The following is a 115,343-nucleotide window of genomic DNA, read 5'->3' on the forward strand; positions in this document are numbered from 1 at the left end:
CAATCAAAAATTCTAACGCCGTTATCGAGTGTTTTAACCCGCTAGGGTGAACAGTTATTTACTACGATTGGTATTATTCTATGATTTTTATCATACGGTGAATGTAAGAGAGGGAAAATGGTTAAATGGCAAGGAGTGCTTCTTGGGCTGTCACTGGCCACACTGACATGTTTCGCTAATGCTATCGAGGCAACCGAAGCGACCGAAGTAACCCCATGGGAATCAAAGCGTTCACCATCCTCCCATCCAACGGAATCCATAGGGAGTTACTCTAATGGTTGTCTAGCAGGGGCTAAAGCACTTCCTCTCGAAGGGACCGGTTATCAGGTTTTACGTCGTGACCGAGGTCGTTATTACGGACACCCGAATACCATTCATTTTGCTCAAACTCTCGCTGCTCAGTCAAAGCGAAATCTCAATAGTGGTATTTTAATTGGCGACATATCCTTACCACAAGGCGGTCGTTTTTCGAGTGGACATTCTAGCCATCAAACGGGTTTGGATATCGATATATGGCTGCGCTTTGCCGATGCTCCTTTGTCAGCATCGCAGTTAGCCAAACCTACACCGTTAAGTGTGGTGGATATCAAACATTACCAGTTGACTCAATCGCATTGGGATCCTCGTCATTTTGAGCTGATAAAAATGGCAGCCAGTGATGATCAGGTAGCGCGAATCTTTGTACACCCTGTGATTAAACAGACCTTGTGTGACAGCGAGCAGAGCATCGAACGTGCTTGGCTGCGGAAAGTTCGCCCTTGGTGGGGCCATCACTACCATATGCATGTTCGCTTGAAATGCCCGAAAGGGAATCCCTCTTGCCTACCTCAAAAAGAACCGCCAAAAGGCGATGGTTGCGGTGCGGAACTGGCGAGTTGGAAGCCGAAACCGCAAGCTTCACAGCCCAAGGTTTCCATGAACAAACCGAAAGAAAAGGCGAAATCGAATAAAAAACGCCTTAAACCGATGCCGGAACAATGCTTAACCCTTCTAAAAAACCAGTGACTTTCTGTTTTTAAATAGGTAAAAATGTTAATTTTGTGTAACTTAATTTCATTTTTGCCGATACTTCTCTAAGGTTAAACCGAATTGGTATTTAACCTACCATTTTTATTACAAAATACAGTAACTTATTAAATTTTAGATACATATCGTTGTATTTTGATACGATTATCTTAGTCCTTTTCTCTTCTAAAGTTGATATAAATCAATTTTACAGTGTGCTTGATTGATCTAATTCGCTCCTTTGAACGTAATTAAATTACATCATCAACGCGCTCATCCGAGCGAAAAGAATGTTTGAGGACAAAAGATGTTAGATACCCTCATGTTGTCGCGGATCCAATTCGCAACCAATATTAGCTTCCATATACTCTTTCCAACCATCACCATTGCATTAGCATGGATGCTGGTTTTCTTTAAGTGGCGATATAATCGCAGCCAGGCGCCAGTTTGGCTTGATGTGTATTACTTCTGGGTCAAGATTTTTGCGCTGACTTTCGCGCTTGGTGTGGTTTCAGGCATTACCATGAGCTTCCAGTTTGGCACCAATTGGCCAGGATTTATGGAGCGCGTCGGCAATGTTGCGGGTCCTCTGCTTGGCTATGAAGTGATGACCGCCTTTTTTATGGAAGCGACCTTTCTTGGGGTGATGCTGTTTGGTCGCGGTCGAGTGCCGGATTGGTTTCACACCTTAGCGACCGTTTTGGTTGCTATCGGGACCAGTATGTCGGCTTTTTGGATATTGGTGCTCAACAGCTGGATGCACACACCGAGTGGTTATGAAGTGATCGATGGTATCGTTCATGTCACGAGCTGGAAAGAAGTGATTCTAAACCCATCCTTGCCTTATCGATTGGCGCATACCTTATTGGCATCGGCACTCACAGCGAGCTTTTTGATCGCGGGGATCTCGGCTTACCAAGCGATCAAACAACCGGGTCATCGGGCTGCGAAGTTGGGCTTAAAGGTCGCGCTATTTTCGGCTGCGGGGTTTATTCCACTGCAAATTTTCGTTGGTGATCTGCATGGCTTAAACACATTAGAGCATCAACCGGCTAAAATTGCGGCGATGGAAGGTGTTTGGGAAACCGAGCAAGGTGCACCACTTCTGTTGTTCGCATGGCCAAATGAAGAGACTCGCAGCAATGACTTTGAGGTTGGTATCCCTAATCTCGCCAGTCTCATTCTAACCCACGATATGAATGGTGAAATTGTCGGGCTTAACCAGTTTGCTCCTGACCACCCACCGGTCAAACCACTTTTCTTTGGTTTTCGAGTCATGGTCGGAATGGGAGTATTGATGTTACTGGTGAGTTGGTATGGTGCGCTGCGCCTTACTCGCGGTAAAACATTACCCAAGCCTTATTTGTATACCATGGTGGCAATGACATTCTCTGGGTGGGTGGCGACATTAGCAGGCTGGTACGTTACCGAAATAGGCCGACAACCATGGTTAGTGAGTGGCGTGTTGCGGACATCAGAGGCGGTGACCACAGTACCAAGCAGTAGTGTCATGATCTCGCTGTTTATGTACTTAACGATCTATGCGGTCTTGCTAGTGGCGTACATTCACACGTTATTCTATTTAGCGCGTAAAGACATCGCCGCACACGAGGCGCCATCAAAAGAGCAAGAGGTCGTATCATGATCAACCATTTACCAGAAATTTACTTACTGTTGCTCGGTTTTTCAGTGTTTATGTACGCAGTGCTGGATGGCTATGATTTGGGTGTCGGTATTCTGTTGCCAAGTAATAACGAACAACAGCGAGACCGAATGATCGCATCCATTGGTCCCTTTTGGGATGCGAATGAAACCTGGCTAGTTTTGGCCGTTGGGATTCTGCTAATTGCTTTTCCTAGTGCTCATAGCTTGATATTGACTGAGCTTTACCTTCCAACCGCGGTCATGCTTATCGCATTGATCATGCGTGGTGTTGCGTTCGATTTTCGAGCCAAAGCCCTTTCGGATCACAAAGAGCGATGGGACTGGTGTTTTAGGATCGGTTCATTGGTTGCGTCTCTGACACAGGGTTATATGGTTGGTCGTTACATTATGGGATTTGAAGACTCGTCCGAAGCGATAGGCTTTGCGCTATTGAGTAGCTTATGTGTGACAGCGGCTTATGTATATATTGGTGGGGCATGGCTGGTACTGAAAACCGAAGGTAAGTTGCAAATACGAGCGGCACACTGGTCGAGACGGGCTGGTTGGGTAGCCGCGTTGGGTATTTTGGTGGTCAGTGTGGTGAACCCTATCGTTAACGAACAAGTAGCGCTGCGTTGGTTTAGTTTCCCTGAAATGCTGTTGTTGGCACCGATTCCCATGATCGTTTTAGCGACTATATTCTTAGTCGATCGCTATCTTCGTCAGGTACCGATGGCCGATGATATCGGTGTCCGCTGGCCATTTTTTGGCGTGACGGTGATTTTTGCATTAAGCTTTTTGGGGCTCGCGTATAGCTTCTTTCCGGAAGTGGTACCGGGTCTGATGACGGCGCAGGAATCCGCTTCTTCCCCTGCGACGCTGCTGATTGTTGGTTATGGCGCCATGTTCGTGATGCCGATGATTTTGCTCTATACCTTTGCGGTTTATCGCATTTTTAAAGGCAAAGCGACCGAACTGAGTTATAAATAGCGGTAACAATAACTAGGCGTCATACTTCTCACCGCGCCTAAAACGATTTTATCTCGAACAAAATTTAACCGAGAAAGATCAACACGCCCTAGCATTAAAAATGAATGGTGTCAGTCATCAATCACGCCAAAAGTGATGAGTAAAGAAACAAAAACGCCGCTTCAATTAAGCGGCGTTTTTTTAGGCTAGACCTTGAATGGTGACGAATTTTTCTAGGAGCTCATCGTCAGTTTCAATGTGGTTTGGGTCAGTGATAATGCACTTGGTAATAGGACAAACCGACTGGCAGGTTGGTTTGTCATAATGCCCTTTACATTCGGTACATAGATCAGGGTCAATCTCAAAGATCGACTCGCCCATATAAATAGCACCATTAGGGCATTCTGGGTCACACATGTCGCAGTTAATGCATTTATCAGTGATCAATAAAGCCATGGTTATTTTCCAGTTGGGTTACGGGTATCCTGACCTGAGTTTAAATTACGCATCAACAGTCCGAAAGATAAATCCAACTCTTCAGGAACTGGAATGAAGACGAAGTGACCGTTACCTTTCGCATCATCAACTGCTTGTGACTTACGGTTTTCCATCGTTTCAAGGGTGAAAACAACGTTACCATTTGGTGTCATAAGCTCCAGGCTGTCGCCCACTAGGAATTTGTTTTTCACTTCCACTTCCGCTAAATCGCCACGACGTTGACCGGTGAATTCGCCAACAAACTGCTGTGCATCAGAAACCGAGTAACCGTAGTCATAATTCTGGTAAGTATCGTGCGTATGACGACGCAGGAAGCCTTCGGTATAGCCACGGTGCGCTAGGCTTTCTAGTGTGCCCATTAGGCTTTCATCGAAAGGTTTGCCTGCAACAGCATCGTCAATCGCTTTACGATAAACCTGGGCAGTACGAGCACAGTAGTAGAACGATTTAGTACGACCTTCAATCTTCAATGAGTGTACGCCCATTTTAGTGAGGCGTTCTACGTGTTGAATCGCACGAAGATCTTTCGAGTTCATGATGTACGTACCATGCTCATCTTCGTATGCGGCCATTTTCTCTTCAGGGCGGTGCGCTTCTGAAAGCAGAACAACGTCATCAGTTGGTTTACCAAGACCAAGGGTATTATCTGGGCGTTCGTCTTGAACTTCGATTGCTTGACCTTCTTTACCTTGAGAGTCCGTCGCTGGATCGAACTTTTCAACAATATCGCCTGTATCGTTCTCTTTGCCTTCTTCGACTTTGTATTCCCAACGGCAAGCGTTAGTGCAAGTTCCTTGGTTTGGATCGCGCTTGTTGATGTAGCCAGAAAGCAAACAACGACCGGAATACGCCATGCAAAGTGCGCCATGAACGAAAATTTCGAGTTCCGTTTCTGGGCAGTGCTCTCGAATTTCTTCAATTTCCTCTAGAGAAAGTTCACGAGAAAGAATCACACGCTCAACACCTTGAGTTGACCAAAACTTAACGGTTGCCCAGTTCACTGCGTTTGCTTGAACTGAAAGGTGAATCGCCATGTCAGGAAACGCTTCACGAACCATCATGATAAGACCAGGGTCAGACATGATTAACGCGTCAGGGCCCATTTCAACCACAGGTTTCAGGTCGCGAATAAAGGTTTTTAGCTTTGAATTATGCGGTTGGATATTACATACCACATAGAGCTTTTTACCTTGAGCATGCGCTTCATCGATGCCAATTTTCAGGTTTTCATGGTTGAATTCGTTGTTACGGACACGAAGGCTATAGCGAGGTTGGCCCGCGTAAACTGCATCGGCGCCATAAGCAAAGGCATAACGCATGTTTTTAAGGCTACCAGCAGGTGATAGTAGCTCGGGTACAAAAGGAGTATTGGTTGTCATTGCGTCTTTCTCTAGTCTGATCTCAAGTCAGGTTACTGCCACCAAGTGGAAGTAAAGGGGCGCGAATTTTACGCTAAAATGAGCTAAATGACTAGAAAAAACCCTTCACAAGGAAGGGCTATTAGGGTTTAGTTTCAGTATGAACTTACGCTTCTGCGTGAGGCAATCCACCTAAAGATTCATATAAATTAGGTAAGAAAGCACTCAATTCACCACACATCAGTGAGAAATCAGCATCGAAACGAGCCGCTTGATCTTCGCGAGGAATGTCTTCGTTTTGATCTTTTAAGTCATCTGAGAATTTCAGGCGTTTGATACTGCCGTCTTCTGCCAACAAAAATTCAATACGTTCTTGCCAATCAAGTGCCAGTTTTGTCACGACTTTATCAGCTTCGATATGATGTTGAATCTCGTCTGCACTGAGCTCTTGTTTCTTACAGCGAATGATTCCGCCGTCTTCTAATACCGATTTAAGCTCCGCTTCATCTAATAAAGTGATGCCTTGCGGGGTATTCCCCGTTTTTACCCATTCCGTTAACGTTGTTTCAACGGCTTGTTCTGGAATAGCAGGAATGACAGGTAAACTGCCCATGGTTTTACGCAGCAGCGCTAAGACATCTTCGGCTTTTTTGTAGCTGCTCGCATCCACCAGGATAAACCCTTCTTTTGGTAGAATAAGTACGAACGTGTGGTTGCTGCGGCTAAATGCTCTCGGAAGAAGATCAATGATGATGTCTTCTTTAAGGTTGTCTTTTTCTGATTTTTTAAGAGGGCGACCTTCAGCGGTTTCCATTGTTTCTATTTTTGTATTCAGTGACTCTTTGATCACCGAAGCAGGAAGCATTTTTTCTTCTCTTTTCGCACAGATCAGAATGCGGTTTTCAGACACATGGGTCATCATATCGCCGTGTCTCCCCATTGCCGTCACCCAGCCAAATTTTTGCTTATCCTGACTGCCGCACGGCGTAAAACGGAATTCTTCAAGTTGCTTCTCTAGCTGGTCAGCATTGAATTCAATATCGCGATTGAAGCGATAAACCAGACAGTTTTTAAACCACATATTTTTTCTCTAGGCAGGAATTGAGTCGGTCATAATAGGCAATTTTTTATAAGTTGTCTTAGTCTGTGTGCAAAAAACTTTACCTAACAGGGACTAATTTTTTCTTAGCCGGCATCAATCTTCCCTTAAGAGACAGCGAGAGAATGATTACGTGTAAATGGAAGCCCAATGTTTGAATGCGCTCTACATATATGAACATCGGGCGAAAGTTATATGAAAATTTGTTTTCAAAGGTCACAAAAGTGTCATAATTACTGGTAATAATGCCTACAGTTGCAAAGGGATAGACCCTCGCGTTAATTTCATACACAAGGTTATTTAATTATGTCTAGAAGGATTCTAGTTGTTGAAGATGAAGCACCGATTCGTGAAATGCTGTGCTTTGTTCTTGAGCAGAAAGGTTACCAAGCGGTAGAAGCGGAAGATTATGATACTGCTGTGGTGAAGCTGGCAGAACCCTTTCCCGATCTTGTTCTTTTAGATTGGATGCTGCCTGGTGGTAGCGGTATCAATTTTATTAAACATATGAAGCGCGAAGAACTGACTCGTAATATTCCTGTTGTGATGCTCACGGCTCGTGGTGAGGAAGAAGACAAAGTTCGCGGCCTTGAAGTCGGAGCTGATGATTACATTACTAAACCGTTTTCACCAAAAGAGTTGGTCGCGAGACTCAAGGCTGTGATCCGTCGTGTTACTCCCACGGCACTTGAAGACGTTATCGATGTTCAAGGGTTGCGACTTGACCCGGTTTCCCACCGCGTAATGGCTGGTGATTCGCCGCTGGATATGGGGCCTACCGAATTTAAGATGTTGCATTTCTTTATGACTCATCAAGAGCGCGTTTATAGCCGAGAACAGCTGCTTAATAACGTTTGGGGCACCAATGTTTACGTTGAAGACCGTACGGTGGACGTTCATATTCGTCGACTGCGAAAAGCATTAGAGAATGCTGGACATGATAAATTAATTCAAACGGTTCGAGGAGCAGGCTACCGCTTCTCAACCAAAGCTTAGTATGTATAAGCTTAGTATTTAAATGATTAAGGCTTTAGGCCAATGATGAGCTTGGAGCCAAAGGACGGTTGTCCGAGGATATAAATGGTTGAAAAATTAACCTGGAAAAGGCTAGCTTGGGAGCTGGCTTTTTTTTACACCCCGTGGGTTTTGGTCGGGTGGATATTTGGATATATGCCGTGGTTGCTATTAGCTGCTACGGTTTTGCAGCTTTTGTGGCACCTTCATAATCAAATGAGGCTGTCTGCATGGTTGTGGGATGAAAAACGACTGACGCCACCGTCTGGCAGTGGTAACTGGGAATCGCTGTTTAATGGCATTTATCGCTTGCAACAGCGTCAACGAAAAAAACGCAAAGAACTGACGAATTTGATTCGACGTTTCCGTAATGGTGCTGAGTCACTGCCCGATGCGGTTGTAGTCTTTCGTGGTGAAGGTAATATCGTTTGGTGTAATAAACTCGCTCAACATTTGTTAGGCTTCAAGTGGCCCGATGATTCAGGGCAACCCATCTCTAATCTTATTCGTACTCCAGACTTTATTAAATATCTGAACAAACAAGACTTTTCTGAACCATTGGAGATGTGCTCGCCATTAAATGTTGAGCGCATGCTTGAGCTTCGTATCGTGCCTTATACAGAAGGTGAGCATTTGATGGTGGTACGTGATGTCACTCAGCTGAAACAGCTTGAAGGAATGCGCCGCAACTTCTTTGCTAATGTCTCCCATGAATTACGTACACCTATGACGGTGCTGCGTGGCTACCTCGAAATGACTGAAGACCCAGATATGCTGGTGGGACCAATGTGGGGCAAGGCGCACGGTGTAATGACCGAGCAGCTTAATCGTATGAACAGTCTCGTCAGCCAACTACTGACATTATCGAAGATAGAAGCTGCGCCGATGGATGATTTCGAAGAGGTCGTAGATGTTCCTGCGATGCTTGAAGTGCTCGAAAAAGAAGCCGCCAGTTTAAGTGGCGACGACGCTCATCAACTCGATTTTAAAGTGGATACTGAACTGCGAATCTATGCTGATGAAGACCAAATTCGAAGTGCTATTTCTAATCTTGTTTACAACGCGGTGAAATACACAGAGCCTGGTGCTCTGATTAAAGTACGTTGGTTTAAAACCGCTCAAGGGGCTTGCCTTGAAGTTGAAGACAGTGGTGATGGCATCGAACCTCAACATCTTCATCGTTTAACCGAGCGTTTTTATCGAGTCGATAAAGCCCGTTCGAGAGATACGGGAGGCAGTGGTTTAGGGCTTGCTATCGTGAAGCATGCACTCACTCACCATGATGCGCATTTAGAAATTCAAAGCGCCGTTGGTGTAGGCAGTAAGTTCTCGTTCACGTTGCCAAGTCGCTTGATAAAAGTCGATTGATTGATATTGGTAGTGAGAAGTTAGCAGGAAAGTAAAAAGTTGATGGAGTAATAATGAAGCACCTAGCGTCTATCATTCTGATATTGAGCTTGTTTGGTGTCGCTGTAAAAGCGCAGGCAATAGAGTCTACACCTCTTGAGTTAAAGCCTTATCATAAAGTCCCCAGTATCTCTGGCACCATCTTTTCAGTGGGTTCGGATACTTTGGCTGGAATGACGACGTTATGGGTGGAAGAGTTCGAACAGCATTATCCCAGCATTAACGCGCAAGTTCAGGCTTCAGGATCATCAACAGCGCCTCCTGCACTAACAGAAGGCACGGCGCAGTTTGGTCCAATGAGTCGCCCTATGCGGAATCGTGAAATAGACGCTTTTGAGCGTGAGCACGGGTACAAGCCTACGGAGTTAAGAGTAGCCATCGATGCGATCGGTGTTTTTGTTCATCAAGATAACCCGATTACGGGGCTTAATTTTTCTCAGTTAGACAGTATTTTCTCGATCACTCAGCGCTGCGGAGGAAATGAGCCTATCTCGAATTGGGCGCAATTGGGCATTGATTCTGATTGGGGGCAACGCCGAATGCAGTTGTTTGGACGAAACTCGGTATCAGGTACGTATGGTTATTTCAAACAAAACGCATTATGTGGCGGGGACTTTAAAAATAACGTCAACGAACAGCCTGGTTCCGCTTCGGTGGTGCAATCGGTCGCTTCCTCGATCAATACGATAGGGTATTCTGGCGTCGGATACCAAATGTCAGGTGTTAAGCTGATTCCAATTTCGGAAGTAGGCCAAGATTATATTTTTCCAAGCCATGATAATATTCTATCAGGTAAGTACCCACTATCACGCTACTTGTATGTATACATAAATAAGCATCCGAAACACCCTTTGACACCCATCGAGCGAGAATTCATCCGTTTTGTTTTTTCAGCCCAAGGACAAGACCTGGTAAGAAAGGATGGCTATATTCCCATAGGTACTGATATTGCCAAGCAAGAGTTACAAAAAGTTGGAATAGAGTACTAGAATGGGGTACGAAAATTTGCCTTTGGCGGTTTAATTATATTTAACGCCTTATAATGCTTGTTTTTTTTATTCAGCTGTTGTGTTTTCAGCGGCTTATGGGTTTCTGTAATATAATTGTCATTAAAATGAAATATTATAAGAACGTTTAATTTAGATTGAGAATCCAATGCCTAGTGCCGACTTTTCCTTAAAAGAACCAGACCGAAAACGATTTATCAAAGATCGTATTTTCCGTTTGTTGGTTTCTTTTGGTGGTGTTGGCGTGCTAATGGCACTGGTACTGATATTTGTCTATCTTGCGTTAGTGGTATTGCCCCTTTTCTCTGATGCAAATATTGAAACTGGCTACGCTTCTAATCGCATCACCACCGCTTCTCCGATTTCAATTGGCGTTGATGAGTATGGTGAGCATGCATTTGTTCTTTCTCAATCGGGGCAATTGGACTTTTGGTCATTAGACGATTCTCCATCCGCTCATTCTTCTTTTTCTATTTCTGACGATATTGTGTTGACGGCATCGGATCGAAAACCAAGCGGCTGGCAAGCTGTGATGGATAAGGCTGATCAGCTCGTTATCTTCAAGCCTAGGTTTTCCAATAATCAAAGTAGAAAGGGGAGGGCTTTTATACCTAACCTAGAATTCTTTGAAAACAGAGCAAACTTAAATCTTCATCGTTCTTCACTGCAATTGACTCAGTTTGATTTTTCACTGGTTGGAAACCAACTGACACTCGTCGGCCTTTATGACGATGATCGCGTCATGGTTCGCTGGAATGATGACAACGGACCCCAAGAGTATATCTTTAATCAACCTCTCCCTAATCTTGACCAACTCATTGTAACGCCTAACGGCAATATGCTTTACATGCGTACGGGCTCGGAGCTCATTGTTGCATTAAAGCGGGAGAATGATTTTGTTGTACGTGAGGTGGTTGATTTAAGTTTGGGGAATCAAAAACACGCGGTCTCCGATGTGAATTTGCTGTCTGGTGCGTATTCATTGTTGGTGACTCACCAAGATGGCCTTGTGTCCCAATGGTTTGATGTATTAACAGACAAAGAACGAAAACTCACACATATCCGCGAATTCGAGTTAGCCTCAGAACTCGAAATATTGTTGCCTGATTCGTATCGAAAAGGGTTTTACAGCTTTTACACCAATGGCACTTTGCAAAGTCACCATACGACCAGTGAAAAGCTGGTGATGTTTACGCGCGCTTTTAGCAAAGCGCCATCGTTGGTTGCCATGTCGAACAATGAAAAGTATCTGTTAACGCTCAGTGATGATCGCTTAGATGTGGCTCTGGTGAACAACGAGCATCCTGAAATTTCTTTTTCATCATTGTGGAAAAAAGTCTGGTACGAAAGTTACCCCGAGCCTGAATTTACTTGGCAAACGACCTCAGCCAATGATGATTTTGAAGCAAAATTCAGCTTAGTTCCTATTGCTTTTGGTACCCTTAAAGCAGCGGCTTTTGCTATGCTTTTTGCTGTTCCGATCGCGGTGTTAGGGGCTATTTATACGGCGTACTTTATGTCTGAGAGTATGCGCCGTGTGGTTAAACCCTCGATAGAGTTAATGGAGGCCTTCCCGACGGTGATCATAGGTTTCTTGGCTGGGCTTTGGTTTGCTCCCATTGTTGAAAGTTACCTATCGGCCGTGGTTGCTTTGTTGATCTTACTTCCGTTTTCTACGCTAGTGGTGGGTGTGGTGTGGCATGTATTACCTAGTCGATTTGTTTCGCTATTTCCTAATGGTTGGCATAGTTTGATTTTAATGCCTGTTTTGGTGTGCCTTGTGGTGGTGATTATGTCCCAAAGTGCCGCATTAGAATTGTGGCTGTTTAATGGTGATGTACGCATATATTTGGCTAATCATGGGATAGGGTTTGATCAACGTAATGCATTAGTGGTTGGTTTTGCGATGGGTTTTGCCGTTATTCCAACCATATTTACGATTGCTGAAGATGCGGTTTTCTCAGTACCTAAACATCTTTCTGATGGTTCTTTAGCGCTGGGAGCTACCCCATGGCAAACCTTACTTTATGTCGTATTGTTAACCGCGAGTCCCGGTATTTTTTCTGCCATTATGATGGGTTTAGGTCGAGCGGTTGGCGAAACGATGATCGTATTAATGGCCACGGGTAATACGCCTATATTAGATTGGAATATTTTAGAGGGAATGCGAACATTGTCGGCCACCATCGCGGTTGAAATGCCAGAATCTGAAGTCGCCAGTACTCATTATCGCTTGCTCTTTCTTGCAGCACTGCTGCTGCTTATTTTTACTTTTGCTGTTAACTCTATTGCAGAATGGGTGAGACAACGGCTAAGAGAGCGTTACCGTGCTCTTTAACCAACGAATAGGCCCCTTTATTTGCCTTAATCCAAGTCATTTATGTAAAAGAAGCCATCAAAGTAACCAAAGCAATAAAGGTAAGACAACCGTCAATACTCGAGGGCAGAGTTCATGTTGAAATGGATAAAGTCCGGAGCGCCTTGGGTTTGGTTAACAGGAGGGGCGGTCAGCATAAGCTTACTGTCGGTGATGGGGTTGATGCTGCTTATCGGTTGGAAAGGTCTGTCTTATTTCTGGCCCGCACCACTTTATCAGTGGGAAACTCAAAATGGAGAGACGTTAGTCGGCCAACTGTACGCTCAAGAGTTTATTCCAATCACGCGTTTGCAAGGTATGAACTTACCTGAGGATGCGATGACAAACGGTGACGAACTGATTGGCCGGTACAGCATTAAAGTGGCCAATCGGGATCTCTATCCGGCGGACTTTGTTTCCATACTCGATATTAATATTGAGAAGCGATCACTCCCTAGTGGCTGGGCGGTGATTGAGCGAACACGTAACGGGAATTTTTTTGGGTTACCTGTTGGGTATCAAAATGAGTTTGGTGTGGTTTCTAGCGAAGTGTCAGAGTCATTTACGCTCGGCTTTTCTGAGGTAGAGCTGTTAAGAAAACAAATTGCCGCCTTGATAGAAAATGAGTTTAAGGTCACAAGCCGAACTTTAGAGCAGCTTAGGCTAAATAAACGCAAGCGAGAGCTTAATAACACCCTTGATGACGCGTTTCTCATTGAATATCGAGCTCAAAAACAGCTTTTGGATAAAAAGTTAGAGAGAGCCGATCTGAATTTATCCAAGCTTCGCGCCCAACTAAACCAAGACCGCTTAATTGTCGAGGATATGACGGGGCAACAGACTGCCATTCCTTTAAGTGAGATTTTGGATGTATGGTACCCCAACGAAATGAGCAGCGTTGACAAAACGGTACAGTGGTTCAAACAAGTTTGGAAGTTCTTATCGCAAAGTCCGAGAGAATCAAACTCTGAAGGCGGTGTTTTCCCTGCGATATTTGGTACAGTGTTGTTGGTGATCATCATGTCCATCGTGGTGATGCCGCTAGGGGTGATAGCTGCTGTGTATCTGCATGAATACGCGGCGAATAATGCACTCACGCGTATTATTAGAGTGGCGGTTATTAACCTCGCTGGGGTCCCTTCGATCGTTTATGGAGTGTTCGGCTTGGGCTTTTTTGTCTATACGTTAGGTGGCTCTATTGACTCTTTATTGTATGCTGAACGCTTACCTGCCCCCACCTTTGGCACACCTGGATTGTTATGGTCAGCTTTGACATTGTCGGTGTTGACGTTGCCGGTAGTGATTGTCTCAACGGAAGAGGGGCTAACCCGAATACCCAGCTCAGTCAGACACGGTTCCTTAGCGCTTGGTGCGACACAATTTGAAACCTTATGGCGAATCGTATTGCCTATGGCGAGCCCAGCCATTATTACTGGATTGATATTGGCGGTTGCTAGAGCGGCAGGAGAAGTGGCCCCTTTGATGCTAGTGGGAGTGGTGAAGATCGCCTCAAGTTTGCCCGTTGATGGTGAATTTCCTTTTTTGCATTTAGAGAAAAAATTCATGCACTTAGGATTTCATATTTACGATGTGGGTTTTCAGACATCCAATATTGAAGCGGCTCGCCCATTGGTTTACGCGACCTCGTTTTTATTGGTGACGGTTATTATTAGTTTGAATTTAACCGCGATCAGTATCCGTAACAATTTGCGCGAAAAATATCGTAATTTAGGACAAGATTAATCATGTTTTCAGTTAATCAAGCATTGGGATACCAAGCCCCGTTAGATGTATATAATCTGACCGAAGATCAAACCGCCATTACGATTGAAGGGCTGAACCTTTTTTATAAAGAGACCCAAGCGCTTAATGATATCTCAATGAAGATCCCGAAAGGACAAGTGACCGCGTTCATTGGTCCATCGGGCTGTGGGAAATCAACCTTACTTCGTTGTATTAATCGAATGAACGATTTGGTTGAAGGGTGCCGCGTTCAAGGAAAGGTAAAGCTGCACAATAAGAATGTCTACCATCCTAATGTCGATGTTGCCACATTACGTCGTCGAGTTGGCATGGTATTCCAGAGACCGAATCCATTTCCGAAATCGATCTATGAAAATGTCGTTTATGGCTTGCGTCTTCAAGGTATCAGTAACAGCCGTTCGTTGGATGATGCCGTTGAACATGCATTGCGATCGGCCGCATTGTGGGACGAAGTGAAGCATCGTTTGCATGAGAATGCGTTTGGTCTTTCAGGAGGTCAGCAGCAGCGCCTCGTCATTGCCAGAGCAATAGCGATTGAACCTGAAGTCCTTTTGTTGGATGAACCAACGTCGGCTCTCGATCCTATTTCTACGTTAACCATTGAAGAGTTAATCAATGAACTCAAGGATAAGTACACCGTCGTCATTGTGACGCATAATATGCAGCAAGCTGCTCGTGTTAGTGATCACACCGCCTTTATTCATATGGGGAAACTGATAGAGTATTCCGATACCGATTCGATTTTTACCTCACCGACGAAAACTCAGACAGAAGATTACATAACGGGTCGATACGGATAAAAATACCGCACTGTTAATATCGGTAATGAATACAAGTAATAAGCGCAGGCAATACACAAGGAGCAGTTAGAAAGAATGAACTTTGGTCGTCATATTTCAGGTCAGTTTAATGTTGAATTAGAATCAATTCGTACTCATGTCTTAACGATGGGGGGCTTGGTTGAGCAGCAACTTGCGTTTGCTATGCAAGCTTTGCATAAAGATGATATTGAACTCGCCAAGAAAGTGGTAAAAGACGATCACAAAGTGAATTCCATGGAAGTGTCTATTGATGAAGCGTGTACTCGAATTATTGCCAAGAGGCAGCCTACAGCAAAAGATTTGCGCTTAATCATGGCGATCATTAAGACTATTACTGACTTGGAGCGTATTGGTGATGTCGCGACAAGCATCGCTAAGGTGGCCATTGAAAGTCCATCGTCAAAACAGCAGCCTTTTCATGTGTCCCTCGAGCCTTTAAGCCGCCAAGCGATAGCAATGCTTCATCAGGTGCTCGACGCGTTTGCTCGTATGGACGTCGACTCAGCTGCCGATGTGTACAAATTAGACGATAAGATTGATGCTGAATATAAAGCGGTGATTCATCAGTTAGTGACTTATATGATGGAGGATCCCAAGAATATTCCGAGCATTTTACAAGTCATGTGGTCAGCGCGCGCCATTGAGCGAGTAGGCGATCGCTGCCAAAATATTTGCGAATACATCATTTATTTCGTCAAAGGAAAAGATGTTCGCCACCTGGGCGAACAAAGTATTGATGATGCGTTGAAGTAATACGCCTTGCGCGCTAGGAGTTAGGAGCTAGGAGTATCTAGACGTCAATTTCTCTACCACTTGTGAGATCGCTTGAGCATCCGTGATCGGAATAAGACGATCATCTTGAGCACCCATCTTAACGTGTTCTGCGGTACAGGTCATTTTGCTTTCGCGGCTGGATTTTCCAGATAAATGCACTTCAGTGACTTGGGATGTATTGATAATGTCTAGAACATTAGTAGTGTTCAATCCGGCTCCGGCCATAATACTCACTCGACCATCCGCTAATCTCACCATTTCAGCAAGCGTCTTTGATCCCAAAGCCGCAGTTTGAGCCAGTCCAGAGGTGAGAATGCGTTCACAGCCAAGTTCCACGATGTCTTCGATCGCTTGGTGATAATCTCTGCATTGATCGATGGCTCTATGAAAGGTGACACCAAGATCATACTGGTTGGCTTTGTTCATTAACTGAGTAGCCGTTGGCATATCGATCTCGCCGTTCTCATTCAAAACACCAAACACCACACCCTGTAAGCCTGCTAAACCCACCGCTTCTATATCAATCAACATCGATTCAACATCATCACTGTCGTAGAGAAAGTCGCCTTGTCGTGGGCGAATCATGGCATAGACTGGTATTGTTGAGATGAGTGCGGCTTTTTTCATGAAGCCAAAGCTTGGGGTTAATCCGCCTAGTGCGAGAGAAGAACACAATTCAATGCGAGTTGCTCCGCCTGCAATGGCGTTATGAAGAGATTCAATGTTATCAATACAAACTTCAACGTGGTAGGTCATAGTGGTGCTCGTAACTTAGAGGGACATCGGTATTTTAACGGGAATAAAACAGAACTATCAGGGAAAACTTTACCCGCTTGAAATTCCGCTTTGCGCTCTATTGACGCTATAAAAGATATTCAAGCGATAAAAGAAAAACCCAGAGACAATGCTCTGGGTTTTCGATATTCATAAGAAAAGGCTAAGCCGCGTCTTCTTCTTTTGGCGCGTCAATTACTGCTTCAATCTTTTTTGTTTTTTTAGGCGCGGGTTTGCGTTTAGCGCCAAGAGCATAAAGCACTTCTTCTTTGTTCTTTGCAAGGTACATAGCAAGCTCTTCTTGCTTGCCTTCATCTTCTATCACATCACTCTTGCTGAGTAGTTCAAACAGCTCATCTGCCATATCCAGCATTTTATCATAAGCGTCAGCTTCGGCTTTAGAGGTAAAAGTCATTTTCTCTTCTCCGTTGCGTTCCACCACGTACTTAACGATTACAGCCATGGTCAATCCTCGATTCAAATAAATACATCACTGTCTTTTTATACAGCTTGCGTTCGTTTAAGTCTAGTGAGATGGGTATTTCTGGGAGCTATGTGGTGACTCTTTATTCACTTGATGACAAAAGTCAATAAATCGCTTGAGAAGTGGACTTTGGTATTTCTCTTTATGCACAAGTAGCCAAAACTGCCGTGTCATGTCGAGAGGAACCTTGAGCATTTTGACTCTTCCATCGTTCAGTGCGGCTTCTGCGGCCAATCGTGATAAGCAAGCGAGACCTAATCCAGCTGAAACGCTGTTAATTAATGCCTCAGTGGTGTTCAGTTCAAATGCTTCTTGCCAGTGTTCAATGCGTGGAGCAATCGCCTGTAAGAAAAACTCTCGGGATCCAGAGCCAGCTTCTCGTAGCAGCCATTGACTGTTCTCTAAAGCACTCACCGGGACTGACGCATCATCTGCATTTGGAAAATCGCAAGGGCAAATAATGCACATCTCATCTTGACTGAATTGACTGGAAATAAGTTCTGGATGCTGGGTCTTCCCTTCTATGAGGGCGAGATCTAGCTCGTAGTCGACCAACTTTTGGCAAATTAGGCTGGAATTAGAGATAAATAAGCTTTGCGCTAGGTGGTTTGTTTCAAGGCGAAAACGGCTAAGAAGTTGTGGTGCGACATGGTTGCCAATGGTATCGCTCGCACCTATACGCAACTGCCCTGTTAGAATTTGTCCGTGATTAAATAGTTCATCGATATCACTGACTCGATGCAAGAGTTCGTCGGCAAGCGGAAGAAGTTTTATCCCTTCTTGATTGATAATTAGGCGGTTATTGACTCTATCAAACAGAGCGTGACCGATCTGTTTTTCCAATTCAGACAGCGCCATACTGACAGCGGCTTTAGACAGATAAAGAGCTTCTGAAGCAGAGGTGAGTGTTTTGTGCTGAGTTACGGTAGTAAATACTTTCAGCTGTTTCAGTGAAATATTGGAAGCCATACGCCTATATGTTTAACTGTTCTGAACGATAGTCAAAGATAGTTAGGTATAACAGAACACATTGCAAGTGAAATGGTACAAGTGACCTAATACAAGTGACCTAATACAAGTGACATAGTGAGCTGAATATCTCCAACCATGAGCGAACTTACCTCAGCCCTTGTTCTCTTAAGCGCTTATAGAGTGTGTTGCGGCTGATGTTCAGTTGCTTTGCCGTTGCTGACACATTGCGGCCATGTTGTTCGTAAACATTTAGCCATTGCGCGTTGTCAATCATCGTCGAAGCGCCTGTTACTAACTCATTTCTTTTTCCTAGTGCATCTATTCCTAATGCATCGGTTACTACAGCGTCTGTGACTGAATTTTTAGTGATTGAAGTGTTAGCCTCCGCTGGGCGGGTGTTTGATGATCGAATACACTGATAAGTTTCATTTGAATCGACCGCGAGTATTGAAGGGGGCGTTGACTGATATTCGGCATCCAAAAGAAAATCGTCAGGTAGGTGGTCGGCCGTTACGGTTTCAGTGCCAGCCATCGCGAGTGCTATTTGGATGACGCTGACCATTTGACGAATGTTTCCAGGCCACGGGTGAGAAGTAAACATCTCCAGAACTTCTCGATTCAGTTTAGGCTGTTGATCGTCGAGAGAGAACGTGCTCAAGAGGTGCTCGATAAGCACCACTTTATCTGTCCGTTCACGTAGGGGAGGAAGGGTAATATTCAATCCCGTCACTCGATAGTACAAATCTTGGCGGAAAGTCCCTTGTTCTACATTGTTTTTCAAATGACAGTGCGTGGCGGAGACCAACTTGAAATTGACAGGGTAAGAGGTGGTTGAACCGAGTGGCGTCACTTGTCTTTCTTGTAAAACTCGCAAGAGTCGAGCTTGTACATTCATTGGCATATCACCGATTTCATCTAAAAACAAAGTGCCTTTATCTGCCTTTCTAATCAATCCAATGTAGCCTTTTTGATTGGCGCCAGTGAATGCCCCTTTTTCATAACCAAACAACTCAGACTCAACCAAATCAGCTGGAATCGCAGCGCAGTTAACCGCGATCATTGGGGCGTGTTTACGATCGCTTGCGAGGTGCAATGCATTCACGAACACTTCTTTACCCACACCGGTTTCACCATGAATCAGAATCGGGATATCCGTATTTAAAAGCCGACTTGCTTGGGAGATCGCCTTGGCAAGTCGAGGATCACCCATGTTGAGTTTGTCCAGTTCGATAGGGACTTTAGGTAGTGTATTCGATGGCTTTTTTGTCGGGATTCGGTAATCAATCTTACGACCTACGGGCATTTTAGGTGGCGTCACAATCGCAAAGAAATTGTGTTTTGAGTGGCTGACTAACGACATTGGATTGTAATGGGGATGAGAGAGTACTTGCGTCAATTTAACATCAAAGAGTTGATCAAGGCGTTGCAGTGCTAACCCTTGGCCCAACGTGATTTCTGCTCGGCGATTGGCGGAAATAATGACGCCATCTTCATTAAATACAAGTAACGATGACCACTGACTGTCTATATTTTCTGGAGAGGTATTGAACCAGAGGAGGTACTGATCATCTTGAAACTGAGAAGCGATAAGTTGATTCTCGATAGCTTGAGACATCAACTTGACCATGCCAAGTGTATGAGAGGTGGGCATGTAAGCGTCGCTTGATATGGATAAGACGCCGGCCATTTTTCTCTCTGAATCAAATAATGGGGCAGCGGATCCCATCATGAAGCGGTTCGACGTTAAAAAGTGTTCATCACGAAAGACTTGAACAATTGACCCTGTTTCTAGAGCCGTTCCAATGGCGTTAGTTCCGATCAAACTCTCGCGCCAATGTGCGCCATTTTGAAACACATCAGGTTGATGCTTCGAGAAAAACCGTTGCTCTCCCCAATTTTTTAAAACCAATCCGTTAGTGTCCGTTAAGGTAATCAAGCAATTACTGTTAGCCAGCAAACTGTCATAGAAAGGCAGAACTTTATGATGTGTGGTTTTTATGAGCCCTGAATGTTCATCTAACGCTTGGTTGAACAGATAGCCGGTTTCTAACTCAACGGTGGGGTTGCTGCTGTGTGATAGCCCGGATTGACGGCAGCGCTGCCAAGATTGTTCAATGATTGATTGATGTTTATCGTCCATCTTAAAATTAACTCAGTTCGGATTCTACGTTTTAAAAAATTAAGTATTTATTCTAATTGTTCGTATTGGAACACAAACGTTCACAAAGTGTTCAGTCAACATATCACCAATCATTTCCACTTGAACACATTTTGTTAACAAATGTTACTTGGATCTCACCTGATGAATTGTAATTAAAGCGCCTTTTTATCAATTATCTTTAATGATTTCTATATAAATAAAGGGCTGCGAGCTTGGTGTGTGAATGAATTGTTAATGAAATGATGTTTTGGCATGACTTTGGCAATATCGAACAATATCGAAAGTGATTTTGTTCAGAGCTCAAGGAGTGTTAAGTGTCATTAAGATTGGATAAAGTGAACAAACTGGTGGATGGAGAGGCGCACATTTCAGATGTGAGCCTGACCTTCGAACCGGGCTCATTTAATGTATTGCTCGGGCGAACACTGGCAGGGAAGACCTCATTGATGAGGCTCATCGCAGGGTTGGATCGCCCAACATCAGGGAGTATTTGGGTAAACGGTGTTGATGTCACTGGCGTGTCTGTCCGTGAAAGAAACATCTCAATGGTGTACCAGCAATTCATTAATTATCCCAACTTGACTGTGTTTGAAAATGTCGCGTCCCCGTTACGTCTGGCCAAAATGGCCGAAAGTGACATCAAAGAACGCGTTCATGCCACCGCAGCCATGCTACAAATCACAGAGCATCTCCATAAGCATCCTTTAGAGTTATCAGGCGGGCAGCAACAACGTACGGCCATGGCGAGAGCCTTGGTGAAAGACGCTGAAATCATTTTGTTTGATGAGCCATTGGTTAACCTTGACTACAAATTGAGGGAAGAGCTTCGACAAGAAATGCGCGAGCTATTTCAAGCGAGACACACCATTGCCATTTACGCGACGACGGAACCCAATGAGGCGCTAGCACTCGGAGGAACGACCACAATATTGCACGAAGGGCGAGTGATTCAATCGGGTTTAACGCCTTCGGTGTATCACAAGCCAGACAACGTAGACTCGGCCATTTTGTTCAGTGAGCCACCGATCAATCTGATCAATGGTGAGATCACCGACAACGAAGTGACCTTTGATAAAACCTCACACTTTCCACTTAACCAGTCCTTGAGCAAGTTAGATAAAGGCGAGCACCTTTTTGGGATTCGTCCTAGCCATCTCAGTTTACTGCCAAAGAACGATGATGATGTTGAGCTCACGGTTCAAGTGGAAGTGGCGGAGATCAGCGGCTCAGAAACCTTTTTGCATGTTCGAAACGATCTTCTTGATTTGGTTCTGCACTTACCGGGTGTTCACAGTTATGACGTCGATGAAAGCATCAAAATCTATATACCCATCCATAAATTCTATGTGTTCGGGATGGATGAGCAGCTCATCCATTCCCCAACTCATGATGTAAGAGGATAATCGAGATGGTTCAAATCACACTCAATTCATTGGCTCATACCTACGATAAAAAACCGACAGATTCCTCTATTTATGCCATTAAAGAAATGAATCATGTCTGGAAACAAGGTGGCGCATACGCTCTGCTTGGCCCGTCTGGTTGCGGAAAATCAACACTGTTAAACATCATTTCGGGGCTCATGAGTCCGTCACAAGGCGAAGTCCTGTTTGATGAGTTGAAAGTGAATGATCTGCGCCCACAGGATCGTAATATCGCTCAGGTTTTCCAGTTCCCAGTTATCTACGACACCATGACGGTGTATGACAATTTGGCCTTTCCACTTCGTAATATGAAAATTCATAAGACCAAAGTGCACTCAAAGGTGACTGAGATAGCGGAGATTTTGGAGCTCACCAATGTGCTCTCGAAAAAAGCGCAACACCTCACCGCCGATGAAAAACAAAAAGTCTCTATGGGGCGTGGACTAGTGCGAGATGATGTATCGGCGATACTGTTTGATGAGCCGTTAACGGTGATCGATCCACAACTGAAATGGAAACTGCGTAGAAAGCTTAAGCAGATACATCAACAGTTTAATATCACCATGATTTATGTCACCCACGATCAGCTTGAAGCATCTACCTTCGCGGATGAAATTGCGGTGATGTACAACGGTCAAATTGTTCAGTTTGGTACTCCAAGAGAGCTGTTTGAACGGCCGAATCATACTTTCGTTGGCTACTTTATTGGCAGCCCCGGCATGAACCTAATGGAGGTCACTCCAACAGAAACGGGCGTTCGTTTTGACGATGTCGACATCCCATTATCTGAGGCCTACCGACACGCGATTGCTCAAACGAGCAGTAGCAACATCAAGATAGGCATTCGCCCGGAATTTGTTCACATATGGGAAAAAGCCAACGACACGGCACTGCGGTGCAAAGTACTGCATGTGGAAGATTTGGGCACCTACAAGATTGTTACGCTGAAATTAGGGCTGCATGAAATTAAAGCGCGCCTACAAGAAGATCAGGTTGTTCCTAAAGACGAGGCTTTTATTAGCATTCCAGAGCAATGGACGATGCTGTATGTCGATGAGTTTCTGGTCAATGTGGGGGATGTGGCATGAACAAAGTCACTAATAACAAAGCGTGGTTTTTAGTTTTACCGGTTTTTGCTCTGGTGGCATTCAGTGCCATTGTGCCGTTGATGACGGTAGTGAATTACTCTCTACAAGATATTTTTGATGCTAATTCGGCCTACTTTGTTGGCACCGAGTGGTATCGAGATACGCTCAACGATGAGCGTTTGCACAGTGCGCTTTTGCGACAGTTTGGGTTCACTTTTACCATATTAATGATTGAGGTTCCCCTTGGCATTATCGTCGCCCTGACTATGCCAACAAAAGGAAGATGGTCGGTGTTCTGCTTGATTATTCTGGCGGTTCCTTTACTGATTCCTCTTAATGTGGTCGGGACTATTTGGCAGATTTTTGGTCGCGAAGATATTGGACTATTTGGTTGGGCACTCAACAGCATAGGGATCGACTATAACTACGCAGGCGATCCGTTGGATGCATGGCTCACTGTGATTCTCATGGATGTGTGGCATTGGACGTCGCTCATTGCGCTGTTGTCTTACTCTGGTCTTCGCGCTATCCCTGATGCGTATTACCAAGCAGCGAATATCGACCGCGCTTCAACCTGGTCCATTATCCGTTACATCCAGTTGCCAAAGCTGAAAAGCGTCCTGCTGATAGGCGTGCTGATTCGCTTTATGGACAGCTTCATGATCTATACCGAACCGTTTGTATTAACGGGTGGTGGGCCGGGTAACTCAACCACATTTTTAAGCCAAACCCTAACTCAGATGGCGATCGGTCAGTTTGATATTGGCCCTGCCGCTGCATTCTCGATCATCTACTTCCTCATTATTTTGTTGGTGAGCTGGGTGTTCTATACCGCAATGACACACGGCGAGAATAAATAAGGAAATTATCATGTCGATGACGAAATCTAAATACACCCGTTACACACAAATAGTCGGTTTGGCGTTCTATATCATTTGCCTGATGTTGCCTATCTACTGGCTATTGAACATGTCGTTTAAAGAGAACCAAGAGATTCTCGGTGGGCTGAGTTTCTTCCCTGAAAATTGGACGTTCCAGAACTACGCCACCATTTTTTCAGATTCCAGTTGGTATATGGGCTATGTCAATTCCATTACCTACGTGGTCATGAACATGGTGATTACGCTAACGGTTTCATTGCCTGCTGCGTATGCGTTTTCTCGCTATAAGTTTGTGGGTGATAAGCACTTGTTCTTTTGGTTATTGACCAATCGAATGGCGCCGCCTGCCGTGTTTTTGCTGCCTTTCTTTCAACTCTACTCTTCGGTTGGTCTGTTTGATACCCACATTGCCGTTGCCCTTGCGCACTGTCTTTTCAACGTGCCGCTTGCGGTTTGGATTTTGGAGGGCTTTATGTCGGGGGTGCCTCGTGAAATCGACGAGACCGCGTACATAGATGGCTACAGCTTCCCTAAGTTCTTCTTGAAGATCTTCTTACCAATGATCCGCTCTGGTATTGGCGTATCGGCCTTCTTCTGTTTCATGTTCAGTTGGGTCGAACTGTTGCTTGCTCGGACGTTAACTTCTGTGGATGCAAAACCGATATCCGCGGTGATGACCCGAACTGTCAGTGCGTCGGGGATTGATTGGGGCGTATTGGCAGCAGCAGGCGTATTAACGATTCTACCGGGCATATTGGTGGTTTGGTTTGTTAGAAATCATGTCGCGAAAGGTTTCGCATTGGGTCGAGTATAAGGAGTAAGCAAAATGGCTTGGATGGCGTGGACCACACCTTCAGCACTGTTCTTTCTTGGGATTGGTTTGATTTTATTAACGATGACGATTTATGAAATCACAACACCTTGCATAGAACGAAAAGGATTTTTACCGATTACGACCACTCGTGGCGATCGATTATTTATTGGGTTACTGAGCTCTGCATTTGTCCATCTTGGATTTATTGGACTCTCGGAACTCTCTATCTGGGTGCCTTTTACTCTTAGCGTAATTTGGCTTGGTACCGTTTTGAAATGGGGATAAATACAACGAACTGAGGGTGCGTTTTTGCCGGTACTTTTTCACGAAGACCAAACAGTCATTCGATGTGAAAAAGACCGTCAGTGATGTAACAGCGCAACAAATAACGTGAAACACGAATACTCATAATTGGAGTTATATAATAATGAAAATGGATATCAAAAAGTCTTATCTCTCTCGCTGCATGGCGCTTTCTATCGCTTTTGCTGCGCTTGTTCCAAATGCTTACGCTGATATGGCGGCAGCCAGTAAGTGGTTGAACGAAGAGTTTACCCCTTCAACGATGACCACCAGTGAACAAGAGAAAGAGATGCAGTGGTTCATTGATGCAGCGAAACCGTTTAAAGGCATGGAAATTAACGTGGCGTCTGAGACCCTCACGACCCACGAATATGAAGCCAAAGTGCTCGCGAAGGCTTTCTATGAAATTACTGGGATCAAAGTCAATCATGACTTGATTCAAGAAGGGGATGTGGTCGAAAAACTGCAAACGCAAATGCAGACTGGACGTAATATCTATGATGGTTATGTTAACGATTCCGACCTGATTGGTACGCATGTCCGTTACGGAAAAGTTGTGCCTATTTCAGACTTTATCGCCGGTGAAGGAAAAAGCGTCACCAACCCGTACTTAGATTTACCCGATTTCATTGGGTTAGACTTTACGACCGGCCCAGACGGTAAGATTTACCAGCTTCCAGATCAACAGTTTGCCAACTTATACTGGTTCCGTGCGGATTGGTTTGAGCGTGATGATCTCAAGGCACAATTTAAAGAAATGTACGGCTATGAGTTGGGTGTGCCACTAAACTGGTCTGCTTATGAAGACATTGCTGAGTTCTTTACTGACAAAGTGAAAATGATCGATGGTGAGCGCATCTATGGTCACATGGATTACGGTAAGAAAGATCCATCACTGGGCTGGCGCTTTACCGATTCATGGTTCTCAATGGCTGGCGCGGGCGATAAAGGCATTCCAAACGGGCTTCCTGTTGACGAATGGGGCATTCGTATTGAAGGGTGTAGCCCAGTCGGTTCCGATGTGGCTCGTGGCGGCGCGACCAATGGCCCAGCTGCGGTTTACGCAACAACCAAGTACGTGGATTGGCTAAAAAAATACGCGCCACCTGAAGCACAAGGTATGACGTTTGGTGAAGCAGGGCCAGTACCTGCACAAGGTTCTATTGCGCAGCAAATCTTTTGGTATACCGCCTTTACTGCTGATATGACCAAACCTGGTTTGCCCGTTGTGAATGAAGACGGTTCGCCAAAATGGCGCATGGCACCTTCTCCACGCGGACCTTACTGGGAAGAGGGCATGAAACTCGGCTACCAAGATGCGGGTGCATGGACATTCCTAAACAGTACGCCTTTGGATAGACGCCAAGCGGCGTGGTTATACGCACAATTTGTGGTCTCAAAATCCGTCAGTCTTAAGAAAACACTGGTTGGTCTAACGCCGATTCGTGAGTCGGATATCAACTCTCAAGCCATGACCGATGCCGCGCCTCAACTGGGTGGTTTGGTTGAATTCTACCGCAGTGATGCACGTAAGCAGTGGACACCAACAGGCACGAACGTCCCTGATTATCCGAAGCTTGCTCAGCTGTGGTGGCAACACGTTTCTGAAGCGGCGAGTGGCGAAAAAACACCACAAGAGGCATTGGATGGATTAGCACAAGCGCAGGACAAAGTGATGCAGCGTCTTGAGCGCAGTGGTGTTCAAGGTGAATGTGGGCCGAAACTGAATCCGAAGAAAGATCCTGATTACTGGTTGTCTCAACCGGGTTCTCCGAAAATGAAGCTGAAAAATGAGAAACCGCAAGGCAAAACGATTGCTTATAAAGATCTGATTGCTAAAAGCTAACAGCTAGTGAGCATTTGCTATGATTTCTAGGTCTAGCGGATTAGGTGCAGTCTTTGTAGGGAGTTGCAACCGACCGTGAGATCGAAAAATTTCTTCATTAAAATCGACACCCACCTTGCTATGTCAGTCAGTACGGTGGGTGTTTTTTATTCCTTTTGTCCATTTTTGAGATGTCTTGTGAACAGTTTGAACACCTCGTCATGTTTATTGTAATCATGTGCTTATAACACTCTCGAATTATGTGTCCCTATGCTAATCTCATTCTATCTGCGGCAAGAATAGTATGAGCGTATTTTGTTTACCGTCTATCACTCCAATCAAATCGATATTCTCAAGTCTCTTTTAGTCGAGCTTGTTCGTCAAAACCCATTAGAAAACCCGTTTGAAAAAGAACAGATTCTGGTTCAAAGCCCCGGCATGTCTCAATGGTTGAAAATGGAGCTGGCGAACGAGTTTGGCATTGCTGCAAACCTCGAATTTCCATTACCTGCGACTTTTATCTGGGAATTGTTCACGCAGATTTTGCCCGATGTTCCCAAACGCAGTGCTTTCAATAAAGAGGGGATGACGTGGAAATTAATGCACTTGCTTCCTTCGATGTTAGAGCATGAGCATTTTGAACCCCTTGCTCGCTATCTTAACGATGATGAAGACAATTCAAAGCTCTATCAATTGGTGGAGAAAATCGCCGATATTTTTGATGGTTACCTTGTCTATCGGCCTGAGTGGATAGCCGCTTGGGAAGCCGGGCAAACGGTCGCTGAACTGGAAGGGGATCACCCTTGGCAGCCAATCTTATGGCAAGCACTTTATGACTATACGATCGAACTTGAACAGTCGCCGTATCATCGAGCCAATCTTTACGCGGAATTTATTGAAACTTTAGCGCACTACCAAGGTTCATTAAGTCACCTACCTAAACGCCTGTTTGTTTTTGGTATTTCCTCGTTGCCTCCACGTTATATGGATGCATTAAAAGCGATTGGTGAGCATATTGATGTCCACCTCATGTTTACCAACCCTTGTCGGTACTATTGGGGAGATGTGCGAGACAAAAAATATCTGTCGAAATTGGCCGCAAAGCATCGCCAACATCTCGAGTGGCAAAATGATCACTCCGAGATTGGTGGGCAAACGGAACAGTTAAAAGGGTCACTTGCAGATAACGTTGTCGATGAACTCCATACCGATGTTGCTGGTAATAATTTGTTGGCTTCTTTGGGTAAGCTAGGGCGAGACAATCTGTTTTTGCTCTCTCAGCTAGAGTCACATGAAATCGAAGCGTTTGTTGATATCCCTAGAGATTCGTTGCTTCATCAGCTTCAGGCCGATATTTTAAACCTTGAAGAGCATCAAAACGATGAACGCCTCGATTCCAGTACCCATAAACAAGTCGTCACGTTGGATGATGGCTCCGTGTCTTTGCATGCTTGTCACAGCGCTATGCGTGAAGTTGAAGTCTTGCATGATCAATTGCTTGGTATGTTTGACCACCATTCTGGTTTAAAGCCGCGCGATATCATTGTTATGGTGCCTGATATCAACGCCTATAGCCCTGCTATTCAAGCTGTGTTCGGTAACGCGCCCGGAGAACGCTACATTCCTTTTTCTATTTCTGACCGAACGGCTACCCAGGAAAGCCCCATTTTAGCGGCTTTTATGCAGCTGGTGGATTTACCGAATACACGATGCTTGGCGTCTGAACTTCTTGAGTTACTTGAAACCCCAGCCATGATGGCTAAGTTTGGCTTAAGTGATGAAGAGTTCACACAGGCAAAACGCTGGATTGAAGAGTCGGGCATCCGCTGGGGGCTTGATGCATTCACAGCAAAAGAGTTTGAATTGCCTGAGGCGACTCAAAATACTTGGCAGTTTGGCATTCAAAGGATGATGCTTGGCTACGCCATGACGGAGGATTCAGGGCTGTTCCAAATGGGTGACAACCAAAACGGTGAGTTACTGGCTCCTTATAATGAAGTGCAAGGCATACAGGCTGAATTAGCAGGAAAACTGGCACACTTCATTGAGCTGATTGGCGATTACCGTAAGAGGCTAGCGCAGACTCAATCCGTTGAACGTTGGCGAGAAACACTCAACCAGTTATTGGATGATTTCTTTACGGTTGAATTAGAAGGTGAAGTGGCTCTGGTTGCCATTCGAGATACGCTCTCTACGTTAAAAGAGCAGTTGTTCGACGCGGGGTATCATCAAGAGTTAGCCCCGAGTGTCGTTAGCTTATATCTGAACAATAAGCTCTCAGGTACTCGAATCAGTCAGCGTTTCTTAGCAGGGCAAGTCAACTTTTGTACCCTCATGCCTATGCGTTCAATACCGTTTAATGTGGTGTGTTTACTGGGTATGAATGATGGTGTTTACCCACCGAATGATATTACTGAAGGTTTTGACTATTTACAGCGGAGTTTCAGAGCCGGTGATCGTTCAAGACGAGAAGACAGCCGCTACATGTTTTTAGAAGCGATCTTGTCGGCCACTCAAAAACTGTACATCAGTTATGTTGGCCGCTCGATTCAAGACAATACCGAGAAAGTCCCTTCTGTGTTGGTGTCGGAGCTGTTGGAGTATTGTCACCAAAATTACTGTCTTTCGGATGATCAGGATCTTCCTTGTGATGCGTCGGGTGATCGCTTGGTCGCATCACTCATTACTCAACATGCGATGGTGCCATTTAGCCCAAATGAGTTCTCTAGTTTGTCTGGCAGCTACGCTAAAGAGTGGATGCCTGCTGTGAATCGACAAGGCCAAAAGAGCGGTGAGTTTGAGCGTCAGTTGAGTGATTTTTTACTTGGAGCGACATTTCCGATTGAACTCGATTTAGTGGAGCTGCAACGTTTTTGGCGCTTACCCGTTCAGTACTTCTTTAACCGCCGCTTAAAAGTGTCTTTTGAACCTCCGTTACCCATTATGGAAAACGAAGAACCCTTTGTGCTGAATGGGCTGGAAAGTTATCAGCTACGGGATCAATTGCTTGATAGCTTGTTGGACGATCGCCTAAAAGGTAACCCTAACAGCCAAAGTATTGTTGAGAGATTTGTTTGTGAACAGAGAGCGCAAGGTAAATTGCCCGTTGGCGCTTTTGGTGATATAGAGTTTGAAACTAATCGAGCACAAGCCGAAGAACTGTTGGAAACACTGTCATTTCTATGTGGTCAGAGACAAGACGATGTAGATGTAAGCCTGATGATCGATGTGCTAGGGGAGGAAAAAAACGTCCAGTTACATGGATGGTTGACCCATCATTATCAATCCGGCCTTGTGCGTTACCGCAGTGGTAAAATTCGCTCTCAAGACTATTTGTCTGCTTGGATTGACCACCTCTTGCTTTCCATTTCTGGCATCTCGAAACCGACTCACATTATTGGTTACGATCGAAAAGAAGGCGTTGTGCACGAACTGTATCCCGCCATCGATGATGCCAAGTACGCACAAGATTTACTCAATGAATTTGTTCGTCTCTATTATCAGGGAATGACGAAACCTCTGTGCTACTTCCCTAAAACGGCACTGGCTAACGTCGATGCGGGCTTTAGTCGAGGTAAGTGGGTGGATGATGAAGATAAGTCGTTCAAAAAAATGTCCGCGACATTCAATGATGGTTTTCAAATAGCAGGGGAAGGTGCGAATACGTATATTTCCCGAATTTGGCCCGAATGGAACGATGAACTCGCTGCACAAGTTAGAGTGTTGTCGTCGCTGATCATTCAAGCGCCACGATTAGCTCTAGTCAATGCGGCCGATGCGTAATGAGTGGATACTAAGAGCTTATTTGAGTGTCGATCCCGTGGTAATGAAAAGTGATCAGTAAAAGGGAATAAAGTGGCCGCCAGTCAATCATTATAGTGTAGGGCGTTTTCTGTACGGCCACAGGTCAGAGGGACCATTATTAGGTTGGTATTAGGGTCGGTATCTTTGAATGATATCGCAGGTTAATGTATTGATTTGACCTGCAGGTGAACCAATGAGCGGCATACTATCGGCTCCTAAGGGCCTATGCCGTGAGTAAGATCGCACTCCCTTAGAATGAATACCGACTCAGGACGGATTTGTCATATTTTTCATAACTGGATCACGTTATTTCGCAACAGGCCTAGTTTCAAAATAGATGTAGTGTCGAAATAGAGTAAGCATTTGATTGTAGATTAGTGACCGCCTAACTCTAGGTCATTAAGATGCAATAGGTAATAAAAGGTTTGAGTACAATGACACCTAAAATTGTGGCAACAACACTAAATACAATGACTTTTCCTCTGCATGGTGCACGACTCATTGAAGCCTCGGCAGGGACAGGAAAAACCTTTACGATTGCCGGTTTGTATCTTCGCTTGCTGCTCGGGCATGGTGACGGAGAGACACGCCATTCGACACCGCTGACCGTTGATCAAATCTTGGTGGTGACGTTCACCGAAGCGGCAACGGCTGAATTGAGGGATCGTATTCGGGCAAGAATCCATGATGCTCGCATTGCTTTTTCCCGAAGCCAGAGTGATGATCCGGTGATTGCACCGCTACTTGCAGCGGTAAGCAATCATAAAGAAGCCGCAAAAATACTGTTGCAGGCTGAGCGTCAAATGGATGAAGCGGCGGTGTACACCATTCATGGTTTTTGTCAGCGCATGCTTACTCAAAATGCTTTTGAATCAGGCAGCCGTTTTGATAACGAATTTGTCACCGATGAAAGCCACCTTAAAGCGCAAGTGATTGCCGATTATTGGCGTCGAAACTTTTACCCTTTGCCTATCAACTTAGCGGGCGAAGTGAGACGTATCTGGGGATCGCCAGCATCACTCTTATCTGATATTGGTCGGTATTTAAGTGGATCGCCGCTGACATTATCAGTCGACGCTATGAGTGGAGACCTTTCTACATTACATCAGGACAATCTCGCCCAAATTGATGTCCTAAAGCGTCATTGGATGGATCATCAAGTTGACTTTCTGGCTCTCATATCTGGCTCAGATATTAACAAACGCAGTTACACCAAAAAATCATTACCGCAATGGCTAGAGAGCATCACCGCATGGGCTTCACAGCCAACGGATAACTATGATTTCCCCGATAAGTTGGAACGATTCTCCCAAGATGTACTGCGAGAGAAAACCCCAAAAGGCGAAGCCCCCCAGCACGAAGTGTTTGAAGCGATTCAAGCTTTTCTATCGGCCCCTGTAAATCTTAAAGCGCCGCTGATGGCCCATGCGATTAAAGAGTGTCGTGAGAAGCTGGCGAGCGCGAAAAAGCATAAACAGTGGCTCTCTTTTGATGATCTTCTTACTCAACTTTCTGCTGCGATAGACTTGGATGAAGCGGGTCAGTTAACCGAGAGAATTCGCACTTTATATCCGGTCGCGATGATCGATGAATTCCAAGACACGGATCCACTTCAGTACAATATTTTCAGCCGTATCTATCTCGATCACCCGCAATGCGGTCTGTTTATGATTGGCGATCCTAAACAGGCGATTTACGGTTTCCGTGGGGCGGATATTTTCACGTACATCAAAGCAAGAAATCAGGTCAGTGCCCATTACACATTGGGAACGAACTGGCGCTCCAGTGCCAACATGGTGTTGGCGGTGAATCAGCTGTTTCAATCGTCCAGTAGCCCATTTATTTATGACGAAGACATCCCCTTCTTGCCGGTGAACTATAGCCCTGTGGCTGAGCAGAAACATTGGTACTTAAAGGGTGAAGAACAGCCAGCGATGACCTATTGGCTGCAAGACGCGGAAGATAAACCGCGCTCGAAAGGGGAATACCTTGATGAAATGGCGCTGGCGACGGCGAGTCAGATCCAAACGATATTAACCGCAGCTCAAAGTGATAATGCCTACTTTTCAAGTGGATCTGAAAGTGGCTCGAAAAGAACAACCGTTGAAGCGGGAGATATGGCTGTTCTGGTGAGAACGGGTAATGAAGGGCGAATGATCAAACAGGCTTTGGCCGATAAAGGGATTGCCAGTGTTTACCTTTCTAACCGAGATAGCGTGTTCACAAGTGGAGTTGCTCAAGATCTACAAAGGCTATTGCAAGCCACGCTTACCCCCGACAATGATCGAGCACTGCGTTCGTGCCTTGGCTCTGAATTGTTTGCCTTGAACGCAAGCCAGCTTGATGCGTTAAATAACGATGAAATCATCTGGGATAACGCGGTTAACGAATTCAAAGAGTATCGAAAACTCTGGTTACAACGAGGAGTGCTTCCGATGCTTCGTTCCGTAATCAGTAAGCGTCATATCGCTGAACGGTTGCTGGAAGAAGATAATGGCGAACGTACGCTCACTGATTTGATGCATATTGGAGAACTGTTGCAACAAGCGAGGCAAGAGTTAGATAGTGACCATGGGTTGTTGCGCTGGCTTGCCGAAACCATCAGCCAAGCCGAACAAGGGCTAGGTGGCAGTGATGATCAAATTCAACGGTTAGAGTCTGAGCGAAACTTGGTTCAAATAATCACCATTCATAAATCGAAAGGTCTGGAATATGATTTGGTGTTTCTCCCATTTCTAGTCAGTTATCGTGAAGCAAGTGAAGGAAAGTATTATGACGAATCCACTGATCAGACAATACTCGATATTACCAACAGTGGTGCCGCATTAGAGCAGGCCGATAAAGAGCGTTTAGCCGAAGATTTAAGACTCGCTTACGTCGCACTCACTCGAGCAGTGTATGGCTGTTTCATTGGGGTGTCACCGATAAGACGAGGACGCTCAACCAAAGAACCGACCGGAGTTGATAAAAGTGCACTGGGTTACTTATTGCAAAATGCACAACAAGGTGGTATTTCCGATCTCAACAATGCGTTAACTGTTCAGGCTAACGCATTGAGCGCCATTGTGGTGACGGATCCCCCGTTGCCTCACGATGATTCTTACTCTATTTTGCAAGAACATGCTGTCGATCTTCGTGCTCATGTACTCCAGAGAGAGATTGACCGATCTTGGCGTGTTACCAGCTATTCAGGTCTGGTTAAGCAAGGCAGTCATCAGTCTCATTATGATGCCAGTGTTGAGCTTCAGGGGTTTGATATTGATTCTGTTGAAGAGCAAGATGAGACGGAACTCATTGAGCCAGAGCGGTCCATCTTCACCTTCCCACGGGGCGCTCGCCCGGGTACGTTTTTGCACACGCTATTTGAAGAGGTGGAATTTACCCTTCCTGCTGGTGAAGAAAGCAACCTAGACATTATTCGCCATCTAATGGAAAAAGAGCAGCTAGATGAACATTGGCTACCCATTTTACAAACGTTGGTGGACAGGGTGTTAAGCACCCCTCTTGATGGGCGAGATCTCTTGCTGAATAAAAAGTCCGCAGAGCAAAGGTTGGTCGAGATGGAGTTTTTATTGCCCATTGAAGTGCTCACGGCCAATGGGCTAAATCAGACCATCTGTCAACATGATCAATTATCAGCCAAAGCCGGTTCTCTCGGTTTTCAAACAGTGAAAGGCATGCTGAAAGGGTTTATTGATTTAGTTTTTGAACATCAAGGTAAATACTACATTTTGGATTGGAAATCGAATCACCTTGGTGATGACGTTTCGTGTTATCACGGCGAAGCTTTACGTGCGGCGATGGTGGATCATCGCTATGATTTGCAGTACCAAATTTATGCGTTAGCGCTGCATCGTTTCTTGCGCAGCCGATTAGCAAACTACGATTATGATGCTCATTTCGGTGGGGTATATTATCTTTTTCTTCGTGGTATGGATGGGCAATCGGACCATGGTATTTTTTCCGCTAAGCCAAGTTTGGACCTTCTCAATGATATGGATAACCTCATAGCTGGCGGTATTCCTAATGGCCTTCGTACTGCTGATCAAATGGAGCTGGATTTTTAATGACAATGTCTCTTCTTAGTAATTTAAACACATTGGCGAAGAAAGGCGTCATTAGGCAGCTTGATTATCAATTTGCTCGATTCATTGCATCCCAAGAACAGAATGCTCCAGAACATATCGGCTTTCTTGCGGGGTTAATCAGCCATGAGTTGAGTAAGGGAAACATTTGTTTGATGCTGCCAACACCTTCGATGGTGGGCGAGACTGCAAATAATTCGGCGAATTCTGATGAGCATGCTCATCATCCATGGGCGTTAAAACTCGGACTGTATGGTGATTCCGCCACGGCGCTAAGCTTGCAATTACAAAGCATTGATTGGGCATCGCTGATTCAACAGTCGACTTTGATTGGTGAAAATAGTGAGGCCGTGCCGATGATGTTTGATGGCGAACGCTTGTATCTGCATCGCTACTGGCAGTACGAAATCGGCTTAGCGGAATGTTTAACTCGCTTTGGGTCACCGATGATCTTAAAGCCTACTGAGGTACAAAACCTCTCTGCGTTACTTGATCGTCTCTTTCAGCGAAGTTATCACTACCTATTTAATGGGCTGAAAAGTCTTTCGCCATCAAAAAATACTCAAGTGGTCCGTCAACAACTGGTTTGCGATCATCTTGATATCGTCGATAACACATCGCTGGATTGGATGGCGATTGATAACTTATTACTGGCGGCTAATAAAAGTGAAGATTTACAAACGCTGGACCAATGGGTGCCGTTATCTGTTTGTGTGAATTGGCAAAAAGTCGCAGCCTCCATTGCATTAACTCGTCGCTTTGCGGTCATTTCTGGAGGGCCAGGCACGGGTAAAACCACCACGGTCACTAAGCTGCTTGCTGCATTGATTACACAAGCAGAGCAAACAGGAAAAGAGCCCACTATTCGCCTGGTAGCACCAACTGGGAAAGCGGCCGCAAGATTAACCGAATCGATTGGTCAGGCGATCACCGAGCTTGCTGTGTCACCGCAACTCAAAGAGAAAATTCCTACCCAAGCGAGTACGATTCACCGTTTACTTGGGGCATTGCCCAATAGTGCAGAGTTCAGACACAACCGAGCAAACCCGCTGCATTTGGATATTCTTGTGATTGATGAAGCGTCGATGGTTGATCTGCCTATGATGTATAAAGTGGTGGAGGCGCTGCCAGACCATGCTCGCTTGATACTGCTCGGAGACAAAGATCAGTTAGCGTCTGTGGAAGCGGGATCTGTGCTTGGTGATATCTGCTCGTTCCAGAAATTAGGCTACAGCAGCGCCCAGGAAAAAGTGCTCAAAGAACTGACGCAGTATCAGCACATCAATGTTAATGATGGCTCAGTTAACCCAGACGACACCATCAAACAGGATGGCAACGTCATCAGTGATAGCTTGTGTATGCTGCAAAAGAGCTTTCGATTTGACGCACGATCTGGCATTGGTCAGCTAGCCAAGGCTATAAACTCAGGTCAACCCAAACGTGTAGAGCAGGTCTTTGAGCAAGGATTTGGAGACATTGAATCTCACACGTTAAGTGGTGAAAGCTACAATCACATGCTGCAAACATTGGTACAGGAATATGCGCAGTATTTAAAGCAAATACAGCCGAAAGACACGAGTACCATTGAGCTTGTTGAAGATCAATTGCAACGAGCGAAAATGGCCTTGAAGCAGTTTGCCCAATGTCGATTATTGTGTGCAATACGCGAAGGGGATTTTGGTGTATCTGGATTGAATCTACGCATTGAAAAAGCGTTGTCTCGTCAGCGTCTCATTAATCCACAGGATGAACTTTGGTATCACGGCCGCCCTGTCATGGTGACGCAAAATGATCACGGATTAGGGTTGTATAATGGTGATATTGGCATCTGCATGATTGATTTTTCTGATGACAATAAACGCCTCAAGGTCTTTTTTGAACTACCCGATGGCAGTGTGAAATCCGTATTACCAAGCCGAGTTCCAAGCCATGAAACCGCGTTTGCCATGACGGTTCATAAATCTCAAGGTAGCGAGTTTGCCTTAACCTTAATGATCTTACCACCGGATTTTACACCAGTACTGACCCGAGAGCTGATTTACACCGGGATAACGCGAGCGAAAAGCCGATTGGTTCTATTTTGTAATATGAGTGTGCTTAAGCGCGGGATCAGAGTAAAAACAGAGCGCGCGAGTGGTTTAGTGGAACGGTTAAAGATGACTTGTTAGCGATGTGGGCGGATAGTGTCGCAGTATTATTTTTGTCATTAAGGTCTGGAACGTACCTAAGTTTGGAAAGTATCTAAGTCTGGAAAGTATCTAAGTCTGGAGAGTATTGAAGCGTGGAAAGTAAAGATTGAATCAGAAGTGTGTCATCAATGGTAAGTCACCATCCCTGGAAACTTACGTTCATTTCAAGCATTACACTAGAATTGCGCTTGTAAAGGAAATGCTATTGATTTTATAACGTCTCTGGTAATTCAAAATGAACGCTTTCATACCTTCATTGACAGGAAATACACAGTGTACATCTAAGCCTTCTAAAAATTGGTTGTCAGCCATGTCCCAAAAGCTTTGGACAGAGTTACATATGACGGTTTTCATCGGCAATTTGCTCTTAGTTACTTGTTTTAATTTTTAAGGCAATCCATGCGGGCCCAACTGAGTTAGGCAAAGAGTCCAATGACCCCGAAAGGCAGCTCCTCAATTGAGGAGGTCGAATTTTAACCACTTTATCTCAATAAATAAAGTGGTTTTTTATCACTATATGCTATGAAATTGATTTGTTATTGTCTCGATTTTGAGAATGCATTGTACTGATTAGGCTAAACACGAAGCGCTAAGATTTTTGAACGCCGTTGATAGTTATAGAGGTTTTGTTTCGCGACAGGCAAAGAGTCGACCCCTACCTCATAGAACCCTTGTTCTCTGAACCAGTGCAAGCTGTGGGTGGTCAGAACAAAAATCCGATGGATACCTTGGGACTTTGATTGAAGCCTCATGTGGTCAAGTAACAGCAAGCCTCGATTGCCGTCGCGATATTCTGGGTGAATGGCGACACACGCCATTTCTGCCATGTGCTCATCCTTATAGGGATACAAGGCCGCGCAGCCGATGACCAGCCCATCTTTTTCGATGATCGTGAACTGGTGTATTTCCTGTTCAAGTTGCTCTCTTGATCGTCGAACCAAAACGCCTTTCTCTTCGTGAGGGCGAATCAGATCTAGAATGCCACCTATGTCATCAATTTGTGCGGTACGGACTTGCTCTGCACTGGCCATGACTACCTGGGTGCCTATTCCGTCTAGCGAGAACAGTTCTTGAATGAGTGCACCATCATCTTTATAGCTGATTAAATGACTTCGGGGTACGCCGGCTCGACAAGCGACAGTGGCAGCCCGCAAGAAACGACTGGTACCGGAAGAATCATCTTGCGTCAGGTCTGTTGGCGTTGTGTTGTTTTCTACGGTGTCATTATCGTTCTGTGAATCGTTGATTTGCTCATGAGCGCGTAAAAGCTTATCAACGTCCTGGGGAAATAGTTCGGCAATGGCATTGCCATTTTCATCAATGACACCTTGCTCAGAGCAGAAGCCTATCAGCTTGTCTGCCCCCAATTTTATCGCAACTTGGGTAGCCACTTCTTCTGAGAGCAAGTTAAAGGAATCGCCGGTGACCGAGCTAGCGATAGGGCCGAGCAGCACGATTGAGTTTTGCGCCAGCGCTCGGTTTATCCCTTCACTATCAATACGGCGTATTCTTCCACTGTGGCAGTAATCTACCCCATCATCTATACCTAATGGTTGAGAGACAATAAAATTACCACTCACTACGTTGAGTTGAGTCCCTGCCATAGGGGTGTTATTCAGACTCATTGAGAGCCTGGCGGTTATGGCCAGTTGAAGCTGTCCTGCCGCTTGCATGACAAAGCTGAGTGCTTTTTCATCGGTCACTCTAATTCCCTTGTGATAAGGGGTTTCTATATTATTTGAAGTGAGAATTTGGTTGATTTGTGGGCGGGCACCGTGAACTAACACAATTCTAACACCCAGACTATGAAGTAATGATAAATCACTAATAATATTAGTGAAATTTTTGTCAGCGACAGCTTCTCCTCCCAGCATGATGACCATGGTTTTACCACGGTGAGCATTGACGTAAGGGGCTGATTGTCTAAATCCTTTAACTAAGGCTGTGCTACGAATTTTCAATTCATTAGCCTCTATTGAATTAATATGTGATTATACTGCCTTTTTATTCATTGGTTAACAAGGTTTTTGTACTTGTACTGTAAACAAACAATAGAGGGTTTGTAGATGACTGCAGCTGCGAACGGGCTTTATTGCCATCAGGTGAAGTTAGATGTGGTACGAGCAGTATATAATGGTTAAAGTTAAGCTAAGTGAATAGGTCAAGTTTAAAAAGATGGCTCCACAAAAAATAACAAAAACAGTCAAAAAAAAGAAAGAGCTCATTGTTTTTTCAGTATTACTTCTTGTGTCTATGGTGGCAGTGCTTACTTATTCCAGTTTATTTAAGCAGGTGCGTCTTTCTTTAGTTGATCAACAATCCATACACGGCGTGTGGGTTGAGCAACATGTCGCGGACTACGCGACAAACAATGTCCACATCGGTCCTGATGGTGTTTCGGTGGCTGGAAGAATTGTGGCGACACGGTATGAGTTTGATGGATCCACACTCGAATATCTAGTCGGAGAGACTTTGTATCAATATCGGATGCTCGATGAACTTAATACGAAGATGATTCAAATATCTGATAATCACTACAATCCCACTTATTACTTGGTTGAGAAATACAGTGACCGAGTTCGCTGATAGCCCAAGCTGAAAATTGACGTTAATCTCATTCTTAAATGCGCTACTGACGAGAATCATTACGATCTTGATCAGTATTTATTTTCTATTACGATTAGGTAATTGAGTTCTTATTAAGAGTTTGTCATTCTCTTGATACTGAAATTAAGGAATTATCCCTGTGTTCAAAAAAATGCTCCCTTTAACAGCCATGACACTACTTTTTGGCTGTGCGCAAAACACCGATCTTGCTCAGCAGTATTCTGGTACCGAATTCTCTTCCACATTAAACCAAGTGGACTTTATTGAATCCAATACGCCACGTGATTTCACAAAATTTGCCAAGCAGGCGCAAGCGGTGATCGATAATTCCCCCTCAATGGCACAGACCTTTGAACCTCTCTATGAAAAACTCAACGAATGGGCTTTACAAAGTGGCGACCCTAGTGCATTGGCCAGTTTTGGTGTTGAGTTGGCGCAACTCGGTGGCGGTGATGATAAAGGCAATGTTTTATTCACCGGGTACTTTTCACCGGTTATGGAGTTAAGGCATGAAGCCGATGACCGGTTCAAGTATCCGGTTTACGCGTTACCAGAGTGTGAGAGTGAGTGCCCAACACGAGCACAAATATATAACGGAGCGCTCGAAGGGCTAGGGCTTGAGCTGGGTTATGCATCAAATCGTATCGATCCATTTATTATGGAAGTTCAAGGCAGTGGCTTTGTGCATTTTGAGGATGACGATACGCTGGAGTACTTTGCTTATGCTGGAAAAAACAATCGTGCTTATGTCAGTATTGGTCGGATTTTAATCGAGCAAGGCGAAGTTCCGCGCGAAAAAATGTCGTTAAAAGCGATTAAAGATTGGGTATTTGCCAATGACGACCAACGTGTTCAAGAATTACTGGAGCAAAACCCATCGTTCGTGTTTTTTGAGCCAAGAGACGCAGCCCCTGTAACGGGGTCGGCCGGTATTCCTTTGCAAGCAATGGCGTCTGTCGCGGGTGATCGTTCTATTTTTCCTATGGGGACGCCGATTCTAGCTGAGGTCCCTTTGATCAATGCCGATGGTACCTGGAGCGGTGCGCACCAGCTAAGACTTCTGTTAGTGCTTGATACTGGTGGAGCGGTAAAAGAAAATCATCTTGATCTGTATCACGGCATGGGCCCTCGCGCAGGGACGGAAGCTGGGCATTACAAGCACTTTGGTCGCGTTTGGAAATTGGGCTTAGAAGGCACGGCAACACAAGCTCCTTGGGCGATGCCACCAGAAAAAATGGAATAGCGACACTGTCGAAAACCGCTAGACATTTTAAAATAGAGTGCGTATAAATCGCACTCTTTCTTTTTGTCACCTCGTTAATGTGGATGTTTGATATGCGTGAACTCAACACACCAGCTTCGGAAAATTACGATCAGCGTTTTGGCGGGACTCGCCGCTTATACGGTCATAGTGAGGTTGAGATTCTTCGTGCTTCTCATGTGTGTGTCATTGGTATTGGTGGTGTCGGTTCATGGGCAGTGGAAGCGCTGGTTCGTACTGGTATTGGAGAGCTCACCCTCATTGATATGGATGATGTTTGCGTAACCAATATCAATCGTCAAATACATGCGTTAAATGGCACTGTGGGACAAAGCAAGATTGAAGTCATGGCAGAGCGGGTCAAACTGATTAACCCTGAATGTAAGGTTAATCTTATTGACGACTTTATTGGCCCTGATAATCAGCATGACTACTTAACGAAAGACTACGATTATGTCCTAGATGCCATTGACAGTTTAAAAGCGAAGGCGTCTTTATTGTCGTATTGCCGAAGTAATAAAATTAAAGTGATTACGATTGGTGGTGCGGGTGGTCAAATGGATCCAACTCAAATCAAAGTTGCGGATCTCACGAAAACCATTCAAGATCCGTTGGCGAAGAAATTAAAAGACACCCTACGACGTTTGCATAACTTTCCTAAGAATCCCCAGCGTAAGTTTGGTATTGAGTGTGTCTTTTCTACGGAACAATTGAAGTACCCACAAGCGGACGGTTCAGTGTGTGCTGCTAAATCGACAGCGGAAGGGCCAAAACGTATGGATTGTGCGACCGGTTTCGGCGCAGCGACCGTGGTGACGGCGACGTTTGGTTTTGTTGCCGTCTCGAAAATTGTTGAGAAGATCATCGCTAAGCACAGTCAGTAACGTTAGCCATTACCTAATGAGATGAGTTGAGTATGACAGACTTTCCGATCACACCATTTGGCCGCGATATCACGACGGACGATATCGTTGCTACCATGCAGTCATTTAAAGGCTGGGAAGACAAATACCGCCAAGTGATTCAATGGGGAAAAAAACTCCCCCAAATGGCGGAAGAGTTTAAAACTGAGCAGGTCATGGTTTCTGGCTGTGAAAGCCAAGTTTGGTTAGTGAGTCAGTCTGTTGCTGGTGTTTGGTCTTTTCATGCAGATTCTGATGCTCGCATTGTTCGTGGTTTGATAGCATTAGTTCTCGCCGCTTTTGATGGTAAAACTTCAGAGCAAATTAGCGAGTTTGATGTTGATGGCTATTTTGAATCGCTAGGGTTAATTTCTCACTTAAGTGCTTCGCGTGGCAATGGCCTAAAAGCGATAGTAGAGCAGATAAAATCGCTCAAGTGATTCGCTTCAACAATGGCGCTTCACAAGAGTGATAAAGAAAAGGTTCGCATCAGCGAACCTTTTTCATTTAGGGTTTCATTCGGTTTGAACTACAGTATATTGACTGCCTTCTCGATGGCAGAAATTAAGCGTTTTACGTCATTCTGGTCATTATAGATACCAAACGAAATTCGGACACTTCCCTTAATCCCAAGGGCATCCATTAAAGGGTGAGCACAGTGGTGCCCAGCTCGAACTGCGATACCTTGTTGGTCGAGTAACGTGGCGATATCTTGATGATGAACCCCCTCAATACCAAAACTAATCACGCTCGCCCCATCTTGATAGCCATGTATTTCAATATCTTCAAAATCAAGCAGAGCTAGATAGGTTTGTTTTTGCAGTTCGTGGATGTGAGCGTCGACTTTCTTTGTATCTAAGCCTTGGTACCATTCGATGGCTTTAGCCAAAGCAATGGCGCCAGCGACATTAGGGGTTCCCGCTTCAAACTTCCCAGGCAATTCGGAAAAGGTTGTTTTCTCAAAAGAAACGCTTTCGACCATTTTTCCACCACCATGCCACGGTGGCATGACATCGAGCAGTTCAAGTTTTCCATACAGAACACCAATACCGGCAGGCGCATAAAGCTTGTGCCCCGAGAAAACATAGAAGTCAGCGTTAAGGGCTGCGACATCGACGCGTTCGTGGACAATACCTTGTGCACCATCAACCACAACAACCGCGCCAATCTGGTGCGACTTCGCTATGATTTTTTCAATAGGTTGCCTTGTCCCTGTGACATTGGTGATATGAGCCAGAGCGACAATCTTAGTGCGACAGGACAATCGATCCTCAAACGCTTCATAATCTAATTGGCAGTCGGGCGTCATTGGTATTTTGACGATGTTAGCGCCTGTTTGTTCGGCAACGATCTGCCAAGGGACGATATTTGCGTGATGTTCCATTTCACTGATGAGGATTTCATCACCCGATTGCAACGTATTACGAGCGTAAGTTTGTGCAATCAAATTGATCGCTTCGGTCGCGCCTCGTGTCCAGATGATCTCTTTAGTGCTTTGAGCCCCCATGAACTCAGCGACGATTTCTCGTGCGTGTTCAAATTGATTGGTGGCGTTGGCGGTTAAGCTATGACTTCCTCGGTGAACATTTGCATTTTGAGCACTGTAATAGTCGCTGATGGCATCAATCACGATTTGAGGCTTTTGTGTGGTTGCTGCGCTGTCGAGATAGATCAGTGGCTCACCATTGACCTTTTGATTGAGTGCAGGGAATTGCTGCTTAATTGCCGCTATATCAAGCATGTTCATTACCCAGTTTAAAATAATGCAGGGTAGGGAGTGTCACCATCGGTTCTGCAACGCTCCAAGCATGGGGCTTACCAGACAAGTGAATTATGATTTCAATAGCAAACTCGAGTGCCGTTCCCGGGCCTTGACTGGTGATCAAGTTATGGGTGACATCGATAGTGACTCGCTTTTGTCGCCAATACGGTTCTTCAATATGATCTTGAAAGCTTGGGTGGCAGGTCATCAGCGCTGTTGGATATAAATCGTGATGTTGTAAAACCAGAGCAGGTGCTGCGCAAATGGCCGCGACTAACTTACCATCGTATTTATGTTGCTTAACGATTTCCATCAAGATTGGACTGTCTCGAAACACCTCTGCGCCAGATACGCCACCTGAAAGAATGACCGCATCAAATTCGTCATCGGCAATATCCACCAAGCGACAATCTGCGGTCAGGGTAACTCCTCTTGAAGCCTTCATGGTCAGTTGGCCATCAAAATCTGCACTTGCAACAATAACCTCGTAGCCAGCGCGTACCATAATATCGATGATCGTTACTGCTTCCATCTCTTCAGTGCCTGGTGCGATAGGAACCAGTATTTTTTTAGTCATGATTCGTCCAACTTAGTTCTATGTGTTTGATGGCCTTGTAGAGTTTATCATTCTCTGGTGTCGTGATGCGGTGTTGAGCCGCTTTATCGATTAAGTAGCCAGTAATAAAGTCTATCTCGGTTTTTCTTTGGTAGAAAATATCTTGCCTCATTGAAGAATAATTGTCTGCGGTGGCTTGAATGACGGTTGTTACGGTTGAACTCAATGTCTCGCTGGACAGGCTAATGCCCTCTGCCTGAATGACCTGCGCGACTTCTTCTATAATGGCGTTGAGTCTTTGCTGGTAGGGTTCGCCAGCTAATTGTCCATTTCTACACTGCTCGATGGCGGTCAAGGGGTTAATTGCACAGTTAATCGCTAATTTATGCCACAAGGCTGCGGTTATATTGTCATTCCAAGTCACACAGGGCAGAGCATGGTTGAGCACGTCAGTCATGAATTGGCATTGTTGCCCTCGATGGTTGTATGGACCAACTTGTGTTGCCCCTTGACCTGTGTGACTGACTTTAGTGTCATTTAATTTAAGTGCGCCATGTGTCGTTGTTGCTAACAGAACGGGGTGGGCGTCCAGTTGAGTTCTAAGTGGGTCGACCGCGCCCATGCCATTATGCATAAATAGAATAATACAATCATGATGAAGTGACTCTAGAAGTGGTTCTAGTGCTTCTTGAACTTGCCACGACTTGACTGTGACCAACAATAAATCAGCATTGTTAAGTGCGAGGCTGTGTTGATTGAGATACGTTTGATTGTGGTTGTCATCAAGTTGAATAGAAATATTAGGACACGAGCTTCTGCTCCAGAGCGATACGTTATGCCCAGACGAATTAAGATGAGAAGCCCACAGAGCGCCAATTGCGCCGGGGCCAAGAACCACAATATTCACGTTAGAGTCTCTATTACAAAGTGTGAGGCAAGGATAATAGGCTAGAGTAGGAAATCAATAGAAATAAAATGGCAGGCACAAAAAATGGCGCTCAAGAGCGCCATTTTAGTATTAGTTATACAAACTTAGAATTTGTAAGTAGCAGCAATGTAGTGGCTAAAGCCTGAAGATTTTAGACCAGCAGAGTCTTCGATACCGTAGATATCGTTGTACGCTTTAAGGCCATAACCTAGAGCGTAACGGTCTGAGTGCCAGTAGATGCCATTGAACATTGCACCACCGTGGCTTGCTGTTGAACCAAACTTGTTACCAGCGCCATCTTCCATACCGAATTGGTAGTCGATGTAGCCTTGGTAAGAGATGAAAGAGCCGTTCTCGAAGAAGTAGAAAGGTTTAAACCAGTTAGTAGAGATCTGGTAACCGTTCCAATCCTTTTCGTTGTTGTCGTAGTAACCGTAAAGGTTTAGGCCAATTTTACCTAACCAAGGAACCATTACGTCTGAACCTAGACCAACTTTAGAGTTGTTTACGCCGAAAGCACTTTCAGCATCACCAGACCACTCAAAAACAGTCGCTACATAAAGTTCTTCTACAGGACCGAATGAAAGGTCTTTACCTGTCAATCCATCTAGAGACATACGAGGGGCAAATTTCATGAATGATTTAGCTGCCCCAGCTTTATCGCTATTGCTGTCTGTTGTTAGGTTAAAGATATCAACGTAACCGTATAGATCGAAAATTCCAGAGCGGCCACCGAATTCCATCTCTAGGTAGTCATGAGAAGACTCACCTGGAAGCTCATCGAATGCGCCCATAAGGTTGAACTGCATCCACTTATAATCGTTTTTATGTGTATCGCCGTCAGTGTAGTCTGCTGCTAAAACTGGCGCTGAAGTTGCTGCTAACAAGCTAAGAGCTAAAAGTGATTTGCGCATGAAAAGTACTCTCTATTTATTGATATGTCACATGGTGCTTATTTTAGTGTTAAGCACATCCGAATGCAGCGCATAATAACGACTTAATTCAAAAATAAAAGAGAGACAAACGATTGCATTGCAAATTTATTGTGACATGAATCACGATTATGATGCGTGATGATGAACTCAATGCTTATTTCATTGCGTTGCACTAATGGTGTGATCGGTGTCTCATTTCTTCGGTTGTCAAAAGCCGCAATTGTTTATCGATTAACCAACTTATTTAGTTAACGTTAGGTAGATAGGGATCGTAAATACGATGTTGGAACATTTATGTGATTGTGATCTTTGAGGTTACACCTTAGTTGTCGATATAAAAGGGCAGCTAAATAGCCACCCCCCTTAATTATACATTTTATCAATGATTAAGATTCATTTCTGGCTTTATCAAGTAGTCGATTAAAGTAATGTCGAAGCGAATAAAGCATGATCAAGCTTGGAATTACCATGACCGCGGTAACGATAAAGAAGGTTGACCAGTCATTGAGGAAGTCAGCCAGTTCTCCACTAAACGAAGCCAATGTGGTTCGACCAAAGTTTCCGAGTGAGGCCAGTAGGGCGTATTGTGTTGCTGAAAAAGCTTCACCCGTCAGAATGGTCAAAAAGGATACAAATGCCACCGTTGAAAATGCGGTAGTAAAGTTATCAACCAGAATGGTCGCTAAGAACAAATGCTCATTGGGGCCAACTTTGGCAATCCAAGCAAACATTAAGTTACTTGCCGCCATTGCAATCCCCCCAATCATTAAGCCACGTACAATGCCGAATTTCACATTAAACATACTGCCAACTAGGGTAAAGAAAATGGTTGCTCCCCACCCGATCAGTTTTGAGTACTGGCCAATTTGTTCGTTACTAAATCCGACTTCTTTATAAAAGGGAATCGACATTCGGCCTAGGAACGCTTCACCGATCTTAAAGAGGAATACAAATAGCAATAAAGTAATCGCTACTTGAACGCCATTCCGTTTGAAGAAATCTAAAAATGGTTCCACAACGGTAACTGTAAACCAAGCCGCAACTTTTGACCCAACCACCTCGTTATGGCGTTGTTCTGCTTGTTTTTGAAGAGCTTCTCGCTGGGTGTTGGGCTCTCCTACGAGCAAGGTAAACAACATTAATACAGCGACAAATCCCGCCATTCCGTAGTAAACCCCATTCCATCCTATGCTATCTGCGTTGATAAAAGCCACATAGCCGGGCAATGAGTAGCCAGTCCACCAGCCAATAACCGCCATTGCAGACGCTTGAGGCAGCTTATTGGATTCAGATTTTGGAAAGGTATCGATACGAAACGCATCAATGGCAATATCTTGTGTCGCTGACGCCGTTGCAATCCCTAACGCAAGCATTGAAGTGAACATCAGATCATCTGCAGGGTTTACTCCTGCGATAAAAAGCGTGAGCACTAAAACGATCGACTGACAAAGAAAGATCCAACTGCGTCGTTGGCCTAATATTGCGTGTAAAACTGGCAGCTTGACGCGATCCACTAAAGGCGCCCACAAGAAGTTAATGGCGTAGACTGCGAAAACACTACCAAAGTAGCCAATAGCAGCACGCGTTAAACCTGCATCTTTTAACCAGCCTGACATATTCGAGCCAATCAAAACCCATGGGAAGCCGCTTGAACAACCCAGCATAAATACCCACATGAGTCGCCTGTCGAAATAGCTGCGTAAGGTTTCTTGCCAAGTTAGTGACTGGTTATCAAGTGGCATAAACAAATCCTTGTAGAAAAGGCTCTAATGATTAGAGCCTTCTATGATTATTTTAAAAGGGTAACGTTAGTGATCACGATAGGCTCAACGGGAATATCTTGCATACGACCCATTGTTTTAGTGGGTTTAGTCGCCATAGTTTCAACGACTTCAAATCCTTGAGTGACTTTGCCAAAAACTGCATAACCAGCTTGTGTTGCACTCATATTTAGGAAGTGATTATCCGTCAGGTTAATGAAGAATTGTCGAGTGGCAGAATGAGGGTCAGACGTTCGAGCCATCGCAATGGTCGCGGTTTTATTTTCAAGACCGTTTGAGGCTTCGTTACGAATTTGAGCATAGGTACCAAGGCGACCCATATTTTTGTCAAAGCCACCACCTTGGGCCATGAAACCAGGAATCACCCGATGGAAAATCGTACCGACATAGCTGCCATCTTCGACATACTTCAAGAAGTTATCAACCGAGATAGGGGCTTGCTCTTGATTTAACTCAATGGTGAATGGACCAAGGTTAGTTTCTATTAGGACTTTTGGTGCAGCGAATACGCTACAGCTAAAAATGACAAGAGAAGCAAGTAGAGCGCGAATCATTAAAATCTCTCCTGCATGTAGGTTTTCAGCTCCGCATCATTAGCGACTTCTTTTAACACTAAGTTCATGATGTCATTGAGAACGACTTCAATTTCTTCATTTGAAGCACTTAACATACCTGAGCGAGAACCATTACCTTTGTAGGTTTTGACCAGTTTTCCTTTGGGTGTTTCAGCCGTGACTTCAATGGTGACGTTACCATCAATTTCGTTTTCCATGACAGAATGCTTAATCGTCACAAGTGCTTCTTGAATTTCCACTTCAACCCGGTTTTCGCTATTCACGGTGTTCTGAAAACCTTGTGATGCAAACTGCTCAGCAAACACATTTTCGAGAGCGATTCGGACATTTTGACGAGCGTGAATCGGTTCAATATTAGAGCGTCCACTGTCCACCAGGGCCACATATTGTGCAGAGCGAATATCTTTACTTGTTAAGGTATACGTTGCCCCCTGTACAAGATCGCTGCTACTTAGTGCGGCTTTAGGCGTAAAGTTAATCTGTTCTTGCTGAGGAGCAGAACATGCTGCGAGTAAAGCCACTGAAGCTGCTAGAACCAGTTTTCTCATGGTGTATTCCTTTATTATTTCTCAATTCGAGTTGAATTAACTTTTAATGATAATAGTGAACTATTTAGTTGCTTGTAAAATAACAAATTTTTTATTTGAAGCGATAACCTTTACTTGGGGCTTACTAAACAATCGAGATAACTTACCATCGTAGCCGAGGTGTCGGTTTCCGATAACTATTAATTGACCACCTTTAGCAAGAACATGCTTTGCATCACAGAACATCTGCCAGGCGATATGATCGGTGATCGCTTGTTGTTGGTGAAACGGTGGGTTACACAAGATCAATGACGCTTCTTCCCCTTGATAGTTATCCAGACAATTGTTCGCAATACACTGAATATTGTCGTCGTTATCAAGGTTGTATTTAAGGTTATGGCGTGCAGATTCAACCGCCATATAACTCTCATCGATACTGGTGATTTTAGCTTGAGGATTCAGTCTTGCCGCTGCCACAGAAAGAACCCCATTCCCACAACCTAAATCGATAATGTGTTGATAATTGGGGTCGCTTGGTATGTGTTGCAACATGAATCGAGCACCGAGATCAAGAGCTTCGCCTGAATACACATTCGGCAGGTTACCGAGAGTCATGCCGTGCCCCTCTACATCCCAGGTAGTCAATGGCTCTACGTTTTGAACCGGTATGCAATTAGCGTGAGAAAAAACAAGCCGATGCTTCTTCCATGCCAGTGATGTGCTCGTCGAACCAAGGTGCTTTTCAAAAATCTTCAATGTAGAAGAGTGGATTTCTTTGGCTTTATTCACCGCGATAACGGGAACATCGCTTGAAATGTACTCCCTTAGTTTAGTCAGTTGCCATGTTAAATAGCGATTATTACGCGGTATTTGAATCAGCACCAAATCAATGTTGCTAGGAAGTGGTTCGGTACTTTTTAATCGCGTTATCTCGGGGCAATGATTGATTTGAAGGTTGTGAGCAATGCCTTGATGAGCAACCCATGAATCACTCATCACAGTTACGTGATGGTCTTGACTAAACCAGCATGACAGCGCACCGAAATGATCATTAAGTATGAGTATGTTTTTGCCTTTCGCTAGTGCCATCTCTTCAATGTGGTTGATGAGGTATTCGTCGCCCGCATCCCAAGCCTGAAGTGTTTCATTACTGTGTATAGGAAAGCGAGAAAGCGTTAAAGAGCGTTCATGCAGAGTCAATTCTGTTTTCATAATCAGCATTTTAGTCGTTATATTTCTGGGACCTATTGTCGCAAATAGGACGCAAACAGGAAACTAAAACCTTTTCCCTACGAGTCTAGAGCGTTACCATATGGCACCGAGTCATTCGACTTATAGTATAGTCTCTATCTTCATAGGGTTAAGTCATACCGATGTAAGGAATACCGATGCTTAAAGAATCATTAGAAAAAAAGCTCGCTGAAACATTCAGCCCAGTATTTGCAGAAGTTGTGAATGAAAGCTACATGCACAATGTGCCTAAAGGATCTGAAAGTCATTTCAAAGTGACTATTGTAAGTGAAGATTTTGAAGGTCAGCGTCTGATTACTCGTCATAGAGCAGTAAACGCCCTGTTTGCCGAAGAGCTAAACACTCAAATTCATGCTCTGGCTATTCATACATACAGCCCAAGTGAATGGGATAAAGAGCATCAATCAAGCCCTGACAGCCCGATGTGCATGGGTGGAAACAAGAAATAGAGCGAAACTCACAATAACCGAGTGATCGAACATCGTTCTTTTTATGTATAAAAAAGAAGGCGAGGTTTAACACTGTGACAACAAATTAACGGGTTTGAAAGGGAGTAACTAAATGTTAACGAATATGAACGGTAAAGCACCTAAAAGGGGTTAGATAGCGTAATTTTTGCTCTTCTATCGCAAGATTAGGAGACATAGATCCCTTTACCATTCAAAACCCGCGAAATAAAATCACTAATCAAGTTATTGGTCATGGAATCGAGTTTCGAAAAAATGTTACACTAATGTACTTAGTAAAGCTCAGCGCAGTTCTGTGATGAGTGTATTAATAGGATGTTGCGATTCTGGTCTTTGGAATGTAGCCAGAACCGGACACATATGTCGTGTCTAAAAGTTACGCAATTATAAGAATCTTTTTCCCGATAAAGTAGTGCAAGTGCGTATGATTACAATAAAAAAGGGTTTGGACCTGCCGATCGCAGGAGCTCCATCCCAGGTGATTAATGATGGTAAAACCATCAGTAAAGTCGCCTTGCTTGGCGAAGAGTATGTTGGCATGCGTCCTACGATGCATGTTCGCGTAGGCGATGAAGTAAAGAAAGCTCAAATTCTTTTTGAAGATAAAAAGAACCCAGGCGTTAAATTCACTTCACCAGCAAGCGGTAAAGTCATCGAGGTTAACCGTGGTGCAAAACGTGTCCTACAATCCGTTGTGATTGAAGTGGCAGGTGATGAACAGGTTACTTTTGATAAGTTTGAAGCCAATCAACTAGCTGGTTTAGGTCGTGAAGCGATCAAAACTCAGTTGGTAGATTCCGGTCTTTGGACAGCTTTACGTACTCGACCGTTTAGCAAGGTTCCAGCAATCAAGTCTACAACTCAGGCTATTTTTGTAACGGCAATGGACACCAACCCATTGGCGGCAAATCCTGAAATTATTATCAATGAGCAGCCTGAAGCGTTCATTGCAGGGCTTGATATTCTTTCAAATCTGACAGATGGCAGCGTGTATGTTTGTAAGGCAGGAACAAGTCTTCCTCGCTCTTCTCAATCAAACGTCGCTGAGCATGTTTTTGATGGACCTCACCCTTCTGGGTTAGTGGGAACTCACATGCATCATCTATTTCCAGTGAATTCTGAAAATGTTGCGTGGAGTATTAACTACCAAGACGTGATTGCGTTTGGTCAGTTATTCCTAACTGGTGAGCTATACACTGATCGTGTTGTTTCTCTCGCTGGTCCAGTGGTGAATAATCCACGCCTTATTCGCACCATTCTCGGTGCAAACGTTCAAGAATTGGCGGATAACGAGCTAATCCCAGGAGAAGTCCGAGTTATTTCTGGCTCTGTACTTTCTGGTACACATGCGACAGGTCCGCACGGGTATTTAGGACGTTACCACGTTCAAGTATCTGCATTGCGTGAAGGTCGAGAAAAGGATCTGTTTGGTTGGGCTATGCCTGGCAAAAATAAATTCTCTGTGACTCGTGCTTTCTTAGGACACTTCTTTAAGGGTCAGTTGTTTAATATGACAACAACGACCAATGGTAGTGACCGTTCAATGGTGCCTATCGGTAATTATGAAAAAGTATTACCACTAGATATGGAACCAACATTGCTGCTTCGTGACCTTTGTGCAGGCGACATCGATAGCGCTCAGCGCCTTGGTGCACTTGAGCTTGATGAAGAAGATTTAGCATTGTGTAGCTTTGTATGTCCAGGTAAGTACGAGTACGGTCAACTGCTCCGAGAGTGCCTAGACAAGATTGAGAAGGAAGGCTAATCCCATGCTTAAGAAGTTTCTTGAAGACATCGAGCATCATTTTGAGCCTGGTGGTAAACATGAGAAATGGTTTGCCTTGTATGAAGCAGCGGCAACTCTGTTTTACACCCCAGGTCTAGTAACAAAGCGTAGCTCGCATGTTCGTGATAGCGTTGATTTAAAACGTATCATGATCATGGTGTGGTTCGCAGTATTCCCAGCAATGTTCTGGGGTATGTATAACGCTGGTGGTCAAGCGATCGCAGCCCTTAACCATATGTATTCTGGCGCAGAACTTGCGGCAGTCATCAGTGGTAACTGGCACTACTGGCTTACAGAGATGGTTGGCGGCACAATAAGTGCTGAAGCCGGTTGGGGCAGCAAAATGCTCCTTGGTGCAACCTACTTCTTACCTATCTACGCTACGGTCTTTATCGTAGGTGGATTTTGGGAAGTGCTCTTCTGTATGGTGCGTAAGCATGAAGTTAACGAAGGTTTCTTTGTTACCTCTATTCTATTTGCACTCATCGTTCCACCAACACTGCCTCTATGGCAAGCAGCACTAGGTATTACCTTTGGTGTTGTTGTCGCTAAAGAGATCTTTGGTGGTACGGGTCGTAACTTCCTTAACCCTGCTTTGGCCGGTCGTGCATTCTTGTTTTTTGCATACCCTGCTCAAATATCGGGTGATGTCGTTTGGACTGCTGCAGATGGTTTCTCTGGTGCGACAGCTCTTAGCCAATGGGCTCAAGGTGGCGAAGGCGCACTAGTAAACATGGTGACTGGCGACACAATCACTTGGATGGATGCCTTCATTGGTAACATTCCAGGATCGATTGGTGAAGTGTCTACCTTAGCATTGATGATTGGTGCTGCTATGATCGTTTACATGGGGATTGCCTCATGGAGAATCATTGGTGGTGTGATGATCGGCATGGTTGCTGTGTCGACATTGTTCAATGTCATTGGTTCAGATACTAACGTCTTATTTAGCATGCCGTGGCACTGGCACCTTGTTTTAGGTGGCTTCGCATTTGGTATGTTCTTTATGGCAACCGATCCCGTTTCTGCATCATTTACCGACAACGGTAAGTGGGCATACGGTATTTTGATTGGTGCGATGTGTGTCATGATCAGGGTTGTGAATCCAGCTTACCCAGAGGGTATGATGCTAGCGATTCTATTTGCAAACCTATTTGCACCATTGTTCGATCACGTAGTTGTTGAGAAGAACATTAAGCGGAGGTTAGCGCGTTATGGCAAGTAATAACGATAGTATTAAAAAGACGCTGTTTGTTGTTATCGCATTAAGCTTAGTATGTTCAATCATTGTATCTGTTGCAGCGGTTGGTTTACGAGACAAGCAACAAGCTAACGCAGTTCTTGATAAGCAGACTAAAATCGTTGAAGTTGCAGGTATTTCTGGTGATGCATCTATCCCTGAACTGTTTGCACAAAACATCGAACCACGATTGGTCGACTTTGCCACTGGCGAATACGTTGATGGCGATGCAGGAGCTTACGATCAACGTAAAGCGGCTAAAGATCCAGAAGTATCAGTTCGATTGGCAGCAGAAGATGACAAAGCGAAAATCATTCGCCGTGCTAATACGGGTGTTGTTTACCTAGTAAAAGATGGCAATGACTTTTCTAAAGTTATCATTCCTGTTCACGGTAATGGCTTGTGGTCGATGATGTATGCGTTCGTTGCAATTGAAACTGATGGCAACACAATAGCGGGTGTTACTTACTACGAGCAAGGTGAAACTCCTGGGCTTGGTGGTGAAGTTGAAAACCCAAATTGGCGCGCTCAGTTTACCGGTAAGAAACTTTTCGATGAAAACGATAAGCCAGCCATTCAAGTTGTTAAAGGTGGCGCACCTGCTGGATCTGAACACGGTGTTGATGGTCTTTCTGGTGCAACGTTAACGAGCGTTGGCGTACAAAACACATTTGACTTTTGGTTAGGTGAGAAGGGCTTTGGCCCGTTCCTCGCTAAAGTCCGTGATGGAGGCCTAAACTAATGTCTACAGTAAAAGATGTTAAAAAGAGTGTTTTAGCGCCGGTATTGAATAACAACCCAATTGCTCTTCAAGTTCTTGGTGTGTGTTCCGCTCTGGCTGTAACCACTAAACTAGAAACTGCGTTCGTTATGACAATTGCTGTAATGTTTGTTACTGCATTTTCTAACTTCTTTGTTTCTGTTATCCGTAATCATATTCCGAATAGTGTACGTATCATCGTACAAATGGCGATCATCGCTTCTTTAGTTATTGTTGTAGACCAAGTATTAAAAGCTTACCTCTACGATATTTCTAAGCAGCTTTCGGTATTTGTTGGCTTGATCATTACTAACTGTATTGTAATGGGCCGTGCTGAAGCGTTTGCGATGAAATCAGAGCCTATTCCATCGTTCATCGATGGTATTGGTAATGGTCTAGGCTACGGTTTTGTGTTGCTGACTGTTGCTTTCTTCCGAGAGCTTCTAGGTTCGGGCAAACTATTTGGTATGGAAGTGCTTCCTCTTGTAAGTAACGGTGGTTGGTATCAGCCAAATGGCATGATGCTATTGGCACCTTCTGCGTTCTTCCTGATTGGTTTTATGATTTGGGCTATTCGTATCATTCGACCTGATCAAATAGAAGCGAAGGAGTAAGGTAGCTATGGAACATTATATTAGTCTTCTCGTTAAATCGATTTTTGTCGAGAATATGGCGCTTTCTTTTTTCCTAGGGATGTGTACTTTCTTAGCTGTCTCAAAGAAAGTAAAAACCTCTTTTGGTCTTGGTGTCGCAGTTGTTGTTGTACTGACTATCGCCGTTCCTGTAAATAACCTTGTTTACACGAATATTCTTAAAGAGAATGCGTTAGTTGAAGGTGTCGACCTTAGTTTTCTTAACTACATTGCATTCATCGGTGTTATCGCAGCACTTGTACAAATTCTAGAGATGGTTCTGGATCGTTTCTTCCCGCCTTTGTACAACGCGCTTGGTATTTTCCTTCCATTGATTACGGTTAACTGTGCAATCTTTGGTGGTGTATCTTTCATGGTAACTCGTGATTACAACTTTGCTGAATCTGTCGTCTATGGCTTTGGATCCGGTGTTGGTTGGATGTTGGCAATTGTCGCATTAGCGGGTATTCGTGAGAAGATGAAGTACTCTGATGTGCCTCCTGGTCTACGTGGTTTAGGTATTACCTTTATCAGTGTAGGTTTGATGGCTCTAGGCTTTATGTCTTTCTCTGGTGTTCAACTGTAGGTCGGGTAAACGACACAATTTTTAAGGAATAGTCATGCAAGTTATTATCCTTGGTGTGGTGATGTTTACCCTGATTGTACTCGCTTTGGTTTTAATTATTTTATTTGCCAAATCAAAGCTTGTACCAACAGGTGACGTTACTATCTCCGTAAATGGTGATCCTGAGAAGAGTTTTATCACTTCTCCTGGTGACAAATTACTAAGTGCAATGGCAGGCAGTGGTATCTTCGTATCTTCTGCTTGTGGTGGTGGTGGCTCTTGTGGCCAGTGTCGCGTTAAAGTGAAATCTGGTGGTGGTGATATTTTGCCAACAGAACTTGATCACATCTCTAAAGGTGAAGCCCGTGAAGGCGAGCGTTTAGCGTGTCAGGTTGCTGTTAAAGCAGACATGGACATAGAGCTACCGGAAGAAATCTTCGGTGTTAAAAAGTGGGAATGTGAAGTTCTTTCTAATGATAACGAAGCAACCTTCATCAAAGAGCTAGTGCTGAAAATCCCAGAAGGGGAAGAAGTACCGTTCCGTGCTGGTGGTTATATTCAGATTGAAGCTGAACCGCACCACATTAAATATGCAGATTTCGATATTCCAGAAGAGTATCGTGGTGACTGGGACAAATTTAATCTGTTCCGTTACGAGTCTATCGTTAACGAGCATTCAATCCGTGCATACTCTATGGCTTCATACCCAGAAGAGAAAGGCTTGATTAAGCTAAATGTACGTATTGCAACGCCGCCACCGAATAACCCAGACGTAAAACCAGGTGTGATGTCATCATACATTTGGTCACTTAAAGCGGGTGATAAGTGTACTATTTCAGGTCCGTTTGGTGAGTTCTTCGCTAAAGATACCGACAATGAAATGGTCTTTATTGGTGGTGGTGCTGGTATGGCGCCAATGCGTTCACATATCTTCGATCAATTGCTGCGCTTAAGCTCTAAGCGTAAAATGAGCTACTGGTATGGTGCTCGTTCTAAGCGTGAAATGTTCTACATAGAAGATTTCGACAAGCTGCAAGAAGAGAATGATAACTTCGTCTGGCACTGTGCTCTTTCTGATCCACTTCCAGAAGATAATTGGGATGGGTACACAGGCTTTATTCATAACGTAATTTATGAAAACTACCTGAAAGACCACGAAGCTCCAGAAGACTGTGAGTACTACATGTGTGGTCCGCCAATGATGAACGCTGCTGTTATCGGTATGCTTAAAGATCTTGGTGTGGAGGATGAAAACATCCTTCTTGATGACTTTGGTGGTTAATCTGCCGTAAGTTATTCAATAATGGCTGACTCTTTGAGTCGGCCATTATTTTTAGACCTAAAGAGTTTTATTTTGAGTTTTTAGAGAAAAGCACATGAAAGCATCGAGAGTAACGTTTGCTTTTTTCTATTCACTTTTCGCACTATTTTTATAAACAGGAGTAAACAGGTGAAATATTGGCTTGTTGCGTTAACTTCTTTAGTTGTTCTTTCTGGCTGTGGTAAACCGGCCGAACAGATCCACATCAGTGGCCCAACAATGGGAACCACATACAACATAAAATACATCAGCTCAGATGAAATACTGAGCTCCTCTGAGATCCAGGTTGAGGTTGATCGCTTACTCGAAGAGGTCAATGATCAAATGTCGACGTACCGAAAGGATTCAGAATTAAGTCGCTTCAACCAGTATCAAGGCAATGAACCTTTTGCAGTCTCGTCTGAAACAGCGACAGTGGTGAGAGAAGCAATACGCCTTAATCACTTTACTCAAGGTGCGCTTGACGTCACCGTGGGCCCGCTGGTCAACTTATGGGGCTTTGGTCCAGAAGCGCGTCGTGAAGTTGTCCCAACCGACGAAGAACTGACCGTTCGTAAATCAATGACAGGGATTGAACACCTCAGTGCGACTGAAACATCATTAACGAAAACACTGCCATCTCTTTATGTTGATCTCTCAACGATAGCAAAAGGGTGGGGGGTAGATGTTGTAGCCAATTACATTGAATCCATTGGTGTTAATAACTATATGGTGGAAGTTGGCGGTGAAATGCGTTTAAAAGGCCACAATAGAGAAGGTGTGCGCTGGCGTATTGCGATTGAAAAACCAAACGTAGAAGAGCGTGCTGTTCAGCTAGTTGTTGAACCAGGAGACATGGCTATCGCGACTTCCGGTGATTACCGAAATTACTTTGAACGTGATGGGGTTCGATATTCACACATTATCAATCCTAAAACGGGTAAGCCGATTGATAATAAAGTGGTGTCTGTGACCGTTATCGATGCTTCCTCAATGACTGCAGATGGTCTTGCAACTGGCTTAATGGTGCTAGGAGAGACCATTGGTATGTCGCTCGCTGAGGAGAATGATATTCCGGTTTATATGATTGTTAAAACACCATCGGGTTTTGAAGAGTTTACTTCATCGGCATTTCAGTCATACTTAAAGCACAACTAAGCGTAAGTAAACCCATAATTAAATTAACTACAGTGAGCAAGTGACAATGAGTACATTTCTAGTGACCTTTGCCGTATTTTTAGCGGTTATCACAGCAATGGCTGTTGGGTACATCTTTCAACGCAAAGTCGTCAAGGGAAGCTGTGGCGGCCTTGATGCGATGGGTATCGATAAAGTCTGTAGCTGCCCAGAACCGTGTGATGCGAGAAAGAAGCGAGAGGAAAAAGCGGCGATTAGAGCCGAGAAGCTGGCTGCTTGGGAAAAAAACCGCATCGCTTAATTCATCTATGCAGGTTCAAAGACAAAAATAAAAACCAAGCCCACGTAAGTGGGCTTAATTTATTGGGTAGTACCTGGCATCTACTCACGATCGATATCAACTCTCGACCTATATTACTAGCGACTAGCTCTGCGAAACGATCTGGTTTCGACCTGCATTCTTAGCCATATATAATCTGTCGTCTGCGAGCTTTATCTGTTCATTTAGGCTCCCTTTGATGTTAGAAACGCCAATACTCACTGTGATGGAAATATCATGATCCTCGTGGGAAATGGCCGTCGTTTCGATTCGTTGTCGCATATGTTCTAAACGTGATAAGAATTCATCACTAGGAGCATTGGATTGAATGCAGAATTCTTCACCGCCAAACCGTACAACAATATCATTTGAAAAGTAGATCTTTAATATGTGAGCAAGTGTCACTAGCGCAGCATCTCCACCATCGTGACCGTAATTGTCGTTCACCTTTTTAAAAAAATCGATGTCGAGCATGGCAATATTTTGATGGACAACTTTGTTATCCAGATGATGGAACAAATAGCGTCGATTCCAAAGCCCGGTTAGAGAATCTTGATTGGCCATTCTATACAGTTTGCTGTTGGCTTCTTTCATGTCAAGGACCTGATGAACCCGGCAGAAAAACTCTTCTTGATTGAAAGGTTTGGTAAGGAAATCATTGGCCCCCGCTTTGAGGTAACGAGCAGTCATCGTTCTATCATCGCTTCCTGATATGCCTAGTATAGCCAATTGGTTTTTATCGTAGTGAATTCGAATATCTCGGATCATGGTAATGCCGTCTTTGACAGGCATATCATGGTCGGTAATGATCAACGTGATTTCAGGGTCCGTTTCCAAGATCTCGATGGCTTGCTGACCGTCTTCTGCTTGAATAACGTGGATGTATTGGTGTTCCAGTAACTGACAAATATGTTTACGTACCACCTTAGAGTCATCAACAACTAACGCTTTGTGCATTTTGTTGTTGGTTAATCGGTTGACCAGTGGCAGTAAATAAGAAACCGACGCCATGCTGTCTTTTAAAATATAGTCCAGCACCCCTTTAGCGAGAACACTTTCACGAATTTCCTCTTGAAACATGGCGGTTAAAACAATCACTTTGTAGTTCTGTTCTAAGACAATATCAATGATTTCCCCGTCTTCCCCATCAGGAAGACAATAATCGAGTACCGCGCAGAGAAAGTCATGCCCTTCCCCCAATAGTTTTAGAGCGTCTGCTATAGATTCCGCTGAATAAACGTCGTAGCCTGCTTCGCTAAGAAGAGAATGCAGATAGTTGCGAAAAGCGCGGCTGTCCTCGACCACTAATATTTTGCTTCCCAATGAACACTCCTTTTTTGACCTCTATTTAATAATAAGCGAACAATTGAAAGTCGTCTGAAAATTTCACCGTTAGTGACTATTTTTGCCGTAAATGCCTGCTTTTGAACCTAGCGACTAACAGGTAAATAAATTATACTGTTTTTATAAACAGTTGTTCTAGTTATGTATAGAGCTCACTATTTTGGCCGATTTTTAGGAGGAAAAGAGGGCATAAATAAGGGATGTCGATAAAGGAGGCGATGTGGACAAAGAAAACAGGAAAATCATTCACGTCGACATGGACTGTTTTTACGCTGCTGTTGAGATGCGAGACAATCCTCATTATCGAGGGCGACCTTTAGCTGTTGGCGGCAAAGAGAAGCAACGCGGGGTACTAAGTACCTGTAATTATGAAGCCAGAGCATTTGGTATCCACAGCGCCATGCCAACGGGAAGAGCATTAAAACTGTGCCCGGAATTACTCGTTGTCCCAGGACGAATGCAGGTATACAAAGAAGTGTCTGATCAAATTCGACATATTTTCTCGCGATATACCGAGTTAATTGAACCGTTATCACTCGACGAAGCCTATTTGGATGTTTCGCGCAGCGCACATTGTCATGGTTCAGCGACGCTCATTGCGGAAGCGATAAGACGAGATATTTGGAACGAGCTACATCTAACAGCGTCCGCTGGGGTAGCGCCCATCAAGTTTTTAGCAAAAGTCGCCTCTGATATAAATAAGCCTAATGGACAGTACGTGATACCTCCGGAAAAAGTACAAGAAGTGATCGATGGTTTGCCCCTTGGTAAGCTCCCCGGTGTTGGTAAGGTGAGTTTGGAAAAGCTGAACAAGGCCGGGTTATTCTACTGCCAAGACATAAGAGAATGTGATTATCGTTCGCTGCTGTCTCAGTTTGGTCGCTTAGGCGCATCATTGTGGAAGCGAAGTCAAGGCATTGATAATCGAGAGATCATTGTAGAGCGAGAAAGAAAAAGCGTCGGGGTAGAGAGGACATTCAGTCGGAATATCCACTCTTATGAAGAGTGTTGGGAAGTCATAGAAAACCGGTTGTTTCCAGAGTTAGAGTTGCGCCTTGAAAAAGCACGCCCAAGTAAACTGATTATAAAGCAAGGGATCAAATTGAAGTTTGCTGACTTTCAACAGACGACCATTGAGCACACTCAACATCAATTAGAGCTTAATGACTTTAAGGGATTACTCAGAGACATTATGAAACGTCAACAAGGCCGTGAAATTCGTCTTCTTGGCTTAAGTGTTCTCCTTAAGCCAGAAATAGAGACGAAACAACTTAGCTTTTTCTAGCCGCTTGAACACAGATTAATACCTGACTAAATGATGAATTCTCTAACTTGCCAAAGCCTGCCATTTTCTTGGCTTTCAATTTAGTAGACAGTGGCGTAGTAATGCCACACAGCATTCGTGTTAAGGCTTCATTACTTAGCGTTTTTTGACTTGCCTGAGTAAATTCGTTTAGCCACTCAGACAATAAATTAGGATTGATTTCATCCGGTTGTTTGTGTGGCAAAATAGCCGTTTCACCTTGGCATACTGAGCAATGCCCACAGTTTTTAGGCGCATTGTGATCTGAAAAATACAGCGCTAAACGTTGGCTTAAGCAAGTATCAGATTCGAAAAAATCAATCATTTCAGCTAATCGATTCGTTTCCGCACTTTCTTTATTTTTGAATAGGTGATTCAGTTTGTCGACGAGTTGCTCTTGCGGGCATGAGGTGTCGTTAACCTGATAAACATCGGTAATTTGCTTACTTTCTAGTTCAATCCAACCCTGTTCATGGAAGTAATCGATGGCACTAATGACACGTTGTCGTTCGGCACTGTACACTTGCCACAGCGCATCAAAATCGACTTGGCACCAGGTTCTTGCCTTTGGTGAGCACGCAAAAATGGTCTCGACAAATTGACGGCGTTCTCCTTCAAATCTTTGCAATATTTTATCTTTAGTTGCAATGAATTTAAAACGATAGTCAGAAAAATAACTGTATTTAGGGGCAAGCACTCCCTCCAGTTCTAAATAAACGAGCAGTGTTTTTAAAGGCAATTGCCGTATATTTGAATCACGTGAAAAGCGAGTCAGTTGTGTTTCCCACTGTGGTGCGTTTTTATAGATTTCATCAACGACATATTCTATTGAATCTCGATCTGGGGTATCACCATAAACGAAGTTTTGCAGTGTGTTGAGGCCATCTTTATTGCCAAGCAGCAAACACTCAGATGGGTGACCATCTCGACCGGCACGGCCTATTTCCTGCGCATAGTTTTCAATGGACTTGGGAAGGTCAAAGTGAATGACTCGGCGAATGTCTGATTTATCAACACCCATTCCAAAAGCAATGGTTGCGACAATGCAATGGACTTCACCAGACATAAACTGCTGCTGAATATACTCACGTTTTTCACTCTCTAGCCCTGCATGGTAAGCCAAAGCTGAAATACCCGTTTGCTGCAATTGCTGAGCAAGGTACTCGGCACTGTATTGAAGCGTGACATAAACAATGGTCGGAGAAACTGGAGCGGCTTGAATGATCGTATTGAGCCGAGTGAGTTTGTCGTGTTGCTCACAGGGTAGAATGTTTAAATTGAGATTATTTCGGTAGAACCCAGTAATGATTGTATTGTCTTGAGAGATCCCAAATTTACGTTGCATATCTTTCACAACATCCGTGGTGGCAGTTGCCGTTAGCAACAGGGTTTGTGGAATATTGAGCGCGGTCTGATAATGAGGAATCTTTAGATAGTCAGGTCGAAAATTATGTCCCCATTCGGAAATACAGTGCGCTTCATCAATGACGAGCAACGAGATAGGAACTTGAGAGATAAACTGACGAAAACGTTCGTTTTTGAGGCGCTCTACTGAAATCATCAGTATCTTCAGCTTCCCACTACGTGCATCCGTCATCACTTGCTGAGTCTGCTGCTTGTCTTGGCTAGAATCGATCGAAGCCGCAGCAATGCCATGGCGGTGGAGAAAGCTGAGCTGATCTTTCATCAAGGCGAGGAGCGGAGATATCACCAGAGTTAGGTGCGGCAGGTGTAGGGCGGGTAGTTGGTAACATAGAGATTTCCCCGCGCCTGTCGGAAAAATAGCAGCACATGATTGTCCTGTAAGTACGGCATCAATCACCAACTTCTGACCGCTTCTTAACGTATCAAACCCAAATGTTTGTTTTAATGACTGCTCAATCATGTCTTACCCTAACTCCTATAAAAGCTTGCGCTCGATTCTACCTGATTCTATTCTGTTGCTCCTTGCTAAATTGATTGTTTCGGTATGAACAAATTAGAGCTAAAACAAATAATCCTCATTTCACTCAATGAAAAGTGGGAAATCGCTAAATCGGCGACTCAGCGTGCGATTGATGCCGCGACGGACGAAGAAACAGTCCCAGAGCATAAATATGACACACTCGCGTTAGAGGCTTCTTATTTGGCCCATGGACAGGCGCTGCGGGTTCAAGAGTGTAAAAAAGAGATACAACAGTTTGAATCCATGGTCTTTCATGATTTAAAAGATGAGAAGGTCGCTTTAGGTTCGTATGTCACCTTGTTATACGATGATGACAAGACCAAGCATTTGTTTATGGGGCCGTGTTCTGGTGGTGTGACGGTGAACTGGCAAGATCGCATAGTGTCGGTCATTACGCCTCTCGCCCCATTAGGCAAAGCGATGTTGGGGAAAAAGCTGGGTGAGGAAGTGGAACTCAAGGTCGGCGATTCAGTCTATAATTATGAGATTATTGATATTCATTAGACATTGATATTAAGAGTTTCAACGTTTGAAGAATAGGTATAAATGGATAACAGGATGAATAATAAAATGAAAAAAGGTCTACTGTTTCTTTCCTTGTTGATGAGTCAGGCAGTGATGGGCCAAGCTGCGTGGGCTGGGCAATGTAAGGTGAGTTTGAATAATGAAATCCATTTAAACGATGCTCAGTTTGAAGTTGTGAAAGAGAATGGCGATAGTGCTGTTGTTGATGAAAACAATGATTTATTCATTCTAGGAGAGAAAGTCACTCTTAACCCTGAACAGCAGGCCGCCTTGAAAAAGTACCGTGAAGAGATCAGCGGTTACCTACCTAAAGCAAAACAAGTCGCCAGTGATAGCGTTGCGTTAGTGTATGATATTGTTGATGATATTGCCGAAAGTATGGATACCCCTGAAGCGTTCGAAGAGGTAAAAGCCTCGGTTAGTGCGTTTTTAGCCGATGTTGAAGCTCGTTACTATAAAGATGGAGATTTAGTGTTACCAGCGGATAGCTTTGACTCGATGACGCAGTCGTGGAGTGACGATTTTGAAAAGGCAAAAGAGATCTTCAATCAAGAATTTATCTCAAGCGCGTTTAATGCAATGAGCGAGAAGATGAAACAAGAGGGTGGGCTTAATCTCACCGAGCTTGCTGACAGTATTGCCGAGCTTAAAATCAAAGTAGAACAGCGATTAAAAGAGCACAATCAAGAGGTGCAAAAGCAGACGGAAGAGCTTTGTGAATCGTTGGATGATATGGCAGGGCAGGAACAACAATTGCACCTGAAGATTCCTGAACTAAAAGATTATCAAGTCTTCACTATTTAAATGAGAGACTCTATTTAGTTGAGTATTGAGTTTCATTGATTGAATGACTATGGAAAAGCGCCTATTCGAATAGGCGCTTTTTTATTTAACGAGCGGACTTATTTAAAAGACAGAGTACTTAACGAACGAATTGCTCAAAGAACGGATTGCTTAACGGACTGAGTATTTCTACACAAGGAAATAATTCATGTTTATTCGTACCAGCACTAGTTTCAGCCCCAACACTAATTTCAGCATCAGCGCTAACATCGGATTATCGGCTATTTTGGCCTTTTAATAGCGCCTCCCACTGCTGTACGTCTATTTTTACAGTTTGAATAACTGAAAGTGGACGTATTTTCGTATGATTATTGCCCTGTGGCATTGTTTTGTTATCTATTTATCAATATCGTACTAGTACACTAGTTTAATGATGCATTGGTAGAGGTTTTATGTCTGGGCAAAGTTCGTCACAACGAGAGCATTTTAGTTCTCGAATTGGATTCATTCTCGCGGCCGCAGGTGCTGCTGTTGGGCTTGGTAATATTTGGGGTTTCCCAACTCAAGTGGCGAGTAATGGTGGCGGAGCCTTCTTACTGGTTTATTTATTGATGATTTTGGTTGTCGCTTTTCCAATGCTCGTAGTAGAACTGGCGATTGGTCGAGCGGGACAAGCTAACCCTGTTGACAGTATGCGTTCACTGACGGATAACTCATTGGCCAAGAAGCTCGGCAGTAGTATTGGTTGGTTGGGATTAACCGTGCCGTGTGCGGTACTTGCTTTCTATAGTGTGGTCGGCGGTTGGCTAATCAGTTTTCTTATTGGTGCCATCACTGATCTATTGGGAATGGAAGCTGCGACGGCTTGGTTCAAAGGGTTTAGCGTTGAACGAAATCTCTTTGGCACTCTTGTTTTTTATGTGTTGACGATTTTGATTGTTCAAGGCGGTGTAAAGCAGGGCATTGAAAAGTGGTCTCGACGTTTAATGCCTGCATTGCTGGTTCTTTTTGCACTTTTGTTTGTCTACATCATGATGCAATCAGGAGCAATTGAAGGCTTGAAGCACTACTTGGTTCCTGACTTTGAAAAAGTCTTAGATCGAAAACTGATTCTAGCGGCAATGGGGCAGGGCTTCTTTTCTTTAACCATTGGTGGTTGTTCAATGCTGATTTATGGCTCGTATTTAAGTAAGAAAGAGAACTTACCTAAAATGGCCATGAATGTAACCTTGGTTGATACTGGGGTCGCCTTTATTGCCGGATTAGTGGTGATGCCAGCGATGTTTGTCGCGATGCAGAAAGGCGTGCAGATTTACGCTGAAGATGGTTCATTGCTTAACTCGGACACGCTTGTTTTTACCGTACTTCCACTGATGTTTGATAGCTTAGGTTTATTGGGCCAATTATTTGCTGTTGTCTTCTTCTTACTACTCACTATTGCCGCGCTCACTTCTTCTATCTCTATGCTGGAGTGCCCAGTTGCTTTGGTGGGAGAGCGTTTCAAAACCTCTCGCGCGCCAACGAGCTGGGTACTTGGTGGACTTATTGCTCTTGTGAGCGTGATTATTGTCTATAATTTCGCCGAACTGTTTGGGTTGGTGGCAATGGTTGCAACGCAATATCTACAACCTTTTGCCGCTTTATTGTTCTGTCTATTTGGTGGTTGGGTATGGAGTCGAAATGGAAAAATCAAAGAGATTGAGCAAGGCTGCCCTGAATTTACACAAGGTTGGTTTGGAAAACTGTGGCCCGCTTATATCAAGTTTGTTTGTCCAGTGTTAGTGGCTACCGTTATTTGGGCTTCTTTTGGCTAATGTGTTGAAGGGTTTGAGCGCATAGACGACTTAAGGTCACCGAGCCTAAACATAAAAAAGCCGAGTCATCTGATTCGGCTTTTTATTTCAGGTAAGGCAGTGGAACTGATTACGATTTTTCTGGGATAGCTTCCAATAGCGCGACCATTTGCTGCCAATAGAGAGCAACCGTATCAATTTTTACTTTCTCATCGGGAGAGTGAGGGAATTTGATCGTTGGACCAAAAGAGACCATATCCATCTCTGGGTAAGGTTCTTTAAATAACCCACATTCTAAACCGGCGTGAATAACCATAATATTGGGCTTATGGCCGTAGATACCTTCGTACATATCTCTGAAAATGACCATGATTTCTGAGTCAGCATCTGGCTTCCAGCCTGGGTATGCGCCAGAAAATGCCATGTTTGCACCTGCCAACTCCGCAACAGACGCCAGCATTCCTTCAACTTGGGTTCGGCCAGAATCAATCAAAGAGCGAACCAAACATAACACCGTGATAGTGCTCTCTTCGGTGGTGACTACGCCAACGTTGAGTGAGGTTTCAACCACTCCGTCAATGTCATCACTCATACGGATCACGCCGTTAGGGCACGCATTGAGCGCAGCAATGAAACGTTGTTGATCGGCCGTCGCGATGACTTGCTCAGTTGAAGAGTAAGCTTCGTTGATTGAAGTGATGTCCGTTTCAACGTTGCCAAGTTCGTCTTTTAGCATGGAAGTGTAGAAACTGAATAGCTCGTCTAGCTTTGTTTGGTTTTCCGCTGGGATCGCTACGATGATGCTTGCTTCACGAGGGATGGCATTACGTAGGCTACCACCTGCAAAGTTGATGAGACGTAGGTCCAGTTCTTGAGCATGCCCGGCAAGAAAACGAGCAATGAGTTTATTGGCATTGCCACGGCCAGTATGAATATCGCAGCCGGAGTGACCACCCTTTAGGCCTTTTAACGTCAATTTATGAGTAACATATCCGGTTGGGATCGCTTCGCGCTGAATATTAAACGTCATTGAACCGTCAATACCTCCAGCACACCCCATGTAGACCTCGCCTTCCTGTTCTGAATCGGTGTTGAGAAGAATGTCACCTTCTAACCAACCCGCCTCTAAACCAAATGCACCCGTCATTCCGGCTTCTTCATCGATCGTCAGTAAAACCTCTAGTGGGCCGTGTTTAAGCTCGCTTGAAGCTAGAACCGCCAGACACGATGCCATACCAATGCCATTATCGGCACCTAATGTCGTCCCTTTTGCGGTGACCCACTCGCCATCAATGTATGGCTGAATAGGATCCTTGGCGAAGTCGTGCACGGTATCTTCATTTTTTTGTGGCACCATATCAATATGAGCCTGGAGAACAACACCTTTTCTGTTTTCCATTCCTGGTGTGGCTGGTTTTTTGATAAAGACATTCCCCGTCGGATCTCTGCGAACATCAAGACCTTCTGCTTTTGCCCAGCTAATGATGTACTGAGCCAGCTCTTCTTCATGCTTAGAAGGGTGGGGAATAGAACAGATTTTATCGAAAAACTGCCAAATTGAAGCGGGTGATAAACGACTAATTTCAGAATGAAACTCAGGCATGGTTAACTCCTTTATGTTGTTTGGTTGAGATTTAAATAGGGTTTAATGCAAGGAAGTAGACTATTTGACTATCTATTGTCCTGCTTAAAATCTCGTGTACTCAGCATACCATTACCTTAGGTCAGCGAGTAGCCTAAGTGACCAACAGCCTTAATGGATTATGGAATTGGCGGGTGCTATTGGATTGTTAAGTGAAACAACACACCTACCTTTCAAGCTGTCATTCAGTTTGAATGGTATTTTTTGTAATTAAATTACGCAATATGGGTCTTTTATGGATTTTTTGTGATTTAAATCACTTTTTAGTTGTAATGTAATTTCTTGGTGGTATATTAATACTCAACTTCAGAAAGAAGAACAAATGCTCAAAGGATGAGTCCGTTAATCGCCTCCATGGAACTGAGAATCAAATGGTATTTAATTGATTTTAAGGTGATAGTTATGAAAAGTTTACCAACTACAACGTTCTGGACTAACAGCAATGTTTACACTAGCGACTTTGTATACCCAATCAGTTTTGGTTATTAATCACCAAAACTATGAGTAGCCACTAACGAGATACTCGACACGTTTTACCCCTATATATTGGAATTTTTTTACAGCTTAATGGCTGAGATGATTCAACCGCCACTCAATTTGAGTGGCGTTTTTTTATCTGAACAATAGTCACTGTCTTAGGTTTAATCGATAACGCTGGGTTTTAATATTTAGAACATTTCTTTAACCTCTATGCCATCATAATCAATCACTTCCTTTGGTTTTTTCCTCAAAATACTTTGAAAGTTTAGAACATGGTCTAAAAAATCACCATTGCTACTATTTTACTCTATTTACTTAAGTGTCTTATTTTTATGCTTATTCTGTTGACATGGGTTGTTGCTCAATGGCCATGCCGATACGTAAATATTCATTAGAGTCATAATTCTATCTGGAATTTGTTATTTGATAACTCTATAATTTACGCCAATCGATTACGCAACCGTTTACTTTTTACCCTTATAGGACCCGATCATGCTCGAAAGGCTATTTAAACTCAGTGAACACGGTACGAACGTGAAGACTGAGATCATTGCAGGTGTTACGACATTCCTAACGATGGCTTACATTATTTTTGTTAACCCAGCAATGCTCGCTGATGCAGGAATGGATCATGGCGCCGTATTTGTCGCGACATGTCTTGCCGCTGCTATTGGCTGTTTCATTATGGGCTTTGTGGCGAACTACCCAATTGCCCAAGCGCCGGGCATGGGACTGAATGCCTTCTTTACCTACGCGGTTGTTCTAGGTATGGGCTACACATGGCAAGTCGCTCTAGCGGCGGTTTTTGTTTCAGGTGTTTTATTTATTCTTTTAAGCATCTTCAAAATCCGTGAATGGATTATCAATTCCATTCCAATGTCATTACGAACCGGTATTTCTGCCGGTATCGGTCTGTTTCTAGCGTTAATTGGTTTGAAAAACGCAGGTATTGTCGTTGATAACCCAGCGACGCTAGTTTCAATGGGTGATATCACATCTCTATCAGCGGTGTTAGCTGCTATCGGCTTCTTCTTAACGATCTCATTGGTTCACCGCGGTCTTAAAGGCGCGGTAATGATAGCGATTCTAGTGGTTACGGCGCTAGGTTTAATGTTTGGTGATGTTCAATGGGGAGGCATTATGTCTGCACCACCGAGCATTGCTCCGACCTTTATGCAGCTTGATTTCTCAGCGGTATTTGAAGTGGGTATGATTTCAGTCGTATTCGCGTTCCTATTTGTTGATCTGTTTGATACGGCAGGTACCTTGGTGGGTGTGGCTCAAAAGGCAGACTTAATCGATAAAGATGGTAAAATCCCTCGTTTGAATCGTGCACTTCTAGCGGATTCAACCGCAACCTCTGTCGGTGCTTTACTTGGTACCTCAAACACCACTTCTTACATTGAAAGTGTGGCTGGCGTTTCAGCTGGTGGCCGTACAGGATTAACTGCGGTTGTAGTTGGCATTTTATTCATTCTTGCATTATTCTTCTCGCCACTTGCTGGTATGATCCCGGCGTATGCAACAACAGGTGCGTTATTTTATGTTGCGATATTAATGCTTTCAGGTTTAGTGAGCATTGATTGGCGTGATCTGACTGAAGCAGCACCCGTGGTTGTGACTTGCTTGTTGATGCCACTCACTTTCTCTATTGCAGAAGGTATCGCGCTAGGTTTTATTAGCTATGCAGCGATTAAAGCATTGAGTGGTAAGGGCCGCGACGTTTCTCTAAGTGTTTGGGTAATGTCGGCCATCTTTATCATTAAGTACATCGTAGAATAACAACATTCATATATTAAAATTATTAGGTTTATACAATGAGCAATAAATTCGTTATCACTTGGGACAACATGCAAACTTACTGCCGTCAACTAGCTGAAAAGCAAATGCCAGCAGAACAATGGAAAGGTATCCTAGGTGTTAGCCGCGGTGGGCTTGTTCCTGCTGCTATCTTAGCTCGTGAACTTGGTATTCGTTATGTAGATACTATTTGTATCTCTAGCTACGATCATGACCATCAACATGATATGACAGTGGTAAAAGCACCAGAAGGTGATGGTGAAGGTTTTCTTATTGTAGAAGACTTAGTAGATAGCGGTGATACGGCACGTAAGTTACGTGAAATGTATCCAAAAGCGAAGCTTATTGCGGTATGCGCTAAGCCTTCAGGTTCAGACCTACTTGATGACTACATTGTTGATATTCCACAAGATACGTGGATTGAACAGCCATGGGATACCGCGATTCAATATGCTGAGCCTATTAATCGCAAGCAAAAATAATTGCTTATTAGCGGAAATCATGAAAAATGACCCTGTTGTGGGTCATTTTTTTTTGCCCTTTTTGTAAAGCTGCGTACTAGGGAATTCTATGTCAGACAAAAGTGATAAGAACTTATCTGAAACTCTTTTTGTTAAACACAAACAAGCAAAAGAAACGTCAGCGTTGACTCAATATATGCCAAGCAGTCAGCCTTTCCTTGAGGAAAAGATTAATACTGGCGCATGGTATCGGAATCTACGCCGAATGCAGTGGGCGTGGCAGGGGATTGACCCGATTGAACAAGAGGCGGTATTCGCACGCATCGCTTCATCGACGCACTCTCGTACCCATGATCAATGGTTGGATACTGTGATTGGTTTTCGCAGTGGCAACTGGGCGTATGAGTGGGGGAAGCTTGGTGCCGAGCACCAAAAAAAGGGCAGAGAGATCGACGGTGAAAAAGGGGCTGATGAGCTATTCACTGCATCGTTATGCTATAGCATTGCAGGTTATCCACACCTAAAAAATGACAACTTATCACTTCAAGCCCAAGTACAGGCAAATGCAGCTTACAGTGAAGCGGCGGAAAAAAGTAAATTTGTCGTCAAGCGTATAGAAGTGCCTTACGGAAAAAGAAAAATAATCGCCAATTTACACGCAACCAATACTCTACAGCCACAACCGGTGATTATCGTCAGTGCCGGGCTCGACTCATTACAAAGTGATATGTGGCGTTTGTTTAAAGATCATCTCGCCCCGAAAAATATTGCCATGTTGACGGTTGATATGCCTTCCGTTGGCCATAGCAGTCATTGGCCTCTCACTGAAGATACGTCTTGCCTTCATCAGGCAGTACTTGACGAGCTTCCAAATATCCCCTGGGTAGATCACTACAAAGTGGGCCTAATGGGGTTCCGTTTTGGCGGGAATGCTATGGTACGTTTGTCTTTCTTAGAACAGAGTAAAATCAAGGCATGTGTCTCGATGGGGGCTCCTATTCACGATCTTTTAGCTTCTCCGAAGAAATTGAAAAAAATGTCTAAAATGTATTTGGATTTGCTGGCTTCGCGTATTGGAAAGCAAGTGGTGGACATTGAAAGCTTATCGGGATTGCTAATGGCGTGGTCATTGAAGGTGCAAGGTGTTGTCTCTAACCGAAAAACTAAGGTGCCTATTTTAGCGATGAGCCTAGACGGCGATCCCATTTCCCCTCATAGCGATAATCAGTTGGTAGCACTATATAGCCAATATGGAAAGGCGACGAAAATAAATAACAAAACAATTTCAGAAGGATATGAGCAATCCCTCGCTTTAGCAATAAAATGGATGGAAGACGAATTATATAGATGACATTTCTCCGCTATTGGTTAAGCATGATATAGATGGTTGATAAATAACCACATAATTATAAAAATTATCATCGCTAATCACTAATGGAGTAATTTATATGGCAGAAGCTACAAAGTTGCCGACTCACTATCGCATATTAAGTACTTTAAAAGCTGTTGGGCCTTATCTAAGAGAGAATCAATGCAGTGAAGGCAATTATCTATTCGATTGCCTATCTGTTTGTGTTAACGATAAAAAGTCCCCCGAAGAACGTGAATTCTGGGGGTGGTGGCTCGAGTTAGAGCAGTTTGAGCAAACCTTTAAAGCCAAATACTTTACGGGGCGGTATAACTTAGCCGGTAATTGGGACGTGGTAGCAATACCGAAAAAGGCTATTGCAGAGGTGAATCGCACCCAAGATGACTTCCATGCCAAGCTCATCAAAACACTTGAAGACAAGTTTGATATGACGGTCGAGTTGCACAAAGAGTCTGTTGAATTCGTCTAAAATTAGCAAAAACTGATCGACTTTAAATAAAAAGGTGCTTCGAGCACCTTTTCTACTTGTTAAATCCAGCATTGATTGTTAAAACATCAAGTCTTATCGTATTTCTTATCAAAAATATCATGACAACAAAGCAGCAAAGCGGAAGCACAATCCAGTCTAAAACAGTGGTTGTGAAATTAGGTACTAGTGTACTCACAGGTGGTACCCAGGCTCTTGACCGAGCTCATATGGTGGAACTTGTGCGTCAATGTGCAGAGTTAAAGAAACTCGGCCACTCTATCGTCATCGTCTCTTCTGGCGCTATCGCAGCAGGACGTGAGCACCTAGGCTACCCCGCACTCCCCAACGCAATGTCCAGTAAGCAACTTCTTGCCGCTGTCGGACAAAGCCAATTGATTCAAGTTTGGGAGTCTTTGTTTGCTATTTATGGCATGAAAATCGGCCAAATGTTGTTAACTCGTGCCGATTTAGATGATCGAGAGCGATTTTTAAATGCTCGCGATACCATCAACGCATTGGTCGATAACGACATCATTCCTGTTGTGAATGAGAACGATGCAGTCGCAACCAGTGAAATAAAAGTTGGCGATAACGATAACCTATCGGCTTTGGTCGGGATATTGTGCGGTGCTGATAAATTACTGTTACTGACGGATCAAAAAGGTCTGTTTACTGCGGATCCACGTAAAGATCCAAATGCAGAATTGATCAAAGAAGTGCGTACGATTGACGACACTTTACGCAAAATCGCCGGTGACAGCGGAACCACTCTAGGGACCGGTGGAATGGCCACAAAACTCCAGGCCGCTGATATTGCCAGACGTGCAGGAATTGAAGTGATCATCGCTGCGGGAAGTGCAGAGAACGTTATCTTTGATGCTTTAAGTGATGCGCCTCAAGGAACGAGGTTTCTTCCATTGGCTGAAGCGCTAGAAAACCGAAAGCGTTGGATTTTGGCTGGCCCTTCTGCATCGGGTGACATTGTCATTGATGATGGAGCGATGCGAGCGGTGTTAACGAAAGGAAGCAGTTTGCTTGCCAAAGGGGTGATTAAAGTCCGTGGTGAGTTTGCCCGAGGAGAGGTATCTCGCCTTGTTGATACCAATGGTGCTTTGATTGCCCGCGGAATTACCAGTTATTCCAGCGACGACTTGGCAAAAATTGCAGGAAAACACAGCAAAGACATTATTACTATTCTTGGCCATGACTATGGTTCTGAAGTTATCCACCGTGATGATCTGGTTATAATTCAAGAATAAAAAGAGGATTTTAAAGTGGACTTACTTAATATGGGGCAGGCGGCAAAAAATGCGGCCTTTGAATTAGCAACAGCTTCAACCAAACAAAAAAATCATGCGCTAGCGATTATTGCTGATGAGCTAGAAGCGAACAGCGATACCATTCTAGCGGCCAATGAAAAGGATATTCAACTTGGGCGTGAAGCGGGTTTAACCGATGCGTTGTTGGATCGCTTGCTGCTTAATAAAGAACGTTTAACCGGCATTGCTAATGATGTACGTAATGTGATCAGTTTGAATGATCCCGTTGGTAGCGAGATCGACAGTAAAATGCTGGAAAATGGCATGTCATTGTCACGTCGTCGTGTCCCTTTGGGTGTGGTCGGGGTGATCTATGAAGCGCGCCCTAATGTAACGATAGATATCGCTGCACTGTGTTTGAAAACGGGTAATGCCAGTATTCTTCGTGGCGGCAAAGAGACCTTCTTTTCTAATATGGAACTGGTCAAAGTGATTCAATCTGCTTTAGAGAAAGCAAAGCTTCCTGCTGCCTCGGTGCAATACATTGAAAAACCGGATCGTGAGCTTGTGTCACAACTGCTTAAACTTGATGAATATGTTGATATGATCATTCCGAGAGGTGGTGCTGGCTTACATAAAATGTGTAAAGAGAACAGTACGATTCCGGTCATCATCGGCGGTTTTGGTATTAGCCATATCTTTGTCGACGAGAGTGCAGATTTGGAACGTTCTCTGGATGTTGTGGAAAACTCAAAAGTTCAGCGCCCATCAGCTTGTAACTCACTCGATACATTACTTGTCCACCAAAAGGTAGCGGCTGAGTTTTTATCAAAAATCGCACAGCGCATGAGCGCTAAAGTCAGCTTTGTGGCGGAGCCTAAGGCAAAATCATTGCTGGGCGATGCTGACAATGTCCGCGACGCAGAGCAAGGTGATTTTGATACAGAATGGCTTGCTTACACGCTTGGGGTTAAAGTGGTCGTCGATGTTAAAGAAGCCATCGACCATATGCGAATCCATAACGCCAGTCATTCTGATGCGATCATGACCAACAGCTTACAGAATTCAGAAATATTCATAAACTCAGTGGGTTCAGCGGCCGTCTACGTGAATGCGTCGACCCGTTTTACTGATGGTGCGCAATTTGGTTTAGGGGCTGAAGTGGCGGTTTCCACGCAAAAACTTCATGCTCGTGGCCCGATGGGACTTGAAGAGTTAACAAGCTATAAGTGGGTAGGAAAAGCCGATTATTTGACTCGACCGTAATATCACTAGAAAAAATGATGACAGGCTCATAATCGAGGCTACTTTTTGCGAGAGTTCGAGGTTCAGACTTTCATAGCTTGAAGTGTCTCAGGATTCTATGATTTTAAAGGGGCGTGTTGCCCCTTTTGCTTTTCTTAGTAAGAGTAATTCCGTTACACTGGCATTCAATCACTTGGAGGTAATATGCATTGTCCATTCTGTTCTGAGAACGACACAAAAGTTATTGATTCTAGACTCGTTGCTGATGGTCATCAGGTTCGTCGCCGTCGACAATGCCTAGCGTGTAGTGAGCGATTCACCACATTTGAAACGGCTGAGCTGGTGATGCCTAAAGTGATCAAAACAAACGGCAATCGTGAACCATTCAATGAAGACAAAATGGTTGGTGGTGTTCAGCGAGCTTTAGAAAAACGCCCTGTCAGTGCCGATTCGATTGAGCTTGCTATCAGCATGATAAAATCTCAGCTTCGAGCCACAGGTGAACGTGAAGTGCCGAGTGACATGATTGGGAACCTGGTTATGGATCAACTCAAAGAACTCGATAAAGTCGCCTATATTCGTTTTGCTTCCGTATATCGTAGTTTTGAAGATATTCGTGAGTTTGGCGAAGAAATAGCAAAACTAGAAGATTAAGCCCACAAACCATGCCCCAGTTTTCAACATTCGATTATAAAATGATGTCCCATGCTATTACGTTAGCAAAAAAAGGGATGTACACCACGGCACCTAATCCTAATGTTGGGTGTGTTATTGTGTCTGAAGGCCAAATGGTCGGTGAAGGCTTCCATAAGCGAGCTGGTGAGCCTCACGCTGAAGTGCATGCTCTTCGTATGGCTGGTAGCCAATCTGTCGGAGCAACGGCTTACGTTACGTTAGAGCCTTGTTCTCACTATGGCCGAACGCCACCATGTGCAGAAGGTCTCATTAATGCGGGTGTCAGTCGTGTGGTATGTGCCATGCAAGACCCGAACCCGCAAGTGGCTGGCCGAGGCATCGAAATGCTTCGACAGGCTGGCATATTGGTCGACGTGGGTTTACTTGAATCGGAGGCTGAAGCATTAAACCCAGCTTTTATCAAACGCATGAAAACGGGTCGCCCATTCGTTCAGCTTAAAATGGCCGCGAGCTTAGATGGACAAACGGCACTCAGTAATGGGGTTAGCCAATGGATTACGTCTCCTCAGTCTCGTCAAAACGTTCAAGCGTATCGAGCAAAGTCATGCGCAATATTATCAACCAGTAAGACAGTCATCGAAGACAATGCCTCATTAAATGTGCGCTGGGATGACTTGCCGGCCAGTATTCAATCTCATTACCCTGCTAATGAGGTTCGTCAACCCGCTCGGGTGATTCTAGATCGTCAACGACAACTTTCGGCGTCACTGAATTTATATCAGTCGTCAGGGGCGGTTATTACCGTGTCTGAAACTGGAGATATCGTTGCCAGCTTAAATCAAAGCGGACAGATTGATTTAGACAAAGCATTTCAAGACTTAGTAGAATCACACAATATCAACAACATCTGGGTTGAAGCGGGGGCGACATTGGCGAAATCATTGATTAACGCTGACCTTGTTGATGAACTTATATTGTATTTGGCGCCCAAAATTATGGGCAGTGATGGCCGTGGCCTCTTTGGTGCCCTTGGGTTTGAATCGATGAGCGACACTCATGAGTTATCCATCCAAGACCTGCGTCAAGTGGGGCCAGATATTCGAATCGTAGCAACACTAAAACAAAAAGATAAATAACATGTTTACAGGAATAGTAGAAACAGTCGGCCATATCGCGTCTATCGTACCGAAAGGTGAAGATATTAGCGTTACGGTCAATGTTGGTAAACTTGATATGTCCGACGTGAAGTTGGGTGATAGTATCGCAACCAATGGGGTATGTTTGACCGTTGTCGACTTCAATTCGTCGAGTTATACCGCAGACCTTTCTTTAGAAACATTGAATAAAACAGGTTTTACCGATTATAAAGCGGGCGATAAGGTTAACTTAGAAAAAGCGATGTTACCGACCACTCGATTTGGTGGACATATCGTCTCGGGTCATGTTGATGGGGTCGGTGAAATTATCGAGCGTCATCAAGCGGGCCGAGCTATTGAGTTTTGGGTTGCAATGCCGGCCGAACTATCAAAGTATGTTGCAGAAAAAGGCTCAATTACCGTCGATGGTATTAGCTTAACCGTGAATGACTTACGTAAAAATGCCTTTAAACTTACCATCGTGCCTCACACGGGTGAAGAAACCACGATTAACGATTTCCAAGTGGGTCGCAAGATCAACCTTGAAGTGGATCTGCTTGCGCGTTACATGGAAAGGTTACTTCAAGGTCAGCAAGAGCAATCCGAGCCCAAATCTCGTTTGAGCATGGAGTTTTTACAACAAAACGGCTTTGCATAAGAGCCCGTCTCTATTGGTAATTGAGTGTTCATGTTTGCTGTCATTGAAGAAGCAAGCAAGAGAACTTAGACATTGGAATATAGGAATTAAGCATGTCAATTAGCACGCCAGAAGAAATTATTGAAGATATTCGCCTTGGTAAAATGGTTATTCTTATGGATGACGAAGACCGAGAAAATGAAGGCGATTTGATCATGGCCGCAGAGCACATAACGCCAGAAGCGATTAACTTTATGGCGACTCATGGGCGTGGATTAATCTGTTTAACAATGACAAAAGAACGCTGTGAACGATTGGGTTTACCTCCGATGGTGCAAGATAACAACGCCCAGTTCACGACTAATTTTACGGTATCGATTGAAGCTGCTGAGGGAGTGACTACCGGAATTTCAGCATCTGATAGAGCTGTTACGGTTCAAGCGGCGGTTGCAAAAGACGCAAAAGCCGCAGATCTTGTTCAACCTGGGCATATCTTCCCGTTGACCGCTCAAGACGGCGGAGTATTGACGCGAGCAGGCCACACTGAAGCGGGTTGCGATTTAGGTCGATTAGCCGGTTTAGAGCCAGCTTCTGTTATTGTTGAGATTCTAAATGATGACGGCACTATGGCGCGTCGCCCAGATTTAGAAGTCTTTTCTAAAAAGCATGATGTAAAATTAGGCACCATCGCGGATCTGATTGAGTATCGAAACAATACAGAGACAACGATAGAGCGCGTTGGTCAATGTAAATTGCCGACAGAATTTGGCGATTTTGAGTTGGTCACGTTCAGAGATACCATCGATAACCAAATCCATCATGCCATGATTAAAGAAAAAGTGGTTAAAGGCAGCCTTGCTCAAGAGGAAGCCGATCAAGCACCGTTAGTCCGTGTGCATCTGCACGATACTTTTACCGACTTATTACACTCCGATCGCGGAACCGAGCGCAGTTGGACATTAGAATCAGCCATGAAGCGCATTGGCTCAGAAGGCGGAGTATTGGTGATTTTAGGCAATGAAGAGACGCCTGAATCGCTCATCCACAAAGTGAAAGTCTTCGAAGCTCAAGATAAAGGTGAAGCGCCGACGATGGCTAAAAAGCAAGGAACGTCACGCCGCGTCGGTGTTGGTTCTCAAATTTTAGCGGATCTTGGTGTGACCGATATGCGTTTATTGTCTTCTAGCTCAAAACGTTACCATGCACTTGGTGGTTTTGGTCTAAATGTGATTGAATACGTGTGTGAATAAATAGGGTAGGGCTTGAGTAAGCTTATGCCTTAATTCACGTTATAAAAGGAAGCGCTTGCTTCCTTTTTTATCGATAACAGTGATTTTCTATCACTATCAGAAATTTAAATTAGACAAGCCAGCGATTCGCATTAACTTCAATATCTATTAGATATTGCTCACAGTTTTATGCTAGAATCCGGCGATTCTCACTTGATGAACATAGTTAAAGGAAGGCTTATGAAAGTGATCGAGGGTGGCTTCCCAGCGCCAAATGCAAAAATTGCTATCGTTATTGCTCGTTTCAATAGTTTTATTAACGAAAGCCTGCTTTCTGGTGCAATCGATACTTTAAAACGTCATGGTCAGGTTAGCGACGAGAACATTACTGTTGTCCGTTGTCCAGGTGCCGTTGAGCTTCCATTAGTTGCTCAGCGTGTAGCTAAGACTGGTCAGTTCGATGCGATTGTATCTTTAGGTACGGTAATTCGTGGCGGTACGCCTCATTTCGACTATGTTTGTAGTGAATGTAATAAAGGTTTGGCACAAGTGTCTATGGAATTTAGTCTTCCAGTTGCATTTGGTGTCCTTACTGTTGATACCATCGATCAAGCTATTGAACGCGCAGGAACCAAGGCTGGTAACAAAGGTGCAGAAGCTGCACTAAGCGCACTTGAGATGATCAACGTTCTTTCTGAAATCGATTCCTAATGGGGGCCAGTGTGAAACCAGCCGCACGTCGTAATGCACGTCAATTTGCTCTACAAGCAATTTACTCATGGCAAATTAGCAAAGAAAATGTTGCCGTAGTTGAAGAACAGTTTATATCTGGTGGAAAGTATGATGAAGAAGAGCATCATGCTGCTGAGCCTGCTCTAATCGCACCAGAAACCGATGTGGCATACTTCCGCGACCTACTGACTGGTGTTGCACTTAGTCATATGGAATTGGACAGCAAACTTCGTCCATTCGTATCTCGTCCTATGCAGGATTTGGATCTTATGGAACTGGCTTTGCTTCGTCTTGCTATGTACGAGATGACTCGTCGTGAAGATGTACCTTACAAAGTGGTAATTAATGAAGCGATTGAACTTGCAAAAGTATTCGCAGCTGAAGATAGCCACAAGTTCGTGAATGGTGTCCTTGATAAGGCTGCACCACACGTTCGTAAGAAGAAATAAAAAATAATAATCAAAATAGGTCAGCTTATGCTGGCCTTTTTTATGACTAATACTGGGCGATTAAAGGGATTATTTACCTTAAGTTGCGTCCTTCTCTTGTTTGTCTTAAGGGTATGAGCATTCATTATGTCTGGTGAGTTTAATCTAATTGATAAGTATTTTGTTGGTCGTCAATCGCAGCGTAAAGATGTCTTACTTGCCGCGGGTGATGACTGCGCACTAGTGAAAAGCCCCAGTAATGTCGCCATCGCGATTAGCACTGATACGCTTGTCGCGGGGACTCACTTTTTAGCGGATGCTAACCCTAGCTGGGTAGCTCATAAAGCGCTGGCCTCAAATATCAGTGATTTATCTGCAATGGGAGCGACGCCAGCATGGGTCTCTTTCGCATTAACGATGCCAGAACCTAATGAAGAATGGCTGGCTCCGTTTTGTGATTCGTTTTTTCGTTTAGCAGACTACTTCAGCCTGCAATTGATCGGTGGTGACACAACCAAAGGCCCACTTAGTCTCACTTTAACTGTGCAGGGTTTTGTACCAGAAGAAAAAGCGCTACGCCGCAGTGGAGCAAAAGTAGGGGACTGGATATATGTCACTGGTGATCTGGGCGACAGCAAAGCAGGATTGGATGTCATCTTAGACAACGTGAATGCGCATAAACAGTACGCAAAGGTTTTGGAAGAGCGCCACTATCTCTCTTCACCTAGGGTGCTCGTAGGGCAAGCTCTGCTTAATTTGGCTTCTTCTGCGATTGATATTTCCGATGGGCTTATTTCCGATCTCGGTCATATTATGACTCGTTCAGGGGTCGGTGCGTCCATTGATGTCGATGCGCTGCCACTATCTAAAGAGTTGATGGGTTTTACCCAAGAGCAATCCATTGCACAGCAATATGCATTAACCAGTGGGGAAGAGTATGAGTTGTGCTTTACTGTGCCAGAATACAATAAAGGGTCCATCGAAAGCGCCCTCAGTCATACGGGCACAAAAATCACTTGTATCGGTCAAATTCGTCCTATTGGCACGTTTGAGTTAAAAAAGGGTGATAAAGTACTGGACTGGCAACTGAATGGATACGATCATTTTAAGGGAAAACAATGACAAACCCTCTTTCTAGAATTTCTTTGCAAAACCCTTGGCACCTTTTAGCGACGGGATTTGGGAGTGGACTTTCTCCCATTATTCCAGGAACAATGGGGACGTTAGCGTCGATTCCATTTTATCTGTTATTGGTTCAGCTTCCCCTGTGGTTATTTATTGTCGTTATTCTTGCGTCAGCGATTATTGGTGTGAAAATCTGTCAAATCACGTCTGATGATATGAAAGTCCACGATCATGGCTCTATCGTTTGGGATGAATTTGTCGGATTCTGGATAACGATGCTGATTGTACCCATGTTAGGTATCTCCATTTTTGATTGGAAATGGATAGCGGCTGGTTTTGTACTCTTCCGTTTCTTCGATATGGTCAAACCCTGGCCTATTGGTTGGCTTGATAAAAGGGTACATGGCGGTTTAGGGATTATGATTGATGACGTCGTTGCGGGCATTATGGCAGCCATATCGCTCTACTTTGTTGGTGGGTATGCTGGCTGGTAGTGCATACAGAGCATTATTTTTCTCTCAAATAAAAAGAGGTTCCAACAAGGAGCCTCTTTTTATTGGCATACTGTCGATAATTGATCGTAACTATTTGAGTTTCTCTAAGTCAGATTCAATTTCTGTGATTTTACTAGAAACAACCTTTTCAAGGTGGCGTAAGTCTTTTAATATTTTAGCTTTTACATCCATTTCCGCCAGCTTTTCAGGTTTAGTGACTTTATTTAACTCGTCGATAACCAATGTCAGGTTGCGATTTATTTCAGTCACTTCTTTGTATTGGTGACTTCCGCTATCAACCAGTACATTCTTTATTTGACGTGGATATTTAAATTTGACGCTTTTGGCGAATAACTCGCCCTTCTGCTTATGATAATAGATCTTTAACACATCCTTGTGCGCTTCTTGTCGTAACGAATAACGCTCAATTTGCTTAGGGTTTTGAACCCCTAAGCCTGTGAGGTTTGGAAACATAGGCTACCTCTAACTCGTGATGTTAAATGAATAAAACTCTCATTAATGTAGCAGCCTATATTCGTGGTAGATAGCTGACAATCAAAACAACTGCGCAACTTGTGGGCAAGATCGCGATTAATTGGGTGCTAGCTCTGCGATATTCTCGATGAGCTTATTGCGCAGTTGAATTTGTGCTTCTTCATCTAATCTGGCGCCACTGCCATTGGTTAAAATAAACAAATCTTCTGCACGCTCTCCAATGGTTGTGATTTTTGCAGCGTGTAAACTGATGCCAAGATCAGAGAAGGTCGCGCCCACTGTGGCGAGTAATCCCGGTGTATCCAGTGCGACAAATTCCATCAACGTGCGTTTATTGCTCTTGGTCGGTAGGAAGTCAACTTTAGTCTTCACCGTGAAGTGTTGAAGATTTCTTGGGATACGGCGAGTTTTTATTTTAGTGGGTCTGCCATCTTCGATAACATGAATCAGATGTTTAATGACCGCTTTGTGGCGAGTTTCGTCAATAGACTCGCCGTTCTGATCGAGCACCATAAAGGTATCGAGCACGAAGCCATCTTTGCTGGTCATAACTTGAGCATCGTGAACATTGAGGTTACGCCTATCCAGCTCCGCAACCACGGTAGCGAATAATGCGTTCTGATCTTTACAGTAGACGAACACTTCAGTGCCGCCTCGCGTCGCTTTTTTACTGATCAAAATGACGGGTTTATTGCGATCCTCTTGGTTCAGTAAATGAGTGCAGTGCCACGCAATTTGGGTGTGGGTGTGGCGTAGGAAATAATCGGCTTTGAATCGTTGCCAGAGAACCTCTATTTCTCGCGCAGAGAAGCCTTCTTTACGCAGCAGTGCAGAAGCAAGTTGTTGGTTGTGGCGAATTCTATCACGCACATCGACAGGGTTTTCTAGGCCTCGTCTCAGTGCTCGTTGAGTGGAATAGAAGAGTTCGGCCAATAAGGTTCGTTTCCAGCTGTTCCACAGTTCTGGGTTGGTCGCGCAGATATCCGCAACGGTCAAACACACTAAATATTCAAGATGCTCTTCATCTCGAACTTTCTTTGCAAATTCTGTGATGACTTCAGGATCATAAATATCACGACGTTGAGCGGTGACAGACATCAACAGGTGGTTTTGAACTAGCCAAGAAACCAGTTTTGCTTCTGGTTTTGATAATCCATGCTCGATACAAAATTCGTAAGATTCAGCCGCGCCTATTTCTGAATGATCACCATTTCGACCTTTTCCAATGTCGTGGAAAATGGCGGCGAGCAACAACAACTCTTTTTTATGTATGCGTGGAAACACTTCACAGCAAATCGGATGCTTATCGTGGTTTGCTGGGTCATTAAAACGGTTAATGTGTTTTAGGAGGCGAATACTGTGCTCGTCCACAGTATAAACATGGAAGAGGTCGAATTGCATTTGGCCAACGATTTGGCTCCATTGGGGTAGGTAACTTGCCAGTACCCCAAGCTTATGCATCAGGCTAAATGCTTTGTGAAGGCTGTTAGGGTGACGAACCAGCGCTATAAACTTCTCTCTAGCGGCCGGAATCACATGCAGAAACTTATTCAAGCGTCGTCTTGCTGTGCGCAGTTGTCTCATCGTTGAAGGAGCTACACCTTCGATAGACGAATCGTTAGCGATATGAATAAACATATCAAGGATCGTTTCGGGCCTAGCTTGAAAAAGAGCAGGTTTACGTGCTTCAATCAACTTACCTTTACGCTGAAAATCACTGCTCAGCACAACGGCGTCATATTCTACCCCATTTTCAAGTATCGCCTGATCAAACAACTTGAGCAGCATTTTGTTCAATTCAGCAACGCGACGCAGAGTCCGATAGAACTCTTTCATCATCATCTCGACACCTCGATTACCTTCACCACTAAAGCCAAGACTTTCTGCTACTTGTGCTTGATGCCCAAAGGTGAGTCGGTTGTCGTAACGTTTTAGCTCAATGTGCAGGGCAAAGCGAACTCGCCAAAGGAAGTCCTGACACTCAACCAGTTCTCTATACTCAGCATCGGTTAAAAATCCGTATTTACTCATTTCCAATAGAGAGGTTGCACCGAAATGTCGCCTCGCAACCCAACTCAAAGTATGGATGTCTCGCAAGCCCCCTGGAGTCGATTTGATGTCCGGCTCGAGGTTATAAGTGGTATCGTGATAGCGAGCATGGCGTTGCTTTTGTTCCTGAATTTTTGCTTTGTAAAAGTCGTCACTAGGCCAAAAAGAGGGGGAGTTGATTTGCGTACTTAATTGGCTGAAAGTATCTTCACAACCGCACAGCAATCGTGCTTCTTGTAAATTAGTCGCGACGGTTAAATCTGCCTTACCAATAGTAAGGCATTCATCGACGGTACGAACCGCATGGCCCACTTCTAGTTTTAGATCCCACAACAGCGTAATGAAGGTACTGACTTTTTCGCCAAGGGAGTGGGGAAGTGCTTTTCTTGAAACAATTAAAATATCAATATCAGAAAGAGGGTGCAGCTCTCCTCTGCCATACCCCCCTACCGCCACCAAGCTAATATTCGGCAGTTTATTGAACCCATGCTCCACCCAGATTCGATTGAGCAGCCGATCCATATAGTCTGATCGACCTAATACCAAGTCAGATATTGGGTGGTGAGCGAGAAATTCATTCTTTTGAAAGTCAGAAAAGAGATCAAGTTGCTCCTTGAGAGAAGCTATTGAGAGTTGATCAGTTGAGAAGGTTTGTGGCGATTGATACGGCATATTCAGCGATCCATGCAATGTGAATATCGATATTAAGACAGTTAACTTACCAGATTGAAGGGGATAAAAAAATATCCCTGCTAGGCAGGGATATTAACGTCAGTTTTTCATCAATCTTGGTATGGTCTCTTCGCTGCGAAGAGTGAGTACCTCACAACCATTGGCTGTGACCAGAATGGTGTGCTCCCATTGGGCTGAGTTTTTACCATCCCCGGTATAAACGGTCCAATCATCTTCGGCATCGACACTACAGCCAAATTTGCCCGCATTGATCATAGGTTCAATAGTAAAACAGTGGCCTTCTTTTAAGACTCGACGATCGGAGTTTTTGTAGTGAACAATTTGTGGTTCTTCATGAAATTCGTCCCCGATGCCATGACCACAAAAGTCTTTAACGATTGAAAACTTATTACGAGGGTTCTTCTTGTTGTTTTCTTTGATGTACTTTTCAATTGCCGTACCGATGTCACCGACAGTTGCACCCGGCTTCACCTTGCGCATTCCGACATATAGGGCTTCCTGAGCGACCATACATAAGCGTTTGTCAGCAGGAGAAACGTCACCCACCAAGAACATCTTGGAAGTATCACCATGATAGCCTTGAGGTCGAGTGCTTAAGTCCGCGCCTTCCTCATCAGGAATGATAACTGTGATATCGACATTAAGTATGTCACCATTTTTCAATACAGCGGGTTTCAGTTGACCGTTACTGCCTTTTTCATCTTGAGAGGCAGGGATACCATGACAAACAATATGGTTGATCGAGGTACAAATTGATTTAGGGAAACCATGGTAGTCAAGAGGAGCAGAGTAAGCACCTTTCTCCGTTGCGTAATCATGGCAGAGAGTATTGAGCTCATCGGTTGTTACCCCTTCTTTTATATGGGGTTCAATCATTTCTAGAATTTCGGATGCCAGTTTGCCAGCGATACGCATTCTTTCGATTTCTTTCTGGGTTTTGATTTTTATAGACATTAGCGCTAATTCTCAGCCAGTTTAAGGTGCTCTCGACAATAATGATTCGTATTCTATCAGGAAGTACTGAAAAAGTGTATGCGTCTCAGTGGGCGGTTTTCATTGATAATCGGATCACATCGATAAATAGACTCAGCGGGAAGTCAATCGGTTAGGTTTTTTTACTAGCCATATAGTGTGAAAATATGGTATAAAGCGCGCCGGAATATCGGTCAATTATCTCTATCACTGGCGATAGTGACTGCTGTATTCCACTCACTTTAATTTAATTCACACACATTCCGACACATGTTCCGGGGTGCCTCAACTGTCAAACTATTTGTGCTTAAACAAATAGATGTTAGGGGTCGGAGTCATGGGGAGTGTGGAGGCCTAACCCCATAGAGGATTTTAAAATGGCAACTGTATCAATGCGCGATATGCTTAAAGCTGGTGTTCACTTCGGTCACCAAACTCGTTACTGGAACCCAAAAATGAAGCCATTCATCTTTGGTGCTCGTAACAAAGTTCATATCATCAACCTAGAAAAAACCGTACCAATGTTCAACGAAGCTCTAGCTGAACTGGCTAAAGTTGGCGAGAAAAAAGGTAAAGTTCTTTTTGTTGGTACTAAGCGCGCTGCATCTGAAGCTGTAAAAGAAGCTGCTGTAGCTAGCAACCAGTTTTACGTTAACCACCGTTGGTTAGGTGGTATGCTAACAAACTACAAAACTGTTCGTCAGTCTATCAAACGTCTTAAAGAGCTAGAAGTTCAAATTCAAGACGGTACTTTTGATAAACTTACTAAGAAAGAAGCTCTAATGCGTACTCGTGAAATGGAGAAGCTAGAGAAATCACTTGGTGGTATCAAAGATATGGGCGGCCTACCAGACGCTCTATTCGTAATCGATGCTGATCACGAGCACATTGCAGTTAAAGAAGCTAACAACCTAGGTATCCCAGTTTACGCTATCGTTGATACTAACTCTAACCCAGACGGCGTTGACTACATCATTCCTGGTAATGATGATGCAATCCGTGCAATACAACTTTACCTAAACGCTGTTGCACAAACAGTTGTTGAAGGTCGTAACAAAGATGTAGCTGCTCTTGCTGGCGAAAAAGACGGTTTCGTAGAAGCTGAATAATAGCGGCTCTGAGCCATGCTAAATGGGTACATCTTATAAAGCATGTATCGATTAAGTATTAGTTAGCATCGGGGGCCCAATATAGGCCCCTGATTTTTACCTTATTTCGAATTAACTGAGGAATAGAGAATGGCAACTGTAACTGCTGCTCTAGTAAAAGAACTTCGTGAACGCACAGCTGCGGGCATGATGGAATGTAAAAAAGCACTTGTTGCTGCTGAAGGCGACATTGAGCTAGCGATTGAAAATATGCGTAAATCTGGCGCAGCGAAAGCAGCTAAGAAAGCTGGTAACGTTGCTGCAGAAGGTGCAATCATTATTAAAGAAGCTGACGGTGTTGCTGCGCTTCTTGAAGTAAACTGCCAAACTGACTTCGTAGCAAAAGATTCAGGCTTCCTAGCCTTTGCTAACGAAGTTGCTGAAGTTGCTCTAGCTGAACGTCTAGACATTGAAGCACTTCAAGCTAAGTTTGAAGACGCACGTATTGCTCTAGTAACCAAAATTGGTGAAAACATCGGCATCCGTCGCGTACAGTTCGTTGAAGGTGCAGCTATCGCTTCTTACCGTCACGGTGAGAAAATCGGTGTAGTTGTTGCTGGTGAAGGCGATGCTGAAACACTTAAGCACGTGGCTATGCACGTTGCTGCTTCTAAGCCTGAATTCTTGAATCCATCTGACGTACCTGCTGATGTAGTTGCTAAAGAGAAAGCGGTTCAAGTTGAAATCGCGATGAATGAAGGTAAACCTCAAGAAATCGCTGAGAAAATGGTTATCGGCCGCATGAAGAAATTCACAGGCGAAATCTCTCTAACAGGCCAAGCTTTCATCATGGAACCTAAGAAAACTGTTGGCGATATTCTTAAAGAAAGAAGCGCAACAGTTACTGACTTCGTTCGTCTAGAAGTGGGTGAAGGTATCGAGAAAGCAGCTGAAATGAGCTTTGCTGAAGAAGTAGCAGCGGTTCAAAAAGGTTAATCCTTTTGCATGCTTAATTATTAGACCGTAGCCAAGGCTGCGGTCTTTTTGCGAAAAGCATTTGATGATTTCAGTGATCAATGAATATTGGCAGCGTACACAATACTCAGTATTTATTCATGACCGTTAATCAAAACTATCACTTTTTGGAAGGTAAACTCCATGACTACGAACCCTAAACCTGCGTACCAACGTATCCTGTTAAAACTGAGTGGCGAAGCGCTGCAAGGCGAAGAAGGTTTTGGTATTGACCCTGCAATCCTTGATCGCATGGCTCAAGAAGTAAAAGAATTGGTTGAACTTGGTGTCCAAGTCGGCGTAGTAATCGGTGGTGGTAACCTCTTTAGAGGCGCGGGTCTCGCAGAAGCTGGCATGAACCGTGTCGTGGGTGACCACATGGGAATGCTGGCAACAGTTATGAATGGTTTAGCGATGCGTGATGCGCTTCACCGCGCTTATGTTAATGCGCGTGTTATGTCTGCTATTCCACTTAAAGGTGTCTGCGATGACTATAACTGGGCTGATGCAATTAGCCAGTTACGTCATGGTCGTGTTGTGATTTTTTCAGCCGGAACGGGCAACCCGTTTTTTACAACAGATTCTGCTGCATGTTTGCGCGGAATTGAGATTGAAGCTGACGTGGTTCTCAAAGCGACAAAAGTAGACGGTGTATTTACTGCTGACCCAGTAGCTAACCCTGATGCAGAGTTGTATGATACGCTGTCTTACAACACTATTCTTGAAAAAGAACTTAAAGTCATGGATTTGGCGGCGTTTACGCTAGCGCGTGACCACAAGATGCCAATTCGAGTGTTCAATATGAACAAACCAGGCGCATTGCGTCGCGTGGTTATGGGCGAAACGGAAGGTACACTAATCAGCGACGCCGATTAATGTACGTCTTACTATCACAAGTGTATGGTGGTAGTAGAACTTAGCTTAGAGCCCTAAATGGCTTTCCTATACTAAGAATGAAAATCAAGGTGAAATTGTGATCAACGAGATTAAAACAGACGCGCAAGAGCGCATGGAAAAAAGCGTCGAAGCGCTAAAAAATAACCTGACAAAAATTCGTACTGGTCGTGCACACCCAAGCTTACTTGCTGGCCTTTCCGTCGAGTACTACGGAGCACCAACGCCATTAAATCAGGTAGCGAACGTTGTAGCTGAAGATGCACGTACTTTGTCTATCACTGTGTTTGATAGAGAGCTTGCACCTAAAGTTGAGAAAGCGATTCTAGCTTCTGATCTAGGTTTGAACCCAATGTCAGCGGGCACGGTTATTCGTGTTCCATTACCACCGTTAACTGAAGAGCGTCGTAAAGACTTAGTTAAAATTGTTCGTGGTGAAGCTGAAGGTGGTCGTGTTGCTATCCGTAATATCCGTCGCGATGCTAACGGTGATTTGAAAGGTCTTCTAAAAGACAAAGACATCTCTGAAGATGAAGAACGTAAAGCACAAGACGACATTCAAAAGTTGACTGACGCCGCGATTAAAAAAGTAGACGAAACGTTAGCTGTTAAAGAAAAAGAATTAATGGAAGTGTAAATAAGCACTTTGATTATCTTTAGAAGCGCTGTGTAAATGGCACAGCGCTTTTTTATTCTATATTCACTTCAACCCACCGAACAGCCTCTATGTTAAATACTCAGTTATCAACCGAAGCGTTACCCAAACACATTGCCGTTATTATGGATGGTAATGGTCGCTGGGCTGAAGCCCAAGGTAAGCCGAGAGTTTTTGGCCATAAGAATGGTGTTACTGCAGTTCGTAAGACCATCAGCACCGCAGCCAGACTCGGTATTGAAGCCGTCACGTTATTCGCCTTTAGCAGTGAAAACTGGCGACGCCCAGAGGAAGAGGTTGGTGTATTGATGGAGTTGTTTATCACTGTATTATCAACAGAGATAAAAAAGCTGCATAAAAATAATCTTCGTTTACGTATTATTGGTGACAAGAGTCGCTTCAGTGAACGTTTACAGAAAAAAATCAGTCAAGCCGAAGAAAAAACGGCAGACAATACGGGCATGGTTATCAATATTGCCGCAAATTATGGTGGGCAGTGGGACATTACGCAGGCAATGAAAAAGCTTGCGAAAGAAGTTGAGCAGGGGAAACTCAGCTCAGATCTGATCAATGAAGATCTTATTTCATCTCATTTAACCATGTCCGATATTCCGGATGTTGATTTGCTGATCCGAACGGGTGGAGAGTGTCGAATCAGTAACTTTATGTTATGGCAATTAGCTTATGCAGAGCTTTACTTTACGCCAATTTATTGGCCAGAATTTAGTGAAGATAACCTAATTGAAGCAGTGACTTGGTTTGTTAATCGTGAACGCCGTTTTGGGTGTACAGGAAACCAAATCAAAGCATTGATGGAAAATTAATAAAGGATCCATTAGTTTGAAGCAACGAATTATTACCGCACTCATTCTGGCTCCCCTGGTTATCTTAGGGATTTTTGAGCTTCCGCTGTCTTTATTTGTCATCGCGATCGCGGCAGTTACTGGGATAGGCTTCTGGGAATGGACTCAATTTGTCGAGCACAAATCTCGTCTTCGTGCATTAGTTCCTTCATTATTTATTGCCGCATTAAGCTTTGTTGTCATTGCCTTTGATGCAAAAAGCTTGAATGCGTTACTGCCTACGCATTATTTTGTGTTGGCGCTAGGCAGCGCTTGGTGGCTTTATGCCAGTGCGCTCGCGATTACTTACCCACGCTCTAGCCAATCTTGGCAAGCTTCTAATTTTTTAAGACACGCTTTTGGCTTGCTAACACTGCTACCTTTTTTGTGGAGTATTCTGATATTAAGAGCCCAAGGTATTGAAACTGATGTCTATTATGGCGCTAAGCTTGTTCTATTTGTGTGCTTGATTGTCTGGGCGGCGGATAGTGGTGCATACTTTGCTGGAAGAGCGTTTGGAAGAAGAAAAATGGCGCCATCAGTAAGTCCAAACAAAACGATAGAGGGGCTCGTTGGTGGAATTATTACGGCTATCATCGTTGGCTGGTTTACCGCACAATGGTTTGGAATCGAATTTACGAGCTCCGCTTCTATGGTAGTGATTACGCTAATAACCGTGATTATTTCAGTGCTTGGTGATTTGGTCGAAAGTATGTTCAAGCGCGTTTCTGGTATCAAAGATAGCAGCAACATTATCCCAGGGCACGGTGGAGTTTTAGACAGAATAGATAGCTTAACGGCTGCGTTCCCTGTTTTTGCTTTTCTTTACTTCATCTTTTAATGAATAGGTAAGTGTTTACTTACCTCTCGAAATTACGGTTATAGTGATGCGTAAGCTAACGATTTTAGGCGCTACAGGCTCAATTGGTGCAAGCACATTAAAAGTGGTAGAGCAGAACCCTGAGCAATTCTCTGTGGTTGCTTTAGCCGCAAGCAGCAATGTGGATAAAATGCTGGAGTTATGCGTCAAGTGGCAACCGAAATACGCGGTCATGGCGGATTTAAAAGCCGCCTCTTTGTTGAAAACCAAGCTATCATCTATCGCCCCTCGTATAGAGGTTTTGGCTGGGCCTGAAGCAACGTGTCACGTTGCTGAATTTAACGAGGTAGATACGGTTATGGCCGCTATTGTTGGAGCAGCTGGATTGCTGCCTACGATGGCAGCGATTAGAGCGGGCAAGCGAGTGTTACTGGCAAACAAAGAAGCCTTGGTTATGTCTGGCCAGCTTTTTATTGATGCGGTTAAACAGCATGGCGCAGAACTGCTTCCTGTGGATAGCGAGCACAATGCCATTTTTCAATGCTTACCAAGTGAGATTCAAACAACCTTAGGTCATTGCGATCTCACACAGCACGGTGTTCAGCATATCTTATTAACGGGCTCTGGCGGCCCATTTCGTTATACCGAAGTTTCATCGCTGATTCATGTCACACCGGAGCAGGCGATTGCTCACCCTAACTGGTCTATGGGGCCTAAAATATCGGTCGATTCAGCAACCATGATGAATAAAGGGCTGGAGTATATCGAGGCGAAGTGGTTGTTTAATGCTAAACAATCTGAGCTGAAAGTGATCATCCATCCTCAATCGGTTATTCATTCTATGGTCCAATTTCGTGATGGTTCTGTGATTGCCCAGATGGGAGAGCCTGATATGGCCACTCCGATAGCATCGGCAATGGCTTATCCAAAACGCGTGAGTTCCGGTGTTTCTGCTCTAGATTTTACCCGCCTTAGTGAGCTGACTTTCATAGAACCTGATTACTCTCGCTACCCATGTTTGAAGCTGGCGATAGATGCTTGTTATGAAGGGCAGCACCTGACAACCGCGCTAAATGCAGCGAATGAAGTAACGGTTGAGGCTTTCTTACAACGACAATTAGGGTTTACCGATATCGCTCGAGTTAATGAAATCGTCATGTCTAAAGTCTGTGCAATCGACTCTTATTCCGCGCCATTGGACTTGGAAAGCTTGCTTGAGGTAGATAAGATGGCTCGGGAAATGACGAATCAGATATTACGAGAGCGTACAGCATGACAGGAATACTGTGGAATTTTGCCTCCTTTGTGATTGCGCTGGGCATTCTAGTTGCCGTGCATGAATTTGGCCACTTTTGGGTCGCTCGCCGCTGCGGAGTCAAAGTCGAAAAGTTTTCTATTGGCTTTGGCAAATCTCTATGGCGGAAGGTAGGGAAAGATGGAACAGAATACAGCCTTTCAATGATCCCTCTTGGCGGCTATGTCAAAATGGTAGACAGCCGTGTTGATGAGATTCCCCCAGAACAATACCATGTAGCTTTCGATAAAAAGCCGTTATTGCAGAGAACAGCCATTGTCGCTGCTGGACCAATATTTAATTTCCTATTTGCGATTTTCGCCTACTGGGCAGTCTTTTTAATTGGGGTTCCCGCGGTTAAGCCGGTTATTGGTGAAGTAACACCTTATTCTATTGCAGCGAATGCAGGCCTTAAGCCGGGTATGGAACTTACCGCTGTCTCTGGCGTCAAAACCCGTGATTGGGAGTCGGTGAATATGGGTATCATCGCTCATATTGGCGATGATAACTTAACGTTCACGGTATCGTCAGAAGAAGGTGTGGGCGTATCACAAATTAAGACTCTTGATTTATCTGAGTGGAACTTTGACCCAGAAAAGCAGTCTGCTATGGGGACATTAGGGTTTATGCCTTATCGACCAGAGGTTTCCATGACGTTGGCTAATGTTTCAGAGGGCAGCGCTGGTGATCGTGCAGGACTTGAAGTGGGTGATACACTGCTTGCAGCAGACCAGGTTGAATTGAACAATTGGCAGCAGTTAGTTGAGGTCATTCAAAGTAAACCAGAACAACCCATTGAATTATTGATTGAACGAGACAACGAAAATCGTACTATCACATTAACTCCCGGGCGTCGTGATGATCACCAGGGCAAGTCGATAGGTTTTGCGGGAATCGCTTCGGAAGTCTCAGAATGGCCTGAAAAATATCGATTTGAACTGCAATATGGTGTATTTGAATCTATCGGTAAGTCGATTGAGAAAACCGGTCAGGTTATTAATTTAACGGCGACCATGTTGAAGAAATTGGTGGTCGGTGATGTCGGTCTAAATAATTTGAGTGGCCCAATTTCTATCGCAAAAGGGGCTGGTACAACCGCTGATTATGGGCTCGTATACTTTTTAGGCTTTTTAGCGCTCATCAGTATCAATTTAGGCATTATTAATTTAGTACCATTGCCAATGTTAGACGGTGGTCATTTGCTGTTTTTTGCTATTGAAGCAATCATTCGTCGCCCAGTGCCAGAAAAGGTACAAGAAATGGGTTTTCGAATCGGTGGTGCTGTTATTTTGTCATTTATGGCAATCGCAATTTTTAATGATTTTTCTCGCCTGTAAGCAAGGCTCAGGTTGTAGTGTAGTAAAGGAATAGCTAAGACAAATATGGCGATTAAAAAGATTCTGTTTGCAACGTTGTTAGCAACAAGCGTATCGGCAAATAGCGCAGAGAACTTTGTTGTTCAAGATATCAAGATCGACGGATTACAGCGTGTGGCACTTGGTGCAGCGTTACTGCAGATGCCCGTCCGAATTGGCGATGAGATCGACAGTCAAAATGTTGCTGAGATTATTCAATCTCTCTATGCATCGGGTAATTTCGAAGATGTTCAAGTTTTACGTGATAACGATGTGCTCGTTATTCAAGTGAAAGAGCGCCCTACGATTGCCAGTATCTCTTTCTCAGGTAACAAAGCGATCAAAGAAGAGCAGCTTCAGCAAAACTTAGACGCTTCAGGTATTCGACAAGGTGAAGCACTTGATCGGACAACTCTCGCTAATATCGAGAAAGGTCTTGAAGATTTCTATTACAGCGTGGGTAAATATAACGCAACGGTTCAGGCTGTTGTCACGCCTTTACCGCGAAATCGTTCTGATTTGAAGTTTGTTTTTACCGAAGGTGTTTCCGCTAAAATCAAGCAAATTAACTTTATTGGTAACACGGTCTTTAACGATAAAGAGTTAGTCGGGCGTTTTAACTTGAATGTTGACGTTGCATGGTGGAACTTCCTTGCTGATGATAAATACCAGAAGCAAGTCTTGGCTGCTGATATCGAATCACTTCGCTCGTTCTATTTGGATCGTGGCTACTTGAAGTTTCAAGTAGACTCAACGCAGGTGGCAATCTCTCCTGATAAAAAAGGCGTATACATTACCTTAGGTATTAACGAAGGTGATGCTTATACGATTAAAGATGTTAGCTTCCGTGGCGAACTGATTGGTAAGAGATCTGAATTTGAAGAGATGATTCCGTTTGATTTAGGTTCGGTTTACAACGGTTCATCGGTTACCCAGTTAGAAGAAGAGATCAAGCGTGTTCTGGGTGAAGCTGGTTATGCGTATCCGCAAGTCAGAACCTTGCCAGATTTTAATGATGAAACGAACGAAGTTTCGCTAGTGATTGACGTCGAAGCGGGTAATCGTATCTATGTTCGTGATATTCGATTTGTCGGTAACAACTCAACGCGCGATGAAGTCATGCGTCGTGAAATGCGTCAAATGGAAGGAAGCTGGTTAAACTCAAAATCAATCGAAACGGGCAAGACTCGATTAAATCGATTAGGTTTCTTTGAAACGGTAAACGTACAAACCGTGCGTGTTCCTGGAAGTGAGGACCAAGTTGATCTTGTTTATGATGTGAAAGAAGCGAACTCAGGCAGCATTAACTTTGGTGTCGGCTACGGTACTGAATCGGGTGTGAGCTTCCAAGTCGGTTTGCAGCAAGATAACTTTATTGGTTCAGGTAATCGTGTGGGCATAAACGCGATGATGAACGATTATCAAAAGAACGTCAGTTTAGATTACCGTGACCCGTATTGGACGCTCGATGGTGTCAGTCTGGGGGGTAAAATCTTCTACAACGAATTTGAAGCTTCTGAAGCGGGTATCGTTGATTATACCAATGAAAGCTACGGGGTCAGTATGACACTGGGTAGCTGGGCGAATGAGGTGAACTTTTTTGAACTGGGTGTAGGCTATACCCACAACAAGATCGGTAACTTATCGCCTTACTTGCAAGTTGAGCAGTTCTTAGCGTCACAAGCCAGTAATATTGATAATTCAGGCTCATTGAATACCAATGACTTCGATATTAATATTTCCTGGACTCGTAACCAATTAAACCGTGGTTACTTCCCGACAGCGGGTAACCACCAACGAGCATTTTATAAAATGACCGTACCTGGCTCTGACGTACAGTACTTCAAAGTTCAGTATGATATTCGCCAGTACTTCCCGTTGACGCAAAAGCATGACTTCGCCTTGTTGATGCGCGGTCGCTTGGGGTACGGCAATGGCTACGGTCAAACCGATGGGCAAGACAATTTGTTCCCATTCTATGAGAACTACTACGCCGGTGGCTTTACTTCGCTGCGTGGCTTTGGGTCAAACTCAGCCGGTCCGAAAGCGGTTTATCGTGATTACTCTGGCTCAAATAATGGTACAGATACCGCGACAGATGACTCAGTAGGGGGTAACGCTGTTGCCTTAGCCAGTCTGGAATTGATTTTCCCAACACCGTTTGCGTCAGATGAAGTACGCAGCCAAATTCGAACAAGCTTATTTATTGATGCGGCAAGCGTGTGGGATACCGAGTTTGACTATCGTGATTCAGGTGCCGAATATGGCAGTGACTACTATTACGATTACTCAGATCCAACCAATTATCGTGCGTCTTACGGCGCAGCATTACAGTGGATGTCGCCGATGGGCCCTCTGGTCTTCTCGTTGGCATCACCTATTAAGAGTTTTGAGGGTGATGACGAAGAGGTATTCACTTTCACTATTGGCAGAACCTTCTAATAAAGGAAATTACTTTGAAAAATATCATGAAAGCGGCTGGTGTTAGCCTTGTTGTTTTAAGCACATCAATGTTTGCACACGCAGCAGAAGCAGCACAAAAAATAGGTTATGTTAATTCGGCTCAAATTTTTCAAGCACTTCCACAACGAGAAGTGGTATTGCAAAAAATGCAAGAAGAGTTCAAAGATCGTGCAGCGGAACTTCAAACGATTCAAGCTCAAGCTAAGACTAAAATGGAAAAGCTACAGCGTGATGGTGAATTGCTGGGCCAAGAGGAAGTTGAAAAACTTCGTGTTGAGATTAGCCAACTAGAAAGTAACTTCCAAATCAAAGGTAAGTCGTTAGAGCAAGCGTCAGCACGTCGTGAAGCAGAAGAGAAGCAAAAATTGTTTAAACTGATTCAAGACGCGGTTAACAAAGTGGCTGAAAAAGAAGGCTATGACCTTATTATTGAAGCGCAGGCTCTACAGTACGCGAAGCCTGAATACAATATTTCTGAAAAAGTCATCGACTCACTAAAATAATATGTTGAAACTAACACTTGCCGAATTGGCTACGATAACGGGTGGAGAACTGTATGGGGACGCAAGTGCTACTGTGTCTACCGTTGCTCCGATGGACAAAGCCGTTGAAGGTACCGTCACTTTCTTATCTAATGTTAAGTATGCCAAGCACTTAAATGATTGTCTTGCGACGGTTGTGATGGTGAAAGAAGCACAGCGGGAACATTTTGAGGGTAATGTTTTAGTCGTTGACGATCCTTATATTGCGTTTGCAAAAGTGGCTCAAGCATTAGATACAACGCCTTCTGCTGCTCAAGGTATTGCAGCTTCAGCGGCCATCGCTTCTGATGCGGTGATCGGTCAGAATGTTTCAATCGGTGCTAATGCAACGATTGAATCTGGGGTAACGCTGAGTGATAACGTGGTTATCGGTGCTGGCTGTTTTGTGGGTAAGAATGCATCCATCGGCTCTAACACTCAACTGTGGGCGAATGTTTCTATCTACCATAGTGTCGCTATTGGCAGTGATTGCTTGATTCAATCTAATACTGTTATTGGTGCCGATGGTTTTGGTTATGCCAATGAAAAAGGTGAGTGGGTCAAAATCCCTCAACTCGGTACGGTCCGAATCGGTAATCGTGTGGAAATTGGCGCATGTACGACAATAGACCGCGGTGCGTTAGATGACACTGTGATTGAAGATAACGTTATTATCGACAATCAGATCCAAATCGCGCATAACGTGCACATCGGATATGGTACAGCCATGGCGGGTGGTACGATTGTCGCTGGCAGTACAACCATAGGTAAATATTGCATCATTGGTGGCGGAACGGTTATCAACGGGCATATTGAAATCGTTGATGGGGTCACTATCACCGGTATGGGCATGGTGATGAGAGGCATTTCTGAAAAAGGCATGTACTCTTCAGGCATTCCATTACAGCCTAATCGTGAGTGGCGAAAAACGGCCACGCGTGTTCACCGCATTGATGAGATGAACAAACGTTTGAAGGCTGTCGAGAAACAATTGGAACCGAAAGCGGAATCCTAATTCCATCTTTCTAGCAAAAGGCTCGCGAAAAGCGAGTCTTTTTCGTCTATTATATTGAGCAAATAATTTTAAAGTTTTACGAAATAGGAATATGACTTTGACTACTGAAAATAAAACGATGAACATTACTGAAATTCAGGAGTTACTTCCTCATCGCTACCCATTCTTACTCATTGACCGTGTGACGGATTATGAAGAAGCTAAACACTTAACGGCGATTAAAAATGTATCAGTAAACGAGCCACAGTTCACCGGTCATTTTCCACAGCTGCCTGTATTCCCTGGTGTGTTGATTCTAGAAGCCATGGCACAAGCCACGGGCCTATTGGGTTTCAAATCGTTTGGTGCGCCAGCTGATAACGAGCTTTACTACTTTGCGAGTGTTGATAAAGCGAAATTCCGTAAACCCGTTGTTCCCGGTGATCAAATGGTGATCAAAGTTGAATTTATTAAAGAGCGTCGCGGTATTGCTGCCTTTAATGGTGTAGCGACTGTCGATGGTGTCGTGGTCTGTTCTGCTGAGCTAAAATGTGCTCGCCGAGAGTTCTAATATGATTCATGAAACTGCAAAAATTCATCCATCAGCGGTTATTGAGGGTGAAGTAACAATCGAAGCCAATGTGACCGTGGGGCCGTTTACCTATATTTCAGGAAACGTTGTCATTGGTGAGAACACTGAAATCATGTCGCACATCGTGATCAAAGGTAATACGACAATCGGTAAAGATAATCGTATTTTCCCTTACGCCATTATTGGTGAAGAGAATCAAGATAAAAAGTACGGTGGTGAGGCGACAACGGTGGTTGTTGGTGACCGAAATGTGATTCGTGAAAGTGTTCAGATTCACCGTGGTACCACGCAAGATAAAGCGACCACAGTGATTGGTGACGATAACCTACTGTGTGTTAATGCGCATATTGCCCATGATGTCATCGTTGGTAACCACACTCACATCGGTAACAACGCCATTTTAGGTGGTCATGTTACCGTTGGTGACCATGCTGGCGTGATGGCTTTATCGGCTATCCATCCTTTCTGCTCTGTCGGTGCGTACTCTTACGTGGGGGGATGTTCCGCTGTTGTGCAAGATGTGCTTCCATATGTGCTTGCACAAGGAAACCACGCAACGCCATTTGGCTTGAACCTAGTCGGTTTGAAGCGTAATGGTTTTGAAAGAACAGAGATCAGAGCACTGCAAAAAGCGTATAAGGAAATCTACCGAGCCGGTAAAACGCTAGAAGAAGCGAAACCAGTATTGCTTGAAATGGCGGCAGAGTTCCCATCAATCAAGCCGATGATCGATATGCTTGAGAGTTCGGAACGCGGTATCATTCGATAATTGCGTTAAGTATATTAAGAAAAGATCGCTAAATTCAGCGATCTTTTTTATTTTAAGTGCCAATAAAACTACCGTTTTTAAAAACCAATGACACAAGCTACCCCCGTTCCTAAAAATACCTCCAAACAAAAGGTGCCACATAAATGACGAAACAAACTAACAAGCCCTTAAGAATCGGCATCGTTGCTGGCGAACTGTCGGGGGATACGCTAGGCGAAGGGTTTATTCGGTCTATAAAAGCCCAATATCCTGACGCAGAATTTGTCGGTATTGGCGGTCCCAAAATGATGGCTCAAGGTTGTGAATCTTTGTTTGAAATGGAAGAGCTTGCCGTGATGGGGTTGGTTGAAGTGCTTGGCCGCTTACCGCGATTACTTCATGTGAAAAAGGAACTGGTTAAGTATTTTATCCAAAATCCAGTGGATGTTTTTGTTGGAATAGATGCCCCTGATTTCAATCTAAGGTTAGAAAAAACACTGAAAGACGCTGGAATAAAAACGGTCCACTATGTCAGCCCTTCCGTTTGGGCCTGGCGACCAAAGCGTATCTTCAAAATTGATGCAGCAACGGATCTGGTGTTAGCATTTTTGCCTTTTGAAAAAGCGTTTTATGATAAATACAATGTGGCTTGTGAATTCATTGGGCACACACTGGCTGACGCTATCCCGCTTGTGAGTGATAAAGCTCAAGCCAGATCGTTGTTACAGTTGGAGCAAGACAGAAAGTGGCTTGCGGTTCTTCCTGGAAGCCGTGGTGGAGAAGTCGCTCTAATTGCCAAACCATTTATTGAAACTTGTCAGAGAGTCCACAAAAAATACCCCGATATGGGGTTTGTGGTCGCCGCGGTCAATAAAAAGCGCCGTGAGCAGTTTGAACGTATTTGGCAGGCTACAGCTCCTGAACTTGAATTTGTCATTATTGAAGATACCGCACGTAATGTGATGACCGCTGCTGATGCGGTATTGCTGGCTTCAGGGACGGTTGCTCTGGAATGTATGTTGGTGAAACGCCCGATGGTGGTGGGTTACCAAGTCAATAAATTAACCGGGTGGATTGCTCAAAAGCTATCGATTACCGAATTTGTCTCGCTGCCAAATGTGTTGGCGGGCAAAGAATTAGTCAAAGAGTTTATTCAAGAAGAATGCCACCCCGATTTTCTCTTCCCCGCGATGGAGAAGGTGATCGAAAATGACAATTCTGAACTGATGAATACGTTCACTGAAATGCACCAGTGGATCCAAAAAGATGCCGATCAGCAAGCAGCAGCGGCAGTATTAAAGTTGATAGAGAAACAGTAAGGTCGGGTTATGGCGGTAAATAAAGCAGTAAAAACAGTACTTCCTCCATTCGAATATCCTATGGGTTATCAATTGGTTGCTGGGGTCGATGAAGTTGGGCGAGGCCCGTTGGTCGGCGATGTCGTCACAGCTGCTGTTATTCTTGATCCTAATAATCCCATTGCAGGATTAAACGATTCTAAGAAGTTATCTGAGAAAAAACGCTTAGCACTGTTACCTGAAATTAAACAAAAAGCGTTGGCTTGGTCAGTGGGTCGCTGCTCGCCACAAGAAATCGATGAACTGAATATCTTACAGGCCACTATGGTGGCGATGCAAAGAGCGGTAGCAGGACTCGCCATCAAACCTGACCTCACGCTTATTGATGGGAATAAAGTGCCTCAACTCGATATGGACGCGCAAGCTGTGGTCAAAGGCGATTTACGCGTGGCCGAAATTAGCGCTGCATCAATTATTGCCAAAGTGGTACGCGACCAAGAAATGGAAGCCTTAGATAAAATATATCCACAGTTTGGCTTTGCGAAACACAAAGGATACCCGACAAAAGCGCACTTTGCGGCGATTGAAGAGTTTGGCGTGATTGAAGAACACCGTAAAAGCTTCAAACCTGTAAAAAGAGTTTTGGGATTAAAGTAGTCAGCCCCTTTATTCCTCTCGTCAATGACGTAAAATAGCGAAAGCTTCTACTTAATATGATATTAGCGGCATTAAAACAGAGCGATGCCGCTTAGGAAACCATCCATGTCAGATCCCAAGTTTATTCATCTTCGTGTTCACAGTGACTACTCCATGGTCGATGGCTTATCCAAAGTCCCACCGTTGGTAAAGAAAGTCGCTGAAATGGGCATGCCCGCTATGGCTCTGACCGATTTTACCAACTTGTGTGGTTTGGTTAAGTTTTATGGAACCGCTCATAACTGCGGGATTAAACCGATCATTGGTGCGGATTTCTCGGTTCGATCGAACGAATTTGGTGATGAGTTTTCTAAGCTGACCATTCTCGCGTCCAGTAATATTGGTTATAAAAACCTCACACTGCTTATCTCAAAAGCTTATCTTCGTGGGCAAGTACTTCACCAGACCGTTATTGATAAAGAGTGGCTCATTGAGCTGTCCGAAGGGCTAATTATTCTCTCTGGCGGTAAACATGGTGATATTGGTAAAGCCTTGTTGAAAGGCAACAACGAACTTGTCGAAGAGTGTGTTGCCTTTTATAAAACACATTTTGCTGATCGTTTCTATCTAGAGCTGATACGAACAGGTCGTGTGGATGAAGAGACCTATTTGCACTTTGCCGTAGAACTAGCGGAACAGCGAGATCTTCCAGTTGTTGCGACCAATGAAGTGGTGTTTTTAACCGAAGACCTTTTTGAAGCCCATGAAATACGCGTTGCGATTCACGACGGCTTTACGCTAGAAGACCCAAGGCGTCCAAAAAATTACAGTGCACAGCAATATTTGCGTACTGAAGAGGAAATGTGCGAGCTGTTCGCTGATATACCAGAAGCACTGCAAAACAGCGTAGAAATTGCCAAGCGCTGTAATGTTACCGTTCGTTTAGGAGAGTATTTTCTACCTAATTTCCCAACCGAAGGTTTAAAAATCGAAGACTTCTTGATCAAAAAATCTCAGGAAGGATTAGAAAGACGTTTAGCATTTTTATTTCCCGATGAAGAAATTCGCGCACAAAAACGCCCTGAATACGATGAACGTTTAGCCATAGAGCTCGAAGTTATTAATAACATGGGTTTCCCAGGCTACTTCCTTATCGTTATGGAATTTATTCAGTGGTCCAAAGATAACGATGTTCCTGTGGGGCCTGGGCGAGGTTCTGGTGCGGGTTCTTTAGTGGCATACGCGCTTGATATCACCGATCTCGATCCACTTGAATACGATTTACTTTTCGAACGTTTCTTAAACCCAGAACGTGTTTCCATGCCCGATTTCGATATCGACTTTTGTATGGATAAACGTGATCAGGTGATTGACCATGTAGCAGAAATGTATGGCCGTGATGCGGTATCCCAAATCATTACGTTTGGAACCATGGCTGCAAAGGCGGTTATTCGAGATGTAGGGCGAGTCCTTGGTCATCCGTTTGGCTTTGTCGACCGTCTCTCTAAGTTGATTCCGCCAGATCCAGGCATGACATTGGCAAAAGCATTTGATGCTGAGCCTGCGCTGCCTGAGCTTTATAACAACGATGATGAAGTTAAAGAGCTCATCGATAAGTGCCGAATTTTAGAAGGGTGTACCCGAAACGCAGGTAAGCACGCTGGTGGTGTGGTTATCTCGCCAACCACCATTACTGACTTCGCACCTCTGTATTGTGATTCGGAAGGGAATTTTCCGGTTACCCAGTTTGATAAGAATGATGTCGAAACTGCGGGTTTAGTTAAATTCGATTTCTTAGGGCTTCGAACGTTAACGATCATTGACTGGGCGCTAGGGCTCGTGAATCCACGTTTAGCCAAAGAAGGCAAAGATCCGATTCGAATTGAGTCTATTCCACTCGACGACCAAGCCTCATTTAACCTGTTACAAAACTCTGAAACAACGGCGGTATTCCAGCTGGAATCCCGTGGCATGAAAGACTTGATCAAACGACTTCAACCTGACTGTTTTGAAGACATTATCGCATTGGTTGCCTTGTTCCGCCCGGGTCCGTTGCAATCAGGCATGGTAGATAACTTTATCGACCGTAAGCATGGTCGCGAGGCCGTGTCGTACCCAGATGAAACGTGGCAACACGAATCGCTAAAAGAGACGCTAGAGCCTACTTACGGCATCATCCTGTATCAAGAACAGGTCATGCAGATTGCACAGATCCTCGCTGGCTATACGCTTGGCGGAGCCGATATGCTGCGTCGTGCAATGGGTAAGAAAAAGCCAGAAGAGATGGCCAAGCAGCGTAGCATCTTTAAAGAAGGCTCTATAGCAAACGGTGTCGATGGTGAACTATCGATGAAGATTTTTGACCTAGTAGAAAAATTTGCAGGCTACGGGTTTAACAAATCTCACTCTGCCGCTTATGCTTTGGTTTCTTATCAAACATTGTGGCTTAAAACGCACTATCCAGCCGAGTTCATGGCGGCGGTAATGACGGCAGATATGGACAACACCGAGAAAGTGATCGGCTTGGTTGACGAATGTATCCGCATGAAGCTCAGGTTACTGCCACCGGACATTAACGCGGGGCTATACCGATTTAATGTGGATGAAACCGGTGCGATTGTGTATGGAATCGGCGCAATCAAAGGTGTTGGTGAAGGACCGATTGAAGCGATTTTAGAAGCAAGAAACAACGGCGGCCACTTCAAAGACTTATTTGATTTCTGTGCGCGTATTGATTTAAAGCGTGTCAATAAACGTGTGATAGAAAAACTCATTTACGCGGGGGCACTGGATCGATTAGGACCGCATCGAGCCGCTTTAATGGCGTCGCTCAAAGACGCAGTAAAAGGGGCTAGCCAGCATCATCAAGCAGAAGCATTTGGTCAAGGTGATATGTTTGGTGTGTTGACAGAAGAAGCCGATGTCATCGAGCATAAGTACACAAAAGTGGAACCCTGGCCGGAAAAAGTGTGGTTAGAAGGCGAAAGAGACACGCTAGGCTTGTATTTAACTGGGCATCCGATCAATGCTTATTTGAAAGAGCTAACAAAATACACCAGCTGTCGATTAAAAGACGCAACACCGACAAGACGAGATCAATCCGTGACCATTGCAGGTCTTGTTATTGCTGCAAGAGTGATGACCACTAAGCGAGGCGCTCGCATTGGTTTGATGACAATCGATGACCGTTCTGGCCGAATGGAAGTGATGTTGTACTCAGATGCGCTTGATCGGTATGCAGAATTGTTAGAAAAAGATAAAATACTGGTCATTTCTGGACAGGTCAGCTTTGATGATTTCAATGGTGGTCTTAAAATGTCAGCGCGCGAACTGTTGGATCTAGGAACCGCTCGAGAGAAATATGCTCGAGGTCTATCGGTGTCCATTAATGAATCACAAATAAACAATCAATTTTTTGAGCGCTTTAGCCAAATTCTAGAGCCTCATCGAGCAGGGACCATCCCTGTCAATATATATTATCAGCGACTTGATGCCAGAGCTCGACTCACGCTTGGTACTGAATGGCGAGTGACGCCCAGTGATGTATTGTTAGACGAATTGAAACTGCTACTTGGTCGTAACCAGGTAGAACTCGAATTTAACTAAAATTTAGCCTCATATAGGACGCTAAGTAGAAAAGGATCAATAGATGAGCCTCAACTTTCTTGAATTTGAAAAGCCAATTGCTGAACTAGAAGCAAAAATTGAAGCTTTACGTGATGTATCTCGTCACGGCGGCGATACAGCCGTTGATTTAGATAAAGAAATTCAGCAGCTTGAAAAGAAAAGTTTAGAACTGAAAAAGAAAATCTTTAGTGATCTTGGCGCATGGGAAACCGCTCAACTAGCGCGTCACCCACAGCGTCCTTACACACTGAATTATGTAGAAAGTGTCTTTACCGAGTTTGAAGAGTTGGCAGGTGATCGTGCTTTCGCTGATGACAAAGCGATCGTAGGGGGTATTGCCCGCCTAGAAGGTCGTCCTGTTATGATCATCGGTCACCAGAAAGGCCGTGAAACAAAAGAAAAAGTCATACGTAATTTTGGTATGCCTAAGCCGGAAGGTTACCGCAAGGCGTTACGTCTTATGGAAATGGCAGAGCGCTTTAAGATGCCAATTATAACCTTTATCGATACCGCTGGTGCTTATCCAGGTGTGGGCGCAGAAGAGCGTGGGCAATCTGAAGCCATCGCGAAAAACTTGAAGGTCATGGCTGGCTTAAAAGTGCCTGTTATTTGTAATGTTGTGGGTGAAGGCGGTTCTGGCGGTGCTCTTGCTATCGGTGTGGGCGACTACGTTAACATGCTGCAATATTCGACATACTCGGTTATCTCTCCTGAAGGCTGTGCCTCTATCTTATGGCGTGACTCAGATAAAGCGCCACAAGCGGCAGAAGCGATGGGCCTAATTGCACCACGTTTGAAAGAGCTTGAGTTGATCGATGAAATTATCGAAGAGCCTTTAGGTGGTGCGCATAGAAATTATGCGGAAGTGTCAGAAAACATCAAAGCAACATTGATTAAGCAATTAGAAGAACTAGAGCAGTTTGATAACGACTCATTGTTAGAGCGTCGTTACCAGCGCTTAATGAGTTATGGCTACTGCTAATCATGGTTTAGTAATGAACAAAAGAGCTAACACGGTTAGCTCTTTTTTGTATCTGACGTTTGGTCGTAGTGATGGCTTGACGTAAGATATTTAAGTCAAAGGTCATCAGAGTATTGCAATGAACCCCCTATATACACTTTTTACCCAAGTGATTACCCAGCATAAAAAGCCAGATTCTCGACTCGTACTGGCCTTGAGTGGTGGTGTCGATTCTCGGGTACTACTCGAATTATTGATGCTGTATAAAACTGAATACCCTGACGTAATATGTTTGGCAGTGCATGTTCATCATGGTTTGAGTGAGAATGCCGATGAATGGGTGAGTCAATGTGATCGTTGGTGTCGAGACTTAGACATTCCGCTTGCCGTTGAAAAAGTGGTATTAAAAAAAGACTCTGGTGAAAGCATTGAAAAATTAGCTCGTGATGCTCGCTATTCCGCTCTAGCTAAACACATACACCGTGATGATTTACTGTTGACCGGTCAGCATCGAGATGATCAAGTTGAAACCTTTTTACTGGCTCTCAAGCGTGGCAGTGGCCCTAAAGGGTTATCCTCAATGGCGGAATGTTTACCATTTGAATTAGGTTACCAATTACGTCCATTGTTGACAGCCAGTAGAAAAGAAATTGAACAGTTTGCTCATCAGCAGTCATTGGACTGGATTGAAGACGAAAGCAACCTAGATACTCGATTTGATAGAAACTTTATCCGTCACAGTATTACGCCTCCTTTGCTAGACCGTTGGCCTTCTTTTTCTCAATCGGTACAAAGAAGCGCGGCCTTATGTGCTGAACAAGAAACCTTGCTTGATGAGCTTTTACAACCGGCGTTGATAAAAATGGTTGGCGATGATAATCAGGTGGTCTTATCGACACTTTCCACCTATTCGGTACTTGCCCAAAAGCGATTATTGAGGATGTGGCTTGAGCGTTGTGGCTCCTTGATGCCAAGTCGTCAGCATTTAGAGGCGATTCTTGAGCAAGTGATTGGCGCCAAGAGTGACGCGAATCCTCAGCTTAACCTATTGAATGGCCAGATAAGACGATTTAACAATGGATTGTATTTTATCGCTGACCACTCGGACGTAAGTCAATGGACAGCGCCGTTAAGCCCTAATACCACTCTGTTGCTGCCTGATGGGTTAGGGGAGATCACTCTTAGGCCACATGACTCAGTGCGAGGGAATGACACTTCGGTTGATGCTTGCCAGACGGTCTCTATTCGAGGTGACTATATTGGCTCGTTGAGTGTCATTTTTGACCCGCAGGGGCTAGCGGCGCATCCTTCGTCTCGGGGGCATAGCCGTAAATTGAAAAAGCTGTTTCAAGAGTATCAGGTGCCAAGCTGGTTAAGGCGTCGAACTCCCATCATTATGAATGACAGCCATGTTGTCGCTGTGATGGGGCTTTTTGTAACCAAACCCTACCAAGGGCACGATTGTGAAGTTTATTGGGACAAAAAGTTGGAATTTGTGCAAAAATAACTATAAAGAAAGAAGTATTAAAATAAAAAAAGGGAAAAGCAATGAGAAATGTAGCAATTGGATTGATTCTAGGTATGGGCTTGTTAAGTGGTCATGCATTGGCTGGTGACGTCGCCGCTGGAAAAGCTAAAGCTGCTATTTGTGCTGCATGTCATGGTGCAGATGGTATGGCAATGATTCCAGGTTACCCACACCTAAAAGGACAAAATGAGCAGTACTTAGTGAGCTCGATGAAAGCGTATAAAGATAAGCAGCGTAATGGTGGTCTAGCAGCTGTTATGCAAGCACAGGCAAGTCTATTGAGTGATGAAGATATCGCCAATCTCGCTGCGTATTATTCAAGCTTAAAGTAATACGACAGAACATTTGAGCCCAAGCTATTTGCTTGGGCTTTTTATTTGTGACTATTCAGTTAGTTGATTATTAACAGTCAGTTGATTGTTGATTTTAGCTAGTCAATAATAGGCAGATTATTGACATTTAAGGGATGAAAATGAAAAAGATTGAAGCCATTATTAAGCCGTTTAAATTAGACGATGTACGAGAAGCATTAGCGGAAGTGGGTATTACAGGGATGACAGTTTCTGAAGTGAAAGGCTTCGGACGCCAGAAAGGCCACACTGAACTGTACCGTGGTGCAGAGTACATGGTGGATTTCCTACCTAAGGTAAAGCTTGAGATTGTCGTGACGGATGACGTTGCAGAGCAGTGTGTTGATTCTATTATTGAAACAGCGCAAACGGGAAAAATAGGCGATGGTAAGATCTTCATAACCGATGTGGAACGTGTCGTACGTATTCGTACGGGCGAAGAAGACGAAGAGGCAATCTAAGGAGCCTTTGGGCTCCTTTCTCCTTTCTTTTTTTACTCTCTCTGACTTCTTATCACCTAGCTCCTTGCACCTACCTAAGGCAATCAATATGCTTGATGGATCGATATGAACAGAACGCATCTCTTTTTCCTAGCATTAGTATTGAGTGTATTGGGTTTTTTTTCTGTTTATTTCATCTTCAGTGTATCAACAGAGGCCAGTGTCACGGTACTTAATACTAATGCACTCAATACCCATTCACCGCCTAAGCTTCAGTGCCATCAAGAATCCAACACTCTATCAATTGATAATGAAGGGAAATTAGATGTTCTGGTCTGGAATATATACAAGCAAAATCGTTCCAACTGGAATGAAGCACTGACGTCACTGTCCCAATCTCGTCAATTGATTTTATTGCAAGAAGCCAGCATGACCGATTCTTTTAAAGGGTGGTTAATCGAAAAAGGGTGGCAGGGAAATCAAGTTGAAGCGTTTAAGGCGTTTGATGTGTCATCGGGTGTCCTCACTATTGCTGCCGACTCGCCCGCTTTAGTCTGTGCTTACTTGGTTGTTGAACCCTGGCTGAGGTTGCCTAAATCGGCGTTGTTTTCTTTATATTCATTGTCTGATGGTCAGCAGTTAGCGGTCGTGAATATTCATGCGGTTAATTTTACCTATGGGGTTGCTGAATATCAGCAACAATTGAATGCCCTAGTGAAAGCGTTGCTACAGCATGAAGGGCCGATTATTTTTGCTGGAGACTTTAACAGTTGGAGCCATGAGCGAATGAATGAACTGGCAGAGCACTTGCGACCTTTAGGCTTAATAGCGGCGACTTTTATGCCCGATAATCGTAAGCAATTTTTGAATGGTTTGGCTCTCGATCATGTCTTTTATCGAGGTTTGACTTTAAAAAAAGCAGAAGCACCACAAAGTGATGCTTCTGACCATAACCCATTATTAGTGAGTTTTTCTCTATAGCTCGCCCGTCAACGGTTCACGCTTTAGCTGACGACAATATAAATAGCCCAAACTAAGAAATACCCAACCCATGGGAGGGCGGAAATAACGATAGCTTGCCCACGCTCAAATTCTGTCCAAGTTAGCACTGCCGCATAACCAAGAACGATATACCAGGGTAATAGCAAAGGAACCGCGCTGGCAAACTGAGACCAGTCATTGGTGAGCGGTAGCTTGATAAGACCATTGAGACTGTTGAGATCGGCAGCGTATGTCATCACCTGTCCATGCTTTAAAAGCACACTCACATAGCTAGCAAAATCACCAATAATGGCAGGGAACATAATGACTGAACAGGCGGCAAACCAGCGCCAAAAACTCTGAGGTTGTTGGCTGGCTTTTGTTGCTAGGTTAAACCATAACGCGAGCATGATAATGGACATTGTTCGACCAAGAACATCTGAAATGATTTCACCTGCCATTAAGGTATTGGCGTCTAGAAGCTCAAGTTGCGCAGGGTTTGTTTGTGCTAGTTGGGTCGATAGCTCTGCGTATAACCAGTCAAAATTAACGAGGTCAAAGTAAGCGCCCCAAAATAAGAAAGGGCTCAATACAAGAAATAGATAAGGCTGCCAACCCCATACCGCATGTTTGTGCAGCGTGACAAAAGCAGAAGAAGGCGATCGGAAAATATCCACTAACATCATAAGTGGGTTACTAGACGAAATCATACACTCACCTTGGTTACATCAACGTACAATTTTAGTTTTTGTCCAGGCTGCAGGTATTTGCCTTTATTCAGTTCATTCCATTTCACAATATCATTACTCTTTACTTTAAATTTATTGGCGATGCCACTGATGGTATCCCCTGTACGTACTTGATAGAAAACCGTACGAATCACCGAACCGTCCGATCCCTTTTTCCAGATAACCAATTCTTGACCGATACGAAGTGTGTCGCGTGGGCCCATACCATTCCATTTTGCTAATGATTGATGAGAGACTTTATTTGCTCTTGCTATCGTCCACAAGCTATCGCCACTTTGTACCTTATGGGTCAATTTATACTGGCCTCTGGAGCGTGATTGGGTTTTTGCTAATCGGTTTGTCGCGCTCAGAGCGTAGGCCTTTTCGTCTTGAGTCGATGTTGGAATCATTAAGTGTTGCCCAACTCGAATATTATGACCGGGTAAGTTATTCGCGGTTTGTATAACACGAGTCGTGGTGTTGTATTTGTTTGCTAGAACGCTGAGGGTGTCGCCAGATTGCACTTGGTAGCGGACCAAACGCATACCTTTACCTCTGTTTTCTTCTACTTTTTGGGTAAATTGTGCCACGGAGCTTACCGGTAACAACAATTGCTGATGTTTATCCGGTGCGGTTGCCCATTGGTTGTACGCTGGGTTTAAGCTTTGAAGTTCTTTCACTGAAATGTTGGCATAATTGGCCGCAATCGCGAGATCGAGCTGATCGTTAGGATTGACGAGTTCAACAACCGGGGTGTTTGAAATGGCGGGTATTTCGATACCATACTTTTCTTGATTGGCTATGATGTCAGCAAGGGCGAGAAGCTTAGGCACATAACCGCTGGTTTCTTTTGGCAGATCTAATGAGAAGAAGTCAGTAGATTTTCCCAAGTTTCGATTCTTACGGATAGCACTGTTGAGGCGCCCGCCACCGCTATTGTAAGCCGCGATTGCGTGATTCCAGTCGCCATCAAAACGAGTGTTTAATCGTGTTAAGTAGGTTAACGCTGCATCGGTTGCGGCAACCACATCACGACGGCCATCGTACCAAAAATTCTGTTCTAGACCGAAATACTCCCCGGTGGCAGGAACAAACTGCCACAGCCCTGCAGCACTGCCATGTGAATAAGCGAAAGCATCAAAAGAACTTTCTACAATAGGAAGTAAAGCAAGCTCGAGTGGAAGACCTCTTTGCTCAATTTCATTAACAATCAGATATAAAAAAGGTTCAGCACGTTTGGAGACCGTTCTTAAATGCCCTGGATGCTTGAGATACCAAGTGCGGTAATAGTCAACACTCTTGTGATCTGGGACCTCCATTTGTAACTGCATTCCAATACGGTGCCAGATATCTTGTTGAGTTTGTGGGGTCACTTCAGCAATAGGTTTTAATTTAGGTGCTGTTGCTTTTAACTCACCTTGATTGTCTCCCGTTGATGTTGGCAGGTGAGCCACATCTTGCGTTGGTTGTGAGGTTTCATACTCCCCTGTAGTAGAAGATGACTCCGGTGGCTGAGTAAGTTGGCAGCCTGTTAGTAACAGTGCCAAAACCCAGCTGTATTTTACTCGCATGTAACAGCCCTTTTTTAAAACAGCTGCTGATAATACTGGTCTGCCCCTACAAGTGACAAGCTAGAAAATGCTAAAATTCGTTCTTCCACTCACGTAACGCGGAAAAAACGGAGAGCGGGTCAATGTTTTCTGTTCGATTTGTCACCGATTTAATGACCGATTCCTCTTTGCAACGAAGAAATGGGTTGATCAGCTTTTCAAGTTTGATAGAGCTAGGAAGGGTAGATTGCTTCTGTGCACGAAGGCGATTGACATCATCTCGGTACTGGTGAAGTCGCTGATTCTCTGGCTCAACCGCCAATGCAAAAGAAACATTGCTGGCCGTGTATTCGTGGGCGCAGTAGATTTTTGTTTCTTCAGGCAGTGCGGCTAGTTGATCCAACGCCGTGTGCATCTGCGCGTAAGTCCCTTCAAAAACTCGACCACAACCCGCCGAGAAAAGCGTGTCTCCACAAAATAGATGCCCAGCACCGACATAACCAATATGTCCGAGTGTATGACCCGCTAAGTCGAGCACATCGAAAGACTCTCCAAATAACTCGATTTTATCCCCACCATTTACGGCGTGTGTGAGTGTTGGAATCGGCTCTTTTTCCGGGCCGACAACATCAATGCCGGGATACTGGCGAACGAGCTCAGGAACACCGCCTATATGGTCATGATGATGATGGGTAATTAGGATGGCGTCTAACGTCAGTTGATGCGCTTCTAAGTAAGGCAGCACTGGATTCGCATCACCAGGATCGACCACAACACAACGGCCTTCTCTATTTTCTATCACCCAGATGTAATTATCATTAAATGCAGGTATGCTTTTGATACGTATCATGGTTGAGTCTCCCGTCACCTAGGTTGAAGCAGGTTATTAATGAATCCAGCACGCAATGAAAAGAAGCTTGAAAAGCCACACTCATGGTCTCAGCTTAAAAATGGCGAGTGGGTGAACAACGCTATTCAAACACGCCTTGATGAGTGGTGTCCAAAGTTATTTGGGTATCATATGTTGAAGCTGGGCGGTTTAAGCTGTGAGCTGGCAAGTCAACACTGCAATATCCAACATCAAGTCAATCTAGATGTTCATAACCCTCTGCACAATGTGATCGCTGACGGTTATGATTTGCCTTTTTTGGAAAAAAGCTTTGATACGGTGATTATGGCTCATCAACTCGATTACTGTAACGATCCTCACCGAATGTTGCGAGAAGTTGATAGAGTGATGATTGATGATGGTTACCTCATTCTCACAGGGTTCAATCCGATCAGCATCACCGGCTTTGCTCGATTCCTCCCATGGCGGAAAAATAATTTACCTTGGAGCGGGCGAATGTTCACACCGAACCGAATTAAAGATTGGTTAGGGTTATTGAATTATCAGGTGATTGAAAGTGATACATTTGCACTGTTCCCTATGCAAAAATATCAACCGATGTGGACATGGTGTGAGAACAGTTTAGGTGATTGGGCTAGCCCATTAGGAAGCCTTTATTTCGTGGTGGCGCGCAAGCGTACTTATCCTTTAAAACCGATCAAGCCGCACTGGCGATTAAAACGAAGATTATCGCCAGTCAGTATTAACTATCGAGTGAATCGCGTTGTACAGAAAAATTGGGTAGATAAAAACTGATTTGAGTTTGAGGTAAGAAACCAAGAATCGCCGCTTCTTGGTTTTATTTTAGGTCCTCAGTGATCTAAATCGTTAACCTGCTTCGTAACCGGTATCTTCTTCTGTTGGATTTTCGGCTGCGGTACGTGCCAATTCATCGCACATTTCGTTTTCTCTGTGCCCCGCATGGCCCTTAACCCAGCGCCAATCGACCGTGTGACGCGCGGTCTCTTTGTCTAGCGCCTGCCATAAATCAGCGTTCTTTACAGGTTTCTTCGCTGACGTCTTCCAGCCACGCTTTTTCCAGTTATGAATCCATTGCGTAATACCTTGGCGAACATACTGACTATCTGTGGTAAGTATCACTTCACAGGGCTCCTTCAGAGTTTGTAAAGCAACAACGGCGGCAAGCATCTCCATGCGATTGTTGGTGGTCAGGTTATAGCCTTTGGCGAGTGTTTTTTCCGTTTCTTTATAGCGTAATACAACACCATAACCACCAGGGCCTGGATTGCCTAAACAAGAACCATCTGTGAAAATTTCCACTTGTTTCGTCATGATTTGATACTATTGGGTTAAGCATATTATTCGCATAGTCTGACACATAATTAAATATGAATACCAGTAGCAATTTAGAGCAAAATGTAGAGCAAAAACGAATCATCGTTCTCGATACCGAAACCACCGGTATGAATAGAGAAGGTGGGCCTACCTATCAAGGGCATCGTATTATAGAGATTGGTGCTGTCGAGATCATCGGTCGAAAGCTCACTGGTCGGCATTTTCATGTCTATATCAAGCCAGACCGTGAGATTCAGCCTGATGCGATAGAAGTTCATGGTATTACCGATGAATTTTTATCAGACAAGCCGTCTTATAGCGAAGTACATCAAGAATTTATTGAGTTTATTAAAGGTGCCGAATTAGTTGCCCACAATGCTCCCTTTGATGTGGGCTTTATGGATCATGAATTCAGAATGTTTGATAGCTCTGCGGGTCAAACCACGGACTATTGTGAGGTCACCGACACCCTCGCCATGGCGAAGCGCATGCCAAACATGCCAGCTAGGAAGAACCTGGATTCATTGGCAAAGCACTACACTATTGATACCTCAGCTCGTATTCTTCACGGCGCTTTGCTCGATGCGGAAATTCTAGCTGACGTCTACTTGGCGATGACGGGGGGGCAAACGTCGCTTCAATTTAGCTCTGAAGCAGGTGGAATTAGTGGTGTAACGATAAAACGTATCAACACAGACCGAAAAGCGCTAAAGGTTTTACTAGCAACGGCCGATGAAGTAAAAGCACATCAAGAAAGGCTTGATATCGTACAAGAAAATGGCAACTGCCTCTGGCTAAAGTAATAAGCCCTTGCTAAAAACAGGAGAAATACCATTGAGGATTTTAATCACGTTCATGAGCTTGATGCTGTGCTTTAGTACGAGTGTCGCCAGTGAAGAATCTTCTATGTCGTTGCTCGATAATCGTTTTCGAGTGGATCCTACGATAAAGCAAATTACTTTTGTCATTTATCGCGAACAATCTTCTAAACCCGTTGTGTTGGTTAGGCCCGATGGCAAAAAATATTATGCGTGGCGAAGTCCTGACAACGTTCAATGGTATCAAGAATCATCGCTGGACATTATTTCCATTGACGATCCTATGCCGGGTCCTTGGCAAGCGGTGGGCAAAGTCACGCCCAAAAATAGAATCTTACTTATCTCTCATTTAGCGTTAGAAAGCGATACATTCCCAACCCGTTTATACCAAGGTGAAGAGATCAAATTCACCGCGAAATTGACCTCAGATGGTGAACCTCTGATTCTTAGGGATTTTCTTGATCGAATCAGCCTTAAAGTGACGTTTACGAAGTTTGTGGAAAATGAGCAGGACTTGATCAGCGAAGCCAAGCCAGTTCCTGAGGTTTTGGGTGTCTTTTCTGATGATGGAACAGGACTTGATGAATTTCCTGGCGACGGAATATTTACCGTGGCTTTACCAATATCCTCGCAGCCAGGTAAATACCGGGTAAGAATCACATCAGGAAATGGCATCTTTTTAAGGGCTCAAGAGCAAGAGGTGCTGGTTTATCCAACACCGATTCAGCATACCTTTATTCAATCTCGAGATGCTGAAACGGCTCACCAAATTATTCTCTCCGGAGAGCAGGGTATGGTCAAGCCTGGGTCTTTGGCGGCACAAATTGACCACACCAATAGTGACGGTGAACTCACCTCCGTGTCTGGCAGTGCCATTGAAGAATCGGAAAAGCTGGATCTTTGGATACCCAATAGTGACAAAGTGGGTCACTATCAATGGCAAGGAAAGGTGTTTGCAACGGATATGGCGACAGGTAGACCGCTGGCGTTTATGGTGACCGATCAAAGTTATAATATTTTAGAGGAAATCGATTTTGAGAAAACACGGTTGATTCAAGAAGAGCAACAGAGAAAACAGCAGCAACTTCTCGAAGAGCTACGAATCAAAGAAGAGAAGGAAGCGGCTCGAACACGCAGCATGATTATCATTGGTGTCGGCAATATTGTGGCCATTTTAGTGGGGCTGGCGGTGTGGTTCATACGACGAAAACTCAATGCGGCTAAAAAGGCGTTACCAGAAATGCAGTTGGATATGCCTAAGAAATAAAGCGTAAAGTAATGTTGTGATTTGAACCAATAGCCAATCTCATAGCAAAATTAAACAGATAGACAGGTAAACAGATAAGCAATAACCGTTGATAAATGGGTAGAGAAAAGGCCGATTAACTCAGTGGTTAATCGGCCTTTTAGTGCTTGCTATTTGAGAGAGCGATTTTTAGGCTACGTTACCGACGGCAGGATATTGAGGCTTTGCAGCAAGGTCCTCGGGGCTGAAGTCGTCAACATTGATCACGTACAGACGCTCCACTTCTGCTTTTCTCAGTATCGCCGCTTCTGCGTCATCGATAAGGTTGTTTTCTAATCCGATTTCAGCAATCTTATCGAGTGCTAAGAACGCTTTACGCTGCTCTATCCCCTTGCACACTTTATCGAAGATTGGCTCAGCTTGAAGAATGATCTCCAGTGCTTTCTCTATGCGGCCAACTGGATTAAACGGCGTATCTTCAAGGTACTGGTTTCGACCAATTCTAGAACGAGTCTCACTTGGAGTTTGAATGATTTTTGCCACTTTACTGTCCAGCTTATCGCTTGGTGCTCGGCGTACTCTACCAAAAGGTAGAATTAGGATACGAAGCGCTGAAGCGATAACTCGGTTAGGGAAGTTCGCTAAAAATTCATCAATCGCTACTTCCGTTTGTTGCAAGCTATCTTGCAGGCCCCAGTCAACCATAGCTTTATCTTCTTGAGGGCGTCCATCTTCATCAAAGCGTTTCAGCGTCGCAGAACTGAGGTAAAGTTGGCTTAGAATATCACCCAGTCGAGCAGACATTCGCTCTTTGCGCTTTAACGAACCGCCTAACACAACCATTGAAATATCCGATAGTA

General features: G+C 44.2%; 101 protein-coding genes and 1 pseudogene (1 of these 102 running past the window's edge). 74 read left to right on the forward strand and 28 right to left on the reverse strand.

Annotation, left to right across the window (positions count from 1 at the left end; translation table 11 throughout):
* The first annotated feature begins 117 nt into the window (after positions 1–117).
* From mepA to A1QO_RS00015, 3 genes are all read left to right on the forward strand, one after another.
* A complete protein-coding gene (gene mepA, locus A1QO_RS00005) occupies positions 118–1,005 on the forward strand; it encodes a penicillin-insensitive murein endopeptidase (RefSeq protein ID WP_017038030.1) in 888 nt (295 codons plus the stop codon).
* Positions 1,006–1,312: 307 nt separating this feature from the next.
* Positions 1,313–2,650, forward strand: a complete 1,338-nt coding sequence (locus A1QO_RS00010) for a cytochrome ubiquinol oxidase subunit I (RefSeq protein ID WP_017034988.1) — start codon at positions 1,313–1,315, stop codon at positions 2,648–2,650.
* Entirely contained in the window at positions 2,647–3,639 is a 993-nt protein-coding gene (locus A1QO_RS00015; protein WP_017034989.1) for a cytochrome d ubiquinol oxidase subunit II, read from the forward strand. The genes A1QO_RS00010 and A1QO_RS00015 overlap by 4 nt, the downstream gene beginning before the upstream one ends.
* A gap of 180 nt (positions 3,640–3,819) precedes the next feature.
* On the opposite strand, the gene A1QO_RS00020 is transcribed toward A1QO_RS00015, so the two are convergent.
* The 3 genes from A1QO_RS00020 to rdgC all read right to left on the reverse strand — a co-directional run bounded on the left by A1QO_RS00020 (position 3,820) and on the right by rdgC (position 6,555).
* Positions 3,820–4,074, reverse strand: coding sequence for a YfhL family 4Fe-4S dicluster ferredoxin (locus A1QO_RS00020; protein ID WP_017034990.1), 255 nt, complete (start codon positions 4,072–4,074; stop codon positions 3,820–3,822).
* 2 nt (positions 4,075–4,076) lie between these two features.
* Entirely contained in the window at positions 4,077–5,495 is a 1,419-nt protein-coding gene (gene yegQ, locus A1QO_RS00025) for a tRNA 5-hydroxyuridine modification protein YegQ (RefSeq protein WP_017040311.1), read from the reverse strand.
* Positions 5,496–5,640: 145 nt separating this feature from the next.
* A complete protein-coding gene (gene rdgC / locus A1QO_RS00030) occupies positions 5,641–6,555 on the reverse strand; it encodes a recombination-associated protein RdgC (protein WP_017040312.1) in 915 nt (304 codons plus the stop codon).
* 324 nt (positions 6,556–6,879) lie between these two features.
* Here rdgC and phoB point away from each other — a divergent pair, with 324 nt between their 5' ends.
* From phoB to phoU, 7 genes are all read left to right on the forward strand, one after another.
* Positions 6,880–7,569 (forward strand): phosphate regulon transcriptional regulator PhoB, encoded by a 690-nt coding sequence (phoB, locus tag A1QO_RS00035; protein ID WP_017034993.1) that lies wholly within the window; start codon positions 6,880–6,882, stop codon positions 7,567–7,569.
* 84 nt (positions 7,570–7,653) lie between these two features.
* Positions 7,654–8,955, forward strand: a complete 1,302-nt coding sequence (gene phoR / locus A1QO_RS00040) for a phosphate regulon sensor histidine kinase PhoR (RefSeq protein ID WP_017040313.1) — start codon at positions 7,654–7,656, stop codon at positions 8,953–8,955.
* 53 nt (positions 8,956–9,008) lie between these two features.
* On the forward strand, positions 9,009–9,983 hold the full coding sequence (locus A1QO_RS00045; RefSeq protein WP_017034995.1) for a PstS family phosphate ABC transporter substrate-binding protein: 975 nt from the start codon (positions 9,009–9,011) through the stop codon (positions 9,981–9,983).
* Between the two features lie 166 nt (positions 9,984–10,149).
* A complete protein-coding gene (locus A1QO_RS00050) occupies positions 10,150–12,339 on the forward strand; it encodes an ABC transporter permease subunit (RefSeq protein WP_017041166.1) in 2,190 nt (729 codons plus the stop codon).
* Between the two features lie 114 nt (positions 12,340–12,453).
* Positions 12,454–14,100, forward strand: coding sequence for a phosphate ABC transporter permease PstA (pstA, locus tag A1QO_RS00055; RefSeq protein WP_017034998.1), 1,647 nt, complete (start codon positions 12,454–12,456; stop codon positions 14,098–14,100).
* A 2-nt stretch (positions 14,101–14,102) separates the two neighbouring features.
* Positions 14,103–14,921: a phosphate ABC transporter ATP-binding protein PstB gene (pstB, locus tag A1QO_RS00060; protein ID WP_017040315.1), complete on the forward strand. Its 819-nt coding sequence runs from the start codon at positions 14,103–14,105 to the stop codon at positions 14,919–14,921.
* Between the two features lie 75 nt (positions 14,922–14,996).
* Complete coding sequence (phoU, locus tag A1QO_RS00065; RefSeq protein ID WP_017038026.1) at positions 14,997–15,695, forward strand: phosphate signaling complex protein PhoU; 699 nt, start codon at positions 14,997–14,999, stop codon at positions 15,693–15,695.
* Between the two features lie 27 nt (positions 15,696–15,722).
* On the opposite strand, the gene A1QO_RS00070 is transcribed toward phoU, so the two are convergent.
* From A1QO_RS00070 to A1QO_RS00085, 4 genes are all read right to left on the reverse strand, one after another.
* Entirely contained in the window at positions 15,723–16,472 is a 750-nt protein-coding gene (locus A1QO_RS00070) for a copper homeostasis protein CutC (protein ID WP_017038025.1), read from the reverse strand.
* Between the two features lie 181 nt (positions 16,473–16,653).
* On the reverse strand, positions 16,654–16,953 hold the full coding sequence (locus tag A1QO_RS00075; protein WP_017035005.1) for a YebG family protein: 300 nt from the start codon (positions 16,951–16,953) through the stop codon (positions 16,654–16,656).
* 63 nt (positions 16,954–17,016) lie between these two features.
* Positions 17,017–17,943 carry a LysR substrate-binding domain-containing protein gene (locus A1QO_RS00080; RefSeq protein WP_017038024.1) on the reverse strand — a complete coding sequence of 309 codons (927 nt, stop codon included), beginning with the start codon at positions 17,941–17,943 and terminating at the stop codon, positions 17,017–17,019.
* 148 nt (positions 17,944–18,091) lie between these two features.
* Positions 18,092–20,086, reverse strand: coding sequence for a sigma-54-dependent Fis family transcriptional regulator (locus A1QO_RS00085; protein WP_017040316.1), 1,995 nt, complete (start codon positions 20,084–20,086; stop codon positions 18,092–18,094).
* A 335-nt stretch (positions 20,087–20,421) separates the two neighbouring features.
* On the opposite strand from A1QO_RS00085, the gene A1QO_RS00090 reads away from it, so the two are divergent.
* From A1QO_RS00090 to recD, 9 genes are all read left to right on the forward strand, one after another.
* Positions 20,422–21,510 carry an ABC transporter ATP-binding protein gene (locus A1QO_RS00090; protein WP_017038021.1) on the forward strand — a complete coding sequence of 363 codons (1,089 nt, stop codon included), beginning with the start codon at positions 20,422–20,424 and terminating at the stop codon, positions 21,508–21,510.
* Between the two features lie 5 nt (positions 21,511–21,515).
* Positions 21,516–22,619: an ABC transporter ATP-binding protein gene (locus A1QO_RS00095; RefSeq protein WP_017035009.1), complete on the forward strand. Its 1,104-nt coding sequence runs from the start codon at positions 21,516–21,518 to the stop codon at positions 22,617–22,619.
* Positions 22,616–23,479, forward strand: coding sequence for a carbohydrate ABC transporter permease (locus tag A1QO_RS00100; RefSeq protein WP_017035010.1), 864 nt, complete (start codon positions 22,616–22,618; stop codon positions 23,477–23,479). The genes A1QO_RS00095 and A1QO_RS00100 overlap by 4 nt, the downstream gene beginning before the upstream one ends.
* 16 nt (positions 23,480–23,495) lie before the next feature.
* Positions 23,496–24,314, forward strand: coding sequence for a carbohydrate ABC transporter permease (locus A1QO_RS00105; RefSeq protein WP_038126140.1), 819 nt, complete (start codon positions 23,496–23,498; stop codon positions 24,312–24,314).
* A gap of 12 nt (positions 24,315–24,326) precedes the next feature.
* Entirely contained in the window at positions 24,327–24,599 is a 273-nt protein-coding gene (locus A1QO_RS00110) for a DUF2160 domain-containing protein (protein WP_017035012.1), read from the forward strand.
* A 142-nt stretch (positions 24,600–24,741) separates the two neighbouring features.
* The gene (locus A1QO_RS00115) at positions 24,742–26,463 is read left to right on the forward strand and encodes an extracellular solute-binding protein (protein WP_017035013.1); all 1,722 of its coding nucleotides are present in this window, start codon (positions 24,742–24,744) and stop codon (positions 26,461–26,463) included.
* Between the two features lie 294 nt (positions 26,464–26,757).
* Complete coding sequence (gene recC, locus A1QO_RS00120) at positions 26,758–30,225, forward strand: exodeoxyribonuclease V subunit gamma (protein WP_017040317.1); 3,468 nt, start codon at positions 26,758–26,760, stop codon at positions 30,223–30,225.
* A 455-nt stretch (positions 30,226–30,680) separates the two neighbouring features.
* Complete coding sequence (gene recB / locus A1QO_RS00125; protein ID WP_017041167.1) at positions 30,681–34,313, forward strand: exodeoxyribonuclease V subunit beta; 3,633 nt, start codon at positions 30,681–30,683, stop codon at positions 34,311–34,313.
* Positions 34,313–36,499: an exodeoxyribonuclease V subunit alpha gene (recD, locus tag A1QO_RS00130; protein WP_017039596.1), complete on the forward strand. Its 2,187-nt coding sequence runs from the start codon at positions 34,313–34,315 to the stop codon at positions 36,497–36,499. Before recB ends, recD begins: the two co-directional genes overlap by 1 nt.
* 192 nt (positions 36,500–36,691) lie before the next feature.
* Here recD and A1QO_RS20530 read toward each other — a convergent pair whose 3' ends face one another.
* Together A1QO_RS20530 and argA are read right to left on the reverse strand one after the other, a co-directional pair.
* Positions 36,692–36,874: a hypothetical protein gene (locus A1QO_RS20530; RefSeq protein ID WP_017035017.1), complete on the reverse strand. Its 183-nt coding sequence runs from the start codon at positions 36,872–36,874 to the stop codon at positions 36,692–36,694.
* A gap of 221 nt (positions 36,875–37,095) precedes the next feature.
* Positions 37,096–38,505: an amino-acid N-acetyltransferase gene (argA, locus tag A1QO_RS00140; protein WP_431354860.1), complete on the reverse strand. Its 1,410-nt coding sequence runs from the start codon at positions 38,503–38,505 to the stop codon at positions 37,096–37,098.
* Between the two features lie 190 nt (positions 38,506–38,695).
* On the opposite strand from argA, the gene A1QO_RS00145 reads away from it, so the two are divergent.
* The 4 genes from A1QO_RS00145 (at position 38,696) to csdE (ending at position 41,730) form a co-directional block, all read left to right on the forward strand.
* Positions 38,696–39,106, forward strand: a complete 411-nt coding sequence (locus tag A1QO_RS00145; protein WP_017038015.1) for a DUF2850 domain-containing protein — start codon at positions 38,696–38,698, stop codon at positions 39,104–39,106.
* A gap of 151 nt (positions 39,107–39,257) precedes the next feature.
* Positions 39,258–40,370: a murein transglycosylase A gene (gene mltA, locus A1QO_RS00150; RefSeq protein WP_198926656.1), complete on the forward strand. Its 1,113-nt coding sequence runs from the start codon at positions 39,258–39,260 to the stop codon at positions 40,368–40,370.
* 92 nt (positions 40,371–40,462) lie between these two features.
* Entirely contained in the window at positions 40,463–41,272 is an 810-nt protein-coding gene (gene tcdA, locus A1QO_RS00155; RefSeq protein ID WP_017039593.1) for a tRNA cyclic N6-threonylcarbamoyladenosine(37) synthase TcdA, read from the forward strand.
* A 32-nt stretch (positions 41,273–41,304) separates the two neighbouring features.
* Entirely contained in the window at positions 41,305–41,730 is a 426-nt protein-coding gene (gene csdE / locus A1QO_RS00160) for a cysteine desulfurase sulfur acceptor subunit CsdE (RefSeq protein WP_017038012.1), read from the forward strand.
* Positions 41,731–41,819: 89 nt separating this feature from the next.
* On the opposite strand, the gene csdA is transcribed toward csdE, so the two are convergent.
* The 8 genes from csdA to A1QO_RS00200 form a co-directional block, all read right to left on the reverse strand.
* Entirely contained in the window at positions 41,820–43,031 is a 1,212-nt protein-coding gene (csdA, locus tag A1QO_RS00165; RefSeq protein ID WP_017041168.1) for a cysteine desulfurase CsdA, read from the reverse strand.
* Positions 43,024–43,629, reverse strand: a complete 606-nt coding sequence (locus A1QO_RS00170) for a DJ-1 family glyoxalase III (protein ID WP_017039591.1) — start codon at positions 43,627–43,629, stop codon at positions 43,024–43,026. Before A1QO_RS00170 ends, csdA begins: the two co-directional genes overlap by 8 nt.
* Positions 43,622–44,515, reverse strand: a complete 894-nt coding sequence (panE, locus tag A1QO_RS00175) for a 2-dehydropantoate 2-reductase (protein ID WP_017039590.1) — start codon at positions 44,513–44,515, stop codon at positions 43,622–43,624. The genes A1QO_RS00170 and panE overlap by 8 nt, the downstream gene beginning before the upstream one ends.
* A 125-nt stretch (positions 44,516–44,640) precedes the next feature.
* Entirely contained in the window at positions 44,641–45,450 is an 810-nt protein-coding gene (locus A1QO_RS00180) for an outer membrane protein OmpK (protein WP_017038008.1), read from the reverse strand.
* A gap of 407 nt (positions 45,451–45,857) precedes the next feature.
* A complete protein-coding gene (locus A1QO_RS00185; RefSeq protein WP_017039589.1) occupies positions 45,858–47,213 on the reverse strand; it encodes an AmpG family muropeptide MFS transporter in 1,356 nt (451 codons plus the stop codon).
* A gap of 47 nt (positions 47,214–47,260) precedes the next feature.
* Complete coding sequence (locus A1QO_RS00190; RefSeq protein ID WP_017039588.1) at positions 47,261–47,806, reverse strand: peptidylprolyl isomerase; 546 nt, start codon at positions 47,804–47,806, stop codon at positions 47,261–47,263.
* Positions 47,806–48,375: a YajG family lipoprotein gene (locus A1QO_RS00195; protein WP_017035029.1), complete on the reverse strand. Its 570-nt coding sequence runs from the start codon at positions 48,373–48,375 to the stop codon at positions 47,806–47,808. The genes A1QO_RS00190 and A1QO_RS00195 overlap by 1 nt, the downstream gene beginning before the upstream one ends.
* Before the next feature lie 60 nt (positions 48,376–48,435).
* Entirely contained in the window at positions 48,436–49,566 is a 1,131-nt protein-coding gene (locus tag A1QO_RS00200; protein ID WP_026027051.1) for a methyltransferase, read from the reverse strand.
* A gap of 176 nt (positions 49,567–49,742) precedes the next feature.
* Here A1QO_RS00200 and A1QO_RS00205 point away from each other — a divergent pair, with 176 nt between their 5' ends.
* From A1QO_RS00205 to nqrM, 9 genes are all read left to right on the forward strand, one after another.
* On the forward strand, positions 49,743–50,054 hold the full coding sequence (locus A1QO_RS00205) for a BolA family protein (protein ID WP_017035031.1): 312 nt from the start codon (positions 49,743–49,745) through the stop codon (positions 50,052–50,054).
* Positions 50,055–50,496: 442 nt separating this feature from the next.
* Positions 50,497–51,837 (forward strand): Na(+)-translocating NADH-quinone reductase subunit A, encoded by a 1,341-nt coding sequence (locus tag A1QO_RS00210; RefSeq protein ID WP_017035032.1) that lies wholly within the window; start codon positions 50,497–50,499, stop codon positions 51,835–51,837.
* A 4-nt stretch (positions 51,838–51,841) separates the two neighbouring features.
* Positions 51,842–53,083: an NADH:ubiquinone reductase (Na(+)-transporting) subunit B gene (locus tag A1QO_RS00215; protein ID WP_017035033.1), complete on the forward strand. Its 1,242-nt coding sequence runs from the start codon at positions 51,842–51,844 to the stop codon at positions 53,081–53,083.
* The gene (locus A1QO_RS00220) at positions 53,073–53,840 is read left to right on the forward strand and encodes a Na(+)-translocating NADH-quinone reductase subunit C (RefSeq protein WP_017035034.1); all 768 of its coding nucleotides are present in this window, start codon (positions 53,073–53,075) and stop codon (positions 53,838–53,840) included. Before A1QO_RS00215 ends, A1QO_RS00220 begins: the two co-directional genes overlap by 11 nt.
* On the forward strand, positions 53,840–54,472 hold the full coding sequence (locus tag A1QO_RS00225; protein ID WP_017035035.1) for an NADH:ubiquinone reductase (Na(+)-transporting) subunit D: 633 nt from the start codon (positions 53,840–53,842) through the stop codon (positions 54,470–54,472). The genes A1QO_RS00220 and A1QO_RS00225 overlap by 1 nt, the downstream gene beginning before the upstream one ends.
* Positions 54,473–54,479: 7 nt before the next feature.
* Positions 54,480–55,076, forward strand: coding sequence for an NADH:ubiquinone reductase (Na(+)-transporting) subunit E (gene nqrE / locus A1QO_RS00230; RefSeq protein WP_017035036.1), 597 nt, complete (start codon positions 54,480–54,482; stop codon positions 55,074–55,076).
* A gap of 34 nt (positions 55,077–55,110) precedes the next feature.
* Positions 55,111–56,337, forward strand: coding sequence for an NADH:ubiquinone reductase (Na(+)-transporting) subunit F (gene nqrF, locus A1QO_RS00235; protein WP_017035037.1), 1,227 nt, complete (start codon positions 55,111–55,113; stop codon positions 56,335–56,337).
* A 168-nt stretch (positions 56,338–56,505) separates the two neighbouring features.
* Positions 56,506–57,513, forward strand: coding sequence for an FAD:protein FMN transferase (locus A1QO_RS00240; protein WP_017039586.1), 1,008 nt, complete (start codon positions 56,506–56,508; stop codon positions 57,511–57,513).
* 46 nt (positions 57,514–57,559) lie between these two features.
* The gene (gene nqrM / locus A1QO_RS00245; RefSeq protein WP_017035039.1) at positions 57,560–57,793 is read left to right on the forward strand and encodes a (Na+)-NQR maturation NqrM; all 234 of its coding nucleotides are present in this window, start codon (positions 57,560–57,562) and stop codon (positions 57,791–57,793) included.
* Between the two features lie 123 nt (positions 57,794–57,916).
* Here the strand turns inward: nqrM and A1QO_RS00250 are convergent, their stop codons facing one another.
* On the reverse strand, positions 57,917–59,134 hold the full coding sequence (locus A1QO_RS00250; protein WP_017039585.1) for a response regulator: 1,218 nt from the start codon (positions 59,132–59,134) through the stop codon (positions 57,917–57,919).
* 241 nt (positions 59,135–59,375) lie between these two features.
* Between A1QO_RS00250 and dinB the strand changes: the two genes are divergently transcribed.
* The gene (dinB, locus tag A1QO_RS00255) at positions 59,376–60,440 is read left to right on the forward strand and encodes a DNA polymerase IV (protein WP_017039584.1); all 1,065 of its coding nucleotides are present in this window, start codon (positions 59,376–59,378) and stop codon (positions 60,438–60,440) included.
* Here the strand turns inward: dinB and A1QO_RS00260 are convergent.
* Positions 60,427–62,343: a RecQ family ATP-dependent DNA helicase gene (locus A1QO_RS00260; RefSeq protein ID WP_017041170.1), complete on the reverse strand. Its 1,917-nt coding sequence runs from the start codon at positions 62,341–62,343 to the stop codon at positions 60,427–60,429. The genes dinB and A1QO_RS00260 overlap by 14 nt on opposite strands.
* A gap of 84 nt (positions 62,344–62,427) precedes the next feature.
* Here A1QO_RS00260 and A1QO_RS00265 point away from each other — a divergent pair, with 84 nt between their 5' ends.
* The 3 genes from A1QO_RS00265 (at position 62,428) to A1QO_RS00275 (ending at position 65,525) form a co-directional block, all read left to right on the forward strand.
* Positions 62,428–62,907, forward strand: coding sequence for a GreA/GreB family elongation factor (locus A1QO_RS00265; RefSeq protein ID WP_017039582.1), 480 nt, complete (start codon positions 62,428–62,430; stop codon positions 62,905–62,907).
* A 54-nt stretch (positions 62,908–62,961) separates the two neighbouring features.
* Positions 62,962–63,732, forward strand: a complete 771-nt coding sequence (locus A1QO_RS00270) for a YggN family protein (RefSeq protein ID WP_017039581.1) — start codon at positions 62,962–62,964, stop codon at positions 63,730–63,732.
* A gap of 431 nt (positions 63,733–64,163) precedes the next feature.
* The gene (locus A1QO_RS00275; protein ID WP_017035045.1) at positions 64,164–65,525 is read left to right on the forward strand and encodes a sodium-dependent transporter; all 1,362 of its coding nucleotides are present in this window, start codon (positions 64,164–64,166) and stop codon (positions 65,523–65,525) included.
* A 109-nt stretch (positions 65,526–65,634) separates the two neighbouring features.
* Here the strand turns inward: A1QO_RS00275 and A1QO_RS00280 are convergent, their stop codons facing one another.
* Entirely contained in the window at positions 65,635–67,107 is a 1,473-nt protein-coding gene (locus A1QO_RS00280; protein WP_017039580.1) for an aminoacyl-histidine dipeptidase, read from the reverse strand.
* Positions 67,108–68,118: 1,011 nt separating this feature from the next.
* Between A1QO_RS00280 and A1QO_RS00285 the strand changes: the two genes are divergently transcribed.
* From A1QO_RS00285 to pgpA, 14 genes are all read left to right on the forward strand, one after another.
* A complete protein-coding gene (locus A1QO_RS00285; protein ID WP_017035047.1) occupies positions 68,119–69,408 on the forward strand; it encodes an NCS2 family permease in 1,290 nt (429 codons plus the stop codon).
* Between the two features lie 35 nt (positions 69,409–69,443).
* Positions 69,444–69,908 carry an oxytetracycline resistance phosphoribosyltransferase domain-containing protein Tet(34) gene (gene tet(34), locus A1QO_RS00290; protein ID WP_017035048.1) on the forward strand — a complete coding sequence of 155 codons (465 nt, stop codon included), beginning with the start codon at positions 69,444–69,446 and terminating at the stop codon, positions 69,906–69,908.
* Between the two features lie 88 nt (positions 69,909–69,996).
* Positions 69,997–71,238, forward strand: a complete 1,242-nt coding sequence (frsA, locus tag A1QO_RS00295; protein ID WP_017035049.1) for an esterase FrsA — start codon at positions 69,997–69,999, stop codon at positions 71,236–71,238.
* A 97-nt stretch (positions 71,239–71,335) separates the two neighbouring features.
* On the forward strand, positions 71,336–71,725 hold the full coding sequence (crl, locus tag A1QO_RS00300; RefSeq protein ID WP_017035050.1) for a sigma factor-binding protein Crl: 390 nt from the start codon (positions 71,336–71,338) through the stop codon (positions 71,723–71,725).
* Positions 71,726–71,844: 119 nt separating this feature from the next.
* Complete coding sequence (gene proB, locus A1QO_RS00305) at positions 71,845–72,984, forward strand: glutamate 5-kinase (protein ID WP_026026733.1); 1,140 nt, start codon at positions 71,845–71,847, stop codon at positions 72,982–72,984.
* 15 nt (positions 72,985–72,999) lie between these two features.
* Positions 73,000–74,250 (forward strand): glutamate-5-semialdehyde dehydrogenase, encoded by a 1,251-nt coding sequence (locus tag A1QO_RS00310; protein WP_017038723.1) that lies wholly within the window; start codon positions 73,000–73,002, stop codon positions 74,248–74,250.
* A gap of 183 nt (positions 74,251–74,433) precedes the next feature.
* A complete protein-coding gene (gene nrdR, locus A1QO_RS00315; protein ID WP_017035053.1) occupies positions 74,434–74,883 on the forward strand; it encodes a transcriptional regulator NrdR in 450 nt (149 codons plus the stop codon).
* A gap of 11 nt (positions 74,884–74,894) precedes the next feature.
* On the forward strand, positions 74,895–76,001 hold the full coding sequence (ribD, locus tag A1QO_RS00320; RefSeq protein WP_017041171.1) for a bifunctional diaminohydroxyphosphoribosylaminopyrimidine deaminase/5-amino-6-(5-phosphoribosylamino)uracil reductase RibD: 1,107 nt from the start codon (positions 74,895–74,897) through the stop codon (positions 75,999–76,001).
* 1 nt (position 76,002) lies between these two features.
* The gene (locus A1QO_RS00325) at positions 76,003–76,659 is read left to right on the forward strand and encodes a riboflavin synthase (protein WP_017035055.1); all 657 of its coding nucleotides are present in this window, start codon (positions 76,003–76,005) and stop codon (positions 76,657–76,659) included.
* 92 nt (positions 76,660–76,751) lie between these two features.
* Positions 76,752–77,888 (forward strand): bifunctional 3,4-dihydroxy-2-butanone-4-phosphate synthase/GTP cyclohydrolase II, encoded by a 1,137-nt coding sequence (gene ribBA / locus A1QO_RS00330; RefSeq protein ID WP_017041172.1) that lies wholly within the window; start codon positions 76,752–76,754, stop codon positions 77,886–77,888.
* A 219-nt stretch (positions 77,889–78,107) separates the two neighbouring features.
* A complete protein-coding gene (gene ribH / locus A1QO_RS00335; RefSeq protein ID WP_017035057.1) occupies positions 78,108–78,578 on the forward strand; it encodes a 6,7-dimethyl-8-ribityllumazine synthase in 471 nt (156 codons plus the stop codon).
* A complete protein-coding gene (gene nusB / locus A1QO_RS00340) occupies positions 78,578–79,048 on the forward strand; it encodes a transcription antitermination factor NusB (protein ID WP_017035058.1) in 471 nt (156 codons plus the stop codon). The genes ribH and nusB overlap by 1 nt, the downstream gene beginning before the upstream one ends.
* A gap of 126 nt (positions 79,049–79,174) precedes the next feature.
* Positions 79,175–80,149, forward strand: a complete 975-nt coding sequence (thiL, locus tag A1QO_RS00345) for a thiamine-phosphate kinase (protein ID WP_017039577.1) — start codon at positions 79,175–79,177, stop codon at positions 80,147–80,149.
* Complete coding sequence (pgpA, locus tag A1QO_RS00350; RefSeq protein WP_017035060.1) at positions 80,146–80,646, forward strand: phosphatidylglycerophosphatase A; 501 nt, start codon at positions 80,146–80,148, stop codon at positions 80,644–80,646. The genes thiL and pgpA overlap by 4 nt, the downstream gene beginning before the upstream one ends.
* A 90-nt stretch (positions 80,647–80,736) precedes the next feature.
* Here pgpA and A1QO_RS00355 read toward each other — a convergent pair whose 3' ends face one another.
* The 3 genes from A1QO_RS00355 to map all read right to left on the reverse strand — a co-directional run bounded on the left by A1QO_RS00355 (position 80,737) and on the right by map (position 84,837).
* Positions 80,737–81,120, reverse strand: a complete 384-nt coding sequence (locus A1QO_RS00355; RefSeq protein ID WP_017035061.1) for a DUF3461 family protein — start codon at positions 81,118–81,120, stop codon at positions 80,737–80,739.
* Between the two features lie 117 nt (positions 81,121–81,237).
* Positions 81,238–83,862 (reverse strand): bifunctional uridylyltransferase/uridylyl-removing protein GlnD, encoded by a 2,625-nt coding sequence (glnD, locus tag A1QO_RS00360; protein ID WP_017039576.1) that lies wholly within the window; start codon positions 83,860–83,862, stop codon positions 81,238–81,240.
* Positions 83,863–83,961: 99 nt separating this feature from the next.
* Complete coding sequence (gene map, locus A1QO_RS00365; RefSeq protein WP_026026855.1) at positions 83,962–84,837, reverse strand: type I methionyl aminopeptidase; 876 nt, start codon at positions 84,835–84,837, stop codon at positions 83,962–83,964.
* 395 nt (positions 84,838–85,232) lie between these two features.
* Between map and rpsB the strand changes: the two genes are divergently transcribed.
* From rpsB to A1QO_RS00470, 21 genes are all read left to right on the forward strand, one after another.
* A complete protein-coding gene (gene rpsB, locus A1QO_RS00370) occupies positions 85,233–85,964 on the forward strand; it encodes a 30S ribosomal protein S2 (RefSeq protein ID WP_026026736.1) in 732 nt (243 codons plus the stop codon).
* Positions 85,965–86,093: 129 nt separating this feature from the next.
* Positions 86,094–86,939: a translation elongation factor Ts gene (tsf, locus tag A1QO_RS00375; RefSeq protein WP_017035065.1), complete on the forward strand. Its 846-nt coding sequence runs from the start codon at positions 86,094–86,096 to the stop codon at positions 86,937–86,939.
* Between the two features lie 162 nt (positions 86,940–87,101).
* The gene (pyrH, locus tag A1QO_RS00380) at positions 87,102–87,833 is read left to right on the forward strand and encodes a UMP kinase (RefSeq protein ID WP_017035066.1); all 732 of its coding nucleotides are present in this window, start codon (positions 87,102–87,104) and stop codon (positions 87,831–87,833) included.
* A gap of 97 nt (positions 87,834–87,930) precedes the next feature.
* On the forward strand, positions 87,931–88,488 hold the full coding sequence (frr, locus tag A1QO_RS00385; RefSeq protein WP_017035067.1) for a ribosome recycling factor: 558 nt from the start codon (positions 87,931–87,933) through the stop codon (positions 88,486–88,488).
* A gap of 89 nt (positions 88,489–88,577) precedes the next feature.
* On the forward strand, positions 88,578–89,330 hold the full coding sequence (locus A1QO_RS00390; RefSeq protein WP_017035068.1) for an isoprenyl transferase: 753 nt from the start codon (positions 88,578–88,580) through the stop codon (positions 89,328–89,330).
* A gap of 16 nt (positions 89,331–89,346) precedes the next feature.
* Positions 89,347–90,189 (forward strand): phosphatidate cytidylyltransferase, encoded by an 843-nt coding sequence (locus tag A1QO_RS00395; protein WP_017035069.1) that lies wholly within the window; start codon positions 89,347–89,349, stop codon positions 90,187–90,189.
* Between the two features lie 46 nt (positions 90,190–90,235).
* Entirely contained in the window at positions 90,236–91,444 is a 1,209-nt protein-coding gene (gene ispC / locus A1QO_RS00400; protein WP_017038729.1) for a 1-deoxy-D-xylulose-5-phosphate reductoisomerase, read from the forward strand.
* Entirely contained in the window at positions 91,441–92,799 is a 1,359-nt protein-coding gene (gene rseP, locus A1QO_RS00405) for a sigma E protease regulator RseP (RefSeq protein ID WP_017038730.1), read from the forward strand. Before ispC ends, rseP begins: the two co-directional genes overlap by 4 nt.
* 45 nt (positions 92,800–92,844) lie before the next feature.
* On the forward strand, positions 92,845–95,259 hold the full coding sequence (gene bamA, locus A1QO_RS00410; RefSeq protein WP_017038731.1) for an outer membrane protein assembly factor BamA: 2,415 nt from the start codon (positions 92,845–92,847) through the stop codon (positions 95,257–95,259).
* A 14-nt stretch (positions 95,260–95,273) separates the two neighbouring features.
* On the forward strand, positions 95,274–95,783 hold the full coding sequence (locus A1QO_RS00415) for an OmpH family outer membrane protein (RefSeq protein WP_017035073.1): 510 nt from the start codon (positions 95,274–95,276) through the stop codon (positions 95,781–95,783).
* A gap of 1 nt (position 95,784) precedes the next feature.
* A complete protein-coding gene (lpxD, locus tag A1QO_RS00420) occupies positions 95,785–96,816 on the forward strand; it encodes a UDP-3-O-(3-hydroxymyristoyl)glucosamine N-acyltransferase (RefSeq protein ID WP_017035074.1) in 1,032 nt (343 codons plus the stop codon).
* A 97-nt stretch (positions 96,817–96,913) separates the two neighbouring features.
* Complete coding sequence (gene fabZ, locus A1QO_RS00425; protein WP_026026737.1) at positions 96,914–97,366, forward strand: 3-hydroxyacyl-ACP dehydratase FabZ; 453 nt, start codon at positions 96,914–96,916, stop codon at positions 97,364–97,366.
* A gap of 1 nt (position 97,367) precedes the next feature.
* Entirely contained in the window at positions 97,368–98,156 is a 789-nt protein-coding gene (gene lpxA / locus A1QO_RS00430; protein WP_017035076.1) for an acyl-ACP--UDP-N-acetylglucosamine O-acyltransferase, read from the forward strand.
* 143 nt (positions 98,157–98,299) lie between these two features.
* Positions 98,300–99,454 (forward strand): lipid-A-disaccharide synthase, encoded by a 1,155-nt coding sequence (gene lpxB / locus A1QO_RS00435; protein WP_017040061.1) that lies wholly within the window; start codon positions 98,300–98,302, stop codon positions 99,452–99,454.
* Between the two features lie 9 nt (positions 99,455–99,463).
* Positions 99,464–100,090, forward strand: coding sequence for a ribonuclease HII (rnhB, locus tag A1QO_RS00440; RefSeq protein ID WP_017040062.1), 627 nt, complete (start codon positions 99,464–99,466; stop codon positions 100,088–100,090).
* Between the two features lie 105 nt (positions 100,091–100,195).
* Positions 100,196–103,675 (forward strand): DNA polymerase III subunit alpha, encoded by a 3,480-nt coding sequence (gene dnaE, locus A1QO_RS00445; protein ID WP_017035079.1) that lies wholly within the window; start codon positions 100,196–100,198, stop codon positions 103,673–103,675.
* A 43-nt stretch (positions 103,676–103,718) separates the two neighbouring features.
* Entirely contained in the window at positions 103,719–104,678 is a 960-nt protein-coding gene (gene accA, locus A1QO_RS00450; RefSeq protein WP_017038736.1) for an acetyl-CoA carboxylase carboxyl transferase subunit alpha, read from the forward strand.
* A gap of 118 nt (positions 104,679–104,796) precedes the next feature.
* Positions 104,797–106,164, forward strand: coding sequence for a tRNA lysidine(34) synthetase TilS (gene tilS / locus A1QO_RS00455; protein WP_017038737.1), 1,368 nt, complete (start codon positions 104,797–104,799; stop codon positions 106,162–106,164).
* Between the two features lie 41 nt (positions 106,165–106,205).
* Positions 106,206–106,517, forward strand: coding sequence for a c-type cytochrome (locus tag A1QO_RS00460; RefSeq protein ID WP_017035082.1), 312 nt, complete (start codon positions 106,206–106,208; stop codon positions 106,515–106,517).
* 140 nt (positions 106,518–106,657) lie between these two features.
* Positions 106,658–106,996 (forward strand): nitrogen regulatory protein P-II, encoded by a 339-nt coding sequence (glnB, locus tag A1QO_RS00465; RefSeq protein ID WP_017035083.1) that lies wholly within the window; start codon positions 106,658–106,660, stop codon positions 106,994–106,996.
* 105 nt (positions 106,997–107,101) lie between these two features.
* Positions 107,102–107,956: an endonuclease/exonuclease/phosphatase family protein gene (locus tag A1QO_RS00470; RefSeq protein WP_017040063.1), complete on the forward strand. Its 855-nt coding sequence runs from the start codon at positions 107,102–107,104 to the stop codon at positions 107,954–107,956.
* Positions 107,957–107,979: 23 nt separating this feature from the next.
* Here A1QO_RS00470 and A1QO_RS00475 read toward each other — a convergent pair whose 3' ends face one another.
* From A1QO_RS00475 to gloB, 3 genes and pseudogenes are all read right to left on the reverse strand, one after another.
* Entirely contained in the window at positions 107,980–108,666 is a 687-nt protein-coding gene (locus tag A1QO_RS00475) for a YIP1 family protein (RefSeq protein WP_017038739.1), read from the reverse strand.
* Positions 108,663–110,060: pseudogene (locus A1QO_RS00480) on the reverse strand (LysM peptidoglycan-binding domain-containing protein); the annotation flags it as partial. The pseudogene A1QO_RS00480 and the gene A1QO_RS00475, both read right to left, overlap by 4 nt.
* 265 nt (positions 110,061–110,325) lie before the next feature.
* A complete protein-coding gene (gloB, locus tag A1QO_RS00485) occupies positions 110,326–111,084 on the reverse strand; it encodes a hydroxyacylglutathione hydrolase (protein WP_017041173.1) in 759 nt (252 codons plus the stop codon).
* 39 nt (positions 111,085–111,123) lie between these two features.
* Between gloB and A1QO_RS00490 the strand changes: the two genes are divergently transcribed.
* Positions 111,124–111,879: a class I SAM-dependent methyltransferase gene (locus tag A1QO_RS00490; protein ID WP_017035088.1), complete on the forward strand. Its 756-nt coding sequence runs from the start codon at positions 111,124–111,126 to the stop codon at positions 111,877–111,879.
* 72 nt (positions 111,880–111,951) lie between these two features.
* Here A1QO_RS00490 and rnhA read toward each other — a convergent pair whose 3' ends face one another.
* On the reverse strand, positions 111,952–112,416 hold the full coding sequence (rnhA, locus tag A1QO_RS00495; protein ID WP_017035089.1) for a ribonuclease HI: 465 nt from the start codon (positions 112,414–112,416) through the stop codon (positions 111,952–111,954).
* Between the two features lie 56 nt (positions 112,417–112,472).
* Between rnhA and dnaQ the strand changes: the two genes are divergently transcribed.
* Positions 112,473–113,222, forward strand: a complete 750-nt coding sequence (gene dnaQ / locus A1QO_RS00500; RefSeq protein ID WP_017035090.1) for a DNA polymerase III subunit epsilon — start codon at positions 112,473–112,475, stop codon at positions 113,220–113,222.
* A 52-nt stretch (positions 113,223–113,274) separates the two neighbouring features.
* Positions 113,275–114,504, forward strand: coding sequence for a TIGR03503 family protein (locus A1QO_RS00505; protein WP_017041174.1), 1,230 nt, complete (start codon positions 113,275–113,277; stop codon positions 114,502–114,504).
* Between the two features lie 168 nt (positions 114,505–114,672).
* Here the strand turns inward: A1QO_RS00505 and fadE are convergent, their stop codons facing one another.
* Positions 114,673–115,343, reverse strand: partial view of an acyl-CoA dehydrogenase FadE gene (gene fadE / locus A1QO_RS00510; protein WP_017038743.1) — the 3' end only. 1,774 nt of this gene lie beyond the right edge of the window; 671 of the gene's 2,445 nt are visible here — the last part of the coding sequence; the start codon falls outside the window, past its right edge; the stop codon is at positions 114,673–114,675.

The sequence above is a fragment of the Vibrio genomosp. F10 str. ZF-129 genome (assembly GCF_000287055.2).
Taxonomy (GTDB): Bacteria; Pseudomonadota; Gammaproteobacteria; order Enterobacterales; family Vibrionaceae; genus Vibrio.

Bases quoted from the DNA above. Each gene is read 5' to 3' on its own strand.
- mepA (WP_017038030.1), top strand. From the start codon at position 118: ATGGTTAAATGGCAAGGAGTGCTTCTTGGGCTGTCACTGGCCACACTG.
- A1QO_RS00010 (WP_017034988.1), top strand. From the start codon at position 1,313: ATGTTAGATACCCTCATGTTGTCGCGGATCCAATTCGCAACCAATATT.
- A1QO_RS00015 (WP_017034989.1), top strand. From the start codon at position 2,647: ATGATCAACCATTTACCAGAAATTTACTTACTGTTGCTCGGTTTTTCA.
- A1QO_RS00020 (WP_017034990.1), bottom strand. From the start codon at position 4,074: ATGGCTTTATTGATCACTGATAAATGCATTAACTGCGACATGTGTGAC.
- yegQ (WP_017040311.1), bottom strand. From the start codon at position 5,495: ATGACAACCAATACTCCTTTTGTACCCGAGCTACTATCACCTGCTGGT.
- rdgC (WP_017040312.1), bottom strand. From the start codon at position 6,555: ATGTGGTTTAAAAACTGTCTGGTTTATCGCTTCAATCGCGATATTGAA.
- phoB (WP_017034993.1), top strand. From the start codon at position 6,880: ATGTCTAGAAGGATTCTAGTTGTTGAAGATGAAGCACCGATTCGTGAA.
- phoR (WP_017040313.1), top strand. From the start codon at position 7,654: ATGGTTGAAAAATTAACCTGGAAAAGGCTAGCTTGGGAGCTGGCTTTT.
- A1QO_RS00045 (WP_017034995.1), top strand. From the start codon at position 9,009: ATGAAGCACCTAGCGTCTATCATTCTGATATTGAGCTTGTTTGGTGTC.
- A1QO_RS00050 (WP_017041166.1), top strand. From the start codon at position 10,150: ATGCCTAGTGCCGACTTTTCCTTAAAAGAACCAGACCGAAAACGATTT.
- pstA (WP_017034998.1), top strand. From the start codon at position 12,454: ATGTTGAAATGGATAAAGTCCGGAGCGCCTTGGGTTTGGTTAACAGGA.
- pstB (WP_017040315.1), top strand. From the start codon at position 14,103: ATGTTTTCAGTTAATCAAGCATTGGGATACCAAGCCCCGTTAGATGTA.
- phoU (WP_017038026.1), top strand. From the start codon at position 14,997: ATGAACTTTGGTCGTCATATTTCAGGTCAGTTTAATGTTGAATTAGAA.
- A1QO_RS00070 (WP_017038025.1), bottom strand. From the start codon at position 16,472: ATGACCTACCACGTTGAAGTTTGTATTGATAACATTGAATCTCTTCAT.
- A1QO_RS00075 (WP_017035005.1), bottom strand. From the start codon at position 16,953: ATGGCTGTAATCGTTAAGTACGTGGTGGAACGCAACGGAGAAGAGAAA.
- A1QO_RS00080 (WP_017038024.1), bottom strand. From the start codon at position 17,943: ATGGCTTCCAATATTTCACTGAAACAGCTGAAAGTATTTACTACCGTA.
- A1QO_RS00085 (WP_017040316.1), bottom strand. From the start codon at position 20,086: ATGGACGATAAACATCAATCAATCATTGAACAATCTTGGCAGCGCTGC.
- A1QO_RS00095 (WP_017035009.1), top strand. From the start codon at position 21,516: ATGGTTCAAATCACACTCAATTCATTGGCTCATACCTACGATAAAAAA.
- A1QO_RS00100 (WP_017035010.1), top strand. From the start codon at position 22,616: ATGAACAAAGTCACTAATAACAAAGCGTGGTTTTTAGTTTTACCGGTT.
- A1QO_RS00105 (WP_038126140.1), top strand. From the start codon at position 23,496: ATGACGAAATCTAAATACACCCGTTACACACAAATAGTCGGTTTGGCG.
- A1QO_RS00110 (WP_017035012.1), top strand. From the start codon at position 24,327: ATGGCTTGGATGGCGTGGACCACACCTTCAGCACTGTTCTTTCTTGGG.
- A1QO_RS00115 (WP_017035013.1), top strand. From the start codon at position 24,742: ATGAAAATGGATATCAAAAAGTCTTATCTCTCTCGCTGCATGGCGCTT.
- recB (WP_017041167.1), top strand. From the start codon at position 30,681: ATGACACCTAAAATTGTGGCAACAACACTAAATACAATGACTTTTCCT.
- recD (WP_017039596.1), top strand. From the start codon at position 34,313: ATGACAATGTCTCTTCTTAGTAATTTAAACACATTGGCGAAGAAAGGC.
- A1QO_RS20530 (WP_017035017.1), bottom strand. From the start codon at position 36,874: ATGAAAACCGTCATATGTAACTCTGTCCAAAGCTTTTGGGACATGGCT.
- A1QO_RS00145 (WP_017038015.1), top strand. From the start codon at position 38,696: ATGGCTCCACAAAAAATAACAAAAACAGTCAAAAAAAAGAAAGAGCTC.
- tcdA (WP_017039593.1), top strand. From the start codon at position 40,463: ATGCGTGAACTCAACACACCAGCTTCGGAAAATTACGATCAGCGTTTT.
- csdE (WP_017038012.1), top strand. From the start codon at position 41,305: ATGACAGACTTTCCGATCACACCATTTGGCCGCGATATCACGACGGAC.
- csdA (WP_017041168.1), bottom strand. From the start codon at position 43,031: ATGCTTGATATAGCGGCAATTAAGCAGCAATTCCCTGCACTCAATCAA.
- A1QO_RS00170 (WP_017039591.1), bottom strand. From the start codon at position 43,629: ATGACTAAAAAAATACTGGTTCCTATCGCACCAGGCACTGAAGAGATG.
- A1QO_RS00180 (WP_017038008.1), bottom strand. From the start codon at position 45,450: ATGCGCAAATCACTTTTAGCTCTTAGCTTGTTAGCAGCAACTTCAGCG.
- A1QO_RS00185 (WP_017039589.1), bottom strand. From the start codon at position 47,213: ATGCCACTTGATAACCAGTCACTAACTTGGCAAGAAACCTTACGCAGC.
- A1QO_RS00190 (WP_017039588.1), bottom strand. From the start codon at position 47,806: ATGATTCGCGCTCTACTTGCTTCTCTTGTCATTTTTAGCTGTAGCGTA.
- A1QO_RS00195 (WP_017035029.1), bottom strand. From the start codon at position 48,375: ATGAGAAAACTGGTTCTAGCAGCTTCAGTGGCTTTACTCGCAGCATGT.
- A1QO_RS00200 (WP_026027051.1), bottom strand. From the start codon at position 49,566: ATGAAAACAGAATTGACTCTGCATGAACGCTCTTTAACGCTTTCTCGC.
- A1QO_RS00205 (WP_017035031.1), top strand. From the start codon at position 49,743: ATGCTTAAAGAATCATTAGAAAAAAAGCTCGCTGAAACATTCAGCCCA.
- A1QO_RS00210 (WP_017035032.1), top strand. From the start codon at position 50,497: ATGATTACAATAAAAAAGGGTTTGGACCTGCCGATCGCAGGAGCTCCA.
- A1QO_RS00215 (WP_017035033.1), top strand. From the start codon at position 51,842: ATGCTTAAGAAGTTTCTTGAAGACATCGAGCATCATTTTGAGCCTGGT.
- A1QO_RS00220 (WP_017035034.1), top strand. From the start codon at position 53,073: ATGGCAAGTAATAACGATAGTATTAAAAAGACGCTGTTTGTTGTTATC.
- A1QO_RS00225 (WP_017035035.1), top strand. From the start codon at position 53,840: ATGTCTACAGTAAAAGATGTTAAAAAGAGTGTTTTAGCGCCGGTATTG.
- nqrE (WP_017035036.1), top strand. From the start codon at position 54,480: ATGGAACATTATATTAGTCTTCTCGTTAAATCGATTTTTGTCGAGAAT.
- nqrF (WP_017035037.1), top strand. From the start codon at position 55,111: ATGCAAGTTATTATCCTTGGTGTGGTGATGTTTACCCTGATTGTACTC.
- nqrM (WP_017035039.1), top strand. From the start codon at position 57,560: ATGAGTACATTTCTAGTGACCTTTGCCGTATTTTTAGCGGTTATCACA.
- A1QO_RS00260 (WP_017041170.1), bottom strand. From the start codon at position 62,343: ATGATTGAGCAGTCATTAAAACAAACATTTGGGTTTGATACGTTAAGA.
- A1QO_RS00265 (WP_017039582.1), top strand. From the start codon at position 62,428: ATGAACAAATTAGAGCTAAAACAAATAATCCTCATTTCACTCAATGAA.
- A1QO_RS00270 (WP_017039581.1), top strand. From the start codon at position 62,962: ATGAATAATAAAATGAAAAAAGGTCTACTGTTTCTTTCCTTGTTGATG.
- A1QO_RS00275 (WP_017035045.1), top strand. From the start codon at position 64,164: ATGTCTGGGCAAAGTTCGTCACAACGAGAGCATTTTAGTTCTCGAATT.
- A1QO_RS00280 (WP_017039580.1), bottom strand. From the start codon at position 67,107: ATGCCTGAGTTTCATTCTGAAATTAGTCGTTTATCACCCGCTTCAATT.
- A1QO_RS00285 (WP_017035047.1), top strand. From the start codon at position 68,119: ATGCTCGAAAGGCTATTTAAACTCAGTGAACACGGTACGAACGTGAAG.
- frsA (WP_017035049.1), top strand. From the start codon at position 69,997: ATGTCAGACAAAAGTGATAAGAACTTATCTGAAACTCTTTTTGTTAAA.
- crl (WP_017035050.1), top strand. From the start codon at position 71,336: ATGGCAGAAGCTACAAAGTTGCCGACTCACTATCGCATATTAAGTACT.
- proB (WP_026026733.1), top strand. From the start codon at position 71,845: ATGACAACAAAGCAGCAAAGCGGAAGCACAATCCAGTCTAAAACAGTG.
- nrdR (WP_017035053.1), top strand. From the start codon at position 74,434: ATGCATTGTCCATTCTGTTCTGAGAACGACACAAAAGTTATTGATTCT.
- ribD (WP_017041171.1), top strand. From the start codon at position 74,895: ATGCCCCAGTTTTCAACATTCGATTATAAAATGATGTCCCATGCTATT.
- A1QO_RS00325 (WP_017035055.1), top strand. From the start codon at position 76,003: ATGTTTACAGGAATAGTAGAAACAGTCGGCCATATCGCGTCTATCGTA.
- ribBA (WP_017041172.1), top strand. From the start codon at position 76,752: ATGTCAATTAGCACGCCAGAAGAAATTATTGAAGATATTCGCCTTGGT.
- ribH (WP_017035057.1), top strand. From the start codon at position 78,108: ATGAAAGTGATCGAGGGTGGCTTCCCAGCGCCAAATGCAAAAATTGCT.
- nusB (WP_017035058.1), top strand. From the start codon at position 78,578: ATGGGGGCCAGTGTGAAACCAGCCGCACGTCGTAATGCACGTCAATTT.
- thiL (WP_017039577.1), top strand. From the start codon at position 79,175: ATGTCTGGTGAGTTTAATCTAATTGATAAGTATTTTGTTGGTCGTCAA.
- pgpA (WP_017035060.1), top strand. From the start codon at position 80,146: ATGACAAACCCTCTTTCTAGAATTTCTTTGCAAAACCCTTGGCACCTT.
- A1QO_RS00355 (WP_017035061.1), bottom strand. From the start codon at position 81,120: ATGTTTCCAAACCTCACAGGCTTAGGGGTTCAAAACCCTAAGCAAATT.
- glnD (WP_017039576.1), bottom strand. From the start codon at position 83,862: ATGCCGTATCAATCGCCACAAACCTTCTCAACTGATCAACTCTCAATA.
- map (WP_026026855.1), bottom strand. From the start codon at position 84,837: ATGTCTATAAAAATCAAAACCCAGAAAGAAATCGAAAGAATGCGTATC.
- rpsB (WP_026026736.1), top strand. From the start codon at position 85,233: ATGGCAACTGTATCAATGCGCGATATGCTTAAAGCTGGTGTTCACTTC.
- tsf (WP_017035065.1), top strand. From the start codon at position 86,094: ATGGCAACTGTAACTGCTGCTCTAGTAAAAGAACTTCGTGAACGCACA.
- pyrH (WP_017035066.1), top strand. From the start codon at position 87,102: ATGACTACGAACCCTAAACCTGCGTACCAACGTATCCTGTTAAAACTG.
- A1QO_RS00390 (WP_017035068.1), top strand. From the start codon at position 88,578: ATGTTAAATACTCAGTTATCAACCGAAGCGTTACCCAAACACATTGCC.
- ispC (WP_017038729.1), top strand. From the start codon at position 90,236: ATGCGTAAGCTAACGATTTTAGGCGCTACAGGCTCAATTGGTGCAAGC.
- rseP (WP_017038730.1), top strand. From the start codon at position 91,441: ATGACAGGAATACTGTGGAATTTTGCCTCCTTTGTGATTGCGCTGGGC.
- bamA (WP_017038731.1), top strand. From the start codon at position 92,845: ATGGCGATTAAAAAGATTCTGTTTGCAACGTTGTTAGCAACAAGCGTA.
- lpxD (WP_017035074.1), top strand. From the start codon at position 95,785: ATGTTGAAACTAACACTTGCCGAATTGGCTACGATAACGGGTGGAGAA.
- lpxA (WP_017035076.1), top strand. From the start codon at position 97,368: ATGATTCATGAAACTGCAAAAATTCATCCATCAGCGGTTATTGAGGGT.
- lpxB (WP_017040061.1), top strand. From the start codon at position 98,300: ATGACGAAACAAACTAACAAGCCCTTAAGAATCGGCATCGTTGCTGGC.
- rnhB (WP_017040062.1), top strand. From the start codon at position 99,464: ATGGCGGTAAATAAAGCAGTAAAAACAGTACTTCCTCCATTCGAATAT.
- dnaE (WP_017035079.1), top strand. From the start codon at position 100,196: ATGTCAGATCCCAAGTTTATTCATCTTCGTGTTCACAGTGACTACTCC.
- accA (WP_017038736.1), top strand. From the start codon at position 103,719: ATGAGCCTCAACTTTCTTGAATTTGAAAAGCCAATTGCTGAACTAGAA.
- tilS (WP_017038737.1), top strand. From the start codon at position 104,797: ATGAACCCCCTATATACACTTTTTACCCAAGTGATTACCCAGCATAAA.
- A1QO_RS00460 (WP_017035082.1), top strand. From the start codon at position 106,206: ATGAGAAATGTAGCAATTGGATTGATTCTAGGTATGGGCTTGTTAAGT.
- glnB (WP_017035083.1), top strand. From the start codon at position 106,658: ATGAAAAAGATTGAAGCCATTATTAAGCCGTTTAAATTAGACGATGTA.
- A1QO_RS00470 (WP_017040063.1), top strand. From the start codon at position 107,102: ATGAACAGAACGCATCTCTTTTTCCTAGCATTAGTATTGAGTGTATTG.
- A1QO_RS00475 (WP_017038739.1), bottom strand. From the start codon at position 108,666: ATGATTTCGTCTAGTAACCCACTTATGATGTTAGTGGATATTTTCCGA.
- gloB (WP_017041173.1), bottom strand. From the start codon at position 111,084: ATGATACGTATCAAAAGCATACCTGCATTTAATGATAATTACATCTGG.
- A1QO_RS00490 (WP_017035088.1), top strand. From the start codon at position 111,124: ATGAATCCAGCACGCAATGAAAAGAAGCTTGAAAAGCCACACTCATGG.
- rnhA (WP_017035089.1), bottom strand. From the start codon at position 112,416: ATGACGAAACAAGTGGAAATTTTCACAGATGGTTCTTGTTTAGGCAAT.
- dnaQ (WP_017035090.1), top strand. From the start codon at position 112,473: ATGAATACCAGTAGCAATTTAGAGCAAAATGTAGAGCAAAAACGAATC.
- A1QO_RS00505 (WP_017041174.1), top strand. From the start codon at position 113,275: ATGAGCTTGATGCTGTGCTTTAGTACGAGTGTCGCCAGTGAAGAATCT.